This is a genomic window from Martelella mangrovi (genome assembly GCF_040545495.1).
In the GTDB taxonomy this organism is placed as follows: domain Bacteria; phylum Pseudomonadota; class Alphaproteobacteria; order Rhizobiales; family Rhizobiaceae; genus Martelella; species Martelella mangrovi.
Genome location: NZ_JBEPLY010000008.1, coordinates 56,464 through 171,806, shown reverse-complemented (window position 1 = coordinate 171,806; position 115,343 = coordinate 56,464). Strand labels below are relative to the sequence as shown.

At 60.6% G+C, this 115,343-nt stretch carries 103 protein-coding genes and 1 pseudogene (1 of these 104 running past the window's edge); 55 read left to right on the top strand and 49 right to left on the bottom strand.

All coding sequences use genetic code 11. The features are described 5' to 3' along the window. Positions 1-486: 486 nt before the first annotated feature. The gene (locus ABID12_RS13060) at positions 487-4,584 is read left to right on the top strand and encodes an autotransporter outer membrane beta-barrel domain-containing protein (protein WP_354434558.1); all 4,098 of its coding nucleotides are present in this window, start codon (positions 487-489) and stop codon (positions 4,582-4,584) included. 956 nt (positions 4,585-5,540) lie between these two features. Here ABID12_RS13060 and ABID12_RS13055 read toward each other — a convergent pair. Together ABID12_RS13055 and ABID12_RS13050 are read right to left on the bottom strand one after the other, a co-directional pair. Then, positions 5,541-8,627, bottom strand: a complete 3,087-nt coding sequence (locus tag ABID12_RS13055; RefSeq protein ID WP_354434557.1) for a multidrug efflux RND transporter permease subunit — start codon at positions 8,625-8,627, stop codon at positions 5,541-5,543. A 5-nt stretch (positions 8,628-8,632) separates the two neighbouring features. After that, a complete protein-coding gene (locus ABID12_RS13050) occupies positions 8,633-9,760 on the bottom strand; it encodes an efflux RND transporter periplasmic adaptor subunit (RefSeq protein WP_354434556.1) in 1,128 nt (375 codons plus the stop codon). Positions 9,761-10,330: 570 nt separating this feature from the next. On the opposite strand from ABID12_RS13050, the gene ABID12_RS13045 reads away from it, so the two are divergent. From ABID12_RS13045 to ABID12_RS13030, 4 genes are all read left to right on the top strand, one after another. Further along, entirely contained in the window at positions 10,331-11,065 is a 735-nt protein-coding gene (locus ABID12_RS13045; protein ID WP_354434555.1) for a response regulator, read from the top strand. After that, positions 11,062-12,423, top strand: a complete 1,362-nt coding sequence (locus ABID12_RS13040) for a sensor histidine kinase (RefSeq protein ID WP_354434554.1) — start codon at positions 11,062-11,064, stop codon at positions 12,421-12,423. Before ABID12_RS13045 ends, ABID12_RS13040 begins: the two co-directional genes overlap by 4 nt. Positions 12,424-12,509: 86 nt before the next feature. Next, the gene (locus ABID12_RS13035) at positions 12,510-13,172 is read left to right on the top strand and encodes a DUF3313 domain-containing protein (protein ID WP_354434553.1); all 663 of its coding nucleotides are present in this window, start codon (positions 12,510-12,512) and stop codon (positions 13,170-13,172) included. A gap of 42 nt (positions 13,173-13,214) precedes the next feature. Continuing rightward, a complete protein-coding gene (locus ABID12_RS13030) occupies positions 13,215-13,520 on the top strand; it encodes a hypothetical protein (protein ID WP_354434552.1) in 306 nt (101 codons plus the stop codon). A 293-nt stretch (positions 13,521-13,813) separates the two neighbouring features. On the opposite strand, the gene ABID12_RS13025 is transcribed toward ABID12_RS13030, so the two are convergent. The 14 genes from ABID12_RS13025 to ABID12_RS12960 form a co-directional block, all read right to left on the bottom strand. After that, the gene (locus ABID12_RS13025; RefSeq protein ID WP_354434551.1) at positions 13,814-14,818 is read right to left on the bottom strand and encodes a sugar ABC transporter substrate-binding protein; all 1,005 of its coding nucleotides are present in this window, start codon (positions 14,816-14,818) and stop codon (positions 13,814-13,816) included. Positions 14,819-14,874: 56 nt separating this feature from the next. Further along, the gene (locus ABID12_RS13020) at positions 14,875-15,849 is read right to left on the bottom strand and encodes an ABC transporter permease (RefSeq protein ID WP_354434550.1); all 975 of its coding nucleotides are present in this window, start codon (positions 15,847-15,849) and stop codon (positions 14,875-14,877) included. Next, positions 15,842-17,365 carry a sugar ABC transporter ATP-binding protein gene (locus ABID12_RS13015; protein WP_354434549.1) on the bottom strand — a complete coding sequence of 508 codons (1,524 nt, stop codon included), beginning with the start codon at positions 17,363-17,365 and terminating at the stop codon, positions 15,842-15,844. The genes ABID12_RS13020 and ABID12_RS13015 overlap by 8 nt, the downstream gene beginning before the upstream one ends. A gap of 76 nt (positions 17,366-17,441) precedes the next feature. Next, positions 17,442-18,185, bottom strand: coding sequence for an SDR family oxidoreductase (locus tag ABID12_RS13010; protein ID WP_354434548.1), 744 nt, complete (start codon positions 18,183-18,185; stop codon positions 17,442-17,444). Positions 18,186-18,323: 138 nt separating this feature from the next. Beyond that, positions 18,324-19,208: an amidohydrolase family protein gene (locus ABID12_RS13005; protein WP_354434547.1), complete on the bottom strand. Its 885-nt coding sequence runs from the start codon at positions 19,206-19,208 to the stop codon at positions 18,324-18,326. Continuing rightward, positions 19,205-20,410: a vWA domain-containing protein gene (locus tag ABID12_RS13000; protein WP_354434546.1), complete on the bottom strand. Its 1,206-nt coding sequence runs from the start codon at positions 20,408-20,410 to the stop codon at positions 19,205-19,207. Before ABID12_RS13000 ends, ABID12_RS13005 begins: the two co-directional genes overlap by 4 nt. Next, positions 20,407-21,294, bottom strand: a complete 888-nt coding sequence (locus tag ABID12_RS12995) for an AAA family ATPase (protein ID WP_354434572.1) — start codon at positions 21,292-21,294, stop codon at positions 20,407-20,409. Before ABID12_RS12995 ends, ABID12_RS13000 begins: the two co-directional genes overlap by 4 nt. Then, positions 21,291-22,307 (bottom strand): xanthine dehydrogenase family protein molybdopterin-binding subunit, encoded by a 1,017-nt coding sequence (locus tag ABID12_RS12990; RefSeq protein WP_354434545.1) that lies wholly within the window; start codon positions 22,305-22,307, stop codon positions 21,291-21,293. Before ABID12_RS12990 ends, ABID12_RS12995 begins: the two co-directional genes overlap by 4 nt. After that, positions 22,307-23,698 carry a xanthine dehydrogenase family protein molybdopterin-binding subunit gene (locus ABID12_RS12985; protein WP_354434544.1) on the bottom strand — a complete coding sequence of 464 codons (1,392 nt, stop codon included), beginning with the start codon at positions 23,696-23,698 and terminating at the stop codon, positions 22,307-22,309. The genes ABID12_RS12990 and ABID12_RS12985 overlap by 1 nt, the downstream gene beginning before the upstream one ends. A gap of 11 nt (positions 23,699-23,709) precedes the next feature. After that, positions 23,710-24,213, bottom strand: coding sequence for a (2Fe-2S)-binding protein (locus ABID12_RS12980; RefSeq protein ID WP_354434543.1), 504 nt, complete (start codon positions 24,211-24,213; stop codon positions 23,710-23,712). 56 nt (positions 24,214-24,269) lie between these two features. Beyond that, positions 24,270-25,076: an FAD binding domain-containing protein gene (locus ABID12_RS12975; protein ID WP_354434542.1), complete on the bottom strand. Its 807-nt coding sequence runs from the start codon at positions 25,074-25,076 to the stop codon at positions 24,270-24,272. A 266-nt stretch (positions 25,077-25,342) separates the two neighbouring features. Further along, the gene (gene sufU, locus ABID12_RS12970; RefSeq protein ID WP_354434541.1) at positions 25,343-25,762 is read right to left on the bottom strand and encodes a Fe-S cluster assembly sulfur transfer protein SufU; all 420 of its coding nucleotides are present in this window, start codon (positions 25,760-25,762) and stop codon (positions 25,343-25,345) included. A gap of 53 nt (positions 25,763-25,815) precedes the next feature. Beyond that, positions 25,816-26,259 (bottom strand): SRPBCC family protein, encoded by a 444-nt coding sequence (locus ABID12_RS12965; protein ID WP_354434540.1) that lies wholly within the window; start codon positions 26,257-26,259, stop codon positions 25,816-25,818. A 102-nt stretch (positions 26,260-26,361) separates the two neighbouring features. After that, positions 26,362-27,195, bottom strand: a complete 834-nt coding sequence (locus ABID12_RS12960) for a helix-turn-helix domain-containing protein (RefSeq protein ID WP_354434539.1) — start codon at positions 27,193-27,195, stop codon at positions 26,362-26,364. A 508-nt stretch (positions 27,196-27,703) separates the two neighbouring features. On the opposite strand from ABID12_RS12960, the gene ABID12_RS12955 reads away from it, so the two are divergent. The 7 genes from ABID12_RS12955 (at position 27,704) to ABID12_RS12925 (ending at position 34,462) form a co-directional block, all read left to right on the top strand. After that, positions 27,704-28,738 carry an XdhC family protein gene (locus ABID12_RS12955; protein ID WP_354434538.1) on the top strand — a complete coding sequence of 345 codons (1,035 nt, stop codon included), beginning with the start codon at positions 27,704-27,706 and terminating at the stop codon, positions 28,736-28,738. Then, entirely contained in the window at positions 28,735-30,378 is a 1,644-nt protein-coding gene (locus tag ABID12_RS12950; protein WP_354434537.1) for an NTP transferase domain-containing protein, read from the top strand. The genes ABID12_RS12955 and ABID12_RS12950 overlap by 4 nt, the downstream gene beginning before the upstream one ends. A gap of 136 nt (positions 30,379-30,514) precedes the next feature. Then, positions 30,515-32,041, top strand: a complete 1,527-nt coding sequence (locus tag ABID12_RS12945; RefSeq protein WP_354434536.1) for a CocE/NonD family hydrolase — start codon at positions 30,515-30,517, stop codon at positions 32,039-32,041. A gap of 406 nt (positions 32,042-32,447) precedes the next feature. Beyond that, positions 32,448-32,987 carry a hypothetical protein gene (locus tag ABID12_RS12940; RefSeq protein ID WP_435528231.1) on the top strand — a complete coding sequence of 180 codons (540 nt, stop codon included), beginning with the start codon at positions 32,448-32,450 and terminating at the stop codon, positions 32,985-32,987. 98 nt (positions 32,988-33,085) lie between these two features. Further along, complete coding sequence (locus tag ABID12_RS12935; protein ID WP_354434535.1) at positions 33,086-33,340, top strand: FitA-like ribbon-helix-helix domain-containing protein; 255 nt, start codon at positions 33,086-33,088, stop codon at positions 33,338-33,340. Next, positions 33,337-33,744, top strand: coding sequence for a type II toxin-antitoxin system VapC family toxin (locus ABID12_RS12930; RefSeq protein ID WP_354434534.1), 408 nt, complete (start codon positions 33,337-33,339; stop codon positions 33,742-33,744). Before ABID12_RS12935 ends, ABID12_RS12930 begins: the two co-directional genes overlap by 4 nt. Then, positions 33,674-34,462, top strand: a complete 789-nt coding sequence (locus ABID12_RS12925) for a DUF2726 domain-containing protein (protein WP_354434533.1) — start codon at positions 33,674-33,676, stop codon at positions 34,460-34,462. The genes ABID12_RS12930 and ABID12_RS12925 overlap by 71 nt, the downstream gene beginning before the upstream one ends. On the opposite strand, the pseudogene ABID12_RS12920 reads toward ABID12_RS12925, so the two are convergent. Continuing rightward, a pseudogene (locus ABID12_RS12920) lies at positions 34,461-34,762 on the bottom strand (IS3 family transposase); the annotation flags it as partial. The gene ABID12_RS12925 and the pseudogene ABID12_RS12920 overlap by 2 nt on opposite strands. Positions 34,763-35,123: 361 nt before the next feature. Between ABID12_RS12920 and ABID12_RS12915 the strand changes: the two are divergent. The 7 genes from ABID12_RS12915 to ABID12_RS12885 all read left to right on the top strand — a co-directional run bounded on the left by ABID12_RS12915 (position 35,124) and on the right by ABID12_RS12885 (position 41,323). After that, complete coding sequence (locus tag ABID12_RS12915) at positions 35,124-35,909, top strand: GntR family transcriptional regulator (RefSeq protein WP_354434532.1); 786 nt, start codon at positions 35,124-35,126, stop codon at positions 35,907-35,909. Between the two features lie 52 nt (positions 35,910-35,961). Beyond that, on the top strand, positions 35,962-36,960 hold the full coding sequence (locus ABID12_RS12910) for a TRAP transporter substrate-binding protein (RefSeq protein ID WP_106306354.1): 999 nt from the start codon (positions 35,962-35,964) through the stop codon (positions 36,958-36,960). Between the two features lie 69 nt (positions 36,961-37,029). Beyond that, the gene (locus ABID12_RS12905) at positions 37,030-37,545 is read left to right on the top strand and encodes a TRAP transporter small permease (protein ID WP_354434531.1); all 516 of its coding nucleotides are present in this window, start codon (positions 37,030-37,032) and stop codon (positions 37,543-37,545) included. After that, positions 37,546-38,853 carry a TRAP transporter large permease gene (locus tag ABID12_RS12900; RefSeq protein ID WP_106306360.1) on the top strand — a complete coding sequence of 436 codons (1,308 nt, stop codon included), beginning with the start codon at positions 37,546-37,548 and terminating at the stop codon, positions 38,851-38,853. It abuts the gene before it with no gap. A gap of 177 nt (positions 38,854-39,030) precedes the next feature. After that, positions 39,031-39,495: a NanQ anomerase/TabA/YiaL family protein gene (locus ABID12_RS12895; RefSeq protein ID WP_106306364.1), complete on the top strand. Its 465-nt coding sequence runs from the start codon at positions 39,031-39,033 to the stop codon at positions 39,493-39,495. A gap of 144 nt (positions 39,496-39,639) precedes the next feature. Continuing rightward, positions 39,640-40,482: a 5-dehydro-4-deoxy-D-glucuronate isomerase gene (kduI, locus tag ABID12_RS12890; protein ID WP_106306367.1), complete on the top strand. Its 843-nt coding sequence runs from the start codon at positions 39,640-39,642 to the stop codon at positions 40,480-40,482. Between the two features lie 55 nt (positions 40,483-40,537). After that, entirely contained in the window at positions 40,538-41,323 is a 786-nt protein-coding gene (locus ABID12_RS12885) for a gluconate 5-dehydrogenase (RefSeq protein ID WP_354434530.1), read from the top strand. A 106-nt stretch (positions 41,324-41,429) separates the two neighbouring features. On the opposite strand, the gene ABID12_RS12880 is transcribed toward ABID12_RS12885, so the two are convergent. Next, entirely contained in the window at positions 41,430-43,496 is a 2,067-nt protein-coding gene (locus ABID12_RS12880) for a M3 family metallopeptidase (RefSeq protein ID WP_354434529.1), read from the bottom strand. Between the two features lie 169 nt (positions 43,497-43,665). Between ABID12_RS12880 and ABID12_RS12875 the strand changes: the two genes are divergently transcribed. Both ABID12_RS12875 and ABID12_RS12870 read left to right on the top strand, forming a co-directional pair. Further along, entirely contained in the window at positions 43,666-44,115 is a 450-nt protein-coding gene (locus tag ABID12_RS12875; RefSeq protein WP_354434528.1) for a MarR family winged helix-turn-helix transcriptional regulator, read from the top strand. A gap of 2 nt (positions 44,116-44,117) precedes the next feature. After that, positions 44,118-45,383 (top strand): multidrug effflux MFS transporter, encoded by a 1,266-nt coding sequence (locus ABID12_RS12870; RefSeq protein ID WP_354434527.1) that lies wholly within the window; start codon positions 44,118-44,120, stop codon positions 45,381-45,383. A 111-nt stretch (positions 45,384-45,494) separates the two neighbouring features. On the opposite strand, the gene ABID12_RS12865 is transcribed toward ABID12_RS12870, so the two are convergent. Continuing rightward, entirely contained in the window at positions 45,495-46,715 is a 1,221-nt protein-coding gene (locus tag ABID12_RS12865; protein ID WP_319518919.1) for an argininosuccinate synthase, read from the bottom strand. Between the two features lie 284 nt (positions 46,716-46,999). Here ABID12_RS12865 and ABID12_RS12860 point away from each other — a divergent pair, with 284 nt between their 5' ends. The 3 genes from ABID12_RS12860 to ABID12_RS12850 all read left to right on the top strand — a co-directional run bounded on the left by ABID12_RS12860 (position 47,000) and on the right by ABID12_RS12850 (position 48,974). Continuing rightward, positions 47,000-47,884 carry an SDR family NAD(P)-dependent oxidoreductase gene (locus tag ABID12_RS12860; protein WP_106306386.1) on the top strand — a complete coding sequence of 295 codons (885 nt, stop codon included), beginning with the start codon at positions 47,000-47,002 and terminating at the stop codon, positions 47,882-47,884. Positions 47,885-47,888: 4 nt separating this feature from the next. After that, entirely contained in the window at positions 47,889-48,233 is a 345-nt protein-coding gene (locus ABID12_RS12855) for a TfoX/Sxy family protein (protein ID WP_354434526.1), read from the top strand. 108 nt (positions 48,234-48,341) lie between these two features. After that, a complete protein-coding gene (locus tag ABID12_RS12850; protein WP_354434525.1) occupies positions 48,342-48,974 on the top strand; it encodes a riboflavin synthase subunit alpha in 633 nt (210 codons plus the stop codon). A 58-nt stretch (positions 48,975-49,032) separates the two neighbouring features. On the opposite strand, the gene ABID12_RS12845 is transcribed toward ABID12_RS12850, so the two are convergent. The 9 genes from ABID12_RS12845 to ABID12_RS12805 form a co-directional block, all read right to left on the bottom strand. Continuing rightward, entirely contained in the window at positions 49,033-49,635 is a 603-nt protein-coding gene (locus tag ABID12_RS12845) for a superoxide dismutase (RefSeq protein ID WP_106306395.1), read from the bottom strand. Between the two features lie 242 nt (positions 49,636-49,877). Then, positions 49,878-52,214: a glucose/quinate/shikimate family membrane-bound PQQ-dependent dehydrogenase gene (locus ABID12_RS12840; protein WP_354434571.1), complete on the bottom strand. Its 2,337-nt coding sequence runs from the start codon at positions 52,212-52,214 to the stop codon at positions 49,878-49,880. Between the two features lie 185 nt (positions 52,215-52,399). Then, on the bottom strand, positions 52,400-53,548 hold the full coding sequence (locus tag ABID12_RS12835; RefSeq protein ID WP_354434524.1) for an alpha-hydroxy acid oxidase: 1,149 nt from the start codon (positions 53,546-53,548) through the stop codon (positions 52,400-52,402). Between the two features lie 77 nt (positions 53,549-53,625). Then, on the bottom strand, positions 53,626-54,936 hold the full coding sequence (gene guaD, locus ABID12_RS12830; RefSeq protein ID WP_354434523.1) for a guanine deaminase: 1,311 nt from the start codon (positions 54,934-54,936) through the stop codon (positions 53,626-53,628). Further along, positions 54,933-56,174, bottom strand: a complete 1,242-nt coding sequence (locus tag ABID12_RS12825; protein ID WP_354434522.1) for a urate hydroxylase PuuD — start codon at positions 56,172-56,174, stop codon at positions 54,933-54,935. Before ABID12_RS12825 ends, guaD begins: the two co-directional genes overlap by 4 nt. A 97-nt stretch (positions 56,175-56,271) precedes the next feature. Continuing rightward, entirely contained in the window at positions 56,272-57,099 is an 828-nt protein-coding gene (gene xdhC / locus ABID12_RS12820; protein WP_354434570.1) for a xanthine dehydrogenase accessory protein XdhC, read from the bottom strand. Between the two features lie 14 nt (positions 57,100-57,113). Beyond that, positions 57,114-59,459 (bottom strand): xanthine dehydrogenase molybdopterin binding subunit, encoded by a 2,346-nt coding sequence (gene xdhB, locus ABID12_RS12815; protein ID WP_354434521.1) that lies wholly within the window; start codon positions 59,457-59,459, stop codon positions 57,114-57,116. A 1-nt stretch (position 59,460) separates the two neighbouring features. Further along, on the bottom strand, positions 59,461-60,924 hold the full coding sequence (gene xdhA, locus ABID12_RS12810; RefSeq protein ID WP_354434520.1) for a xanthine dehydrogenase small subunit: 1,464 nt from the start codon (positions 60,922-60,924) through the stop codon (positions 59,461-59,463). Between the two features lie 33 nt (positions 60,925-60,957). Beyond that, positions 60,958-61,734, bottom strand: a complete 777-nt coding sequence (locus ABID12_RS12805; protein WP_354434519.1) for a 3-hydroxybutyrate dehydrogenase — start codon at positions 61,732-61,734, stop codon at positions 60,958-60,960. A 249-nt stretch (positions 61,735-61,983) separates the two neighbouring features. On the opposite strand from ABID12_RS12805, the gene ABID12_RS12800 reads away from it, so the two are divergent. The 6 genes from ABID12_RS12800 to der all read left to right on the top strand — a co-directional run bounded on the left by ABID12_RS12800 (position 61,984) and on the right by der (position 68,146). Next, complete coding sequence (locus ABID12_RS12800; protein ID WP_354434518.1) at positions 61,984-63,030, top strand: LLM class flavin-dependent oxidoreductase; 1,047 nt, start codon at positions 61,984-61,986, stop codon at positions 63,028-63,030. Between the two features lie 26 nt (positions 63,031-63,056). Further along, complete coding sequence (map, locus tag ABID12_RS12795) at positions 63,057-63,818, top strand: type I methionyl aminopeptidase (protein ID WP_354434517.1); 762 nt, start codon at positions 63,057-63,059, stop codon at positions 63,816-63,818. Between the two features lie 129 nt (positions 63,819-63,947). Further along, positions 63,948-65,219 (top strand): peptide antibiotic transporter SbmA, encoded by a 1,272-nt coding sequence (sbmA, locus tag ABID12_RS12790; protein WP_106306425.1) that lies wholly within the window; start codon positions 63,948-63,950, stop codon positions 65,217-65,219. A 93-nt stretch (positions 65,220-65,312) separates the two neighbouring features. Further along, positions 65,313-65,900 carry an NnrU family protein gene (locus ABID12_RS12785; RefSeq protein WP_354434516.1) on the top strand — a complete coding sequence of 196 codons (588 nt, stop codon included), beginning with the start codon at positions 65,313-65,315 and terminating at the stop codon, positions 65,898-65,900. 118 nt (positions 65,901-66,018) lie between these two features. Beyond that, positions 66,019-66,699: a tetratricopeptide repeat protein gene (locus tag ABID12_RS12780; protein ID WP_354434515.1), complete on the top strand. Its 681-nt coding sequence runs from the start codon at positions 66,019-66,021 to the stop codon at positions 66,697-66,699. Between the two features lie 19 nt (positions 66,700-66,718). Further along, a complete protein-coding gene (gene der, locus ABID12_RS12775) occupies positions 66,719-68,146 on the top strand; it encodes a ribosome biogenesis GTPase Der (protein WP_354434514.1) in 1,428 nt (475 codons plus the stop codon). Here the strand turns inward: der and ABID12_RS12770 are convergent, their stop codons facing one another. Next, positions 68,147-69,181 (bottom strand): glycosyltransferase family 4 protein, encoded by a 1,035-nt coding sequence (locus ABID12_RS12770; protein WP_354434513.1) that lies wholly within the window; start codon positions 69,179-69,181, stop codon positions 68,147-68,149. 186 nt (positions 69,182-69,367) lie between these two features. Here ABID12_RS12770 and bglA point away from each other — a divergent pair, with 186 nt between their 5' ends. Beyond that, a complete protein-coding gene (bglA, locus tag ABID12_RS12765) occupies positions 69,368-71,017 on the top strand; it encodes a beta-galactosidase BglA (protein WP_354434512.1) in 1,650 nt (549 codons plus the stop codon). 6 nt (positions 71,018-71,023) lie between these two features. Here bglA and ABID12_RS12760 read toward each other — a convergent pair whose 3' ends face one another. From ABID12_RS12760 to ABID12_RS12740, 5 genes are all read right to left on the bottom strand, one after another. Continuing rightward, the gene (locus ABID12_RS12760) at positions 71,024-71,896 is read right to left on the bottom strand and encodes an aldose 1-epimerase family protein (RefSeq protein ID WP_354434511.1); all 873 of its coding nucleotides are present in this window, start codon (positions 71,894-71,896) and stop codon (positions 71,024-71,026) included. Positions 71,897-72,006: 110 nt separating this feature from the next. Continuing rightward, positions 72,007-73,335: an omega-aminotransferase AptA gene (gene aptA / locus ABID12_RS12755; RefSeq protein ID WP_354434510.1), complete on the bottom strand. Its 1,329-nt coding sequence runs from the start codon at positions 73,333-73,335 to the stop codon at positions 72,007-72,009. 165 nt (positions 73,336-73,500) lie between these two features. Next, entirely contained in the window at positions 73,501-73,806 is a 306-nt protein-coding gene (locus ABID12_RS12750; protein WP_106306445.1) for an ArsR/SmtB family transcription factor, read from the bottom strand. A gap of 109 nt (positions 73,807-73,915) precedes the next feature. Beyond that, positions 73,916-74,626 carry a HugZ family pyridoxamine 5'-phosphate oxidase gene (locus tag ABID12_RS12745; protein ID WP_354434509.1) on the bottom strand — a complete coding sequence of 237 codons (711 nt, stop codon included), beginning with the start codon at positions 74,624-74,626 and terminating at the stop codon, positions 73,916-73,918. After that, positions 74,623-75,693 (bottom strand): quaternary amine ABC transporter ATP-binding protein, encoded by a 1,071-nt coding sequence (locus tag ABID12_RS12740; protein WP_354434508.1) that lies wholly within the window; start codon positions 75,691-75,693, stop codon positions 74,623-74,625. Before ABID12_RS12740 ends, ABID12_RS12745 begins: the two co-directional genes overlap by 4 nt. Positions 75,694-75,914: 221 nt before the next feature. On the opposite strand from ABID12_RS12740, the gene ABID12_RS12735 reads away from it, so the two are divergent. The 5 genes from ABID12_RS12735 to ABID12_RS12715 all read left to right on the top strand — a co-directional run bounded on the left by ABID12_RS12735 (position 75,915) and on the right by ABID12_RS12715 (position 80,320). Then, positions 75,915-76,496 (top strand): thymidine kinase, encoded by a 582-nt coding sequence (locus ABID12_RS12735; protein WP_319518938.1) that lies wholly within the window; start codon positions 75,915-75,917, stop codon positions 76,494-76,496. A gap of 226 nt (positions 76,497-76,722) precedes the next feature. Further along, positions 76,723-77,730 (top strand): thiosulfate ABC transporter substrate-binding protein CysP, encoded by a 1,008-nt coding sequence (gene cysP / locus ABID12_RS12730; RefSeq protein WP_354434507.1) that lies wholly within the window; start codon positions 76,723-76,725, stop codon positions 77,728-77,730. Between the two features lie 101 nt (positions 77,731-77,831). Next, positions 77,832-78,695: a sulfate ABC transporter permease subunit CysT gene (gene cysT, locus ABID12_RS12725; RefSeq protein WP_106306460.1), complete on the top strand. Its 864-nt coding sequence runs from the start codon at positions 77,832-77,834 to the stop codon at positions 78,693-78,695. A gap of 18 nt (positions 78,696-78,713) precedes the next feature. After that, the gene (cysW, locus tag ABID12_RS12720; RefSeq protein ID WP_435528235.1) at positions 78,714-79,547 is read left to right on the top strand and encodes a sulfate ABC transporter permease subunit CysW; all 834 of its coding nucleotides are present in this window, start codon (positions 78,714-78,716) and stop codon (positions 79,545-79,547) included. Between the two features lie 20 nt (positions 79,548-79,567). After that, positions 79,568-80,320: an ABC transporter ATP-binding protein gene (locus tag ABID12_RS12715; RefSeq protein WP_354434506.1), complete on the top strand. Its 753-nt coding sequence runs from the start codon at positions 79,568-79,570 to the stop codon at positions 80,318-80,320. An 18-nt stretch (positions 80,321-80,338) separates the two neighbouring features. On the opposite strand, the gene ABID12_RS12710 is transcribed toward ABID12_RS12715, so the two are convergent. Then, positions 80,339-81,832, bottom strand: coding sequence for a UbiD family decarboxylase (locus tag ABID12_RS12710; protein WP_354434505.1), 1,494 nt, complete (start codon positions 81,830-81,832; stop codon positions 80,339-80,341). 106 nt (positions 81,833-81,938) lie between these two features. On the opposite strand from ABID12_RS12710, the gene ubiT reads away from it, so the two are divergent. Genes ubiT through ubiV form a run of 3 tightly spaced genes read left to right on the top strand, consistent with a single transcriptional unit; the run spans position 81,939 to position 84,339 of the window. Further along, positions 81,939-82,448 carry a ubiquinone anaerobic biosynthesis accessory factor UbiT gene (ubiT, locus tag ABID12_RS12705; RefSeq protein ID WP_394706112.1) on the top strand — a complete coding sequence of 170 codons (510 nt, stop codon included), beginning with the start codon at positions 81,939-81,941 and terminating at the stop codon, positions 82,446-82,448. Continuing rightward, positions 82,439-83,416 (top strand): ubiquinone anaerobic biosynthesis protein UbiU, encoded by a 978-nt coding sequence (gene ubiU, locus ABID12_RS12700; RefSeq protein ID WP_319518941.1) that lies wholly within the window; start codon positions 82,439-82,441, stop codon positions 83,414-83,416. The genes ubiT and ubiU overlap by 10 nt, the downstream gene beginning before the upstream one ends. A gap of 11 nt (positions 83,417-83,427) precedes the next feature. Then, positions 83,428-84,339 carry a ubiquinone anaerobic biosynthesis protein UbiV gene (ubiV, locus tag ABID12_RS12695; RefSeq protein ID WP_354434504.1) on the top strand — a complete coding sequence of 304 codons (912 nt, stop codon included), beginning with the start codon at positions 83,428-83,430 and terminating at the stop codon, positions 84,337-84,339. Between the two features lie 5 nt (positions 84,340-84,344). Here the strand turns inward: ubiV and ABID12_RS12690 are convergent, their stop codons facing one another. The 3 genes from ABID12_RS12690 to ABID12_RS12680 all read right to left on the bottom strand — a co-directional run bounded on the left by ABID12_RS12690 (position 84,345) and on the right by ABID12_RS12680 (position 87,043). Beyond that, on the bottom strand, positions 84,345-85,430 hold the full coding sequence (locus tag ABID12_RS12690; RefSeq protein WP_354434503.1) for a nickel/cobalt transporter: 1,086 nt from the start codon (positions 85,428-85,430) through the stop codon (positions 84,345-84,347). Continuing rightward, positions 85,421-86,062, bottom strand: coding sequence for a DUF1007 family protein (locus ABID12_RS12685; RefSeq protein ID WP_435528230.1), 642 nt, complete (start codon positions 86,060-86,062; stop codon positions 85,421-85,423). Before ABID12_RS12685 ends, ABID12_RS12690 begins: the two co-directional genes overlap by 10 nt. 66 nt (positions 86,063-86,128) lie before the next feature. Beyond that, the gene (locus ABID12_RS12680; protein WP_354434502.1) at positions 86,129-87,043 is read right to left on the bottom strand and encodes a LysR family transcriptional regulator; all 915 of its coding nucleotides are present in this window, start codon (positions 87,041-87,043) and stop codon (positions 86,129-86,131) included. A gap of 531 nt (positions 87,044-87,574) precedes the next feature. Between ABID12_RS12680 and odc2 the strand changes: the two genes are divergently transcribed. After that, entirely contained in the window at positions 87,575-88,708 is a 1,134-nt protein-coding gene (odc2, locus tag ABID12_RS12675; RefSeq protein ID WP_319518942.1) for an ornithine/lysine decarboxylase, read from the top strand. Positions 88,709-88,830: 122 nt separating this feature from the next. Then, a complete protein-coding gene (locus ABID12_RS12670; protein WP_354434501.1) occupies positions 88,831-89,430 on the top strand; it encodes a GNAT family N-acetyltransferase in 600 nt (199 codons plus the stop codon). A gap of 90 nt (positions 89,431-89,520) precedes the next feature. On the opposite strand, the gene ABID12_RS12665 is transcribed toward ABID12_RS12670, so the two are convergent. Beyond that, the gene (locus tag ABID12_RS12665; RefSeq protein WP_106306494.1) at positions 89,521-90,087 is read right to left on the bottom strand and encodes a GcrA family cell cycle regulator; all 567 of its coding nucleotides are present in this window, start codon (positions 90,085-90,087) and stop codon (positions 89,521-89,523) included. A gap of 378 nt (positions 90,088-90,465) precedes the next feature. Here ABID12_RS12665 and ABID12_RS12660 point away from each other — a divergent pair, with 378 nt between their 5' ends. From ABID12_RS12660 to ABID12_RS12645, 4 genes are all read left to right on the top strand, one after another. Further along, positions 90,466-91,662: an aspartate aminotransferase family protein gene (locus ABID12_RS12660; protein WP_106306497.1), complete on the top strand. Its 1,197-nt coding sequence runs from the start codon at positions 90,466-90,468 to the stop codon at positions 91,660-91,662. Between the two features lie 21 nt (positions 91,663-91,683). Next, positions 91,684-92,604: an ornithine carbamoyltransferase gene (gene argF, locus ABID12_RS12655; RefSeq protein ID WP_354434500.1), complete on the top strand. Its 921-nt coding sequence runs from the start codon at positions 91,684-91,686 to the stop codon at positions 92,602-92,604. Positions 92,605-92,645: 41 nt separating this feature from the next. Next, positions 92,646-93,635, top strand: a complete 990-nt coding sequence (locus ABID12_RS12650; RefSeq protein ID WP_354434499.1) for an Hsp33 family molecular chaperone — start codon at positions 92,646-92,648, stop codon at positions 93,633-93,635. Positions 93,636-93,756: 121 nt separating this feature from the next. Further along, positions 93,757-94,449 carry a TetR/AcrR family transcriptional regulator gene (locus tag ABID12_RS12645; protein ID WP_354434498.1) on the top strand — a complete coding sequence of 231 codons (693 nt, stop codon included), beginning with the start codon at positions 93,757-93,759 and terminating at the stop codon, positions 94,447-94,449. A 16-nt stretch (positions 94,450-94,465) separates the two neighbouring features. Here the strand turns inward: ABID12_RS12645 and ABID12_RS12640 are convergent, their stop codons facing one another. Then, the gene (locus ABID12_RS12640; protein WP_435528229.1) at positions 94,466-96,070 is read right to left on the bottom strand and encodes a DHA2 family efflux MFS transporter permease subunit; all 1,605 of its coding nucleotides are present in this window, start codon (positions 96,068-96,070) and stop codon (positions 94,466-94,468) included. A 45-nt stretch (positions 96,071-96,115) separates the two neighbouring features. After that, complete coding sequence (locus tag ABID12_RS12635; RefSeq protein ID WP_354434497.1) at positions 96,116-97,246, bottom strand: HlyD family secretion protein; 1,131 nt, start codon at positions 97,244-97,246, stop codon at positions 96,116-96,118. Positions 97,247-97,527: 281 nt separating this feature from the next. Between ABID12_RS12635 and ABID12_RS12630 the strand changes: the two genes are divergently transcribed. The 4 genes from ABID12_RS12630 (at position 97,528) to ABID12_RS12615 (ending at position 102,396) form a co-directional block, all read left to right on the top strand. Beyond that, positions 97,528-98,313 (top strand): TerC family protein, encoded by a 786-nt coding sequence (locus ABID12_RS12630; protein ID WP_354434496.1) that lies wholly within the window; start codon positions 97,528-97,530, stop codon positions 98,311-98,313. Positions 98,314-98,492: 179 nt separating this feature from the next. After that, entirely contained in the window at positions 98,493-99,959 is a 1,467-nt protein-coding gene (gene gltX, locus ABID12_RS12625) for a glutamate--tRNA ligase (protein ID WP_354434495.1), read from the top strand. Between the two features lies 1 nt (position 99,960). Next, entirely contained in the window at positions 99,961-101,454 is a 1,494-nt protein-coding gene (lysS, locus tag ABID12_RS12620; protein WP_354434494.1) for a lysine--tRNA ligase, read from the top strand. Between the two features lie 180 nt (positions 101,455-101,634). Continuing rightward, a complete protein-coding gene (locus ABID12_RS12615; protein WP_319518949.1) occupies positions 101,635-102,396 on the top strand; it encodes an SDR family NAD(P)-dependent oxidoreductase in 762 nt (253 codons plus the stop codon). A gap of 49 nt (positions 102,397-102,445) precedes the next feature. On the opposite strand, the gene ABID12_RS12610 is transcribed toward ABID12_RS12615, so the two are convergent. Continuing rightward, entirely contained in the window at positions 102,446-103,180 is a 735-nt protein-coding gene (locus tag ABID12_RS12610) for an SDR family oxidoreductase (protein WP_354434493.1), read from the bottom strand. A gap of 105 nt (positions 103,181-103,285) precedes the next feature. Between ABID12_RS12610 and ABID12_RS12605 the strand changes: the two genes are divergently transcribed. After that, entirely contained in the window at positions 103,286-104,179 is an 894-nt protein-coding gene (locus ABID12_RS12605) for a LysR family transcriptional regulator (RefSeq protein WP_354434492.1), read from the top strand. 174 nt (positions 104,180-104,353) lie between these two features. On the opposite strand, the gene ABID12_RS12600 is transcribed toward ABID12_RS12605, so the two are convergent. The 6 genes from ABID12_RS12600 to ABID12_RS12575 form a co-directional block, all read right to left on the bottom strand. Continuing rightward, on the bottom strand, positions 104,354-105,160 hold the full coding sequence (locus ABID12_RS12600) for an ABC transporter ATP-binding protein (RefSeq protein WP_354434491.1): 807 nt from the start codon (positions 105,158-105,160) through the stop codon (positions 104,354-104,356). Further along, positions 105,157-105,960, bottom strand: coding sequence for an ATP-binding cassette domain-containing protein (locus tag ABID12_RS12595; protein ID WP_354434490.1), 804 nt, complete (start codon positions 105,958-105,960; stop codon positions 105,157-105,159). Before ABID12_RS12595 ends, ABID12_RS12600 begins: the two co-directional genes overlap by 4 nt. Continuing rightward, entirely contained in the window at positions 105,957-106,775 is an 819-nt protein-coding gene (locus tag ABID12_RS12590) for an ABC transporter permease (protein WP_354434489.1), read from the bottom strand. The genes ABID12_RS12595 and ABID12_RS12590 overlap by 4 nt, the downstream gene beginning before the upstream one ends. Beyond that, entirely contained in the window at positions 106,772-107,752 is a 981-nt protein-coding gene (locus tag ABID12_RS12585) for an ABC transporter permease (protein WP_435528228.1), read from the bottom strand. Before ABID12_RS12585 ends, ABID12_RS12590 begins: the two co-directional genes overlap by 4 nt. Positions 107,753-107,754: 2 nt before the next feature. Next, positions 107,755-109,260 (bottom strand): ABC transporter substrate-binding protein, encoded by a 1,506-nt coding sequence (locus ABID12_RS12580; protein WP_354434488.1) that lies wholly within the window; start codon positions 109,258-109,260, stop codon positions 107,755-107,757. A gap of 124 nt (positions 109,261-109,384) precedes the next feature. Continuing rightward, positions 109,385-110,293 (bottom strand): LysR family transcriptional regulator, encoded by a 909-nt coding sequence (locus ABID12_RS12575; RefSeq protein WP_354434487.1) that lies wholly within the window; start codon positions 110,291-110,293, stop codon positions 109,385-109,387. A 183-nt stretch (positions 110,294-110,476) separates the two neighbouring features. On the opposite strand from ABID12_RS12575, the gene ABID12_RS12570 reads away from it, so the two are divergent. The 3 genes from ABID12_RS12570 to nagA are packed head-to-tail and all read left to right on the top strand — an operon-like array spanning position 110,477 to position 113,475. Beyond that, positions 110,477-111,232 (top strand): GntR family transcriptional regulator, encoded by a 756-nt coding sequence (locus ABID12_RS12570; protein WP_354434486.1) that lies wholly within the window; start codon positions 110,477-110,479, stop codon positions 111,230-111,232. Between the two features lie 34 nt (positions 111,233-111,266). Next, positions 111,267-112,295 (top strand): SIS domain-containing protein, encoded by a 1,029-nt coding sequence (locus ABID12_RS12565; RefSeq protein WP_354434485.1) that lies wholly within the window; start codon positions 111,267-111,269, stop codon positions 112,293-112,295. Between the two features lies 1 nt (position 112,296). Beyond that, positions 112,297-113,475: an N-acetylglucosamine-6-phosphate deacetylase gene (nagA, locus tag ABID12_RS12560; protein ID WP_354434484.1), complete on the top strand. Its 1,179-nt coding sequence runs from the start codon at positions 112,297-112,299 to the stop codon at positions 113,473-113,475. Here the strand turns inward: nagA and ABID12_RS12555 are convergent. Then, positions 113,458-114,606 carry an Mrp/NBP35 family ATP-binding protein gene (locus ABID12_RS12555; protein WP_354434483.1) on the bottom strand — a complete coding sequence of 383 codons (1,149 nt, stop codon included), beginning with the start codon at positions 114,604-114,606 and terminating at the stop codon, positions 113,458-113,460. The two genes, nagA and ABID12_RS12555, sit on opposite strands and share 18 nt — an antisense overlap. A gap of 265 nt (positions 114,607-114,871) precedes the next feature. Here ABID12_RS12555 and ABID12_RS12550 point away from each other — a divergent pair, with 265 nt between their 5' ends. After that, on the top strand, positions 114,872-115,081 hold the full coding sequence (locus ABID12_RS12550; RefSeq protein ID WP_354434482.1) for a hypothetical protein: 210 nt from the start codon (positions 114,872-114,874) through the stop codon (positions 115,079-115,081). 167 nt (positions 115,082-115,248) lie between these two features. Then, positions 115,249-115,343: the 5' end (the start) of an SMP-30/gluconolactonase/LRE family protein gene (locus ABID12_RS12545; protein ID WP_354434481.1), read on the top strand. The gene runs 787 nt beyond the window's last position; 95 of the gene's 882 nt are visible here — the first part of the coding sequence; its start codon is at positions 115,249-115,251; its stop codon lies off the right edge, out of view.

The window sequence follows — 115,343 nt, the reverse complement described above, 5'->3', positions numbered from 1 at the left end:
GACCTGGCCAGGTAGGTCACTATCTCGCTGCTGGAGTCATTGCGACGGTCTGCCGGCTGGTTATGGCCTTCGGGCACAGCATCAGCCCGGTCTTTGAACTCCATCGGACTTATAATCCGAGTTTCGAATGCTTTCGGCAATGAACGCCCTACGTTTGAACAATCGAATGTTGAGCGGGCTATAAAGGAAACGCTTCCTTGAGAAGATCAGCCATTCCTTCAGATAAAGTTCCAAGGCTCTGATTCCCGGCGCTCCTGCGTTCATTGCCGAAGGAACACAGGTGGCCGGATTTTACACCGCCCGCAGTCGGTCTACTCTGTCGCTTTTGTGGCCGACGTTTTAATGTATATCTCGTTTTTTTAAAAATGTTTATTAATATATTATAATAAAGTTACTTATATAAATTTTGTATTATTTCATTTTTTAATGGAATTGTTACCACTAATTACTGCAATATATGCCCATATAACTTTATGAGGAGGGGGCATGGCTCATCTTTGTGCAAAATATTTCAATAACCTGCGTGCAAATTGCGCATGGTATCCGGTTTCCGCGCTGGCGCTGGCAACGGCATTTGCAACAGGCGGCGTGGCTGAAGCTGCCAACGAATGCGGAGCGCCTGCCGGTTCGTCCGTCACCTGCACCGCACCCAGCTATCCGAACGGAATTGACTATCACGGCAGCACGCCGCTGACGATGACTGTCAATACGCCCTCCGGCACGATTGGCGGCGGCGGCATCAATAATGTTTCCTCCGACACGGCAATCGTTCAAGGCACGAATGTAGGGACAGTGACGCTTACTTCGGCGAGCGCGGGCATTGATGCCTATGTGAATAGCGCCACAAGCACGGGCGCCGCAATGGGCGTGCTGGCGTCCGGCAGCATTTCCACGTCGACGAGCAGGATTCATGGCCTGATCATTCAGACGTCAGGCCTCGGCGATGCGACCGCACAGATGACCGGCGGTTCTATCACGACAGATTATGCGAGATCCTACGGCCTTTACGCGCTCAGCGCCAACGCCTCCACGACGGGCACAGTAACGTCGGAAATGAGCGGGGGCTCAATAACCACCACCGGCGATTCTTCGGTTGGTGTCGTTGCCACTTCGTCAGGTCTTGGCTTGACGCAAGCCATCATCAGCGGCGGTTCGATTTCGACCGCCGCAGACGATGCCTATGGCGTCATAAGCAGCGCGGGCTACAACGCAGCCAGCACCGCAGAGGTTCTGGTGAAAATGACAGGCGGAACGGTTTCTACAAATGGGGCCTCGGCCCACGGTCTTTTTGCCCAGCATCTTGGCAGTGGCGATGCGGTTATCACGATGACTGGCGGGGCCATCAACATGATGCAGACGACCGGCAACGCGCACGCCCTTTATTCTTCTAGTTCAGGCGCCGGCGATGCGACGGTGAACATGTCCGGCGGCACGATCGTCAGCACGAGCATCAATACTTCCGCAATCCTCGCCCAGGCGCAGCAGGGCAATGCGCATGTCGTCATTTCAGGCACGGCATCGGTCACAAGCAATTCGACAACCGATCCCACAGCCAATCAATTCGGGGTATCTGCCGACAGCTACGGCCCCGGAGAAGCATTGGTCGAAATGTCCGGCGGCCATGTCGAAGCCTGGCGCCGTCCGGTACAGGCGAACGTTCACTCCACTTCCGCTTCCTCCGATGCGGTTATCAAATTCACCGGTGGCACAGTGATTTCCGAGAGCGACTACGCCCTTACAACGGGCAATTTCGGTTCCGGTGACTCGATCGTGACCATGGACGACAGTGATGGGCCTTCGAATATCACCGTCGGCCAGAATTTCGCTCCTAGCCCAAGCGGCTGCTGCAATGCCCCCTGGGGGGTCAATGCCTCGATCAGCAATGGTGGAACCGGCAGTGCCTATGCCAGCCTTTCTGGCGGCCTCGACACAGCAACCATCGATGTCTACCAGAAAAGCGGCGAAGCCTACGGCATTATCGCGTTTGTAAATTCATCCGTGGCGACCGGCTCGGCGACGGCTGTGATGAATGGCGGCACGATTACCCTCTATGGCGACCCTGCCGGCAGTTTGGCCATTGGCATGGCTACGTATAACTACGGAACCGGCGATGCATTTGCCTATGTCAATGGCGGAAAAATCATCGTCGGCGATCATGCGACGGCCGGCGTCTACGTCACCGGTGGCGCCAATGTGCTTGCCAAGATGACCGGAGGTGAAATCAACGTCCTGTCAAGCACCGACAACGCCGGCATTGTCAACAACCACAAATCCTATGGTCTGGGTGCAATTGCCCAGTCTACAGCGGAATACAGCAATCGTGCAGAGATGACCGGCGGCACCATCAATGCGTCCGGCTACGGATCAATTGGTGTTTTGGCGTATAACTACACCAGCGGCATCAGTGAATTCAGCCTCACCGGCGGCACGATCAATATGACAGGTGACGGCCTGGCTGCGATCGGCTTCTCGGACCATACGACAGACGGATACGTCGCGAACATTGCGACCGTCACGATCGGCCCGGACATGGTGATCGATGCGTCGGCGTCATCCTTTGGCTATGCACTCTGGAGCGCAGACCCAAGCGGCGACAACAACATTGCTTTGACCACAGCAGGTTCGGTTGCAGGCGATGCCGTCATGGGCGGTGGCAGCTCCACCTTTACGCTTTCCGGCGGGTCGTGGACCGGCGATATCTATGGCGATTTCGATCCCGACAACCCGATTCCCGGCCTTGCAACCCCGGTTCAGGGCGCCGACAACTTCATCTGGACGGGCGGTACGCTGAACAGCGGGTTTTACGGCCAGGGCGGCAATGATACGGCGACGATATCCGTGCCGAACTCGCCATCCTTTGCCGCGGCGATCTTCGATGGCGGCGAGGATGGCGGGGCGCCGGAAAGCGAGGTTTCGTCCGATTCCGACACGATCACCTTCATCGGCGATAATGACGGCGTCGTCGGCAACAATATCCGGCACTGGGAAAAGCTGACCGTCGACAACAATGCCAGCATCGCCTTTGCCGACAGCAGCCTGACGCTCGACGGCTATGATGGTGGCAATGTCAACGATATGGGCCTTGCCAGCATTATCGGCGGTGCCACGCTGACAGCCGGTGCGGGGCTCGGCCAAAGCTTCACCCTCAACGCCAATCTCGCCAATAGCGGCATGCTTTCCATGCAGGATGGCGCCTATGGCGGCAACATCCTCATTGCCGGCGACTATGAGAGCGATGGCGGCCAGCTCGGCATCGATGTCGATTATTACGATCTTCAGTCCGACGTGCTGACCTTCGGCGGCGCGATTGGCGGGCTCACCGATATCGTCATCAACGATATCGGCTCCCGCGCCACCTTCGGCGCGGTGCTGGTGGCCGACACCACCAATGCCACGGCGATCGACCGGAACGAATTCACGCTCGAGGTCGCCAACCAGACGGCGTCGGGTCTTTATGCCTATTCGATCTACTACAACCTCACCGGAGATCCGGCGATCGGGTCGACGCCGGGCCTTTATCTCTATGCCGATCCCGACCAGATTCAGCCCTACGTCCCGCTTTACGAAGGCTATCAGTCGGTGCTGCTCGAGATGAACACGCTGCCGACCATGCGCCAGCGCGTCGGCAAGCGCTACTGGCTCTATGACGACATGGCGGTTGCCCCGATGCTGACGCCAAAAGACGAGGGGTATTATGCCGACCCGATGGTCGCTGCCGGCCCGACCCGGGCGACGCCGGCGTTCGATGCTGTCTGGGGCCGGATCGATGGCGACTTCTCGCATCTCGATCCGTCCAGCACGATCGTCGGCTATGATTACGACCTGTCGCAGTTCGAGATGCAGGCCGGCGTCGACGGACTGTTCATGGACAATGACAATGGCCGGCTGATCGCAGGCCTGACGGCGCATTACGTCACCGGCGAGGCAAAATTTGCGTCGCGCCATGGAGACAGCAGCATGCACCCGGACGGTTACGGCATCGGGGCAACGGCGACGTGGTTCTCCGACAACGGTTTCTACACCGATGCCCAGGCGGCAGCGACCTGGTATTTGAGCGAGTTGAAGGCGGAAAGCCTGGCGCGCGGCGTCGATGACACCGATGCCTTCGGCTATGCGCTGTCGCTGGAAGCGGGCCGGCAGTTCGGCTTCTCCAATGATCTGATCGCCACCCCGCAGGCGCAGCTCGTCTATTCCGCCGTCGATGTCGACAGCTTCACCGGTGCCTACAGCGACGACATCACCTTCGAGACCGGGGAAAGCCTGACCGCGCGTCTCGGCTTTGCACTGGAGCGGGAGAGCCACTGGAGAAACGACGAGGGCCTGATCCGCAAGGGCAATATCTACGGCATCGCCAATGTCTATTACGAGTTCATGGGCGAGACCAAGGCACAGCTCGAAGGCCTTTACGACATCGCCTCCGAACTTGACAACTGGACCGGCGAGATCGGCTTCGGCGGCGCCTATGACTGGGCCGATAATGGCGGCAGGCTCTACAGCATCTACGCCGAAGTCACCGCCTCCACCGGCTTTGACAGCGGTTCATACGGATATGGCGGAAATCTCGGCCTCAAGGTCAGGTGGTAGGGGATTGGCAGGCGACAAGGCGGCTTTGGCGTGCCGGAATCGAACCGCCGCCTTGTCGCAAACGGCATATCGTCAGTGACACCATCGGCCGCATGGTCGGCTTTGCCGTTCATGCCGTCGTCCACATTCATCGCTTGACCGGAATACGCCGGATCAGGTGTTACTTCGACGCGCTGCCCGCCATATCAGCGGCAGCATGGGTGAGGCCGGAAACCGCTTAAGAACGACCGTCTGCCTGTTCAGACAATCCGAGTCATTTCAATTATCGAGGCGGGAGAGCGGTGATGGCCCCGTCTATTTGCGTTTTTCGTTTGGTTTTGTTGATCAGGTCGCACAGCTCCTGTGCGACATCCAGAGAGAAGAGGATGGCGATTGGTTCGTCGTCTCGGTCGTGAATGGACCACATTGGTCCGTCGCCTTCGATACTCACCGGTACTTGGACTTTATTCATTCCCGTCACCCCTCGTCATTGGTTGAACCGGCGCTATCGAGTTTATGAAACGCCGTAGCAGATGCTTGTACTGCTCTTCGGCGTTAAGGCTCGTTCTGCGCGGCTGACCGAGCGGGCTGAAGATGCGTGCCATGGGCTTTTTGTTCGGGAGATGCGCAGGATGTCAGAAGCGTTCTGGCTGTCAGGCCGCCCAGAACTGTGAACAGCACGGCAAAGCAGGCCAAAACGATCGAAAGCCTGAAAACGAATTCGATTCTCTCGAACCAGGTCATCCTCAATGGCCCGATTGTTTCTACGGTGTCTGCGTTCCCGTAGACAGCGGGCGGAGGTTCGTGCGTCTGAGGCAATAAAGGCATGGCATCTCCGAATGTAACGTCAGCCCGGGACCGGAAACGGTCTTGACGAATTCGATCATGCACGGACCGGATTTTCAGGGTGTGCTGTTATGTTCGGAAATATTGCGGCCTTTCGTGAAGTCTTGCTCCTGGCAACGGAGGCGGCAGTTTCAGTCCTTGCGCCGGGCGAATTTCATGACCACGACGAAGAAGACCGGCACGAAGACAATCGCCAGCACGGTAGCGGAGATCATGCCGCCCATCACGCCGGTTCCGATCGCGCGCTGGCTTGCCGATCCGGCGCCCGACGCGATTGCCAGCGGCAGCACGCCGATCGTGAAGGCGAGCGAGGTCATCAGGATCGGGCGGAAGCGCAGATGCGCGGCCTCGATCGCCGCCTCGCGGACGGATTTTCCGCTCTCGCGCAGTTCCTTGGCGAATTCGACGATCAGAACGGCGTTCTTGGCGGACAGGCCGATGATCGTGATGAGGCCCACCTTGAGATAGACATCATTGGGCATGTCGCGCAAGAAGACGGCCGCAAGCGCCCCGACAAGGCCAAGCGGGATGACCAGCATCACGGAAAGCGGGATCGCCCAACTTTCGTAAAGCGCCGCAAGGCAGAGGAAAACCAGCACGCATGACAGGCCGAGAAGAAGCGGCACCTGTGCGCCCGACTGGATTTCCTGAAGCGACTGTCCGCTCCATTCATAACCGAAACCCGACGGCAGCCCGGCGGCAATGCGTTCGACTTCCGCGATCGCATCGCCCGAGGCATAGCCCGGCGCGGCCTGTCCGGAAATCCGGATGGCCGGAAAACCGTTGTAGCCCACAAGCTGAACCGGTCCCGTGCCCCAGTGGTAGGTCGCAAACGTCGAGAGCTGCACCATGCCGCCCTCGTTATTGCGAACCGACATCTGCATGATATCGTCGATATTGCTGCGTTTTGCGGGCGCGACCTGCACGGTGACGCGCTGCATGCGTCCGAAGTTCGGGAAGTCGTTGACATAGGCCGAACCGAGCGCGGTGCTGATGGTCCGATTGATCTCCGCGAACGAAACGCCGAAGGCATTCGCCTTCTTCCGGTCGATATCCAGCGTGATCTGTGGTGAATCGGCAAGCCCTTCCTCGCGGACCGCTGTCAGAACGGGACTTTCGGCGGCGGCTGCGAAAAACTGGTCGCGGGCGGCAAGCAGCGCATCGTGGCCGCGATTGCCGCGATCCTGCAGTCTGAAGGAAAAGCCGTTGGTGTTGCCGAGACCCGAAATGGCAGGCGGCGAGGTCGCAAAGGCAACGGCATCCTTGATCGACGCGAACATGCCGTTCAGCCGCGTTGCGATTTTCTCCGCGGACTGATCGGCCGTGCGCTCACTCCAGTCCCGCAGGGTCAGATAGACCAGTGCCGCATTTTCGGCGGCGCCGGAAAAACTGAAACCGCTGATCGAAACGACATTTTGTACAGACGGATCGTCAAGCGCGATGTTTTCCATCGTGACGACCGATTCAAGCGTGCGGCTTGCGGTCGCGTCGGGCGGCGCCTGCACCTGCGCCAGCAGCGCGCCCTGATCTTCTGCGGGCAGAAAGTCGCTGGGCAGGCGGACGAACAGGATAGCCACAACCGCCGCGATGGCCAGATATAGCACCATCATCAGGCCGCTTCGTTTGACGATGCGGCCGACCCCGTTGCCATAACCATGCGATGTCCGCTCAAACTGACGGTTGAACCAGCCAAACGGCCCCTTGTGCACGTGACCGTCGCCGGAAACCGGCTTCAGGAAGGACGCACAAAGCGCCGGTGTCAGCGACAGCGCCAGAAAGGCGGAAAACAGGATCGAGGCAACCATGGTCAGGGCGAATTGCCGGTAGATGACGCCGACAGCGCCGGGGAAAAACGCCATCGGAACAAAGACCGATGTCAGCACCAGCGTGATGCCGATGACGGCGCCGGTAATCTGTTGCATCGCCTTTTTCGTGGCTTCCTTTGGGCTGAGACCTTCCGAGGCCATGATGCGCTCGACATTTTCAACCACCACAATGGCGTCATCGACGAGAATGCCGATGGCCAGCACCATGCCGAACATCGTCAGGACGTTGACCGAAAACCCGAGCGCCAGCATGACGGCACAGGCGCCCAGCAACGCCACCGGCACGACGATGATCGGGATCAGCGTATAGCGGATGTTTTGCAGGAACAGCAGGATCACCAGAAACACCAGGATCACCGCTTCCACCAGCGTGGTGAGAACCTTCTCGATCGAAATCTTGATGAACGGCGTGGTGTTGTAGGGGATCGAATAGATGATATCCTCGGGAAACGAGGCCGAAAGCTCTTCCATCCGTTCCGAGACAGCCCGTTCGACCGCGATCGCATTGCCGTCAGACGCCAGTTCGACGGCGGCACCTGCGGCAGGCAGGCCATTGAGGCGCGCCGATGTCGCATAGCTTTGCGCGCCGATCTCGACGCGGGCGACATCGCTCAGTCTGACCGTTGACCCGTCGGGCATTGCCCGCAGGACAATTGCGCCAAAAGCCTCCGGCGAGGAAAGTTGTCCCCTGACAATCAGCGATGCCATGGTCCGCTGATCGCTTGGCGCCGCGCCGATGCGACCGGCGGAGACCTGCGCATTCTGGGCCGAAAGCGCGGTGAGAACATCTTCCGGCGACATATTGAAGCCGAACAGACGGTCCGGATCGAGCCAGACGCGCATGGCCCGCTCGCTGCCGAATTGCCGGACCCTGCCGACGCCGGGAACACGGCGTAGCTCGCCGATCACGTTCCGGCTCATATAGTCGCCGAGATCGGCATCGCTCATCGTACCGGATTTTGACGACAGCGTCACAAGCAGAAGCGTTCCGCCGCCCGCCGCGTCGATATTGATGCCCTGCTGCACCACGGACGAAGGCAGGCGCGCTTCCACCCGGCGCACCCGGTTCTGCACGTCGATCGAGGCATTGGCGGCGTCTGTTCCGGGCGCGAAGGTGACGGTGATGCCGATTGATCCGGAAGAATTCGATGTCGATTCATAGTAAAGCAGACCGGGAATGCCATTGAGCTCATCCTCGATCAGCCGCGTCACGCCCTCATAGGTGTCTTCCGGCGAGGCCCCGGGATAGACTGCCGAGATCGATATCTGCGGCGGCGCGACATCGGGATATTGCGTCACCGGCAGCGCGGTCAATGACAGGAAACCGGCGAGCATGATCGCGATTGCAATGACCCAGGCGAAAACCGGGCGGTCGATAAAGAAAGCAGCCATGCCCGTCAGTCTCCTGCCGTCGTATGCGCAGCGGTCGGTTCCCATGTCTCCGGCGTGACGTTCATGCCCGGTGCAATCTTTTGAAAACCTTCAACGACAATCCGGTCGCTCGCTTCGAGACCTTCGGTGATCACCAGGTTTCCTTCCGTATGCCAGCCGGTCGTAATCATCCGCGTTTCAATCGCATCGCCGTCCCCGACGAGATAGACGTATGAGCGCCCGGCGGTATCGTGCTGCACCGCCTGTTGCGGCACGGCCAGCGCGTTGTCGCGCGATGCCTGCACGACTTTTGCCCGGACGAACATGCCGGGAAGAAGATCACGGTCGGGATTGGGAAATTCGCCGCGCAGGATGATCTGGCCTGTCTGCGCGTCAACCGAGGCTTCGGAAAAGAGAAGACGTCCCTGATAGGGGTAGTCAACGCCTTCGGCCGTGACGAGGCGCATATCGGCATTGCCGGTTTCATCCGCCTGCAGCTGGCCTTCGGCGACGGCGTTTCTGAACGCGAGGAAAGTGTCGGCCGGCTGCATGAAATCGGCGTAGACGGGATCGATCTGGCGGATCGTCGCCATGGCCTGCGAACCGGAGCCGACAAGTGCGCCTTCGGTCACCATCGCCCTGCCGATGCGCCCGGAAATCGGCGCGCGGATTTCGGTATATTGCAGCTCCAGTTGCGCTGCCGTCAGCTCGGCCTGCGCGCGCCGCACTTCCGCATCGCTTTGCTGAAGTTCGGCAACCGCCGTCTCGCGCGTTTCACGGCTGGCAACTCCGTTTTTGGAAAGCCGGATCTGCCGGTCGGCATGCTGCTGAGCCAGTTGCCGCGCCGCAATGGCTGCATCGAGCGTGGCTTGCGCGGAATCGACCGCTGCCTGGAACGGGGCGGGATCGATCTGGTAAAGAAGATCGCCCTCGCTGACAGTCGTTCCCTGTTCGAACACGCGTTTTTGCACAATGCCGGTAACACGCGGCTGGATGTCGGCGGTCACCAGCGGCGCAACACGCCCCGGCAGTTCACTGATAACGGGAAGGGTTTCCGGTTGCGCAACAATGACGGCAACGGCCGGCGGCGGAGGCGAGGCCTGATTGCGCGTCGCGCTGTCATTGTCCGAACACCCCGAAAGGGCCAAACTCATCAAGGCCGCGAGCAAAACTGCGTATCGGCCGCTTATTCCTGACATCTAGACAATCCCGGGCAGAGGTCTTCGCAATCGGTATGAAAATGCGGCGTATGTGAAACGCGCTCGCCAGCTGCCGATATTACAAAACCTGTTGAATTGGCGGCAGATTACAAAATCCGATTGTTGCCAGGGATTCAGAATTGTTGTGAAATGTTGCAGCGGCAGGACACGCCCCATCGGGATGCCGATTTGACATGCACTGTCAGTGTTCGCCGGGCGCGAAACCAGAGCAGCCAATGCCATGGTGGTTCGGCGCGCGTTGTGGTCTGTGCGGATAAGGCGCGAACAATTCGCAATATTTCTTAATATCCGGATATCGGCTGTTGCGTTATCGTCTTTTGCTTGTTTTGTGGTCAGCCACATGCAGGTGATCTTGCAGCAGACATGCAGCAGTATTGACGGCTTCTCGTTTCCGGCAGCATGTTGCTTTCAGGCAGGACCAGTCACACGGCGTAAACGTTCGCATTCGGCTTGCCTGAATACGACATCGCGCCGGAAGGCGTCAGGCCGGTTCGAGGTTCAAATATGATCGCGTCCAGACAATCGTCATCACCGCCCAGTATTCTTATCGTCGAAGACGACGCCGAAATCGCCGGCATGCTGGCCGAACTGATGAAAGGCAACGGGTTCGACGCGCGCTGTGCCCGCGACGGAAACGAGATGGACCGTCTCTTGCGACGGCAGGGCTGCGACCTGATCATCCTTGACGGCATGCTGCCGGGCGAGGACGGTTTCAGCATCTGCCGGCGGCTGCGCAGTGCGATGGCGGTTCCGATCCTGATGCTGACGGCGCGCAGCGAGGATGTCGACCGCATTCTCGGGCTGGAACTGGGCGCGGACGATTATGTGACCAAACCGTTCAATTCGCGCGAACTGGTGGCCCGGGTGCGCAGCATCTTGCGCCGCTCATCGCTTTCCCAGGCGGATGTTGCCACGGCGGAACGCCTGACATTCGACGGCTGGCGTATCGATCTTGCCCGGCGTCAGCTCTTCGATACCGATGGTGACGAGGTTTCGATGACCACAGCCGAGTTCGATCTGTTGTGGGCGTTCTGCTGCAATCCGAACGTCGTCCTCACGCGCGATCAGCTTTTATCGATGACGCATGCCGGTTCGGCCGGACCGGTGGAGCGAAGCGTCGATGCGCATATCAGCCGTATCCGGCAGAAGATCGAGCCGAATATCAAGGATCCCACCTTCATCAAGACCGTTCGCCTGGGCGGCTATCTGTTCGCCGCGACTGTGGAGCCGCTGCCTTGAAGGACGTCAGAGCCGCTTCGATCCGGGCGCAGTTTCTGGCGCTCGCGATATTGCTGATCGTCCTGGTCTCGCTGCTGGCCGCCCTGACGGAGCCGTTCATTCGCGGCCGTCATGACCGGGGCGTGGAGATCGGCCTTATGGCCGGACGCATGGAGCGCATTATCGACAATTATAGCAGCGCGACCACGCCGGCCCAGGAAGACGCCGTCATGGCGCTCGCGGTAAAGCTCGGGGTTTCCGTCTCCGCGGTCCCGGCCGGCGAGGTGGCCGATCTGCATGCCCGCGGCATGCCCGTCGCGCAGCCAGCTTCAGCCCTGACGACGACCCGCAGTCTTCTGCAGGAAGGCTTCGGCGATGCAATCAGACATGTTTTTGAGCCGCATTCGGCAAGACGTGCCCTTGCGGTGCCCATCGACGATCGCAGAGCGCTGGTCTTCGACATGCCGGTATTTCCAAGTTCGGTCTGGTTTTATCCAGCCGTCATCAGCGGCGTCCTCAAAATCGTCATTCCGCTGGTTGCCCTTGCCTATGTCAGCAGCTGGCTGATCATCAGGCCGCTGGCCCGTTTTGCCGTGGCGGCCGAACGGACAAGCGCGGACGACAGGCTGGAGCAGCCGTTCGCAACCGAGGGCGCTGCCGAACTGAGGAGCCTCGCCGCCTCGCTCAACGTCATGCGAAACCGCATTCTGGAAATGGCCGAGGCCCGAACCCGCATGCTCAGCTCCATCAGTCACGATCTCAGGACGCCGCTGACGCGCCTCAAGATGCGCGTCGAATCCGGTGAACCGTCCGATCTTCAGGGAAAGATGCTCAATGACGTGACCGCGCTTGAATCGATGATTAACGAAACGCTGGCCTTCCTGACCGATGTCCAGCACGATTCACCGTTGCGGAAAGTGGATCTTTCCAGCTTGCTGCAGACCATCGCCACCGATTTTTCCGAGGCCAGCGCCGATGTGCGGTTCTCCGGTCCCAGACGGCTCAAATATGTCTGCAAGCCGGAGGCGCTGACGCGTGCGGTATCCAATCTGGTCGGCAATGCCGCGCGTTTTGCCGCGCATATCGAAATCGAACTGGAGGATGCGGGCGAAAAAGGCATCGTCATCCGCATCGTCGATGATGGCCCCGGCCTCAGCGAAGATCTGAAGGGGAAGGTCATGGAGCCGTTCTTCAAGGCGGATGAAGCGCGCAGTTCCGGCACGGGTTTCGGCCTCGGCCTTTCCATTGCCGACGAACTGATCCGCAAGGGACATGGCGGCACGCTGAAACTTCTGGACCGCACGCCGCATGGTCTCGTCGCCGAGATCAGCCTGCCGGCCGTTCACGACATGCATACCCACCCATCCGTTCCCGGCTGACAACATTTCCGAACATCTCAGCAAACTTCTCAATCGGGGCATCACTAGGCTACCGGTATATCCTTGCCCGCATACGGAGCCTTCCCTTGAAAAACAAACTGAAGCTGATCGTCCCTTTTCTGGCTGGCTGTGCCATGCTCAATGCCTGCTCGACGGCGAGCCCCACGGCCTATACCGGCCTGTCGTCAACGGCCTTGCTGCAACCCAGTCGCCATGACAAGGGCGGGCGCGTGCCGCTGAGCTATCGCCGGGAAAATGTCGACTGGCGCCAGTACAAAAAGATCATCGTGGAACCTGTCATCGTTTATGACGGAGCCGACAACCAGTTTGTGAACGTCAAGGAAGAAGACCGGCAGGCCCTCGCGGATTATATGCGCGATGCCTTCACCGAAGAACTTGGAAAACGTTTCACCATAACCGATACCCCGGCGCCGGATGCGCTGAGACTGCAACTGACCCTGACCGGCGCGAAACTGACATCGCCGGTCATCGGCACGCTTTCGCATTTCGATATGGCAGGCGGCGTCTACAATGCGGTACAGGCCGGCCGGGGCCGCGAAGGCAGCATGACCGGATCGGTAAGCTATGCCGCCGAAGTGTTCGAATCGGAGAACGACACGCTGCTGCTGGCTTTCGTTGCAAAACAATATCCGGCCGCGATGAATGTCGGCGCGACATTCTCTTCGCTGTCGGCATCCAGGGTCGGGATCGATAACGCGGCGCGGGATCTCGGCGACCGGTTGAACTGACCGATCTGCCAATGTGATAGCCAGCCCAAAATGCACTCTTGATTGATCCGGGAGAAATATCCGAAATCAGAAATTGTAACCGGCGCCGAACAGGACCTTCTGTTCGCTCGCGCCGAAATCGCCGATACGGTCGCCGAAGTCGGCGTCGGGAAAGTCGTAATAGCGGTATTCGCCGCACCGGGATCGATCATTTGCGCCAGCACGGGGTTTCTTGTTATTGCCGCGGCGTCATCAATGATTGTCACACTTATCGGAGCCGCCGTTACAGGCATTGGCGTTGCGGTGGTGTACCCGGTGGCGCTGTCGATTGCCGCGCCCCGCTCCGATGCGCGTTTCGACGGCGACTGACGCGTGACCGCGGCTTCGTCTCTTCGCTGTTTCGAGAATGATCGAGGGGACGTTCTGTGGCGGTCAGCGGAATTTACGTCCGAACATGAAAACAGTGTCCAAATCCAGCCCCGCAACCAAGTCCATATTATCAATCATATCAAAGCCCTCGCAAAACCAGCGGGGCTTTTGTTGTTCTGGCGCCAAGCCGCCCGTCGCGCGGTGCAGCAAACCCGCGATCACACCATGAAGGCTATTTTTGGGATTCCTCCGCCACGGTTCGGGCGGCGGAGGAATTGTCGTTGTCAGTCGGGCTACTCCTGTCCGGGTGCCGGCACGACGGGTTCGGCAAGTGGAAGCTCCAGCCATTCGGCGACCTGCTCGGGCGTCGGGTCCCAGGGCTGCGCCTCGTCCATGTTGTCCATGGTCACCAGAAGCGACGGGGCTTCATAGTAGTGTCCCGGTTCAACTTCGCCTGCAGCCACGCCCTTGAGCAGTCGGTAGGCCATCACAGAGGCGCTCGAGGGCGGGTTGGCGTAGGATACGGCGAGCTTGCCCTCTTTGATAAGATCGAGTCCGTAAGGGGCTCCGTTCGTTCCCGACGCCAGCAACACCTCGCCTGTCTTGCCGGCTCGCTCGATGGCAATCGATGAACCGACGGCCATGTCGTCGTTGTGAACGTAAATGGCCTTGAGGTCTGGATGCGCTGTCAGGATTTGCGAGGTCGCATCGAGCGCCGTTTGCCGGTTCCAGTCACCCGGCACCTCGGCCACGACCTCTGCCTTGGACCCGGAGTTGGCAAGACCGGTCTTGAACCCCTCGGAATAGGCTTCCGCATCGCCGCGCCCGAGTTTGCCGCTGATAATGGCGACCTTGCCCTCGGGGACTTGCTCGCCGATGAACTCACCCACCGGAATGCCGAAGGTCGGAACATCAATCTGCATGAAACCCGCCACCTTGTCGAGCAGCGCCGGATCGTAACCGTATTCGAAGAAGATCGGCACATTGGCGCGTTGTGCCTGAGCGATCGCCGCCTTCTCTGAGGAGAGCGAGACCGCATAGATCAGGATGCCATCAACCCCGCGGGTGATGGCATCCTGAATATTGGCCAGCTCCTGGGTCGAGTCGTTGTTGGCATTGTAGGTGACAATGTCGTCACCAAGCGCATCTCCTGCCATCTGCACGGCTTCCATCCCGTACTGGTAGAACGGGTCCGGCCCCGCGCGCATGAATGCGAAGGTCTCCGCATTGGCGTTGGACGCAACCGTCAGGGCGGCGACAGATGTCGCAATCGCCAGTTTTAAGCTATATCCTGTCATTTTCACTCCTCCCGTTAGTCGTGGTTTAGGTGGGCCACACGCGATAACGCGCGGCTTCAACGCGACCGCTGCAGGATGACGGCGGCCGTGATGATCAGTCCCAGAACGACGCTTTGGTAGTTCGCGCCAATTCCAAGCAGGTTCATGCTGTTACTGACGAGCCCAAGCAGCAGGACGCCGCCGAGCGTGCCGATCACGGTGCCACGCCCGCCCAGAAGCGGGGTGCCGCCGATCACCACGGCCGCGATCGCTCTGAGTTCGTATCCGGTCCCCATGTTCGGAAGGGCGGAATCGAGGATGCCGGTCAGCACCACCGCCGCGACGCCCACCAGCAGGCCGTTGAGGGCATAGAGCGCAATCTTCAGACGCCGCACGGGGATGCCCGATAGCCGGGCAGCCTCCTCGTTCCCGCCAACCGCAAAAGCGTAGCGGCCAAGCGTGGTGCTGCGCATCACCAGGAACACCGCGACCAGGGCAAGCGCCATCACGTAAACCGGATAGGGAATGCCAGCCAGCGTCCCAAGGCCGAAGACATCGAACAGGGCTCCGGACCCGTTCACGGGACTGCCGCCGCTGATGATGATGGCGACCCCCTGAAGAAGCGTCATCATGCCCAGCGTGATAATAAAGGGGGTCGCCCGGTTGGTCGACACCAGCAGCCCGTTGATACAGCCGATGAAGCCGCCGGCAAGGATGCCGGCCAGAACGCCGAGCAGGACAGAACCGGTCGAGGCGATGGTCAGCGCACAGACCAGCCCGGCCACCGAGAGCATGGCGCCCACCGACAGGTCCAGTCCCGCGCCGATCAGCAGAATGGTTTGGCCAAAGGCCGCGATACCGAGCGCCGACACCTGGAACAGGATATTGAGAAGGTTGTTGGCGCTCAGGAAGCGCGGATTTCCGACCGCCGTCAGAACAACGATCGCGACGAGCGTTATCAGAAGTGTGTAGCGGCCGACCGTGGCCAATTTGGGCGTTTTCGCCTTCGAGTCGTTTTTATCCGTCATGGGAATGGGTGTGGCATCAGACATGAGCTTCAGCTTCCGTTGACTGGGCTTGGATGGCCGTGAGGAGCGCTTCGGGCGTCAGCCCCACAGGGGTCATATCGCGGTTGATCCGGCCTTCCCGGAGGACGAGGATTCGATCAGCCAGGTCGATCAGTTCCTCCAGATCCGTTGACAGGAAGATGACGCCAGCGCCGGCCGCCGCGAGCGAGCGCAGGTGATCGTGGATTTGACGTTGCGCCTCCACGTCGACGCCCTGGGTCGGATCTTCGAGAACAAAGAGCTTCGCCCCGGCAAAGATCGCACGACCGAGCAGCGCCTTGCGCTGGTTGCCGCCGCTCAGGAACCGGACTTCCTTTTCGGGCGCGCGCGGATGCAGGTCGAGCCGGTCGGACATCTGCAATGCCTCATCCCGCTCGCCGCCAAGGTTCAGCCAGGAGAAGCGTGCGAGCTTGCCGAGCGCGGCAAGAGAAATGTTGCCGGAAACCGGCATCGGCATCACGAGACCGCGCCCGCGCATATCTTCGGGAATGAACACGACGCCCCGCGTGATCGCCTCCCGGACGGTTGCCGGTGCGAATGGCTCGCCGCCGAACACCATCGTGCCGTCGGCACGCGTTACACCGCTGATCACTTCTGCAAGTTCACGCGTGCCGCTTCCGACAAGGCCGGTGAGGCCGACGATCTCCCCCGCGCCGAGCGTCAAGGAGATGTCGCGGAGCTTGCCCGGAACATTGATCGTGCGCAGGCTGAGTAGAACCTGCGGAAACGAGGTCGTTACCGTTTTGCGCACCGTTCTCTCAAGGTCACGTCCGACCATCAGCGAGATCAGGGCCTCCTTGTCGGCCGAGCGGTCTTCCACGACGTGAACCGTGCGGCCGTTGCGCAGCACTGTGATCCGGTCCGAGATCGCGAGCACCTCGTCGAGATGGTGCGAAATATAGACGATGGCCAGCCCCTTCGCCGCCAGATCGCGGATCAACTGGAACAGGAACTCAGCCTGGTTCTTGTTCAGCGCGGCTGTGGGTTCGTCGAGAAGAAGGACTGCGGCATCCTTGTGGACGGCCTTCGCGATGGCCACCTGCTGCCTGAGCGCGATATCCAGATCACCCAGGCGGCTATCGACCGGAACCTGCAGGTTCATCTGATCGAGGAGTGCCTTGGCCTTTCTGGCCATCGTGGCTTCGTCAACCAAACCGAAGCGGGTCCGCGGTTCGGCGCCGAGGAAGATATTGGCCGCCACCGACAAGTCGAGGTGGAGTTCCGCGTTCTGATGGACGACCGCTATACCAGCCTTTTGGCACTCGAGAGGATCGAGCGACGAATAACGCCGCCCGCCGACGTGGATTTCACCGGCATCGGGTGGCTGCGCCCCGGCGAGGATCTTGACCAGGGTCGATTTTCCTGCGCCATTCTTGCCGACAAGGCCGTGCACCTCGCCGCGCGCCACCGAAAAATCGACCTCATCCAGTGCCCGGGCGCCAAGAAACGACTTGCATATCCCACGGGCCTCGATGGCCAGGCTTTCTGTACCCTGTGTCACCTGTTCCTCCGTTCGAACGCATTTCTTTGTTCTGATCGTTCCGACTGGTAAAAATAACTGGTTTTCAGAGCCGCGGTCATATCGTCTGCCCGCCGTCGACGATGAGCGTTTGACCGGTCGTGAAGGCGGATTCGTCGCTGGCGAAATAGACTGCCGCTGCGGCCATTTCATCCGGCTCGCCCAAGCGCCCCATCGGTTGACGGGCGATGAAATCGCGACGCGCCTGCTCCGGATCGTCCAGTGCGGCGATGCGCTCGTCAAGCGAAGGGGATGCGGTGGTGCCGGGGCAGAGGGCGTTCACACGCACGCCGCTGCGGATGACGTCGCGCGCAACGGCCTTGGTCAGTCCGATCAGTGCGGCCTTGCCCGCGCCATAAGCCGCCCGGTTGGGAACGCCCGAGATACTGGAAACCACCGACGAAACGTTGATGATGGAGCCGGACCCGCGGTCGATCATTTGCGGCAGTGCCGCGCGAATGGTGAAGTAGCAGGAGGTGACGTTCTGATCGAGGCTGCGCGCCCAGTCTTCTTCGGAGCAGTCGAGGATCGTGCCGTTGTGGACCCAGCCCGCGCAGTTGAAGAGGATGTCGACCCGACCAGCATCGGCGATGGCGCCACGCACAGCATCGGCGTCGGTCACATCCAGCGCCACGGTTTCGATTGCCGGTGCAATCTCCGGCAGGTCCGCCATTTTCGAAGCCGTTCGGCTCGCCGCGACGACCTCTGCGCCTTCTTGCGCAAAGGCAATAGCGACTGCTCGCCCAATGCCCTGTCCTGCGCCGGTAACGAACGCACGCTTGCCTTTCAGCCGGGCCACCATTGTTTTACTCCCATCTTGCTCCAGTGTATCGGCGCGTTGGCCTCACACATCCCGTCTTCTCAACTGCTTGAATGCCGGCTTCGGTGCGGCAGTATTCTTGAGAAGGATCCCGCACCGAAGCCAGTCATCAGCGGAACGTCAGATCCTGTAGATCCGCTCCGCCGTCGCGCCGAGCACATTGGCGCGCTCCTCATCCGAATAGCGTTCCAGCGCTGCCCGGTAGGCCGCCAGCATGGTCGGGTAATCCGTCCAGAGTTTCTCGATCGGGAAGTTGCTGCCGAACATGCACCGTTCGGACCCGAACATCCCGATACAGTCATCAATGATCCTGCTGATCAGGTCCTGATCGACCCGGTGAACGAAGGTGCCCAGACCACTGAACTTGATCGCGATATTCGGGTTCTCCGCCAGGCGCGCCATTCCCGATCGCCAAGCCTCTACGGTTTCCGGATCGTCGCCCTCCAGCATGCCAGCGTGCACAAGCACGAAGGTAATGCCGGGGAAATCGCGCACCAGCTTTGCAGCATTCTCCATCTGGCCGGAGAACACCTGCAACTCGAACAGCCATCCCATTTCCTCGACATGGGAGAGGTTGCGACGGAAAGCCGGGTCGTTCATCTGGTCCGGCACAGGCGCGTAGCGGTAAAGCTGGTTCTCGTGCCAGTGGAGCTGCTGGCGGCAGCCACGCATCCGGCTGGAGATGCGGGCTTCCTCCTGCATCACTTCCAGGCAGCTGTCGTCCATCAGATTGGCCGGCGCGACGATGGCGTGTGGCCATCCCGTACGTTCAGCCAGGTCTTCAACCCACCGAACCTCTTCGATCTCCCGGCCCGGTCCCCAGTTGGGCTGGACATAGACCGCCTTTTCGACCCCCGCCGACTGCGCATCGGCCTTGTATTCCTCGATCGGATAATCACGGCGGATCGGCTCATAGGGGCCGAAGATGCGCGGCTGCATCGGACCGTTCAGCCAATCGAGGTTCTGTCGTTCCCAGACATGAAAATGGCAATCGACCAAAGTCATAGCACCCTCCCGGTATTGCTTGTGTCGTCAGGCCGCCCGGAAACGGGCACGGGCCTCATCCATCGTGACGCCACGCCGCGGCGCGCGCGTCTTTCAACCTGTTCGTCCAGCCCGGAGATTTCGTCGCAAAGGGCGCCAAGCGTCGCCGCATTGCCGAGCCGGTCAATGGCACCCAGAACCGCCTTCAGACCGCGCGTTTCCGGCCGAAAGGCCGGGTCGCCCATCAACGGCGTTAACCAGACGAGCCTGTGTGCGAGCCGGGCCAGTCGTTCTGTCGCCCCTTGCATCGCGCTGATATCACCGCGCTCCAGACCATCCGAAACCACGATCACAAGAGCGCCCCGTGCCAAGGTCTGAAGGCGGTTTTCGCCAAGAAAGGCTTCGAAGCTCGGTCCAATGCGGGTGCCGCCGTCGAAATCGTAGATCACATCCGACAGACGCTGTAGCGCGTCGTCGATATCGCCGCGCGCGAGCGTGCGGGTGACCCGGGTGAGGCGGGTGCCGAATGTGAACACCTCCATCTGCGGGGCGGCCTGCATCAGCGCATGCGCACAACGCAGTGCATCGGGGCTCGTAGTCTTCAATGATCCGGACACATCAATCAGCATCAGAACGCGGCGGAGACGCAACGGGCGCTTGCGATAGAAGAGATCAATGATTTCGCCGTCGCTGCGCCGCAGATGCGAAACAACGCGGCGCATGTCCAGCACGCCATGCCGCGGAGACCGCGCTAGACGACGCGCCCGCTGGCGGGGGAGGACGGTCGCCGCCGTCCGGGCAATACGCCGGCAGATCTCACGCTTTTCGGGGCCGGTCTGCGGCAATCGCCGGTTGGTGAGCAACTCGTCCGGGCTCGCCTGCTGGCCGGTGCCGTCATCGCGCTCAACTGACGGCGCATCCCCGTAAGTCGACATCTCGGGCGGTTGATCGCTCTCGCTCTCGTCCGTCTGCTCGACCGTCTCCTCGAGCACCGTCTTTCCGTCTTTGAACCACACACTGAATATCTGGTCATATGTGTCGATATCTTCGACACGGGAGACGATCGTGACACGGCCGGTCCAGTACAGATCCTCCGTCGACAAAAGATCAACGAGCGTCATTGCCCGCAGGAAATCACTGCGACGGATCGGCGACATTGCGAGGCCGGCATGCGCCAGCGCATCCAGAAACCCGTTGAGATGCTGTTCCGCCCGCATGCTCATGCCATGCTCCCTGGCAGCAAATCCGCCTCGCACATGACATGGGCCAGGTCTTCTTGTTCCTTGACCAGAAGCCCGAGCGAAAGTCGCAGTGCGGTTGGCCAGTCCTCGCCGCTTCGTTCCAGCGCCATGGCGCTCATCGCCCATTCGACGCTCTCCGAAATCCCCGGTTGGCGCGAAAGCGGCAGGCTGCGGACACGACTGACGGCCTCCACGAGCGCGGCTGCTGCATCTGCCTGCAGCCCCGGTGCGCGGGCCTTGATGATCCGCAACTCCAATGCGGGGTCCGGCATGTCGATCCAGTGATAGGCGCAGCGGCGTTTCAGGGCGTCGTGCAGGTCGCGAGTCCGGTTCGAGGTGAGAACCGCGATCGGCGGAACGGATGCCGAAATGGTTCCAAGCTCGGGGATCGTGATCTGGAAATCGCCGAGGAATTCCAGCAGGAAGGCCTCGAACTCCGCATCGGCCCGGTCGATCTCGTCGATCAGGATGATCGCGCCCTCGGCCTGTCGCAATGCCCGCAGAAGCGGACGCTCCAAAAGAAAGTCGTGCGTGTAGATATCGGACAACGCCGCCGTCTCGCCTGCGCCAAGGCGCATCTGCAACAGCTGCTTGGGATAGTTCCACTCGTAGAGAGACTGTGCTGCTTCAAGCCCCTCGTAGCACTGAAGCCGAATAAGTTCGCGCCCGGTGATGGCGGCCAGCGCATGCGCAGCTTCAGTCTTGCCGACACCGGGTTCGCCTTCGAGAAGCAACGGCTTGCCGAGGCTGACACTCAGAAAGATCGCTGTCGCAAGGCCGAGATCGGCGAAATAGCCGACGCGCTCCAACTTTTTCTGGACAGCACGCGGGCTGTTCATGGTTGGCAGTGCCGCCTGCATCTTCAGCCCTCCACGGCGCTGTTGCGCGCGATATCGAGTGCACGCAACACCCGTTCGGGCGTGATTGGCAATTCCTCGACGCGTGCGCCGCAGGCATCGAAAATCGCGTTTGCGACGGCCGGGATGGGCGAATTGGCCGTCATCTCGCCGATGCCCTTGCCGCCGAACGGCCCGTTCTGGACCGGACGTTCCAGAATGACGCTGGTAACCGGAGGCGTGTCGCCCGGTCCGGGCATCAGGTAACTTGAGAAGTCGGTCGGTCCATGGGAGCGATCGGGATAGTATGGTTCCGTCGTCTCGTAGAGGGCATGGGAAACCCCCATCCACGCACCGCCGGCAATCTGCTGATGCACCATGGCGGGGTTGAGGGCGCGTCCCATTTCGTAGACGCTGAAGATCTTCACGATATCGACCACGCCGGTTTCGTCGTCCACGGCGACATCGATCACTGTGCAGGCATGTGACTGCGCAGAGTCGGGATCCATCTCGCCGGTCTCCGGAACAGGGTAGCTCCTGGGCTTCAGGAACATGCCGCGCCCGGAGATGGTCCGGCCCTGCTGGAAGTGCGCAATCCCCGCTACATCGGAAATACTGATCTTTTTCTCTTCCGAGCCCTTGAGCTTGATATAGCCGCTGCCGTCGGTTTCCAGGTCTGCCGGGTCGACTTCCATCTCCTCGGCGGCCACCTCAAGCATGACCTCACGCGCCTCGCGCGCCGCCATGATGACGGCATTGCCCACCCGGTGCGTGCCGCGGCTTGCAAAGGTCCCCATGCAGTGCGGGCCGGTGTCGGTATCGGCGGTTTCCACCATGACGTTGTCAACCGACAGCCCGAGAACCTCCGCCGCGCATTGCGCCGCGATTGTCTTGATGCCCTGGCCGAGATCGACCGAAGACAGGGTAACAACGAAATTGCCAGTCGTTGTGGCATGGACAAGCGCCTGCGAAGGATCGCCGCCGAGATTCATGCCCGTCGGGTAGTTTACGGCGGCAAAGCCGCGCCCATAGAGGATGGCCATCACAATCCCTCCCGCGTCAGAGACGACATTTTCTTGCAATCCTCGGGCAGGTCGTGCCCGACCAGTTCCGCTGCACGCTGGATCACCTCCACCAGCGCCGCGCCCTCGACCACCTTGCGGTGCGCCTTGATGTCGCCGTCGCGGTAGGCGTTCTTCAGCCGGAACACGAGGGGATCGATACCGAGCGCCCTGGCCTCGCGGTCCATCTGGCTCTCCAGTGCAAAGTCGGCGATCGTCACGCCGAAACCGCGCATCGCACTGGATGGCGTACGGTTGGTGAAGACGCAGTGGCAATCCGCCCAGACGTTGGGGATCGAGTAGGGGCCCGGCACATGCGCGGACGCTTTTGTCGTGCCATAGGGCGTGTGGCGCGAATAGGCGCCGGAATCGACGTAGTAGGTCATCTTCCGGGCCAGGATCCGGCCATCATTGGTCACACCATCCTTGATGTAGATGCGCTCTGCCGCGCGCGGCGAGGACACCTGCATCTCCTCGGCGCGGTCATAGACGAATTTCACCGGCCTGTTGGTCAGCATGGCGCCGATGCAGGCAAGCGGTTCGACCATCACGTCGACCTTGCCGCCAAAACCACCGCCGACAGTGCCGCCGATGACCCGCAACTTGGCGGTTGGTACGTCCAGGATGAGCGCCACGTTGTCGAGCGTGAAGAAGCAGGCCTGGGTATCGGAATAAATCGTCAGACGGCCATCGCCCTCCGGCTTGACAATGCAACCCGTGGTCTCGACCGGCGCCTGCTCAATGGGGCGCGACTGGTAACGGTGTTCAAAGATCCGGTCAGCGGCCGCGAAGCCTTCTTCGACGTCTCCGAAGCGGATGCGACGGAACGGATGCCCTTCATATTCGAAGTAGTTGTGGCCATGAACCGGGTTGACCAACGGCGCATCCGGTTTCAGCGCGTCTTCGACATCGAACACGGCCGGCAAATCGTCGTAGTCGACACGGATACGGCTGGCACCTTCCAACGCCGCCGCTTCGGTTTCGGCGATCACGGCACAGATCGGCTCGCCCCAGTAGCGCACACGGTCTTCCGCCAGCACAGGCTCGTCGTTCGGACCGACATTGATCAGGCGAAGCACCGTATACCAGTTCTCCGGCACATCCCTGGCCGTGATAACGCGGACCACGCCGGGAACCCGCATCGCCGGCGCGGTGTCGACGGATCGCAGCGCGGCGTGATGGCGCGCGGCACGACAGATCTTGATGTGCAGCGTTCTCGGGAAAAGGTGATCTTCGAAATACTTGGTCGTACCGGTAACGTGGCCGCGCGCATCAAGCCGCGGAACGGTTGCACCGATGACATGCAGGTCGTCCTTGCGCTCGTCGGCGAAGTAGCTGCGATCCAGGGTTTCCGAGGATGATTGGTCGTCCATGTCAGCGCTCCTCACTCAGTGACCAGGGCATCGGCATTTTTTGCCGAACGCATCTCGACCGCCGCCACCTTGATCGCGCGGATAATCGGATGATAGCCGGTGCAGCGGCAGACATTGCCCGAGATGGCACGCACGATCTCATCGTCTGTGGGGTCGGGGTTTTCCTCAAGCAGCGCGGTGGCCACCATCAGCATTCCGGCGTTGCAGAAGCCGCACTGGGTGGCGAAGCCCTCCACCAGCGCCTTCTGGAGCGGCGAGAGATCGCCGTCCTGCTCCAGCCCCTCGATCGTCCTGACCTGGGACTCGTCCACGGTTTCCACGGGGATGAGGCAGGAGCGCACCGGTTTTCCATCGAGAATGATGGTGCAGGCGCCGCAGGTGCCTTCTTCGCAACCGCGCTTCGTTCCGGTCAGTCCAAGCTGATCACGCAGAACGGAGAGCAGGGTTGTTCCGGGTTTCACAAGCAGTTCCTGAACTGCGTCATTGACAAGAAGCGTCACAATCCGTGAGGCCATTTTTTCCTCTTCTGCCGACCTGCGGCCATTTGTCGAAGTGTGGAGCGGTATGCACGTCAGGCGCCGGTCAGAGCCCGGCGTATATGAACCGGGATAACGCGGGCGCGGTACCAGGCGCTGGCAATCGCGTCGGAATAGAGCTCCGTGTCTTCTTCGAAGGCGGCGGCTGCCGCCGTGACATGTTCCGCATCCAGCGGTTTGCCGATCAGTGCCTTTTCGACCGTCAATGCGCGGACCGGGCGTGGCGCGACGCCGCCGAGTACAAGATTGACCGTGCTGACAAGGCCGTCCTCAACTGTCAGGTGGGCGGCAATCGTGACAATGGCCGCCGAGTTCGACGTTCGCCGCATTGCCTTGGTGAAGAACCAGCTGTTGCGTTCGGGGATATCGAAGGCCACATTCGTGGCAATCTCCTCGTGCCCGATACCTTTCCTGACGATCTCCGCGACGGAAGTCCGGCGCATGCCGTTTTCGCTTGCGACCTCGGCTTCGGCATCAAGCGCCATCAACGCTACCGCCAGGTCGCCACCGTTGGCGGCAAAGAGATTGCCGCCGACAGTGGCGACATTGCGGATCGGCGGCGAGGCGATTGACTCGATAACGTTCGACAACACGGCAAGACGCGGATCGCGACCAAACGCGTCGAGCGTTGTGGTGGCTCCGATGGTGGCGCGACAGCCTCCCACCGTTATCCCCGAGAGACTGAGTTTGCGGAGCGATACCAGTGTATCGAGCACACCGGCCTTGGTGTTGATCTCCGGCATCAGCAATGTCCCACCGGAGAGGAGCGCGCTGGACCGCGAACTGGCCAGTGCGTCAAAAGCCGCCTTCAGATCCGAAGGAACGAGTACATTATCTAGCATATTCTCCATCCCATATGGCTTTCTCCTGCCATTGAGATCACGCTACAGCACACAAACGCAGCGCGCTTATCGGTCTGTCTGAAGTGCTTATCATTGGGTCGGAACCTTGCGCCGGTACGCCGCAGGGCCGAACGGATCAAATCCTGGAGGTCGCGGCCCACGGCAAAACGGCGGCCGAGGCTTCGACCGCCGTTTCATGGATCAAGAAGAAATGCCGCGTGCGATACTGCTGACTTGTGCGTCCTCCGAGGGGGAGGGGCAGGGCTTTAGGCATCGTCCAGCGCTGCCGCCAACGCATCCCAGGCAAGGAGTGCACATTTGCGCCGGCTGGGAAAAGCCCGGACCGCTGCCAGAACCGCCAGGTCGCCGAGCCCGTCAAGATCCTCGGGTCCTGTTCCCGACAATAGCGTCTGGAGGCGTGCGTTCAGAGCGCGGACATCTGCCAGCGTGCGATTTTTGATTGCTTCGGTCATGAGCGAAGCGGATGCGATTGCAATGGCGCATCCCTGGCCGTCGAAGGCGGCATCCTCCACGCGTCCCCGGCTATCGATGCGCAGCTCGGCGATGATTTTATCACCGCATAGCGGGTTTTGCGCACGGGCGCGATGCGTCGCGCCTGTCAACGAACGGCGGTTGCGCGGCCGCCGCCCGTGATCCAGGATTGTTTCCTGATAGAGATTGCGCAAAGCGTCGGTCATTAAACCTGAAGGACTCTAGAACCGCCCTCCGTCCAAAAATATCAGGACGCGCTGGCAAAACGTTCCTTCAAGGCGTCGAACCCGCCCTGAAATACGTTTTTACCCATGCCGGCGGCCTCGGCCTCCGCTTTCTCGGGCGCGCAGTCGAAGGTTGCCGTCCATTTGGCAAAGCAGCGGTTGCCGTCGGTAACCGGGAACAGGCGAAGCGTCGACTTGTGGTTGGTAATCGGGGCCGGCGTCTGAAGAATGGTATAGGAGAAGTAATACTCGTCCTCGGAAAACGACAATAACTTCTCGCGCAGTTGCGCGCCGGAGACGAGTTCGAAATTTCGCACACAGCCGATCTGGTCGGGCGCAAGGCCGTCCTCGATGTGGCTCTTGACCATGCGCGGATGCCAGTCCGGCAGACCATTGAAATCCCGAATCACGGCCCAGACTTCGGAAGCCGGCGCATCAATGACACTTGAAACGGTGACAGTAGGCATAAGAAATAAATCCTCGGATTGTTTGCAACCGACACCATATTAGCGATGAACGCGGGCAGGACTTATCGCTGCGTCGGATGTACCAATCGCTCAGTCTGGAAACTACGCGACCATGGAGCGCGCCGCAGACCGGTAAACCGCAGGCGGCACGCCGACATGCTCGCGAAAGAAGCGCGAGAAGTTGCCCTGGGACGTGAAACCGAGATCCAGAGCGATTTCCGTCAGCCGGTCCTCGCTACCCTGGACATGGCGCAATGCCTCCTCCATCAGAAGCATGTTCCAGAAAACGTTCGGCGTGACGTTCATCTGTTCCTTGAACAGCGCGAAGAAATGCGGTCGGGATAGCCCGACATCCCGCGCAACCTCGTCGAAGCGGATCCGTTTGGTGACGTTCTCGTTCATCAGCTCGATAGCCTTGCGGATGCGGAAATCGCGCGCGACCGGTACCGCCACTGGCCGGTTTTGACACTGCCGGTCCGCTTCGGCTGCATCGAGGACCTGATCGATGAAGGAAATGATCTCGAAAAGCTGGATATGGCTCGCCCCGTTTCCATCGACCAGCCGCTCGACCATCTGGATCGCTATATCATGCATGCAGGGATCAAGCGGGATTGCCGGGTGGGCGAAAAAGGCGGCGTTTGTATTGAGACAGCGGCGTTGCCGGATCCAGTCGGGATCGAGATAAAAGGCAAGAAAAATACCACCACTATTCTGTGGCATCAGGTTGTGGTTATGCGGTTCGAAGGAGTTGACGCCAACGGCCATATTCCGGGTCGGCACGACCTGTCGCTTGCCGATCGTCATCTCTCCGGCCTCGCCGTCCAACCACATGATGAGGTGAGCGTCCTGGTGAGCGTGCGTGACAAGATCGCCAACGACGTTTCGGATCGACAGGTGTCCGAAATCCCCCTGATAAAGAACAATAGCTTCGCGCATCTCCATCCCCTTTTTGACCTTGTCGTCAGGAGTTCGGGCTACGTGGCTTAATGTGTCTCGGGCGCCAGTTTCTTTGGCTCCCCGCGCAGCGACATGCGTTCAGATTCGTCGCAGACACGCTCACGCGCCTGCGCCATCCCGCATGCTTACGAAAACTCCTCCCTTTTCAGGCCTCGCGACAACGCACAAAGCCCCCCACCAAAGGTCGCCGACAGTCTTCTCCTCGCCGCGATTGCTTTGGTGGCTAACGCCAGTTGGCGGAAATAAAAATTAACTCTTGGCGAGGTCCAAAGCAATACAAAGCGGCTGTTCGATTAGCCGAAAACCAAAGATTCAGACTGAACGATATTTGATCCCACTGAAGGATAAGCGGTGTGAAGAGAACGAATTATTGTCCCAGACGTCGACCTCCTGCACCCCCGGTCAGACGAGAACTTAGGCTGCAAGCCAGCTTACCTTTTTCGTTCAGCTCCGGGAAAATCGGCGAACAGTACATGAAGGCCACGTGATGAATGACACCACTACCGTTCTCTCCGAAGCCCTTGCCTGGTCAAAGGAAGGGCGTCGCGTCGCCCTGGCAACCGTCGTTTCCACATGGGGGTCGTCGCCCCGTCCGGTCGCGTCTCATCTGGCCGTGGATGAGGAGGGTCGGTTCGTCGGCTCGGTCTCCGGCGGCTGCGTCGAAGGCGCGGTGATCCAGACCGCCGGAGAGGTGATCGAAAATGGAGAGCCGCGCCTGCTGAAGTTCGGTGTTGCCGACGAAACCGCCTGGCAGGTGGGGCTTGCCTGTGGCGGCACCATCGAAGTGTTCGTGGAACGCCTTGCAGACGCGGAATCTCTCTCCACTCTGGTGAACGATGCGTCCGGCAGTGACGTGGCGGCGCTTGTGACGTTGGTGCCGGAAGGGCAGCATTGCAGGCTTCTCGCGTCCGGTGCAGAAAACGGCGACCTCATCCTCGATAGCCAGGAGCACGCAGGGGTCGCCAATGCGGTAGAGTCTTCGCGCAGCGGCTTTGTCGATGGGCCGTCCCGGCGGCTTTTTGTCGAGGTCTGGGAGCCGCCGCTCCGCCTGATCGTGGTCGGTGCTGTTCATATCACCCAATACCTTGCGCCGCTTGCAGTCCAACTCGGATACGAGGTCACGGTGATTGACCCGCGATCCGCCTTCGCGTCGGCCGAACGGTTGCCGGAGGTGACGCTGATCGACGTCTGGCCCGACGATGCGATCGCGACGCTTCGCCCTGACAGGCGGACCGCAGTGGTCGTGCTGACCCATGATCCGAAGTTTGACGACCCGGCCCTCATCGCCGCGCTGCAAACGCCGGCATTTTACATCGCGGCGCTCGGTTCGCGCCGCACCCACGCAAAGCGTCTGGATCGGCTGACATCCGCAGGCTGCGATGCCGCGGCTCTCGATCGGATCAATGGGCCGGCGGGGCTTGATATCGGTGCCCGGACCCCGCCCGAAATCGCCCTGTCGGTGGTCGCCGAGATGACGGCGCAGCTCCGCCGTCCCGCTACAAGCATCGAGGGTTCGAAATGAAATTCGAAACGGTTCCCGTCGTCACGGCGGATGGCACAATCCTCGCGCATTCGCTGCGCCTTTCTGATCTGACCCTCACCAAAGGGCACGCGCTGTCTCAGAGCGATGTCGACGCGCTGGCCGAAAGGGGTTTTGAAGAGATCACCGTTGCCCGGCTTGAGCCCGACGACGTGCGTGAGGACCTTGGGGTTACACGCGCCGCTGCAGGTCTCGCCGGTGCTGGCGTTGTCGCTGCCCCCGCCCATGCCGGGCGGGTCAATCTCCACGCGGACGCGTATGGTCTGGTGCAACTGGATGCGGACGCGGTCAACGCGCTCAACGCGATTGACGAAAGCATCACCATTGCGACGCTCTCCCCTCAGGACATGGTTCGGCCCGGTGACGCGATCGCCACAATCAAGATCATTCCCTTTGCGGTAACCGAACGCACGCTGCAAGCATGGGACCGGGCAGCGCGTGCCATAGAGGTAACGCCTTTCGTTCACCATCGGGTGTCGCTGATCCAGACCCTTCTTGGCAAGGCGAAGCCCTCGGTTCTGACTAAGACCTGCAACACGACGGCGCAACGACTGGAATTTCTGGGCAGCACTCTGGTCGGCGAGGTTCGGGTTGCGCATGAGACAACCCCGGTTGCCGATGCGATCACCGCGCGCCTTGCTGCCGGCGACGAGCTCGTGCTCATCTGCGGTGCCTCGTCCATCGTCGACCGCAAGGACGTGATCCCGGCGGCGATCGTCGCGGCGGGTGGAACCGTCGAGCACTTCGGCATGCCTGTCGATCCGGGCAATCTCCTGCTTCTGGGCCATGTGGGGCAGGTGCCGGTGGTCGGACTGCCGGGCTGCGCACGGGCGCCTAAACTCAATGGCACGGATTTCGTCTTGCGCCGTCTCCTGGCGAAGCAGCCGGTCACGGCGCAAAGCATCCAGGGGATGGGTGTCGGCGGTTTACTCAAGGATCTGCCGGAACGGCCGCTGCCGCGTGCCACCCTTGCTCGGATGCGGGACGCCACCCGCCGGACAAAAGATCGGTCGCCTCATATCGGCGCAATCATTCTTGCTGCCGGACAATCGAGCCGCATGGGGTCCAACAAGCTGCTGCTTGAGCTCGATAAGCGTCCCTTGGTGCGTCACGTCGCCGAGGCGGTCGTGGAAACAAAATTCCATCAGGTTGTTGCTGTCGTCGGGCACGAGGCGGATAGGGTTCGTGCCGCCCTGTCCGGCCTTAATCTCGAAATGGTCGAGAACGAGGATTACCGGGCTGGCCTGTCTACTTCGCTGCGGCGGGGGATTGCTGCTCTGGGGGACGATATAGATGCCGTGATGGTCTGCCTCGGCGACATGCCGGATGTGGACGTGGAGCTCTTCCGGAGACTGTCAGGTGCGTTCGACCCCGATGAGGGACGCGCAATCGTCGTTCCGGTGCGCGCGGGCAAGCGCGGCAACCCGGTGTTGTGGGGGCGACAGTTCTTTGCCGATCTTGTCAGCCTCAGCGGCGACGTCGGCGCACGCCATCTGATTGGCCATCATGCCGAGTGGGTGGCGGAAGTGACCGTCAAGGACGATGGGATTTTTACCGATCTGGATACACCTGAAGCGGTCGTCCAATGGAAGGCCGATCAGCGCAGATCTGCACCGGATTGACGTGGTGGCCTACCGTAGAAACTATGGCCTAACCTGGCATAATGCATATTGCTAAACGCTTAGGCGGATGGGCAAATCCCTCGCAATATCAAGGCAACGGGACAGCCTTTCGGTGTGGGTGTCAACGGTTTCAGTTTTGCCAGCGGCGCAGGTCAGTGCCGGCGGCGCGCGGGGTATTCCGGCTGCGCGCGGTCGGTTCGCCTCGGAAGGCGTATTCGAGCCTTTCCTTCATGAAGGCCGCGATGGTGCTGACACGATCGCCTGGCTCAGACGGCAGGATTTCTGCAACGGCAAGGTAGGTATGTTCGGCGCGTCCTATGTCGGGGCGACGCAAGTTCTGGCTGCGGCCGAAAACCCGCCCGGTCTCGAGGCAATTTCACCGCAACTGACTACGGCACGCCATGGCGAAAGCTGGACCTGGCGTGGTGGCGCCACCGAACTTGGCTTCCTGCTGCTCTGGATCATAGAGGCGCTTGCCCCGCCCGATCTCGAGCGCCGTCTGGCCGCTCTGCCGGACGATCAGGCAAAGCGGCTGAGCGCTCTCATGAAAGCGCTTCAGCGTGATCCGGAGGCAGGGTTTGCCCGCCTGCCGGTGTTGGAGGCGGACCTCGCAGCCCTCGCACCCTATGCCGCGCAGTGGTTCGACGAAGACCGCGCTGTGGTTGCTGCCGCCGATCTCGAGCACCTCGAAGCGCTTGGGAAAAGCCGGCCAGCCATGCTGGTCATCGCCGGCTGGAACGATCTCTTTCTCGAGGGCTCACTCGAACTCTTCCAGACCGCCCGCGGGCGCCATGAAGATGCCGGCCAGGTCAAGGACAGGCTGATTATCGGTCCCTGGTCGCATGGCAATCCGAAGGACTGGCAGGGCGCGTTCTGGCATGGGCCCAAGGCGTCGACGGCGGGGCTGTCCGATGTTCAGCTCGATTTTTTCGAGGCAGTCTTTTCTGGCGTGGCGCCTCCCGGGCCGATGGTGCGCTATTTTCGCTCCGGTTCGAACAGCTGGCATGACGCCCCCGATTGGCCCGTTCCGGAAACCGTTCAACGCTGCCTCTATCTTGACGGTGACGGTCTTTCCGAGAGCCCGCCGACGCAAGATTTTCGGCGGGAATGGATATCGGACCCCGCAAGCCCGGTGCCGACAACAGGTGGCGCCACCTTTCTGCCCGGGCTGCTGCTCGGCCGCAATTCCGGTCCGATGCCGCAGGGTGTTGTCGAAGCGCGATCCGATGTCGTGACATTCACGTCCGAGCCTCTCGACAAGGCGCTCGACGTCACCGGCAGGGTCGAGGCGCGGCTTTTCGTGACCTCTGATGCGATATCCGCGGACTGGACCGCGCGGCTTTGCGAGGTGACGCCTGATGGGCAGAGCATCGGCATTGTCGACGGCATCGCCCGGAGGAAAACACCAGCCGGCGGACACGGACCTTTCGAAGTGCGGGTGACGCTCGGCCATCTTAGCCACCTCTTTGCAAAGGGAGGCCGTCTGCGGCTTCAGGTCGCCTCGTCGAACTTTCCGCGTTTCGACCGCAACCCGCAGTCGGGCATTGCGCCGGAAAAAGCGACGGCGGCGGACTTTATCATTGCGCGGCAGACAATCCTCGGAGGACCGGCCACACCGAGCACCCTGATCCTGCCCGTGATCTACAGGACCGTCTTGGAGTGACGGCCAATTTGATGTTTGCCCCGTTTTGTTGCGCTCAAAACCGAACCTGTCTGGTTCAAGGTCTTTGACACAAAACTCGAGCGAAGTGATCGAAAAACTGAACGGCGGAGGCACTCGGCTGTGCAAAACAGTGTCCAAATCCTGCCCCCGCAACCACCGACACCAACACTCCCGAGCGTTCGCCGCCAGGAGTGTTGATTTTTGTATATTCGTCAATGGCTTGCCACTCCGACCATGCGAGGATTTGCCCCAGCCCACCGTAAAGCGTGGCATCGATCTCGTCGCATTTCGGGCCTTGGTGAGAGCAAAATCTTCTCGATCAGCATTCGCAGCCTCAGCCGCCTTCTGTCGCTCAGAGGGCCGGTCCAGGGCGCTTCGCAACCTTCTTAGCGTAGATCGCCGCCGCATGATGGATCTTTGGGGTTTCGTCGCCAGCCTGGACCATTCCAGCGTCATGACCCTGTTCACGCATTGCGCTTTGCTAACCGTCGATGCCGACAAGCAGCCTCGGGAAGCAGAGAAGCGCCATGCCCTTAACGCCACGGATAGGCTGGCAACGGCAGTTTCGCTTGACATGACGGCGCATCGGACGCCCACGGTGCGCGCCTATCTCGGTCGCGTCACCAAGGCGCATATCCTCGCGGCCGCGCGCGATGTCTTTGGCGGCGAAGCGGATCGCGGACTGGAAGAAGCCGGAAATGGCCGAAGCCACCGAGCAACTTTTGGCCGGAACCGGCTGGCTGCCGCCCGTGCTGCGTTCTGGAGGGCCGGTATGGCCGGCCGACGAGCAGCCGGGGGCTACAATGCCCGAGGACATGCCGGAAGCTGCGAGCACCGAGGCTTTATCTGTCGCGGCGGAATGAAAAATGGGCCGGGAATGCACAAGGGATCTCGGTCTTCCATCGGAAAAATCGCGGTCGCACGACTTTTGCGCGCGGCCGGATGACCTCGACAGATTGGAACAATCGCGGGGCACCTCTTGTCAAGGGAAGGCGTGTTTTATACATTACAATCATAGACATATCCTAATCGGAAGTACATTAAGTGCCCACCGCTACCCTTCGCAATCTCTTTGACGAGACTCACCGCGCCATCAAGGTGCGCACTGCTCATCATGGCCGCAACGCGGAGGTGGAGATGCGCGACATTCTGGGATCAGCGGTTCGCCCGTCCGAGCGCGTGCGTTTCGGTTCTGCCCTGTCGGCGTTGAGCCGTAAGGCTAGGCTGATCAATGCCGATTTCGAAGTGCTGAAACAGGCTCGCGACAAGACGCCCGCCACGCCGATGAGCTTTGAATGATCGTTCTGGATACGAATGTCGTCTCCGAGGCGATGAAGCCTGAGCCAAGCCTTGCTGCGCGCGACGGGTTCGACAAACAGGCGGTCGAAACTTTTTATATCTCTAGCGTGACCGTCGCGAAGCTGCTGTTTGGTATCGACGCGCCGCCGGATAGCCGACGCAAGCAGAAGCTTGTCGCCGCGCTCGACGGGATGCTGCGGCTGTTCGAGGGCAGAACCCTCACCTTCGATACGGATACCGCCTGCCACTATGCCGATATTGCCGTTGCGACCCGCAAGGCAGGCAAGGGCTTTCCCGTGACGGACGGTTATATCGCCACCATTGCAACTGCCTATGGCTTCGCTGTCGCTACGAGCGACGCCAGCGCCTTCGACGCGGCAGGTGTTCCGATCATCGACTGCTAGAAGGTCGAACATTGATAGCCGGGTTCTGACGATGCAAATGACGACGATCCTCCTTCTGCTGATTGGCTTCACGGCCGGTTTTTTCATCCGAACCGTGCGCGCGAAAAGCCAGGCCGACAAAGCCAAGCGCCAGGCCGATGCGCTCGATCAACAGGTCGGCATACTCCAGCGCGAACTCCTCGCCATGCGTGATGCCGAATCCCGGCGGCTGGGCGATGTTGCTCGCCGCAAGCGCTTCTTCGAAGAAAATGATGTTTCGGATGTGGAAAACCAGATCAGGTTCATCAGTCATACCGAATTGCGCGCGGTGCGTCCCGTCAACAAGGAGGCCGTGCGAGTCCTCTATGCGCTCGATGAGTGGATCGACACCCACCAGCCTTACTGGCGCATGGCGTTCGAGGTCTCCATGGGTGCGTTCATCAAGACCTCCTCTTATGATCCTGATGACCGGATGCAGAAGGCGGCGTTCAGTTCCTACAACAGCAAGAGGGTGGATTTTCTGTTGATCGACAGGTTCGGCCAGCCGGTGCTGGCTGTTGAGTATCATGGCACGGGACACGACATGTCCGATGACGCACCGGATCGCATGGAAGTCAAGCGTTTGGCCCTGGAACGTGCCGGGATTCCGCTTGTCGAAGTTCCTGCCAAAGCGACAAAGGCAGAAATCGTGCGCATGGTAGATCAAAAGCTCACCACCGACGCGCCGCTTGCAAGGTGACAGCACAGAGACAGACAAAGCCCCGCGCCATAGGCGCGTAAGTGATGTCGATTGCCCAGACTTGGATATGGGGCTCGTCACGGCAAGGCCTTCAAAAGATACGGATAGATCTTGTGGCCCGGTGCCGGTTTCGAGGTGTTCGGGCGGCGATAGATTGCGTCAATGCCAATCTTCTTCATCAATGTTCTGGCATGCCGCCGCCCGGCTTTATGGCCTTCTGCTGTCAAAAGCCCCTGTAACATCTGAAGGGTAGTCCAGATGCAGCGTGTAAATCCGGCGCACCAGCGCCAGATTAGTCGCCGATCTTCGCATGCAGTTTTTTTGACATCGAGGGCAGGCGTGGCATCTTCCTCGCTCCCGTCATCGAAGACGTTCATGGCGCCTGACCGACGCGTAGCTCGATCGCCTCACCTGTCACGTCAACATTCCCGGACTGAATGGCGACGGTAGCCATCCCGTCTAAAGCCTTGCGGGGAAGGCCGGTTAAAGCCCTTCGGAAAAAGCGCGATGCGACCATGAAGCTCCGGTTCGAACGGTGCTTTGCCGGTGGGCTCATACCTGCGTCCAAAGTCGTCGATTTTTATTTCGTCGTTGATGAAGGAGGTCTTGTATAACTGATATATATGATATATAAGATATACAACAGACCATGGAGACACAGATGAGTTACGCATCTGATGGCATGATTGACCTTTCGGGGAGTGGCGATGGCAGCCGGGCCGGGACGGCCACACAGATTGTTCATCGTCGTCTCCGTGCCGAAATCGTTTCCCTCAAGCGGCTGCCGGGTGAGGTGGTCAGCGAAAAGGAAATCGCGGCCGAGTGCGGGCTTTCGCGCACGCCTGTCCGTGAGGCGCTGCTGCGTCTGGCTGAAGAACAGCTGATCGATATCGTTCCCAAATCCGGAACCCGGGTTTCGCGCATTCCGGTGGCTTCGCTGCTGGAGGCGCAGGTGGCGCGCACGGCGCTTGAACAGGTCAATGTCCGTGCCGCGGCCAGTCGGGTACAGGGCAGTGAAATCGCCAATATGCGCGCATTGCTGATGTATCAGCGCGAGCGCACGGAGGCCGGTGACAGCGATCAGTTTCACGCGGCCGACGAAGCGCTGCACCGCGCAATTGCGGTTGCCGGCGGCTATCCCGGCATCTGGAAAATCATCGAGCAGGTCAAGCTGCAGGTCGACCGCTACAGACGTCTGACGCTGCCGCAGATCAACCGCATGGAGCGGGTGCTCGTCGAACATGGAGAAATCGTGGACGCGCTTGCCGACAGGGATGCGGACCGCGCGGTTGCCGCGATGACGCACCACCTTGAAGGCCTGAGCGCGGAGGACCTGCGTCCCATCCGCGACCTCAACCCGGATTATTTCATCGGAGACATCAACGATGTCTACGAGAAGTGGGGCGATGGCAACACCGCCTCTCAAGCAGAAGATCGGCCCGCTTAAGCGAGAACAGGACCGATGTAATCAAACTCCAATATCCTCATGGGAGGCTATCATGAAAAACGTAAAAAACACGATCCGTCTGGCCGGTGTCAGCATTGTTGCGCTGAGCGCTGTTTTCGGCCCGTCCTCGGCTCTCGCTGAAACTGTCTTCGAAATCGCATTCAACCAGCCGGAATCGCATCCGCAGTACAAGGCCATGGAACGCTTCGGCGAAGCGCTTGCCGAACGCACCAATGGCGAATACACGGTCAAGATCTTCCCGAACGAGCTGCTCGGTGCCCAGAAGGAAACGGTCGAAATGGCCCAGACCGGCACCATCGCCATGTCGCTGGCTGCCGCCAGCCTGCTGGAAAGCTGGAACCCGGATTTCGTCGTCTTCAATCTGCCTTATGTCTTCGACAGCATCGAGCACCAGAAGAGCGTCGTGAACAATCCCGAAATCGTCGGTGATCTCTACAACTCCGTTGCGGATCAGGGCATCGTCGTCGTCGCCGCCTTCACCGCCGGTTCGCGCAACGTCTACCTCAAGGACCATCCGGTCAACACACCGGAAGATCTGGCCGGCCAGAAGATCCGCGTGATGCAGTCGCAGACCAATATCGACATGATGAACATGATGGGCGGCAACGGCATCGCCATGGGACAAGGCGAAGTCTACACCGCAATCCAGACCGGTGTTCTGGACGGTGGCGAAAACAACGAGGTGACCTACTGGTCGCTCAAGCATTCGGAAATCGCACCGTACTTCTCCTACACCCAGCACCTGATGATCCCCGACTATCTGGTGATGAATGTCGACTACTTCGAAGACATGCCCGACGATGTGAAGCAGATCTTCCTGGAAGAGCTTCAGAAGGCCGCCGACTATGAATTCGAAGTCTTTGCTGAAGATGCAGCCAAGTCCCGTGCACTGGCGGAAGAAGCCGGCGCCCAGTTCAACGATGTTGATCTTCAGCCCTTCCGTGACGCCGTTCGTCCGCTGACGGAAGAAAAGCTCACCTCCGATGTCACCAAGAAGATCTATTCGCAGATGCACCCTGCCAGCGAATGATCTCCAATCATCAATGATCTCGACTGGTCCCGGTTTTCCGGGGCCAGCCCGGATGAGAAAGAAACTGCTATGCATACGATCAAGCTTTGGGTCGATCGTTTTCTGGCAACGATCTGCATCGCCTTGTGTGGCCTTTTGACGTTTGTCGTCACCTGGCAGGTGGTGAACCGTTATGTGTTCAGCGGCGCCGGCGCATTGACGGAAGAACTGGCGAAAATCATGTTTGTCTGGCTGGTTCTTCTGGGCGCAGCACTTCTGTTCGGCGAAAAGGGCCACATGAATATCGGGATCGTCGTTGACGCATTCGCGTCGCCGCGCCGGAAAGCGGTCTTTCAGATCGCGACGGATGTTCTGATCCTGTTGTTTGTCGTTGGAATCCTGCTGATCGGCGGCCTCGATGCCGTTGACCGGACGATGCGCCAGACCAATGCCGCAATTCCGTTCCTGCGCACCGGGCAGATCTATATGGCCCTGCCGATCTGCGGCGCCTTTTCGGCTTTCTACTGCCTTTACAACATCTGGAACGACATCCTGCAGTTCATCCGTCCGCCAAGCGCGGAAGGCACGCCAGGGGAGGTCAAGTAAATGGGAAATGCAGCCGATATCGGCCTGATCCTGCTCATCTCGATTCCGATCCTTTTGATGATCGGCGTTCCGATCAGCGTCAGCATGGGCATCGGGTCCGTGCTGGCAATGGCCACCATCTTCACGTTTGATCGCATGGCGATCACCTCTGCCCAGCGCATCTTTGCGGGCATCAACTCCTTCTCTCTGCTGGCAATTCCTTTCTTCATCCTTGCCGGTAACATCATGACGTCAGGAGGGATCGCGCGACGACTGATCAACTTTGCCAAGGCTCTGATCTGCTTCGTACCGGGTGCGCTGGTGCAGACGAATATCGTTGCCAACATGCTGTTTGGCGCCATCTCCGGTTCCGGCGTGGCTGCTGCCGCCGCCATCGGCGGAGCCATGGGGCCGCAGCAGAAGGCGGAAGGCTATGACCCGAAATTCGCCGCTGCCGCAAACATCGCATCGGCGCCTGCGGGCATGCTGATCCCGCCAAGCAACACCTTCATCATCTATTCGCTGGCAAGCGGCGGATCATCCGTCGCAGCGCTCTTCATGGCCGGCTATGTGCCCGGCATTCTCTGGGGCATCGCCTGCATGATCCCGGTGATCTTCTTCGCCCGCAAGGCCGGTTACAAGGCCGAGCGTTTGGCCAATTTCCGGACCAATCTGAGGACGACGATCGAAGCCATTCCGGCGCTGCTGATGATCGTGATCGTGGTCGGCGGCATCATCTCGGGCATCTTCACGCCGACGGAAGCCAGTGCCATTGCGGTGGTTTACGTAACGCTCCTGTCGTTTGCCTACAGAACCCTGTCGCTGCGGATGATCCCGACATTGCTGCTTGGAACGGTCAAGACGACGGCAATGATCATCTTCATGATCGGCGTTTCCTCGATCATGGGCTGGATCATGGCCTATGCGCAGATCCCCAACATCATCGCCTCGTCGCTGCTGTCGATCACCGACAACCCGATCCTGATCATGATCATCATGAATATCGTGATCCTGCTCTTGGGCTTTGTCATGGACCCGACGCCGGCAATCCTTATCTTTGCACCGATCTTCCTGCCGATTGCGACCTCTCTCGGTGTCGACCCGATCCATTTCGGCGTCCTGATGGTCTTCAATCTGTGCATCGGAACGATCACCCCGCCGGTCGGCCCGATCATGTTCGTCGGTTGCCGTATCGCGGAGCTGAAGATCGAAGATGTCGTCAAACCGCTGCTGGGCTTCTTTGTCATCCTCGTGGCGCTTTTGATGGCCGTGACCTTCATACCGGAACTCTCGCTGGCGCTGCCGCGCGCAGCCGGACTGATCCAGTAGCGAAGGCCGCATGACAGCTGGTTGCCCCTGGCGGGGCAGCCGGATCGCCGGACGGGCCTTGAAACGAAGCGCGATAACCGGTGAAGCAATTGAAATGCGCGTGACGAACAGCACCGACAAGCGCTGCCCCACGCACCACGGCCGGACGTAAAGACCGGCCACCAAGGAGTACATACCGTGATTTTCGGACGACTTGATAACGTCGACCTTGAGAAAGCGACCCTGCCGGACGCCGTACTGGAAGGTCTGCAGTTTCTGAACGAAACCGATCTGGCGAATGCATCGGAGGGACGCATCGATATTGATGGGGACCGGATTTTCGCATCGGTTCAGGATTACACGACCGGCCCGCAAGAGGAAAAGCGGCCGGAATCCCACATCCGCTATCTGGATATCCAGTACATCGTTTCCGGCAGGGAAATGATCGGCGTCGCGCCTCTGTCAACGACACCGCCGGCGGCCGAAGACCTTTCCGGGGAGCGTGACCTGCTGTTTTACGATCAGGTGGGTGAGGAGAGTTCTCTCGTCCTGTCGGCCGGAAGCTACGCGGTGTTTTACCCCTGGGACGTTCACCGGCCCGGATGTGCCGTTGGCGAAACGGGCGAAGCTGTCCGCAAGGTCGTTGTCAAAATCAGAATGTGAGAACCACGCGGGGCATTGTCTGCAAAGGCTTTGCGCGCGGGTTTCAGGCGAGCGAGACGCTCAGATTTGAATATGAAGACGTGCTGGAGCGCATGCAGGAACCGCCTGCATCCGGCCGCTTCGATCCAGTGAAGGAGAAACACCATGGATATTCGCTATTCCGTCAATCAGAGGGATTTCCAGCGCTACACAACCGAGGAAGTGCGCGACGAGTTTCTGATTGAAAACCTTTATGTCGCCGATACGGTCGTGGCCGTCTACACCCATATCGACCGGATGGTGACGCTTGGCTGCATGCCGGTTTCCGAAACCGTGCCGCTCGACAAGGGCATCGATTGCATGGGCACGTTTGGAACGAACTACGTTCTCGAACGCCGTGAAATCGGTGTTTTCAACCTCGGCGGCGCCGGTTCGATCGAGGCCGACGGCGAGACCTTCAATCTCGATTTCCAGGATTGCCTCTATATCAGCCGCGGCACAAAGTCCGTCGCCTTCAAGAGCAATGACGCTTCCAAGCCGGCCAAGTTCTATATGGTTTCGGCCCCGGCGCACAAAGCCTGCAAGACGACCTTCCTGAAGATGGACGATGCCAAGAAAGTTCCGCTGGGCGATGCCGCCACATCGAACAAGCGCGTCATCAACCAGTTCATCCACCCCGACGTTCTGGAAACCTGCCAGCTTTCCATGGGCCTGACCCAGCTGGAGCCGGGCAGTGTCTGGAACACCATGCCGGCCCACACCCACGAGCGCCGCATGGAAATCTACACCTATTTCAACCTGCCGGAAGATCAGTCCGTGTTCCATATGATGGGTGAAGGCAAGCAGACGCGTCACATCCTGGTGCAGAACGAGCAGGCCGTCATCAGCCCGTCCTGGAGCATCCACGCCGGCTGCGGCACCACCAACTACACCTTCATCTGGGCGATGGGCGGTGAGAACCAGACCTTCAACGACATGGACGTGATCCCGATCAACGAACTGCGCTGATCAGGTCCACGTCCACCTAAACCGACAGTCTCTCAAAAACAGAAAGATCCGACCCATGAGTTTTGCAGACAATTTCTCACTTGACGGCAAGGTCGCTCTGGTCACCGGCGCGTCCTACGGTATCGGCTTTTCCATCGCTTCGGCGCTGGCCGAGGCCGGTGCGACGATCGTCTTCAACGACATCAACGAAGATTTTCTGGCCAAGGGCGTTGCCGCCTACAAGGAAGCCGGTATCGATGCCAAGGGCTATATCTGCGATGTGACCGATGAACCTTCGGTTCAGAAGATGGTGGCGCAGATTGCCGAGGATGTCGGCCCGATCGACATTCTCGTCAACAATGCCGGCATCATTGCCCGCACGCCGATGCACGAGATGGAAGCTGCGGATTTCCGCAAGGTCATCGATATCGACCTGACCGCGCCGTTCATCATGGCCAAGGCCGTGCTGCCGTCGATGATGGAACGCAATTCCGGCAAGATCATCAACATCTGCTCGATGATGAGTGAACTTGGCCGCGAAACAGTTTCGGCCTATGCCTCCGCCAAGGGCGGCCTGAAGATGCTGACGCGCAATATCGCGTCGGAATACGGTTCCTACAACATCCAGTGCAACGGCATCGGCCCGGGCTATATCGAAACGCCCCAGACCGCACCGCTGCGCGAACCCGGCCACCCCTTCAACTCCTTCATCCTCGCCAAGACCCCGGCAAACCGCTGGGGCACGACCGAGGACCTGAAGGGCCCGGCCGTCTTCCTCGCATCGTCAGCCTCCGACTTCGTCAACGGCCACGTGCTCTATGTCGACGGCGGCATCCTCGCCTACATCGGCAAGCAGCCGTAACAAAGCGAACAGGCCGGAGCGGACAGAGGTTTTTCTGTCCGCTCCGGCGCGCCAACAAAGTACCAAATCCGGAAATCGGGCGACGCAGATTGCTCGCCCGGTTTTTTTAATCCAGCAAACCGCGTCCGCGCAGCATTGCATCCGGCGTGGGCATCTTGCCCCTGAATGCGCGGTAGGCCGCTTCCGCACGAACCGATCCGCCCTTGGAGAGGATGTTGTCGAGCAGTTGCCGGGCGGTTTCAGGATCGAAGGCGTTTCCGGTTTCCTCGAACGCCTCGAATGCGTCGGCATCGAGCACTTCCGCCCACATGTAGGAATAATAGCCGGCGGCATAGCCGTCGCCTGAGAATATATGCAGGAAATGCGGTATCGCGTGGCGCATGGCGATCGCCTTCGGCATGCCGATCGCATTCAGCACGCCATCCTGGAAGGCAACCGGGTCGGCGGGCGGGGTTGTTGCCGTATGCAGGTGCATGTCGACGATGGCGGAGGCGGTATATTCAACGGTCGAGAAAGCCTGGTTGAAGTTTGCCGCTTCTAGAACCTTGTCCATCAATGCGTCGGGCATTGCCGCGCCGGTGCTATAGTGCAGGGCGTAATTGCGCAGGATATCGGGAATCGTCAGCCAGTGCTCGTAAAGCTGTGACGGCAGTTCGACGAAATCCCGGTCGACACCGGTTCCCGAAACCGACGGATAGGTGACGTTGGAAAGCATGCCATGCAACGCATGCCCGAACTCGTGAAACAGCGTGTGCGCATCGTCAAGGGAAAGCAGGGCCGGCTTGCCCTCGGCCGGTTTGGCGAAATTGCAGACATTGATCACGATCGGCAACTCGCCCTGCTGCCCGTTCGGCAGGGGAAGCCTGTGCTGGCTTTGCAGCGCATTCATCCATGCGCCGGAGCGCTTTGTGGCCCGGTTGAAATAGTCGCCCAGAAAGATGGCGAAGGCCTCGCCGTTTTCGTCGCGGATTTCATAGACGCGGACATCGGGATGATAGGCGACGATATCCGGCCGCGCGACGGCCTGTATGCCGAACAGCCGGCCGGCAACGGCAAAGCAGGCTTCCAGAATCCGCTCAAGCTGAAGGTAGGGTTTCACTTCGCTTTCGGAAAACGAGAATTTGCGGGCGCGGCGCTTTTCGGCGTAATAGCGCCAGTCCCAGGCTTCAATGTCGTGGTTGGCGCCGTCTTCGGCGACCAGAGATTGCAATTCCTTCTCGTCGTTTCCGGCGGCCTTCACGGCCTTTTCCCAGACATCCATCAGCAGCGTGTCCACCGCATCGGCCGTCTTCGCCATGGTATTGTCGAGCTTCATCGCCGCGAAGTTTTCGTAGCCCAGCAGGTTTGCCTTTTCCGCACGCAGGCGCAGCGTTTCCTTCATCACCGGCCGGTTATCGTGTTCGCCGCCGGAAAGACCGCGGGCTGTCCATGCCCGAAAGGCCTTTTCGCGCAGGTCGCGTCGTGCCGAAAGCGTGAGGAACGGCTCCACGATCGAACGCGAAAGCGTGACGGCATAGGCCTCGGGCCGGCCGCGTTCGGCGGCCGCTGCCGCCATCGCGTCGATGAGGAAATCGGGAAGGCCCTGCAACTCGTCTTCGGTGGTCAGGAACATGGCCCATTCGCTCTCGTCGGCGAGAACATTCTGCCCGAAATTCGTGCCGAGTTCGGCCAGGCGTCCGTTGATTTCGGCAAGCCGGGCCTGCTTGTCCGCGGCAAGCTGCGCACCGCTGCGGACAAGACCTTTCCAGTGCCGCTCAAGCACGATCGTCTGTTCCTCGGTCAGTGCGAGAGACTGCCGTTCCTGCCAGAGGGCATCGATCCGCCGGAACAGCGCCGCATTGGCGCCAATCGTGGAATAATGGGCCGACAGTTTCGGCGCGATTTCACGCTCCAGCGCCTGAATGGCGGGGTTGGTATCGGCCCCGGCGCGGGTGAAGAAAACCGCGGCCACCCGCGACAGCGCGTCGCCGGAAACTTCCAGCGCCTCGATTGTGTTGGCAAAATCGGGCTTTGCGGCATTTCCGGCAATCGCGTCGATTTCGCGAAGATGATCGGCCATGGCCCATTCGAAGGCCGGTGCGAAATCATCCTCCGAAATGCTGTCGAACCGCGGCAGACCCAGTGCCCCGTCCCATGTCGTTAGTGCCGGATTGATGTCGTTTGTGTCTGCCATTGCCGTCAGTCCTGTCTTGTCATGCCTTCTTGGCCGCAAACTGCGGCCATTCGATGTGTGCGGCATCAAAACACGCATGGCAAGGGGGCTTGATGGCAAGGGGGGGCTTGATGAGCGTCAGCCAAGATAGTAAGCAATGCTTATTAAATATCAATTATCCGGGTTCTGAATGAAAAACGAGATCAGTACCGACCGGCTGGGCTTTCTGCTGACCGATGTGACGCGGCTGTTCCGCGCCGCCTTTGAGCGCCGGATCGGGCAGGCCGGTCTCGGCGTCACGCCGGGAGAGGCGCGCACGCTGGCGCGCACGGCTGCCCGCAACGGCGCAAGACAAAGCGAGATTGCCGAGGAGCTCGGCATAGAGCCGATGACGCTGTCGCGCTATCTCGACCGGCTGGAAAAGGCGGGACTGATCGAGCGGCGTGCCGACCCGCGCGACGGACGGGCAAAGTGCATTCACACCACCAGCCGTGCCGATGCCGTTCTTGCGACGATCCTGAAACACTCCGATGAACTTGTCGCGCAGGTCGAAGAGGGGCTTTCCGGCCCGCAAAAGGAAACGCTGCGCGGTGCGCTGAAGACCATGCGCGGCAATTTTATCAAACTGTCGCAGGAATGAGCATGTCCGGGAATACCGCATTGTCGACAACGCCGATGAGCGAAAGCCGCACCAGTCTTATCGGTGCGATGATGACCATGCTCGGGCCGTTTTCGCTGTCGATCTACACACCGGCCATGCCGGCGCTCGCGATTGCCTTCAATACGACCGATGCCGCGATAAAACTCTCGCTTTCGGTGTTTTTCGGCGGTTTTGCCTTTGCCATGCTGGTGGCCGGTCCTCTGGCCGATGCCTTCGGCCGCCGCAAGACCGCGATCGGCTTTCTCGGCATCTATATGGCCGGAAGCCTGCTGGCGGTGTTCGCCGGGGATGTGAACGCGCTTCTGCTGGGCCGGCTGGTTCAGGGCATCGGGGCCTCGGCCGGGCTTACCGTCGGGCGCGCCATTGTGCGCGATCAGTTTACCGGGGAGCCGGCGGCGCGGATCATGAACATGATCGGCATTGTTCTGGCTGTCGGGCCAGCGGTGGCGCCGACGGTTGGCGGCGTCATTCTTGCTGTTTTCGACTGGAAGGCGATCTTTCTGACGATGGCAGGCTTCGGCGCGACCATTGCGGTGATCCTCATCACCATGATGGCCGAAACCGTTCAGCCGGACCGGCGCAAGGCCAGTCCCTTGCCGCTTCTCAGCGCCTATTGGCAGCTTGTTACGAGTGCGCGCTTCATGGCCGCCTCACTGCTGATTGCCTCTTCGGTGGGCACGCTTTATGCGCTGGCCTCCATCCTGCCCTTTGTACTGATCAAGGTTGCAGGCCTCACCCCTTCGCAATATGGCGTGGGCATGCTGATGCAGACAGGGCTCTATTTTTCCGGCTCCGTGGTCTTCCGCTTTGCTCTCGGGCGGTTCTCGTCGCGTTCTCTGGTCCGCATCGGCCTGCTGTTCATCGCGCTGGGCGCGGCGGCGACTGCTGTCTCCGTCGAGTTCCTGCCGATCAGCTATCTTTCCGTGATGCTGCCGGTCGGCAGTTTCGCCTTCGGCATTGCCTTTGTTATGCCCTACACGATGAACGCGGCCCTGTTGCCGTTTCCCGCCATCGCCGGTTCCGCCTCCGCGCTGATGGGCTTTATGCAGATGGGGTCCGGTCTTCTCACCGGTGTCATCGCGGCGGCCATCGGTTCTCCCGTGCTGGCGCTTCAGTTCATCGTGCCGTCCATGGGCGCAATCGCGGTCTGCTGCTATTTCTGGCTGCGCACTGTCGAAAAGCCGGAGCTCGCCACGGGCCATGAACAGGTCGGTGAGGCAAGCGTGCCCTCCGATCCGGTTGCCTGACATGTTTTGACACGGTAAGGTTGCCCTATTCCGACAGGCATATGAGGGCCGGAACGGAAAAAGGCGGAGCCCGAAGGCCCCGCCTTGTATGCTCTAAACCGTGAAGGCCGATCAGCCCTGGTCGCGCTTGGCCAGCGTTCTCAGACGCAGGGCGTTCAGCTTGATGAAGCCCGCCGCGTCCTTCTGGTCGTAAGCGCCGTGGTCGTCCTCGAAGGTAACGAGGGCTTCGGAGTAAAGCGACTTGTCGCTTTCCCGGCCGGTGACGATGACATTGCCCTTGTAGAGCTTCAGCGTGACTTCGCCTTCGACATGTTCCTGGCTCTTGTCGATGGCGGCCTGCAGCATGTAGCGCTCCGGCGAGAACCAGAAGCCGTAATAGATCAGCTCGGCATATTTCGGCATCAGCTCATCCTTCAGGTGCGCGGCACCCCGATCGAGCGTGATACTTTCAATAGCGCGGTGGGCGGCCAGCAGAATGGTGCCGCCGGGCGTTTCGTAAACGCCACGCGATTTCATGCCGACGAACCGGTTTTCGACCAGATCGAGACGGCCGATGCCGTTGTCGCGGCCAAGGTCGTTCAGCTTCGCCAGAAGCGTTGCCGGGCTCAGGCGCTCGCCGTTGATGGAAACGGCATCGCCCTTTTCAAAGCCGATCTTGATGATCGTGGGCTTGTCGGGGGCGGCTTCCGGCGAAACGGTGCGCATATGCACATATTCCGGCGCCTCGATGGCCGGGTCTTCCAGCACGCGGCCTTCCGAGGAGGAGTGCAGCAGGTTGGCGTCAACGGAGAAGGGCGCTTCGCCGCGCTTGTTCTTGGCGATCTGGATCTGGTGGCTTTCGGCGAATTCCAGAAGCTGGGTCCGGCTCTTGAAGGTCCAGTCACGCCACGGTGCGATGATCTTGATATCCGGGTTCAGCGCATAGGCCGAAAGCTCGAAACGTACCTGGTCGTTGCCCTTGCCGGTGGCACCATGGGCAATCGCGTCGGCGCCGGTTTCCTTTGCAATCTCGATGAGACGCTTGGAGATCAGCGGACGGGCAATCGAGGTGCCGAGCAGGTAAACGCCCTCATAGACGGCATTGGCGCGGAACATCGGGAAGACGAAATCGCGGACGAATTCCTCGCGCACATCCTCGATGAAGATCTCCTTCACGCCGGCCTGTTCGGCCTTCAGGCGCGCAGGCTCAAGCTCTTCGCCCTGCCCGAGGTCTGCGGTGAAGGTGACGACTTCAGCGCCGAATTCGGTCTGGAGCCATTTCAGGATAATCGAGGTGTCGAGGCCGCCGGAATAGGCGAGCACGACCTTCTTGACGTCTTTGTGCGTTGCCATGTGTTGTTCAAGTCCATCTGCTGTTTGGCATGTTTCGTGCCGTTTTAGCGGCTTTACCGCGTCACGCAAGGAAAACCCGTGTTCTGCGCGACTTTCGTCTGTCTGCCGGGCAATTTTGCCGATTGACAGGACTTGCCAACTCGAAAACAGTCTTGTCTGAGTGCACGGATGCTTCGGACGGGATCGGCCGTGCGTGAAAAGATGAGATCGAATGGCTGGTTTGCGGCCGCAATTCGGCGGTATTGTCATGAAAACTGCCGCAAAAATGCAATGGGAGGAAGACCATGAGCCAGAAAAACGCGCCGCATCCTGCGCTGCAAGCGGGAAATTCCGCCGTTATCACCGGTGGCGCTTCGGGCATCGGGTTCGCCGCGGCGAAAGCTTTCATCGCTCTCGGCATGAATGTGATGATTGCCGACATGAAAAGCGAGAAGCTGAAGGTGGCGGGCGCCGAACTGGCGGCCTTGGCCGAGAAGAAGGGCGTAAAGGCACTGGCCCATGCAGCCGACGTCTCCGACCTTTCGGCGCTGGAAGAGCTGGAATGTGCGGCAACCCAGGCCTTCGGCAAGGTCAATGTGCTGATGAACAATGCCGGCATCCAGCCCGAAACCGGCATTCTGGGCAAGCAGATAGCATGGGACCGGATCATCGATGTCAATCTGCTTGGCGTTATCTACGGTACGCGGATTTTTACGCCCGGCATGATCAAGCACGGCGAACCGGCACTGATCATCAATACCGGGTCGAAACAGGGCATCACCACGCCGCCCGGCAACCCGGCCTATAATGTTTCCAAGGCTGGCGTGAAGGCTTTCACCGAAGCATTGCAGCATGATCTGAGAAACCGGGAAAACTGCAAGGTCGAGGCGCATCTGCTGATCCCCGGCTTCGTGTTCACCCCGCTGACGGCGGGCGGACGCACGGAAAAGCCGGAAGGCGCCTGGACGCCGGAACAGACCGTTGATTTCATGCTGAAAAGCCTTGAGGCGGGCGATTTCTATATTCTCTGCCCCGATGGTGAAGTGGATCGGGAAACCGACGAAAAACGGATGATCTGGGCCATGGGCGACATTGTCGAAAACCGTCCGCCGCTGTCACGCTGGCATCCAGATTATTACCATGCCTTCCTCGATTTTCTCTCGGGAACGCCTAAAGATCTGAAAGACTGAAATCATGGCGATCGATGAGGCGCTTGCCGCCCGCCTGCGTCATCGGCTCGAGGGGCTGGAGGGCGTCAGCGAGAAAAAGATGTTCGGCGGCCTCTGCTTCATGGTCAACGGCCACATGGTCGCAGCCGCAAGCCGCAGCAAGGCCGGAGAGGGGCGTTTTCTGTTCCGCGTCGGCAAGGACAATGCCGAGGCGGCCGCCCGCCTTGGCAAGCCGGAACCGATGATCCATGGCGGGCGCAGGATGAGCGGCTTTTACTATCTCGATGCCGATGACTGCGCCGATCCGATATTTGATGAATGGGTGTCGATCGCGCTGGAAAACGCCTTCTCGCTGCCGCCGAAGGCGTAAAACGGCAGGGTTGAACAGCGTGTCCCGCCCGCAGGCTTGTCTTCACCGTTCCCGCCGACCATATTGCCGCCATCGCTGACGTCAATCTTTCGAAGGAGTGCAGACCCCATGTATACCGGCATCGTTCAGGCCGTCCGTCCGCTCGCTGATGTCAGTGTTTATCCCGGCGGCAAGACCTTCACCGTCACGTTCACGGATCAGCTTCTCGCCGACCTGAAACTTGGCGCCAGCGTCAATATCGAGGGCACCTGCCTTTCGGTCACCGGCATTGCCGGCGATCACGTCACCTTCGATGCGATGAACGCGACGCTGGAGCGCACCAATCTGGGCGCGCTGGAAGCGGGGCAGAACGTCAATGTCGAGCGCTCGGCAAAGATGACGGATGAAAACGGCGGCCACCCGATTGCCGGTCATGTGGCGACGACGGCTGCGCTGGAGGAAATCCGCGTGGCCGATGACGGCGCCTATATCCGCTTTCGCGTGCCGGAGGACTGTGCGAAATATATCTTTCCGCGCGGCTTTCTGGCGGTCAATGGCTGCAGCCTGACGGTGGCCGAGGTGGAGGAAAACCTGTTCACCATCAACCTCATCCCCGAGACCCTGCGCCAGACGACATTTCCCCGTTACAAGGCGGGCGACCGGCTGAACATCGAAGTGGACCACCAGACCATGGTGCTGGTCGATGTGATCGAGCGCACGGTGGCGCGTGTAATGCCGGGACTGGCGGAAAAAGGCCGCTGAACAAAAAAAAGCCCGGCGCAAAGGCCGGGCTTTCCGTGAATTCCGTTTTCCGGAAAACTTACTTCGTGGCGCCTTCGTAGAGTTCCAGGACATAGTCCCAGTTGATCAGGCTGTCGACGAAGGCTTCCAGATATTTCGGGCGCGCATTGCGGTAGTCGATGTAGTAGGAGTGTTCCCACACATCGACGCCGAGGATCGGCTTGGCGCCATGGACGACCGGGTTTTCGCCGTTCGGTGTCTTCATGATTTCAAGCTTGCCGTCCTTGACGGTGAGCCATGCCCAGCCCGAACCGAACTGGCCGACGCCGGCAGCAATGAAATCGGCCTTGAACTTGTCGTAACCGCCGAGATCGGAGGAAATCGCGCTTTCGAGCGCGCCCGGCAGCTTGGTGCCGCCGCCATCCTTCTTCATCCACTTCCAGAAATGGGTGTGGTTGAAGTGCTGTGCGGCGTTGTTGAAGAGCGGCTGGTTGGAACCGTAGGCCTTGACCATGACATCCTCGACCGAAAGATTGCCGAGGCCGGCTTCTTCCGCCAGCTTGTTGCCGGTGGTCACATAGGTGTTGTGGTGCTTGTCATGGTGAAACTCGAGCGTCTCTGCCGACATGTAGGGGGCGAGCGCGTCGTAAGCGTAAGGCAGTTCAGGAAGTTCAAAAGCCATCTTCAATACTCCTTTTTTATAGCCTGAGGCTGAAATCTTTCTGTGCGATAGATAGTGATGCCACGCCTTCAGGACAACCTGAAAATTATCAAAACTATCGCGCGGCGCATCGCAATAATCTTCGCTGTGTTCGCGTTTGCCGACATTTTCCGCCGCATGTCACGCGGGATCAAGCCTCGATTGTTTTTCTTTACGCAAGACGCGGCAGCGGATGGTTTGTTCCGTTGCCGCGTCTGTTTTTTTCAGGTGCCGTCGGGCAGTTTGTAGGCGAGAATATAGTCGCCCGTCTTGGTGCCGACGGAACCGTGACCGCCGGCCACGATCAGCACATATTGCGTGCCGTCGCTGGTCTCGTAGGTCATCGGCGTTGCCTGGCCGCCGGCGGGCAGGCGGGCTTCCCACAGCTGTTCGCCGGACGTCAGGTCATAGCCGCGGATGTAGTTGTCCATGGCCGCACCGAGGAAGGCGACGCCGCCCTTGGTGATGATCGGCCCGCCGATACCGGGCACGCCCATCCTGATCTTGAGGCCCAGCGGGTTCATGTCCTGGATCGTGCCGTTCTTGTGCTTCCAGACGATTTCGCCGGTTGTCAGGTCAGCACCTGCAACGTAGCCCCATGGCGGCGCCTGGCAGGGTACGCCGAGCGGGCCGAGCAGAGTGGTGAAGGCCACCGCATAGGGCGAGCCGTTATTCGAATTGATCCCGTGGGTCGGCGCGCCCGGCTCGCTCTTGGGCACCAGCGTGGAGGTGTATGCCATGTAAACCGGCATGGCGAACATCACCTGGCGTTCCGGGTCGACGGCCACCGAACCCCAGTTCAGCGTGCCGAAATTGCCGGGATAGACAATCGTGTCGTTGGTTGACGGCGGCGTGTAGCGGCCTTCGTAATTATACTGCTTCAGCTTGATCCGGCAGGCGAGCTGATCGAGCAGCGAGGCGCCCCACATGTCCCTGCCGGTCAGTTTCGGCGGCTTGAAGGAAAGCGCGGAAACCGGCTGTGTCGGCGACAGGTTTTCACCCTCAAGGCCGCCATCCTGCGGTGCCGGTTCTTCGGTGACCGGCAGGATCGGTTCGCCGGTTTCACGGTTCAGCACGAACACCTCGCCCTGTTTGGTCGGCATCACCAGTGCCGGCACGGTTTCGCCGTCGATCGTCAGATCGAGAAGCGGCGGCTGGGCCGGCACGTCCATGTCCCAGAGGTCATGATGCACGCCCTGGAAAACCCATGCCGGTTCTCCGGTCTCGACATCGAGCGCGGTTACCGAGGACGAATATTTTTCCTCCGAGGGTGAACGGTTGAGGCCGATCTGATCCGGCACGCGGTTGCCGAAGGGCACATAGACGAGGCCCAGATCGCTGTCGCCGGACATCACCGACCAGCTGTTCGGCGAATTCCTGGTATAGGTCTCGTCCGGGCCGATCGGCGCGGTCCGGTCCGGATTACCGGTGTCGAAATTCCAGATCAGTTCACCGGTGTCGATGTCATAGGCGCGGATGACGCCAGACGGGCTCTGGGTGGAATAATTGTCGTTGACCGCGCCGCCGACGATAATCTTGCCGGCAATGGCAAGAGGCGCGGAGGTAGAATAATAATAACCCTGCGTCTTGTAGGGCATATTGGTTTCAAGGTGCAGCGTGCCGTTATCGGCAAAATCCTCGCAGATCGTGCCGTCTTCGGCATTAAGCGCGATCAGGCGGGCATCCGAGGTCGGCAGGTAGACACGGGTCTTGCAGCGCTCGCCCTCGGCCAAGTCCGGGTCGTCGTAATAGGTGACGCCGCGGCAAGTCTGGTGCTGGCGGTTGCCATCGACCGGGACTTGCGGGTCAAACTTCCATTTCTGATCGCCGGTCCTGGCATCAAACGCCATCGCCCAGCTGTGCGGCGTGCACACATAAAGCGTGTCGCCGATCATCAGCGGCGTGTTTTCATAGGTCGTCTCGACAACGTCATTCGGGCCTTTCATGTCGCCGGTCTGGATTTGCCAGGCCAGTTCCAGGTCGCCGACATTGTCCGGCGTGATCTGGTCGAGCGGCGAATAGCGCTGGCCTTTTTCCGAGCGGCCATAGGCATGCCATTCATCGGCGGGCACGCGCTCGTTTGCCGAAGCATCGGCGTTGCGAATGCCGGGAAGCGAACCGTTGATCGCATGGGGATCGGTGAAAAGTGAAACCGCCGCAACGATGATCGACAGGGCCACCGCGCCGGCAAGCGGCCAGGGGCCGCTGCGGGCAGCGGGTTTTTGTTCGGGAAAACCATACTGGTCACGCAGGATTGGCCGGCGGACCCAGGGCAAGAACATCCACAGGCCGAGAAGCACGACCAGCCCGCCGCGCGCGCCAAGCTGCCACCAGTCGAAACCGACCTCAAGCAGCGCCCATGCAAGCGTCACCAGAATGGTTGCCCCGTAAACCCAGTAGGCGAGGGGATTGCGCGTGAAAATGAGAAAGGCGGTCGCCAGAAAGGCAACGCCCGCAATCAGATAAAACCAGCTGCCGCCGAGCACGATCAGCCAGATGCCGCCACCGCCCAAAAACAGGCCGATGGCTGCGAAGATCAATGTTGTCAGCACGATCATGATGAAAATCTCCCGAAACTGGAGCGCGTTTCCGGGGGATGGGGACGAAATTGAAAATGTAAATCGTAAGCAGATGCGTCCGCGCCGTCCCCCGGTCCGTTCAACGCATGCGCCGTTGGCAAGGCACACATCTTTGAATGGAACGGGAGCGGAGCGTTATTGTTCCGGGATATTTTGAAAGGACGCGATCAGAAACCGATCTTCGCGATGATATCCCGGTCGATATCCTCGATATTGCGCTTGCCGCAGAGCGCCATCGTCACATCGAGTTCCTTGCGGAGGATGTCGAGGGCGCGGGTAACGCCCTTTTTGCCCATGGCGCCGAGACCGTAGAGATAGGGTCGGCCGATATAAGTGCCCTGAGCGCCGAGCGCCCGTGCCTTCAAAATGTCCTGGCCCGAGCGGATGCCGCCATCCATGTGGATTTCGATGTCGCCCTGCACGGCGTCGACGATTTCCGGCAGGACCGAGATCGAGGACCGCGCGCCGTCAAGCTGGCGACCGCCGTGATTGGACACGATGATCGCGTCGGCGCCGGTCTTTGCCGCCATTTTTGCGTCTTCGGCGTCGAGAACGCCCTTCAGGATCAACGGTCCGCCCCAGCGCTCCTTGATCCATTCGACATCGGACCAGGAAAGTTTCGGGTCGAACTGCTCAGCCGTCCAGGTCGCAAGCGAGGACAGGTCGGAGGAGGCCGGCGCGTGGCCGACGATGTTGCGGAAGGTGCGCCGCTTGGTCTGCAGCATTTCCAGCGCCCAGAAGGGGCGGGTGCCCACCTGCCAGACATGTTTCGGGGTGAATTTCGGCGGTGTCGACAGCCCGTTGACGAGATCCTTGTGGCGCTGGCCGAGGATCTGCAGATCAAGTGTGAGCACCAATGCGCTGCAGTTCGCGGCCTTTGCGCGGCCGATCAGATCGCCGACAAAACCGCGATCCTTCATCACGTAGAGCTGGAACCAGAAGGGGTCCTTGGTGTTTTCCGCCACATCCTCGATCGAGCAGACGCTCATGGTCGAAAGCGTGAACGGCACGCCCGCCTGTTCCGCCGCCTGTGCCGCGAGAATCTCCCCGTCGGCGTGCTGCATGCCGCAAAGCCCGGTCGGGGCGAGGGCAACCGGCATCGCAACCTTGCGGCCGATCATCGTGGTTTCGAGCGAACGGTCGGTCATGTCGACGAGCACGCGCTGACGCAGGTTGATCTTTGAAAAATCCGCCTCGTTGGCGCGATAGGTGCTTTCCGTCCACGCACCAGAATCGGCATAGTCGAAAAACATCTTTGGCACACGCCATTTCGCGCGCTTCTTCAGGTCGGCAATGGTCAACGGCTCTGAAAACATGAGCTCCTCCCGCATCAAATATGAATTGTTTTATTACATATGGGTAAGTGTCTGCCAACCGGCTTTTGTATCCGGTGTCATAATCCGGATTTCAGCGGGCAGCCAGCCACATAGGTCTCCGCAATGGCTCTGTCGTCTCCCAATGTCTGCAACAGGGAAAGCTCTTCCGCAAGGGTGGTGACCACGTCCATTTTCAGCGCCATGGCCGGTGTGGCGCGGGCATCGAGCACCACGATATCGGCATCACTGCCGGGCGCAAGCGTGCCGATCCGGTCTGAAAGCGAGAGCGCTTCGGCATTGCCCCGGGTCATGTAGAAGAAACTCTCCAGCGGGTTGAGCCGTTCGCCGCGCAATTGCTGGACCTTGTAGGCCTCGTCCATGGTCTTCAGCATCGAATAGCTGGTGCCGCCGCCGATATCGGTGGCAACGGCAATGCGCACGGGGTTGTCGCGCCGCTCATATTCCTTGAAGGGAAAGAGGCCGGAGCCGAGGAACAGGTTCGAGGTCGGGCAATGCACAGCCACGGCGCCGGTCTCGTGCAGCACATCGCGCTCGCGCTCGGACAGATGGATCGCGTGGCCGAGCAGGGTCTTGGTGCCCAAGAGGTCATAACGCGCATAGATATCCGTATAGTCCTGCGCTTCCGGGTAAAGTTCCAGCGCGCGGGCGATCTCGGCGGTATTTTCGGAAAGATGCGTCTGGATATGAAGGTCGGGAAATTCCCGCGCCAGCGCGCCGGTCACGTCCATCTGTTCATGCGAGGAGGTCAGCGCGAAGCGCGGCGAGATGACCATATGATTGCGCGCCTTGCCGTGCCAGTCGGCAATCACGGCCTTTGTGTCGTCATAGGCCGTTTGCGGCGTGTCGGTCAGCGCCTCCGGTGCGTTGCAGTCCATCAGCACCTTGCCGCCGAGCATCAGCATGTTGCGCCGCGTCGCTTCGGCAAAATAGGCGTCGGCGGAGGCCTTGTGCACGGAGCAATAGGCAACGGCCGTGGTCGTGCCCTGGCGGATCATCTCGTCGAAGAAGGCGACGGCAATACCGGCGCCATGGGCAGGGTCGGCAAAGCGCTGTTCCTCGACGAAGGTGTAGGTGTTCAGCCATTCCAGAAGATTGGCGGCATAGGAGCCGATCACCTGCATCTGCGGAAAATGCAGATGGGTGTCGATCAGGCCGGGCAGGATCAGGTTCGGGCGGTGATCGACGATCTCCGCTCCTTCCGGCGCATCCAGCAGGACGGTTTCAAATGGCCCGAACGCTAAAATGCGGCCCTCTGAAATCAGCAGGCCGCCATCATCTTCGTATTCATAGCTTTCGGTGTCCGCGATGGACAGAGGCCGGCGGTTGAAGCTCAAAAGCCGGCCTCTCAATATGCGTGGTGGTGTCATTCAGCCTTCTTTCCGCTGACGCTGGACTGGTACCAGGCGACCAGTTTTTGCCGCTCCTCATCCGTCATGCTGGTGACGTTACCGGGCGGCATAGCATGGCTGCGTCCGGCTTGCAGGTAAATCTGTCCGGCGCGGGCGGCAATCTCGGCATCCGTCTCGAAACGGACATTGAAGGGTGGACGATGGATGCCCTCCCAGACGGGTTCCGCCGCATGACACATGGAACAGCGCGTCGAAACGACCTCTTTTACCGAGGCGAAATGCGGATCTTGCGCGAATTTCTCGAAGGCGGGCGCGACCGCCATGTTCGGATCCTCGGCCTTGAACAGTTTCGGCGATGTGGACAACCACATCATCAGGATGAAGATGATCGCCGTCAGCACCCATGTCCAGTTGGGCTGGCCCTTTCTGGCATGCATGGTGTTGAAATAATGCCGGATCGTGACGCCCATCAGGAAGACAAGCGCGGCAATCACCCAGTTGAAGGTGGTGGCAAACGCCAGCGGATAATGGGTCGACAGCATGAAGAAGATGACGGGCAGCGTCAGGTAGTTGTTATGCGTCGAGCGCTGCTTGGCCTCCTTGCCGAGCTTCGGGTCCGGCGTGCGTCCGGCCTTCAGGTCGGCGACCACGATCTTCTGGTTGGGGATGATCACGAAGAACACGTTCGCCGTCATGATCGTCGCGGTGAATGCGCCCATATGCAGGAAGGCCGCGCGGCCGGTAAACACATGGGTATAGCCCCAGGCCATCAGGATCAGCAGCACGTAGAGCAATAGCATCAGCCCGACCGTGTGCTTGCCGAGCGGCGACTTGCACAGATAGTGGTAGAACAGCCAGCCGATCGAAAGCGAAGCGAGCGAGATCAGGATCGCGACGGGCGCGGAGACGTCGAGGACGCTGCGATTGACCAGAAACAGGTCCGCGCCGCCATAATAGACCAGCACCAGCATCAGGAAGCCGGAAACCCAGGTCATGTAGGATTCCCATTTGAACCACACCAGGTGTTCCGGCATGCGCTCGGGCGCGACCATATATTTCTGGATATTGTAGAAACCGCCGCCGTGGACCTGCCATTCCTCGCCGGTCACGCCTGCCGGCATGCCCGGACGCGCGATCAGCCCCAGATCCAGCGCGATGAAGTAGAAGGACGAGCCGATCCAGGCAATCGCCGTAACGACATGCAGCCAGCGCACGGCAAATTGCGCCCATTCCCAGAAAATGGCCAGTTCAAACATAAATTGTGCCCCCAATCATCATATGCGGGAATGATGCGAAATTTCCGTGCGAAAAAAAAGTGCCGGAACGCAAAGAAGATAAATTAATCGAGCCTTTTCAGGTCTTTGCCCGTTCTGCGGGCAGCCTGCCTGCTTTTGCGGCACAAATGACGTGGATAAGTTCCGATGCAACCAGCGCGGCAATCACCGCCGGGCGTTTGTCGGCAACACCGGCGCCGATCGGCATAGTCAGCCTGGAAAGTGCAGCGTCACGCAGACTCTCCTTGCGCGCGTAGCGCATGAACGTCGCCCGCTTTGTCTTCGAGCCGATCATGCCGCAATAGGCGAGATCATCGCGTTTCAACGCTTCCGTGGCGATCAGGAAATCGAGCGCGTGGTCGTGGGTGAGGATGACGACGGCGCTGCCGGAAGGCATGCGCGCGATTTCCGCTTCCGGCATCGGCGAAAGACACAAGCTGATCGCGTCGGGCAGCGGTCCGGCCATGTCGGGCCGCGTCTCGATCACGGTGGTATTGAAGGGCAGCGGGGCCAGTGCCCGGGCGAGTGCGACGCCGACATGCCCGCCGCCAAAGACGTAGATCGACGGTTGTGATTCCGCCGTGGCGGTGAGCGAAGACAACAGCGCTTCGACGGTCCGTGCATCGGCCGCTTCGAAGGACAAAACCGTGCGTCCGCCGCAGCACTGGCCGATATCCGGTCCGAGCGGAATATCCAGCTGGTCCGGTGCCTCACGTCCGCTCAGCAGGCGGCGGGCATGATCGATCGCGATATATTCAAGCTGACCGCCGCCGATGGTCCCGCAGATCGCGTCCTTCGAAACGATCATCACCGCGCCTTCCTCGCGCGGCGTCGAGCCCTTGGCCTTGGCCACCGTGACGATGACGGAGGCCGGATGCTCTTGAAAAAAACGCCGGAATGTCGCGATCTCGTTCATCGGACTCACGCCTTCTTCATCCGCTCCACCGCCATTAGCACGCGCTCGGGCGTGGCCGGGGCGTCGAGCCGCGGGCAGACGCGATAATCGGCGACGCTGGCAACGGCCATGGAGATTGCCTCCAGCGCTGAAATCGCCAGCATGAAGGGCGGTTCGCCAACGGCTTTCGAGCGGCCGATGGTCGGTTCGATATTGTCGGAAAAATCGGTCAGTTTCACATTGAAGATTTTCGGCCGGTCGGAGGCGAGCGGGATCTTGTAGGTCGACGGCGCATGGGTGCGCAGCCGCCCCTTGTCGTCCCACCACAATTCCTCGGTCGTCAGCCAGCCGAGCCCCTGCACGAAGCCGCCCTCGATCTGGCCGATATCGATGGCAGGGTTCAGTGAACGGCCTGCATCGTGGAGGATATCGGTGCGGTCGAACAGATATTCGCCGGTCAGCGTGTCGATGGAGACCTGGGTGCAGGCCGCGCCATAGGCGAAATAATAAAACGGCCGGCCTTTGCCTGCCGCGCGGTCCCAGTGGATTTTCGGGGTCTTGTAGAAACCGGCGGCTGAAAGCTGGATGCGGGCGAAATAGGCGGCCTTGATCAGGTCGGGGAAAGGAATTTCTTCCTTTCCGATACGCACCCGGTTCGGCAGGAATTCGATCTCCTCCGGCGCAACCTTCCAGTTCTCCGCCGCAAAGGCGACCAGCCGGTCGCGGATCTGCATCGCGCCATTGTAAGCGGCCATGCCGTTGAGGTCGGAGCCGGAGGAGGCGGCGGTGGCCGACGTGTTCGGCACCTTGCCGGTTGTCGTCGCGGTGATCTTCACCCGTTCGAGATCGATCTGGAACACGTCGGCAACGACCTGCGCCACCTTGATGTAAAGCCCCTGACCCATCTCCGTGCCGCCGTGATTGAGCTGCACCGAGCCGTCCTGATAGACATGGACCAGCGCGCCGGCCTGGTTGAAGGCGGTCATGGTGAACGAGATACCGAATTTCACCGGCGTCAGGGCGATGCCCTTCTTGATCACCGGGCTGGTCTTGTTGAAATCGATGATGGCCTGACGGCGGGCGCGATAATCGGATGAGGCCTCCAGCTCCTCGACCACGCGCAGGATGATATTGTCCTCCACCGTCTGGTGATAGGGCGTCACATCCCGGCCGGAGCCGTTGGGCCCGTAGAAATTGGCCTTGCGGATATCGAGCGGGTCCTTGCCGAGCGCGTATGCGATTTCCTCGACGATCCGCTCGCCGGCAAGCATGCCCTGTGGCCCGCCGAAACCGCGATAGGCGGTATTCGAGCAGGTATGCGTCTTCAGCGGGCGCGAAACCATGTGGACGTTGGGAAAATAATACGAGCTGTCGGCGTGAAACAGCGTGCGGTCGGTCACCGGGCCGGAAAGGTCGGCGGAAAAGCCGCAGCGCGCCGCAAAGGTCGCGTCGACGGCTTCGATGACGCCGTCATCGTCGAAACCGACATCGTAGAACGCCACGAAGTCATGACGCTTGCCGGTGATCATCATGTCTTCATCGCGGTCGGGGCGCACCTTGATGGCGCGGTTCAGCTTTTTCGCGGCCAGAGCCGCAATCGCGGCAAAGCCGTTGCCCTGGGTCTCCTTGCCGCCGAAGCCGCCGCCCATGCGCCGCTGATAGACGGTGACGGCATTGGACGGGATATCGAGCACATGGCCGACAATATGCTGGATTTCGCTTGGATGCTGGGTCGAGGACCAGACGGCAACCTCGTCATCCTCGCCGGGAATGGCGAGTGCGATCTGGCTTTCCAGATAAAAATGCTCCTGCCCGCCAATCTCCATCTCGCCTGTGATCCGCCGCGGCGCGGATTTGAGCGCGCCTTGCGCATCGCCGCGTTTCAGCGTCATCGGCGTGATGACATTGGGCGCGTCATTGGCCAGCGCATCGCGCACATTGGTCCAGTAGGGCAGGTCCTCATAGGTGATGTCGGCAAGCCCTGCTGCCGCACGGGCCTGATGCCGGGTCTCGGCAATCACCGCGAACATGATCTGCCCGTGATATTCGACTTCCGCATTGGCAAACAGCGGCTCGTCGTGATTGCCGCCGGACGAAATGTCGTTGATGCCCGGCACATCCTGTGCCGAAAGCACCGTCACCACGCCGGGGGCTTTTTCGACGGCGGAAAGGTCCATGGCGGTGATCCGCGCATGGGGTCGATCGGAAAGGCCAAGGCCGATATGCAGCAGGCCGGCGGGTTCGGGAATGTCATCGATATATTCAGCGGTGCCGGCCACATGCTTGTGGGCGGAATCGTGCACGCGCGCCTCGTGCATGCCGCCAGAAATCCCGGCCTTCGGCGAAAGCGTGTCACTGGTCTGCTTGTCCATGTTACGCCTCCTCCCGCTCGAAACGGATGAGTTCCTGCGGGCTTCCGCCGGTTTCCAGCAGCAGGCGGGAGAGCAGGTTTTTCGCCGCCAGCATGCGGTAGGCGGCGGTCGCGCGCATATCCGTCATCGGCTGGTAGTCGCTTTCAAAAGCGGGGCGGGCGGCTTCAACGGTTTCGCTGGTCCATGGCTTGCCGGCAAGGGCTGCTTCCACATGGGCTGCGCGTTTGGGTGTGCCGGCCATGCCGCCATAGGCGATGCGGATTTTCTCAACCGTGCCGTCGGCGGATAGCTGAAGACAGAACGCACCGCAGAGCGCGGAAATGTCCTCCTCGCGGCGCTTGGAGACCTTGTAGACGGCATAATGCGCATCTAAGGCAGGCTTCGGCACGGTGAGGCTGAGGACGAACTCACCCGGCCGCCGGTCCTGTTTGCCGTAATCGAGGAAATAGTCCTCAAGCGCGATTGAGCGCGTGCCATCTGTCGATTGCAGCGTCAGCGTGGCGTTGAGCGCGATCAGTGCCGGCGGTGTGTCGCCGATCGGCGAGCCATTGGCGACATTGCCGCCGATGGTGCCCATATTGCGCACCTGCTCGCCGCCGATCCGGTCGATCAACCGGGCAAAGGCCGGGATTGCTTTTGCAAGGGCCGGAAACGCCTCGGTATAGGTCACGCCCGCGCCGATGATGATGCTTTTCTCCGTTTCGGTGATCGTCTGCAGTTCTTCCAGATGGTTGATGAACACCATCGGGTTGAGGGCGCGCATCTGCTTGGTGACCCACAATCCGACATCGGTCGAACCGGCCACGATGGTGGCATCGCGATATTCGGCAAGCACATCGGCAAGGGCAGCGGCGGAACCCGGAATGATGGCGCGCGATGTCGTATCGCCCACGGTGATGGTCTCGTCGCTCTTCATCGCCGCAAGCTGCGTCATGACGCTGTCGCGTTCGCGCGCGATGGCATCGAAGGCGGCATCGGGGCGGGTGGCGGAAGCCGTTTCCGCCGCCTTGATGATCGGCTCGTAACCGGTGCAGCGACAGAGATTGCCCTGTAGCGCCTTTTCAATCGCCCGGCGTGACGGCTTGTCGTTTTCCATCCACAGCGCATAAAGCGACATCACGATACCGGGCGTGCAGAAGCCGCATTGCGAGCCGTTCATATCGACCATGGCCTGCTGGACAGGGTGCAGCGCGCCGTCCTTTGCCGCCAGATGCTCGATCGTGACGACATGGGTGGCATTGAGCGAGGCGGTGAAACGGATGCAGGAATTGACCGTCTCATAGACCAGCCGGCCGCGCGTCAGCCTGCCGACAAGCACCGTGCAGGCGCCGCAATCGCCCTCAGCGCAGCCTTCCTTGGAGCCGGTCAGGCGTCGCTCCAGGCGCAGATAGTCAAGCAGGGTTTCAGACGGCGAGAACCTGTCGCGCGTCACTTCCCTGTCATTCAGGATGAACCGTATCGTCATCAAATTTCCTTCAGAAATATCCGGAGGCCGGCGTTATTGCGCGGTCCAGCCGCCGTCAATCGAAATATGGGTGCCGGTGACCTGGCAGGCGGCATCGCTGGCAAGATAAAGCGCTGCGGCGGCAATCTGCTCGACGGTCACGAATTGCTTGGTCGGCTGGGCGGCGAGCAGAACATCGGTTTTTACCTGTTCTTCCGTCAGGCCGCGCGCCTTTGCGGTATCCGGGATCTGTTTTTCCACCAGCGGGGTGAGCACATAACCGGGACAGATGGCGTTGACCGTGATGTTGTCGCGGGCAAGCTCCAGCGCCACCGTTTTTGTCAGCCCCATCATGCCGTGTTTTGCCGCCACATAGGCGGATTTGAACGGCGAGGCGACCAGTCCGTGGGCGGAAACCAGATTGATGATCCGCCCATGGCCCGCTTTCTTCATCAGCGGAACCGCATGATGGATCGTGTGGTAGGAACTTGTCAGATTGATGGCGATAATCTGGTCCCACTTTTCCGGCGGAAAGTCCTCGATTGCGCTGACATGCTGGACGCCGGCATTGTTGACCAGCACGTCGAGGCTGCCGAAGGTGCGTTCGGCGGTGGCGATCAGATCGGCAATCTCGTCCGGCTTGGTCATGTCGGCGGGGTGATAGATGACGGAACCGTCGCCGATGCTACCGATGCGCTTGACCGCCTGGTTGATGGCTTCTTCGGAACCGAAGCCGTTGATGACGAGATTGTCGCCCTCTTTGGCAAAGCCTTCGGCGATGCCGAGGCCGATGCCGCTTGTCGAGCCGGTCACCACTACAGTGCGTCCCATGATTGTCCTGCCATTCCCGTTTGTTGTTGTTTGTGATTTTCCAGAAAGGGTATGCGCAAACCGGAAGCCATGCAATTGCCTGCATGCGGCGGCAGGCCAAAGAAATGCACCGATTGCGGCGAATGCTGTTGTGGCTTGTCGGCAGGTGTGAACACAGCGTTTCAAAAGCGGCAACGCACGATCCCGTGACTTGGGTGCCCCGATGCGCCATATCAGGGCAAACCGCACCCGGCGCGAAAGGACGATCTGATGGAACTGGGCGTATTCACATTTGCCGATGTCGATCCCGCAAACGGCGTTGATCGCGGCCGCGAAGCCGAACGCCGCATGAAGGACTTGATGGAAGAAATCCGGCTTGCCGATGCGGTCGGGATCGATGTGTTCGGCGTCGGCGAGCATCACCGCGTCGACTATCTCGTCTCTTCGCCGGCCACGGTTCTGGCAGGTGCTGCGACGGTGACGGAAAATATCCGGCTGACGAGCGCGGTCTCGATCCTTTCGTCCGATGATCCGGTGCGCGTGTTCCAGCAGTTTTCCTCCGTCGATCTGCTGTCTTCCGGCCGGGCGGAGATCATGGCGGGGCGCGGTTCGTTCATCGAGAGCTTTCCGCTGTTCGGCTATCCGCTGGAAGCCTATGACGAACTGTTTTCCGAAAAGCTCGACCTGCTGTTGAAGATCCGCGAAAACGAGAAGGTGACATGGTCGGGCCGGACCCGCGCGCCGCTGAACGACCTCGCCGTCTATCCGCGCCCGGTGCAGGACCCGCTGCCGGTGTGGATCGCCGCCGGCGGCACGCCGCAGTCGATGGCGCGCGCCGGTTTCCTCGGCCTGCCGCTGATCATCGCCATTCTTGGCGGTCAGCCGCGCCGGTTTGCGCCGCTGTTCGATATCTACCGTCAGGCCGGCGAGCAGGCCGGTCATGATCCGGCAAAGCTGAAGCGCGGCATTTCCGTCCACGGTTTTCTGGCCGATACGGCCGAAGAAGCCGCCGATATCTTTTTCGAGCCACAAAAGGCCGTCATGGACAGGCTCGGGCGCGAACGCGGCTGGGCGCCGCAAAGCCGGGCGCAGTTCGATGCCTCGATGGGCCCGGAAGGCGCGCTGTTTGTCGGCGGGCCGGAGGATCTGGCGAGGAAGATCGTTGCGCACCAGCGTATCTTCGGTCTCGACCGGTTCATGATTCAGTTCGCCGTCGGGCTTGTGCCGCAACGCGAAGTGTTGCATGCCATCGAGCTGTTCGGCACAAAGGTCGCGCCGATGGTGCGCGAAATGCTGGCCGATGGTGAACCGGTTTAGAAAACAAGAGCTGCGGAAGGGCCTCGATGATCGTCAAAACAGAAGAAGAACTTCAGGCCCTGAAGGAAATCGGCCGCATCTGCGCGACAGCAATCGAGGTGATGTCGAAGGCGCTTGAGCCCGGCATCACCACGCTCGAACTCGACCAGATCGGCCGCAAGTTCCTTGACGACAACGGCGCGCAGTCGGCGCCCGAAGTTACCTACCAGTTTCCCGGCGCCACCTGCATTTCGGTCAATGAGGAAGTCGCCCACGGCATTCCGGGCGACCGGGTGATTGCCGCCGGCGATCTCGTCAATATCGACGTTTCGGCCGAGAAGAACGGGTTTTTCTCCGATACCGGCGCATCCTTCGCGGTGCCGCCGGTTTCCAGCAAGGTCAAACGCCTTTGCCGCGACGGCAGGCGGGCGATGTGGACCGGGATCAACCAGGTCAAACCCGGCGGCGAATTTGCCGATATCGGCAATGCCGTCGGCGCCTTTGCCAAGAAAAACCGCTATTCGCTGATCCGCAATCTCGCAAGCCACGGCATCGGCCGCTCGCTTCACGAGGAGCCCGGCGAGATTTCCACCTGGCCCGATCCCGGCGAACGCCGCCGCATTGCAGAGGGCCACGTCTTCACCGTGGAGCCGTTCCTGTCGCTTGGCGGCGAGTTTGCCGAGGAAGAGGAAGATCAGGACTGGGTGCTCTACTCTATCCCGCAGGCGCTCACGGTGCAGTTCGAACACACGCTGGTTGCAACGCGTAACGGGCCGGTGGTGCTGACGCTTCCCGACGGCGAACGATGATCTTTTGCCGGTTGCGATGCACAATGCTTCGGCCCACCTGAACAATGTTTAATTTCTCTTTTGAACGGTTTTTGCCATAGATGGGCGTAGAAACCCTTTTTTAGCGCGCTTTTTCGGAAGGCCAGCTCCTTGTTTCAGTCGTTTTTTCCAAAGCCCAAACTGTTTTTTGCCTCTGCTGTTTTATGGTCTCTCCTAGGGATCCTGCTCTGGTACACGGTCATGCGGGAGGTCGGGGTCAGTATGGGCTTTGCGCCCTATCCGCAAGGCGAACAGCCGATCGGGCTTGCCCATTTCGTCGCGCCGGATTTCCTCTGGTTTTATATCTACTACGCGGTTTTCACGGTCACATTTGGTATTTTCTGGTGGTTTTTCGGCGATAATCACAAATGGCAGGCCTGGTCGGTCTGGGGCTCGTCGCTGATCATCTTTGTCACCTATTTCTCGGTGCAGATTTCGGTCGCGATCAACAACTGGCGGCGGCCTTTCGGGGATACGCTGCAGGCCGCGCTTGAGGGCAATCAGGGCATTACCGAGGGCGATTTCTATTCCCTGATGCTGGTCTTCTTCCAGATCACCTCGCTCAGCATCATCATCTTCATCGTGTCGCGCTTCTTCATCAGCCACTATATCTTCCGCTGGCGCACAGCGATGAATGACTACTACACCGGCATGTGGGATCGGGTCCGCCACATCGAGGGCGCCTCGCAGCGTGTGCAGGAAGATACGATGCGCTTTGCCTCGATCATGGAGGGGTTGGGCGTTTCCATCATCGATTCGGTGATGACGCTGATCGCCTTCCTGCCGGTCCTGTTCTCGCTCTCGGGCTATGTGACGCATCTGCCGATCATCGGCGAAATTCCCGCGCCGCTTTTCAATGCGGCGATCTTCTGGTCGCTGTTCGGCACGGTGCTGCTTGCGGTCGTCGGCATCAAGCTGCCGGGGCTCGAATTCCGCAACCAGCGCGTTGAGGCGGCCTATCGTAAGGAACTGGTCTATGGCGAGGATCATGAAGACAGGGCCGATCCAATCACGCTCCGCGAACTTTTCACCAATGTGCGGCGCAACTATTTCCGGCTCTATCTGCACTACACCTATTTCAACCTGTTCCGCAGTCTCTACCTTCAGGCCGACAATATCTTCGCCTATTTCATTCTCGTGCCGACCATGGTCGCAGGGAAAATCACCTACGGCATCGTTCAGCAGATCCTGACGGCCTTCGGCCAGGTTTCGAGTTCGTTCCAGTATCTGGTTCTGTCCTGGACGACGATTATCGAACTGATTTCGATCTACAAACGTCTGAAGGCCTTTGAAGCCGCAATCTTCGGCATGGACCTGCCTGAGATCGACCGCGAGGATTATCAGGAACCGGGCGGTACGGTGGCCGATACGCAAACCGACTGACCGTCAAGGAATGCTGCGGTTGAAGCGACTTCAAACCGCAGCGTTTCAGGCTTATTGTGAGCATGGTTTCTGCGCCTTCAGGGGGATAGCGCCATGATCATGCTCATCATTGCCGTACTGATTTTCACAGGCATTCATCTCGTTCACACCTTCGCACCGGACTTTCGCCGGACAATGATTGATCGTCTCGGGGAAAATGCCTGGAGGGGTGTCTTCTCTGTTGCAGCGCTTGCCGCGCTCGTTTTCATGATCTTCGCCTTCGGGCATGCCCGCCGGCAGGGCATCGTTCTTTATACGCCGCCGTTCTGGATGGCGCATGTCACCGTCTTGCTGATGCTGGTCGCGATGATCTGTCTTTCCGCGAGTTTCTTTCCGCCGGGGCGTATTGCGTCCATGGCCAAGCACCCGATGGTGCTGTCGGTGAAGATCTGGGCCTTTGCCCATCTGCTGGCCAATGGCGAGGCGGCCTCCGTCATCCTGTTTGCAGGCCTGCTCATCTGGGCGGTGATCCTGCGTATTTCGCTGGCGCGCAGGGAACGGGCGGGGCATTACAGCCGCAAACCGTTCGTCTCGGCGCGCTATGATGCCTATGCCTTTGTGCTCGGGATTGCGCTTTGGGGCCTGTTCATCTGGAAGCTTCATGTCTGGCTGATCGGCGTTCCGGTTTCGCTTGGCATGTGAAAATCGCCGATCCGGCGCAATATCGCCATGCCGGGGCGGCTTTTGCTCTTACAACGGACGGAAAAAACGGTTAGAAGGCCCGGCACTGGACCAAGGAAAATCGCGCCGGAGTGACGGAATGGCAAATCAGGACGACAGTTTTATCCGCGAGGTGAACGAGGAACTGCGCTCCGACAGGATGAAGGACGCATGGCGGCGTTTCGGACGCTATCTCATCGCGCTTGCCGTCCTGCTCGTCGTCGGAACCGCAGGCTGGCGCGGCTATGAATACTGGCAGGCGCGCGAGGCCGCCCAGTCCGGTGACGTGTTCCTGACCGCGCTGAACCAGATCGATGCCGGCAATCTCGATGCTGCCGAAGAAACGCTGGCCCAGCTTGAAGCCGAAGGGCACGGTTCCTATCCGGTTCTGGCGGAACTGCGTTCGGCGACCCTGCTTTCCGAAGCCGGCGATACGGCCGCGGCCGTTTCGGCCTTCTCCTCCATCGGCAAGGATCGCAGCGTGCCTGACGCAATCCGCGATGCCGCGAAGCTGCGCGCCGGCTGGCTTCTGGTCGATACCGGCACCTATGCGCAGGTTTCCGCCGAAGTCGAGGCGCTGGCCAATGACGGTAACCCGTTCCGCTTTTCCGCGCGTGAAATTCTCGGTCTTTCGGCCTACGGGCATCAGGATTACGATCGTGCGCAGGAATGGTTCGAGGAAATTGCCAATGACCCGGAAGCGCCGCGCAATGCGTTGAACCGTGCACAGATCCTGCTTGAGGTCATGGCTGCCGACGGCGAAATCCAGGATGCCGGTTAGGCCGGCCCGCGAGGACATAATGAGTTTCAAGGTCGCAATCGTCGGAAGGCCGAATGTCGGCAAATCCACGCTGTTCAACCGTCTGGTCGGGCAGAAGCTGGCGCTTGTCGATGACACGCCGGGGGTGACGCGCGACCGCAGGCCGGGCGAGGCGCGACTTTACGACCTGCGCTTCACCATCATCGATACGGCCGGGCTTGAAGAGGCGGCCGCCGATACCCTGCCGGGACGCATGCGCGCGCAGACCGAAGCGGCCATTGACGAGGCCGACCTCTCGCTGTTTCTCGTGGACGCGAAAGCCGGGCTGACGCCCGCCGACAACACGCTTGCGGAACTGCTGCGCCGCCGCGGCAAACCGGTGGTGCTGGTTGCCAACAAGTCGGAAGCCCGTGGCTCGGATGCCGGTTTTTATGATGCCTTCACGCTGGGCCTTGGCGAACCCTGCCCGATTTCCGCCGAACATGGCCAGGGCCTGACCGATCTGCGCGAGGCGATCATCGCCGCGATCGGCGAGGACCGCGCCTTCGGTGACGAAGACGACGGCGCGGAGGCTGAAACCGATGTGATGCTGACGCGTGAGGAAGCGGAAAACCCGGAAGAGGCCGCACCCTACGACGACAGCAAGCCGCTGAGGGTCGCCATTGTCGGCCGTCCCAATGCCGGCAAGTCGACGCTGATCAACCGCTATCTCGGCGAAGAACGGTTGCTGACCGGCCCGGAGGCGGGGATTACCCGCGATTCCATTTCGGTGGAGTGGGAGTGGCGCGATCGCCCGATCAAGCTGTTCGATACGGCCGGCATGCGCCGCAAGGCGAAGGTGGTGGAAAAGCTCGAAAAGCTTTCCGTTTCCGATGCGCTGCGCGCCATCCGCTTTGCCGAATGCGTGGTGATCGTTTTTGACGCCACGATCCCGTTTGAAAAACAGGACCTGCAGATCGTTGACCTCGTCATCCGCGAGGGCCGGGCGGCCGTGATCGCCTTCAACAAGTGGGACATGATCGAGGACCGCCAGCAGGTTCTGGCGGATCTGCGTGAAAAGACGGAACGCCTTCTGCCGCAGGCGCGCGGCATTCGTGCCGTGCCGATTTCGGGCGAACGGGGCACCGGCCTCGACAAGCTGATGCAGGCCATCGTCGATACCGACCGCGTTTGGAACCGCCGCATTTCGACGGCGCGGCTCAACCGCTGGCTCGACAGCCAGACCGTCAGCCATCCGCCGCCCGCCGTTTCCGGCCGGCGCCTCAGGATGAAATACATGACGCAGGTGAAGACCCGCCCGCCGGGCTTCATGATTTCCTGTACCAGGCCCGATGCAGTGCCGGAAAGCTATATCCGCTATCTGACGAATGGCCTGCGTGCCGATTTCGAGATGCCGGGCGTGCCGATCCGCATCCATTTCCGCGCCGGTGACAACCCGTTCGAGCACAAGCGCAAGAAGAAGCGCTGATCAGCCGTCATGCGCGGTGCGCATATTGTCGTAGAATTGTCCGGCGGCCGCTTCCCAGGTGTAGGTGAGCGCCAGTTCCCGGGCCTTTTCCGGTGAGCCGGCAAGCGCCTTCAGGCAGGCTGTCTTCAGGTCTTCGTCCAGTGCCCCGGCGCCCTCATGGCCCGCGAGAATATCGCTCGGGCCGGTTACGGGATAAGCCGCCACGGGCACGCCGCTCGACAGCGCCTCGATGATGGTGTTGCCGAACGTGTCGGTCTTTGAGGTAAACACGAAGACATCGGCTTCGGCATAGGCCTCGACCAGAGCCTCCCCCTGCAAGACGCCGGTGAAGTGGATATCAGGAAACTTTTCCTCCAGCGCCTTGCGCGCCGGCCCATCGCCGACCACCACAATGCTGCCGGGAAGGTCGAGTTCGAGCAGGGCGGGCAGGTTCTTTTCCACCGCAACACGGGCGACCGTCAGAAAGATCGGCCGTTTGAGGCCGCCGAATGGCGCTTCCGATTTCGTGCGGGGATGAAACAGCGCGTTATCGATGCCGCGGCTCCAGCGCATCAGGTTGTGGATGCCGCGTGCTTCCAGCTCGTGGGCGAGACTGTCGGTTGCCACCATGCAGCCATTGCCGGAATTGTGGAACCGGCGGACGATGCCATAGAGCATGTCCTTTGGGATCGGCAGGCGGGCTGCGACATATTCGGGAAAGCGGGTGTGGTAGCTGGTCGTGAACCGGATGCCGTGTTTCAGGCAATAGCGCCGCGCCTTGAAGCCGAGCGGCCCTTCCGTGGCGATATGGACGTAATCCGGGGCGCTTTCCTTGATCTTGCGGGCGACCTGGCCGTAGGTGGCAAGCGCCAGCCGGATTTCGGGATAGGTCGGCATCGGCATCGAGCGAAATAGGTCGGGCGTGATCATGGTGACCGCAACGCCCATCTTCTCCAGCTCGCGATTGGTATTCTCGATCGAGCGGACGACGCCGTTGACCTGCGGATGCCAGGCATCGGAAATCAGGGTCAATCGTTTCGTTGCGTGTGCGTCCACGTTCGCCGTCCGATTCTCAAGGGTTGCGCAAAAGCGGTTCAGCCCTGTTATCCAAGGGATGTTACAGCCTTATTACACTGCAACCGTAGCAGAATGCCCTCTTGCGGATAATGCGCCTTTGCGCATTTACCGCGCGCTGTCCCGGCGATAGGCTGATGGTCAGCAATTTCGAACAGGGACTTTTCCATGACCGGCGAGAAAAACGAAACGGCCGACTGGTGGCGCGGCGGCGTCATCTATCAGATCTACCCGCGCTCCTTTCAGGATACCACCGGCGACGGGATCGGCGATCTTCCCGGTATCACGCGGCGGCTCGGCTATGTCGCCGAACTGGGCGTCAACGCCATCTGGCTGTCGCCCTTCTTCAAGTCGCCGATGGCCGACATGGGCTATGATGTCTCCAACTACCGCGATGTCGATCCGATGTTCGGCACGCTGGATGATTTCAGGGCGCTGGTGGCTGAAGCCCACCGGCTGGGGCTGAAGGTCATCATCGATCAGGTGCTCTCCCACACCTCCGATCAGCATGACTGGTTCAAGGAAAGCCGCAAGAGCAAGGACAATAACAAGGCCGACTGGTTCGTCTGGGCCGATGCCAAGCCGGACGGAACCGCGCCGAACAACTGGCTGTCGATCTTCGGCGGCCCGGCGTGGGAATGGGACGGCACGCGCAAGCAGTATTACATGCACAATTTCCTTGCCAGCCAGCCGGACCTCAACTTCCATTGCAAAGCCGTGCAGGATGCGCTTTTGGAAACCGTGCGCTTCTGGCTGGAACTGGGCGTCGACGGTTTCCGCCTGGACACGGTGAACTATTATTTCTGCGATGAAAAACTGCGCGACAATCCGGCGGTCGACGGCAAGCTCGGCCCGGTCGGGCTCGATGCGCCGGATGTGAACCCCTATGGTTTCCAGCAGCATATCTATGACAAGACGCGACCGGAAAATATCGGCTTCCTCCAGCGTTTCCGTGCGCTGCTCGATGAATACGACCAGCGCACATCGGTGGGCGAGGTGGGCGACGGCGCGCGTTCGCTGAAGACCGTTGCCGCCTACACCTCAGGCAATGACAAGCTGCACATGTGCTACACCTTCGATTTTCTCGGACCGAATTTCTCGCCCGCGCATATTCGCGAATGCGTGGAGAATTACTTTGCCACGGTGAAGGACGGCTGGGTGTGCTGGGCGTTTTCCAACCACGATGTCGACCGCCACGTCTCGCGTTTTGCCAAAACCGAAGCGGAGCGGGAGCCGGTGGCACGGCTGGCGATTTCCGTACTGGCGACGCTGCGGGGTTCCGTCTGCCTTTATCAGGGCGAGGAACTGGGGCTGCCACAGGCCGAGATCGCCTTTGAAGATCTGCGCGACCCCTACGGCATCCGCTTCTGGCCGTCCTTCAAGGGGCGCGACGGCTGCCGCACGCCGATGCCGTGGAGCAATGTCGCCCCGCATGCCGGTTTTACCACCGCCGACAAACCCTGGCTGCCAGTGCCGCCGGAGCATCTGCCGCTTTCGGTGTTCGAACAGGCGCCGGAACCGGATACGGTCTACAATCACTACCGCGCGGTGCTGTCCTTCAGGGGCGAGCACGATGTTCTGTTCGACGGCGATATCACCTTCATCGACAGCGACAATGACGACGTGCTGATGTTTACGCGCGAAAAGAACGGAAAGACGCTGCTGTTCGTCTACAATTTCGCCGACACGCCGCAATCCGTGCCGCTGCAGGTCGCGCTTGAACATGTCGATACTCTCGACCTGCCGGGCATGACCGGCGTGCTGAACGAGGCCCATGTCGACCTCGGGGCGTTCGACGGCTTCTGCGCGAAACTGTGAGGGGCGTCAGGCGTCGATGGTGACGCTGTAGGCAAATCGCGCGCTTTCCCCGGGTGCGAGGATCTTGGTCGACGGGCGGTCCTCGAGGGCCGCCCCCTTGCCATGGGCGGCGGCCATGCCATGCCAGGGCTCGACGCAGATGTAAGGCGCGCCGGGCTTGGTCCACAGCGCCAGATTGGGCAGGCCTTCGAATGCGAACTGCAGGTCGGGGCCGTCTTCCGCGCTGAAGGTCAGGCGGTCGCCGGCGCCTTCCGGAAAGATCATCGCATCGTCTTCGAAATAGTCATGGTCGAGGGCAAGGATGCCCTTTGAAAAGGGGGAGGGCAGTGGCGTCAGGTCGATAAGCCCGCCGCGCAGACGGACCATTGCCGGTTCGGCGCGGTTTGCGAGCGTGATGTGATGGACATGGCCCTTGGTCATGCCCGGCATCGGCCAGCAGAAAGCCGGATGAAAGCCGAAACCGAAGGGCATCGGCTTGTCATCGGTGTTTTCAACCGTTGCGGAGACGGCAAGCGTCTTTTCCTCGAGGACATGCTCGACCGAAAGCCGGAAGGCGAAGGGGTAGGCGGTTCGTGTTTCCGCTGAATCCGTCAGGACGAAACGGCAGCGCGTTTCACTGCTTTCGGCAAGCTCAAACGTGCTGCGCCGCGCGAAGCCGTGCTGTTTCATGACGAAGCTTTCGCCGCCGATTTCGACCCGGTCATCGGGCGCCTTGCCGACAATCGGAAACAGGATCGGCGCGCGCCCGGTCCAGAATTCCGGGTCGCCATTCCAGAGCCATTGCCGCCCGTCTGCGGTCGCAATCGACTGTGTCTCGGCGCCTAGTGGCGAAACGGTGACGGTCAGTGCGTCGTTTGCAATGCGGATAGCGTCTGTCATGACGGGGACCTCGTTTTGTGCCGTTTGTGCCGTTTGGGCCGTGGGGGGGGGGGGGCGTCGCGGGGTGAAGCAATGCGGCGGAATGCCTGGCAGGCCCCGCCGCATTGCGGTCAGATATTGTTCATCAGCACGGTGCGGAGCTTGTCGAACAGCTCGTCGATCTCGCTTTTCGAGATGATCAGCGGCGGCGACAGCGCGATGATGTCGCCCGTGGTGCGGATCAGGAGGCCGTCCTCATAGGCCTTGAGAAAGGCGGAGAAGGCGCGCTTGGTCGGTTCGCCGGCAATCGGCTCCAGTTCGATGGCGCCGATCAGGCCAAGATTGCGGATGTCGATGACATGCGGGCAGTCCTTCAGGCTGTGGAGCTGCTCTTCCCAGTAAGGCGCAAGTTCCTGCGCGCGGGTCAGTAGCCCTTCCTCCTGATAGGTCTCCAGCGTGGCGAGACCCGCGGCCGATGCGATCGGATTGCCCGAATAGGTATAGCCGTGCATGAACTCGATCATATGCTCGGGGCCGTTCATGAAGGCGTCGTGGATCTCGTCCCTGACGAATACGGCGCCCATGGGGATAACACCGTTGGTGAGCCCCTTGGCGGTGGTCATGATGTCCGGCGTCACGCCAAAATATTCGGCCGCAAACGGTGCGCCGACACGACCGAAACCGGTGATCACTTCATCGAAGATCAGCAGGATGCCGTGTTTGTCGCAGATGTTGCGCAGGCGCTGGAGATAGCCCTTCGGCGGGATGAGAACGCCGGTGGAGCCGGCCACAGGCTCGACAATGACGGCAGCAACCGTGGACGGATCATGCAGGGCAACGATCCGTTCCAGCGCATCGGCGAGATCGGCGCCGTGCTCGGGCTCGCCCTTGGTGAAGGCATTGGCGTCCGGCAGGTGGGTGTGGGGGATGTGATCGACACCGGTCAAAAGCGTGCCGAACATCTTGCGGTTCGAAACAATGCCGCCGACCGACGTGCCGCCGAAATTGATACCGTGATAACCGCGTTCGCGACCGATCAGGCGGAAGCGTTCGCCCTGGCCCTTCACCCGGTGATAGGCCAACGCCATTTTCAGGGCCGTATCGACGGATTCCGAACCGGAATTGGTATAGAAGACATGGCCCATGCCCTCTGGCGCCAGTTCGACAAGCCGGTTGGCCAGCTCGAAGGCCTTGGGGTGGCCGAGCTGAAAGGCCGGGGCATAATCCAGCTCTCCGGCCTGGGCGCGGATCGCCTCGGTGATCTTCGGCCGGCAATGCCCGGCATTCACGCACCACAGGCCCGCCGTGCCATCCAGCACCGTGCGGCCGTCGACGGTGGTGTAGTACATGTCCTTCGCCGAGGCGAACATGCGTGGCGCCTGTTTGAACTGCCGGTTTGCGGTAAACGGCATCCAGAAGGCTTCGAGATTGTTGGGTACGACGGCGCTACGATCCGACATGAGCTGCTCCACAAAAGAAAGTGACCCGTTTTGCCGGGCCAGCTGTTTTTTAAATTTTCGTGGAGCACGTTATCAGCGGATGAAGCGCCGTCAAGCAGTAAGGCGGCGCGCACGGGGCCTTGTGACGGCCCGGTTTTTCAAAATCGCTTCCGGCTCGGTGTCGCATCACCCCGTCAGGGTGTCGCGCCAGTTCGGCTGATCGTCATAAATGTCGTCGAGGGTCTCGAGCAGCTTGCGCACGGGTTCGGCATGGGTGCTGTAGTAAATGGTCTGCGCTTCCCGCCGGGTTTCCACCAAGTTTTGCGAGCGCAACTTTGAGAGGTGCTGCGACAGGGCCGACTGGCTGAGGCCGACACGGTTGGCAAGCGCACCCACGGGCATCTCGTTCTCGATCAATACGCACAAAATCTGAAGCCGTTTCGGATTGGCCATTGCCGAAAGCAGGCCAGCTGCAATGGCGGTTTTGTCCATTTGTGTATCTGCGGTCACGATGATGTTTCCTTTGTTGATTTCGGCGCCAAGTAATTTCTGTATCCGCTGAAAAACTTACACAAGTGTGTATTGAAAAGTAATACGAAATTTAGGGTATTTTTTCGACTATATCACGGACAAATGTAAAAACATCATCATGATTTTCGGCAGTTTTAGCAAATTCTGATCTTTCTGTTGCGTCTCCTTTTTTAATATAGATGCCTTCAGGATCGATAGTTATGAGCGTGTATTCTTTCTTTTTGGCTTTTTCGAATATGACTTCTGCATGCTTTTTTGCATAAGTGAGGTCAAACCATTGATATGCCGCCAATGCATTCTGCCTGACGATATCTGTCCCCTCCAGAAAATAGGCCTTCCCGAAACCGCCATTGAGATTGGCCGATACCGGCTCCAGGCGGAGCAGGTTGAAATCGGGGAAGTCAATGTAATTCTTTGCTTTCTTATGGAGGTCGAGAAACCGCTGACGCAGCCGTTCATGGTGGTCACTTTCCCGTATGACGGGGCTTACATGGCAGCGCGTGGTCAGTCGGGGATGGGCGAGCGGGTCGCCTTTGCCGGGCTCGCCCGTCAGGAGCGATACCCGCGGGTCGCGTTCCATCGCCTGCGTGTGGACAGAAAGGCGGGAAACGAGAATCACCGGTGTGCCGTCAATATCCGTTGCCAGCAGCACGCGGCTTGCCAGGGGAAAACCGGTCTCCGGTTCGTTCACGGCCAAGGCGGCAAAAGGCGCTTCGCGAATGAGTTTCCGGGCGAGGGTTCGTGCCGCATCATCGGTTTCGCGCAGGACGTTCTGGTTCATCGGGAAACCTCGTTCGGGTCCGGGCCCGGCCGGTGTCCGCCAAGATGGGCCATCACATCGCTCTCGGTGATCGTTCCGGTAATCCGTCCGCGGTCGATGACCGCGATCACGCCCGGCCGTTCAGCAAACGCGCGCAGCAGCAAAGCGATGGATGTCTGCGGCTTGACCGTTGCCGAAACCCGGGTCTCAAGCCGGGAACGGTCGGTCACGGGCTGCATGATATCCTCCGCCGTCAGCACCGCGAACTGGTTGGTGCGGGCAACGAACTGGGCAATATAATCGTTTGCCGGCGCCCTGATGATGTCACGCGGCGTTCCTGTCTGAACAATCTTGCCGGCCTGCATGATCGCAATCCGGTTGCCGAGCTTGATGGCCTCGTCGAGATCGTGGCTGACGAACAGGATGGTTTTCTTCAGCCGTTGCTGCAGCGAAAGCAGTCCGTCCTGAAGATGGGCGCGGATCAGGGGGTCGAGTGCGGAAAACGGTTCATCCATGAGCAAAACCGGAGCGCCGGTCGCCAGCGCGCGCGCCAGTCCGACGCGCTGCTGCATGCCGCCGGAAAGCGAATGGATCGGCTGATCGGCCCAGTCGGAAAGGCCGACGAGCGCCAGCTGTTCTTCAACCCGCTCGCGCCTTTGTCTGCCGTTGATGCCCGCAAGCTCAAGCCCGAAGCCGACATTTTCGGCCACGCTGCGCCAGGGCAGCAGGGCGAACTGCTGGAAGACCATCGATACGGAACGGCTTCTGAGCGCCTGCAGGGCGCGGTTTCCGTCCTTGTATGGCGCGACCGGCCCGCTGTCGGTGTGCACGACCACGCTGCCGCGGGTGACCGGCGCCAGACCGTTTACAGCGCGCAGCAGGGTCGATTTGCCGGAACCGGAAAGGCCCATCAGCACGACGATCTCGCCTTCGCCGATGGTGAGCGACGCATTGCTGACGCCGACGATATTGCCGGTCCTGCGCTGGATATCGTCGCGCGAAAGTCCGGCGTCAATCAGCGGCAGGGCCCGGCGGGGACGCCTGCCAAAAACGATGTCGATATTGTGGAGCTCCACAGCCTTGTTCATGGAAGAACTTTCGAAGCAGATCACGGATATTGGGTGTTTGTGAACCGGAAGGGCGCATGCCTGACCGGGGAGATGTTTTTCACAAACCGGCCGGTACGGCAAGTCATGCCCTTTTGTCTCGCGGGCGAAGAGAGTGCAGCGTGTTTCCTGTGGTTTGCCGCTTTTTGCACTTTATTATCGCCTGCGCCTGACGGCAAAAGGAGGTCGTAAGGATCGGGACAATGGCAAAACTTCACTTCTATTACGCAACGATGAATGCGGGAAAATCGACCCTGCTGCTGCAGGCCGCCTATAATTACCGCGAGCGGGGCATGCATGCGGTGATCCTGCTGGCCGAGCTTGATGACCGGGCCGGCAAAGGCGTCGTGTCATCGCGCATCGGGTTGAAGGCGGAGGCGGTGACGTTCGGTCCCGAAACCGATCTGTTCGAACTGACGGCCCGGCTGAACGATGAATGCAGCATGGACTGCCTGTTTGTCGACGAGGCCCATTTCGCCACCGCAGAGCATATGTGGCAGCTGGCCCGGGTCGTGGACGAACTGGGCCTGCCGGTCATGGCCTATGGTTTGCGGTCGGATTTTCGCGGCGAGTTGTTTCCCGCGTCCAGAGAGCTGTTCGTGCTGGCCGACGAGCTTCGCGAAGTGCGCACCATATGTCATTGCGGCCGCAAGGCGACGATGGTCGTGCGTCTCGACGGTGCAGGAAACGTTCTGCTGGACGGCCCCCAGATCGAAGTCGGCGGCAATGAGCGTTACGTCTCCTATTGCCGCAAGCACTGGAAAGAAAAGACCGGTCGCCGCTAGTGTTTAGCGGCGCGATCGACGGGTTCCGGGCATTCAACGGTAAAACAACCTGAAAACGGGAGGTCGCGGCCTGTCCTTCCGGCAACGGAACCAAACGGCGTCAAAACGACGAAGATTGAATTTAATTTTCTAACGGTGGCCGGTTACGGCGAACGGTTTTCTTGGATTGAGCGATCAACTTTTCTAAATTTCGCCACAGTTCGAAACACGAAAAAATGGTTTCCCGATGAAAAAGACACTTTTCGCCGCGCTCGGCGCCGCTCTCCTTCTGACCGCCGGCGCCCCGGCAAGGGCCGACGATCAGGTGGAAATCCTGAACGTGTCCTATGATATCGCGCGCGAACTCTACGCGACGATCAACCCGGCTTTCGCCGAATACTGGAAGAACGAAAGCGGACAGGATGTCACCATCAAACAGTCCCATGCCGGCTCTTCCAAGCAGGCCCGTGCGATCCTGCAGGGGTTGAAGGCCGACCTCGTGACCTTCAACCAGGTGCTCGACGTGCAGGTGCTGGCCGATAACGGCTTTGTCGCCGAGGACTGGCAGCAGGCCCTGCCGAACAATGCGTCGCCCTATTATTCGCTGCCCGCCTTCCTGGTGCGCGAGGGCAATCCGAAGGACATCAAGGACTGGGACGATCTCGCCCGCGACGATGTGCAGCTCGTCTTCCCCAACCCGAAGACCTCCGGCAACGCCCGCTACACCTATCTGGCGGCCTATGCCTATGCGCTTGAAAAGTTCGATGGCGATGACGCCCAGGCGCGTGAATTCGTCGGCGATATTCTCGGCAATGTTGCTGTCTTCGATACCGGCGGCCGCGGCGCGACCACGACCTTTGTCGAACGCGGTATCGGCGATGTGCTGATCACCTTCGAGGCAGAGGTGGAAAATATCCGCGCCCAGTATGGCGAGGATGAATATACCCGCGTGGTTCCCTCGATCTCGCTTCTGGCCGAATTCCCGGTTGCCATCGTCGAGAAGGTTGCCGAACAGCGTGGCACGCTTGATGTTTCCAAGGCCTATCTGGAATTCCTCTATACCAAGGAAGGCCAGGAAATCGTCGCCTCGTTCAACAACCGCGTTCACAACCCGGAAGTGAAGGCCGAATATGCCGACAAGTTCCCGGAAGTGAAGCTGGTGACGGTCGAAGACGTCTTCGGCGGTTGGGGTGAGGCCAACGAAACCCACTTCAGCGATGGCGGCGTGCTGGATCAGATCCAGTCCGGCAACTGAGCCTGATCTGCTGACAATCCGGGGCCTGCGCTTTGGCGCGGGCCTCTTGCCTTTTCGCCGCCGATGTGTTGCATCGAGCCTTCACATCAAGCAGGGCCACCATGTCGATTTCGCTTCCACAAGCCAGCCGTCCGCGACGGGCCGCCCGCCGGGTTATCCCCGGTTTCGGCCTGACACTCGGCGTGACGCTGCTGTTCACCTGCCTGATCATCCTGCTGCCGCTCAGCGCCCTGTTCTTTCAGCTCGGACAGCTCGGGTTTGCTGATTACTGGCGGATCATCTCGTCCGACCGTACCCTTGCAGCCTTCCGGGTGACGATTTCGGCCGCACTGATGGCAACGGTGTTCAATGCCTGTTTCGGCCTGCTGCTGGCCTGGGTCATCGTGCGCTACAAGTTTCCCGGCAAGCGCCTGCTCGATGCGTTGATCGACCTGCCGTTCGCACTGCCGACGGCTGTTGCCGGTATTGCGCTTGTCGCCCTTTACGACCGCAATGGCTGGATGGGGATGCTGCTTTCCGAGATGAACATCAAGGTTGCCTATACCTGGTGGGGCATCGCGATCGCCATGACGTTTACCTCCGTGCCTTTCGGGGTCAGGACCGTGCAGCCGGTGATGGAAAGCTTGCGCACCGATCTTGAGGAAGCCGCGCAGACGCTGGGCGCGCGTGACATTCAGGTGTTTCGCCACATCGTCTTTCCGCAGCTCTGGCCAAGCTTCATCATGGGCGCGTCGCTGGCCTTTGCCCGCTCGCTGGGGGAATTCGGCGCGGTGATCTTCATTGCCGGCAACATGCCCTACAAGACCGAGATCGCCTCGCTGCTGATCATGATCCGTCTCGATGAATATGATTTTCCGGCCGCAAGCGCGATTGCCGGAACGCTGCTTCTGCTGGCGCTCATCGTGCTGGTCGCCGCCAATATCGCCACCGGACGCGCCGGCCGGCACCTGAAGAGGGGAGGCTGAGCCATGGCGGAGAACACCATGCATCCGCAGGTTCGCGCCCTGATGCGCCGCCGCCGTGCCCGGCGTTTCGTCCTGGTCATCATTGCCGTGGCGTTTGCGGCGCTGGTGATGGGACTGCCGAGCCTTGCGATTTTCGTCCGCGCCTTTTCCGAAGGTGTCGGGGTCTACGCCGCCAGCATTACCGAGCCGGAAACCGTTCATGCGATCATGCTGACGGTGATTACCGCGCTGATCGCGCTGCCGGTCAATATCGTCTTCGGCATCTGCGCGGCATGGGCCGTCACCCGGTTCCGCTTTCCCGGCCGCCGGGCGCTGGTCACCATCATCGAACTGCCGTTTTCGATTTCGCCCATCGTTGCCGGTCTCTGCTATCTGCTGGTCTATGGCTCGACCGGCCTTGTCGGCGGCTTCCTCGACCAGTGGAACATCCAGCTGATGTTCAATCTGACGGGGATCGTGCTGGTCTCGCTGTTCGTGACCTGCCCCTTTGTCGCCCGCGAACTGATCCCGCTGATGGAGATTTCCGGCCGGGATCAGGAGGAAGCAGCACTCACGCTCGGCGCCAATGGCTGGCAGACGTTCTTCTACGTCACGCTGCCGAATATCCGCTGGGCGCTGCTTTATGGCGCGGTTCTGGCAAACGCCCGCGTTATCGGCGAGTTCGGCGCCGTCAGCGTCGTCTCCGGTAATATTCGCGGGGAGACGATGACGCTGCCGCTGCAGGTCCAGCTTCTTTATGACGATTACAATGTCGCCGGCGCCTTTGCGGCAGCCACCATCCTTGCCGTCATCGCCGTTATCACGCTGATCTTGCGGGCGGTGATTGAAATGCGGCATCCGAATGTGCACTGAGATCAACCGGGAGGCCGATCATGGCTCTTGAGATCGAGAATGTTTCGAAATCCTACGGCAGCAATCTTGTGCTGGATGCCGTCAATCTCAACGTGGCGCCCGGCGAATTCGTTGCGCTTTTGGGCCCGTCCGGCTCCGGCAAGACCACGCTGCTGCGTATCATTGCCGGATTGCAGTTTGCTGAAAGCGGCCGGCTTTTGATGGAAGGCGAGGATATTACCGGGCTTGAGGCGCGGCTGCGCCGTTTCGGCATGGTGTTCCAGAGCTATGCGTTATTCGAGCATATGAGCGTGGCCGACAATACCGCCTTCGGGCTGAAAATGCGTCCGCGCGGGCTCCGGCCGTCGCGCAGCGAGATTGGCGAGCGGGTGAAGGCGCTGCTTGATATGTCCGAGATCGGCCACCTTGCCGATCGTTATCCCTCGCAGCTTTCCGGCGGCCAGCGTCAGCGCGTGGCACTGGCGCGTGCACTGGCCATCGAGCCGCGCCTGCTGTTGCTGGATGAGCCATTTTCCGCGCTCGACACCAAGATCCGCAAAGGGCTGCGCACCGCGCTGCGCGATCTGCAGCGCAAGGTCGGCATTTCCGCCATTCTGGTGACCCATGATCAGGAAGAGGCCTTCGAGATCGCCGACCGTATCGCCGTGATGTCTGAAGGCCGGATCGAGCAGTTCGGCACGGCGGAAGAACTGGTGCGCTCACCGGCAAGCCCCTTTGTTGCGGAGTTTCTGGAAGGCATGGCGAACTACGAAAACCAGGGCGCCGGTATCTGACCGGGCTGCGGGCGGGGCTCAGAGCCCCAGTTCGTGCCACATCCGGTCGACGCTCTGCCGGACCGTGTCCGACATCGTCAGCACCTTGCCCCATTCGCGATCGGTCTCCGGGCCGATCTTGTTGGTCGCATCAAGGCCCAGCTTGCCGCCAAGCCCCGGTTTCGGCGAGGCGAAATCGAGATAGTCGACCGGTGTTCCTTCCAGAAGCAGCGTGTCGCGCGAGGCGTCGAAGCGGGTGGAAAGCGCCCACATCACATCATCCCAGCTTCTGACATTGACGTCGGGATCGACGATGATGATCAGCTTGGTCATGTTGAATTGCGATAGCATCGACCACAGCCCCATCATCACCCGGCGCGCCTGGCCCGGATAACGCTTGTCGATCGAGGCGACGATGGCGCGGTAGGAGCATGCCTCCGGCGGCAGATAGATGTCGGTGATCTCGGGAAACTGCTGCTTGACCAGCGGAATGAACAGTTCCGTCATCGCTTCGCCCATGATCGATGGCTCGTCCGGCGGCCGCCCGGTATAGGTCGAAAGATAGACCGGCTTCTTGCGCATGGTGATCGCCGTCAGGGTGACGACCGGGAAGCGCTCGACCGCGTTGAAATAGCCGGTGTGGTCGCCGTATGGCCCTTCATCGGCTTCCTCGGTCACCGAAACCGTGCCTTCCAGCACGATTTCCGCATTGGCGGGCACGGAAAGCGGCTGGGTGAGGGCGGAGGCGACGCGGGTCTTGCGGCCCCGCAGGACGCCGGCGAAATCGAGTTCGCTCATGTCTTCCGGCAGCGGCATCACGGCCGACAGGATCGTCGCCGGGTCTGCGCCGATGGCGATCGCCACGGGCATGTCCTTGCCCGCCTTCTGCCATGAGCGGAAGTGTTTTGCCCCGCCGCGCTGTTCGAGCCAGCGCATGATCAGCCGGTTTTTTCCCAGCACCTGCATGCGGTAGATGCCGACATTGGCCGGACCGGCGGGGCCGTAATCGCGGGTGATCACCAGCGGCCATGTCACCAGCGGCGCCGGCTCACCCGGCCAGCACCACTGGATCGGCAGGCGGCCAAGATCAACCGCATCGCCGCGCCAGACGACTTCCTGACAGGGCGGACGGTTTTCCTCCTTCACGCCGAGGGAAAGCGCGGAACGGAGCAATGGAAGACTGCCCATCGCGTCCTTCAGGCTTGCCGGCGGGTGAGGGGACTTCAGCTCGCTCAGCAGCGTTGCCAGTTCACCGATCCCGCCTTCTGCCAGACCGAACCCCCATTCGACGCGTTCGCGCGTGCCGAACAGGTTGGCGACCAGCGGAATTTCACTGATTCGCCCGGCTTCATCGACCGGTTTTTCGAACAGCAGCGCCGGGCCGCCCTTGGCAAGCACCCGTCTGTGGATTTCGGTGATCTCGTGTTTCAGCGCGACAGGCCGTGCGATCCGCTTCAGCCGGCCACGGCGTTCGAGCGTGTCGAGGAAGTCCTGAAGTCCGTCATAGCGGTGCGGCGGCGTTTCTTTTTTCATGTGCTTTCATTGACGTTCGCAAAAGCGGTGGTCTTTGCGCTAGCTCAAATCGCAGTGCCGCCTCTGCCGATAGTTTGCAGCCATCAAGGCTTAACAAAAGGCAGAACTGATGAGACTTCCGCCAGCACTCGCCATCCCGTTCGATCTTGTGCCGGTCCCGATTGCCGAGCGCACCGCCAACATGCTGCTGCAACGGCTGATGCGCCGCCATCCCGGCCTTTTCGAGCGTCTGGGAGAACACAAGGCCAAGCGCTATGCGTTCCGGCCCATCGATCTTCCCTTCGTCTTCGTCGTCGCGCCGGCAGAGGAAGAAGTCACCGTATTGCGCGGCGATGCGGAAGACGGCGCCGATGCCTCCGTCGAAGGCCCGTTCTTCATGCTTCTGGCGCTGATGGAAGGACGACTGGACGGCGATGCGCTGTTCTTTTCGCGCGATCTGGCGATTTCGGGCGACATGGAGGCCATGCTGGCGCTGAGAAACGCGCTTGATGATTGCGAGATCGACCTGCCGAGCGACCTTTCTACGCTTGCTGGCCCGTTCGCGCCGGTTGTTGCCCGCACGGCCGCGCGCATTCGCGGCAAGGTCCTGTTCGAGGAGCCGCATTCATGGAGTTGATCTGCCCGGCGGGGACACCGTCCGCCTTTCGCGCTGCCGTCGATGCCGGCGCGGATGCCGTCTATTGCGGCTTTCGTGATGAAACCAATGCCCGCAATTTCCCGGGGCTGAATTTCTCCCGAGAGGAACTGGGCGAGGCGATTGCCTATGCCCACGGGCATGGCGCGAAAGTGCTTGTCGCGCTCAACACCTTCATGCGTGCCGGGGCCGAAGAGGTCTGGTATCAGGGCGCGCGGGATGCCTCGCGGCTCGGCGCCGATGCCCTGATCCTGGCCGATATGGGGCTGATGGCCTATGTCGCGGAAAACCTGCCCGAACAGCGCCTGCATGTTTCGGTTCAGGCGTCGGCTTCCAATGCGGATGCGATCAGTTTTCTGGTTGAGGCTTTCGGCGCCAAGCGCGTGGTTCTGCCGCGCACGCTGACGATTGCCGATATCGCCAAGATTTCCAAGGCCGTGAAATGCGAGATCGAGGTCTTCGTCTTTGGCGGGCTTTGCGTGATGGCGGAAGGGCGCTGCGCGCTGTCTTCTTATGCCACGGGCAAGTCGCCCAACATGAACGGTGTCTGCTCGCCGGCAAGCCATGTGCGCTACCGCCGGGAAGGCAATGAGATGGTCTCCGAACTCGGTGGTTATACGATCAACCGCTTCGGTCAGGGCGAGCCTGCCGGTTACCCGACGCTCTGCAAGGGCCGGTTCGATATCGGCGAGGCCTGTGGCTATGCCTTCGAGGACCCGGTCTCGCTCGATGTGATGAGCGAAATCGATGCACTGCGCGAAGCCGGAGTTTCGGCGCTGAAGATCGAAGGGCGCCAGCGCGGCAAGGCCTATGTCGCCGAAGTCGTTTCGACGCTCAAGGCTGCGCTTGATGCCGATCCCGAACGCCGGGCGGTGTTGCTGGCCGGGCTTCGTGGCCTGTCGGAAGGGCAGAAGACGACGTCGGGCGCTTATGAAAAGAAATGGCGATAAGGGAGAATAGGATGATCAGCACGCAACTCACGCTCGGCCCGGTCTACTATCTCTGGGACGGCCCGAAATGGCGCGACTTCTATTTCCGCATCGCCGATGAGGCTCCGGTCTCCCGCGTCATTATCGGTGAGACGGTCTGTTCCAAGCGTCAGCATTTCATCGATCCCTATATGGACGAGGTGGCCGAGCGGCTGGAGGCGGCCGGCAAGGAAGTCGTCATCTCCACCTATGCGCTGGTGACGCTGATGCGCGAGACCAAGAAGCTGCGCGCCGTTGCCGCCGAGAGCGAACGGCTGATCGAGGTGAATGACCTTTCCGCCTTCATGTATCTCGACAGCCGTCCCCATACGGTGGGACCGCTGGTCAGTGTCTACAACGCCGCCACGGCCAGGTTGCTGAAAACGCGGGGTGCGACCGCGCTCTGCCTGCCGCCTGAACTGCCGATGAACTCGATTGCGGCGATCGCCGCCGGCGATCCCGGCGTTGAACTGGAGGTCTTCGCCTTCGGCCGGGTGCCGCTTGCGATTTCGGCGCGGTGCGCCCATGCGCGCTCCAAGGGCAAGATCAAGGATAATTGCATGTTTGTCTGCGCGGAAGAGCCTGACGGTCTCGATGTCCGCACGCTTGATCGCCAGCCTTTCCTCAGCCTCAACGGTGTTCAAACCATGTCGCACACCTGTCAGGCCCTGCTCGGCGAGCTGGACGAATTGAGGCGCGCCGGCATCAACCGCTTCCGCCTGTCGCCGCAGGATTGCGACATGGTGGCTGTGGCAAGGGTCTATCGCGATGTGCTTGACGGCCAGCTCGACGTGCAGACCGGCAAGGCGCGGCTGAACGCGATCTATCCCCAGGCCCCGCTGTCCAACGGGTTTCTCTATGGCAAGGAAGGGGCGGCCTTCGTGGCGGCGGAAGCCGGAGACTGAAGCCGTCAGCCGGCCATCGAGGCGGCAAACAGCGTCAGCCCCATCAGCATGACCAGAACCGCACCGCCGATTTCGATGGTGCGGCCGATGACGGTGGCGCGGTGCGAACCGTCGCCGGCAAGACGCACGGCAAGGCCCTTGGCGGAAACGGCGATGATGGCGAGTGCCGATACGGTGATCGCCGTGCCGATCGCCATGGCGAAGACCGAGGCGATGCCTCCGAGGATCAGGCCGTTCAACAGCGCGAAGGTCAGCACGATCAGGGCGCCGGAGCAGGGGCGCATGCCTATGGCGAGGATTGCCGCGCCGGCGCTTCTCCAGTCGAAACGCTTGCCGCCAAGCGTCGAGGGCTCGGGCATGTGCGCGTGGCCACAGCCGCAATCGGGCCCGTGAACATGGTCGTGGTGAACATGATCATGGTGATCATGATGGCTGTGATCGTGTTCAGCATGGGCATGATGATGATGGGCATCTGCCGCATGATCATGGGCATGATGGTGTTCGCCGGCCGGTCCTGCGGCAACGGCTGCATGGGCGTGCCCGCCTGAAAACAGCGGGCGTGACTTGGTGAACACCAGCCAGGCGCCGAAGCCTGCGATCAGCAGAAAGCTTGCCCGCTCCATGAACAGCGTGGCGTCGCCCATGGAAACGGCGGTGCCGCGCAGCAGAAGATAGGCCGTTCCCACCAGAAGTATGGCCATGATCCCCTGTGCCAATGACGACAGCAGCGAAATCAAAATCCCGCGTTTCAACTCTGTCTCGTTGGCGATCATGTAGGACGAAATCACCGCCTTGCCATGGCCGGGTCCGGCGGCGTGAAACACGCCATAGGCAAAGGAAAGCCCCACCAGCCCCAGCATCTTGAAAGGATCGTCCTGCATCGCCTTCAACGCTGCAGTCAGCGCTCGGTAAAACTGCTGCTGGTAGTGGTTTACGGTTATCAGCACGCTTTGCAGCGGGCCGATGGAGGAGGAGAATGATGGTTCCGACGCGCCGATGCCGAGCGGGGACTGGGCGGCAGCAAATTTGGCGCCGGCGACAAAGGCGAGGACCATAAAAAGCGTGGCGAGGAGGGGACGGGCTAGTCGCATGTTATATCCAGCTTGGTGGCGAACAGCTTGCTCATGTCGGTCGGGTCGTTGAAGAACGCGTCGGTCAGACTGTTGGCGTTTTCCGAAAGAATTTCGTCCGCATCCGGCCGCAGCACGGTTTTCGTGCATTTGTCGAAGGCGTCGCCCTGGGTCACCAGGTCGCTATCGTTGCGGAAATCGATTGCGGTGTACATCGTCGGATCATAGACGCCGAAGGTCAGATGGCCCGACAGCGGTAGCGGATTTTCAGGCCTTGCGGCAAAAAACAGCAGCAATTGCCCGTCGACCATATCGGCATGAATGACATCGGGCTTGGCAAGCTTCACGTCCTCGCCATCGGCGGTGATCTGGGTGTAGTAATTGTATTCGGCAAGCGACTGGCGCACGGTTTCGCCGATATCGGTCAGCTCGTCGCCGGTCAGCTGATTGTCGAGATTGGCGTCGTAGTCGAGAATGACGGAGGAGGAGAAGAATTCGTCGAAACGCCAGACATTCTGCAGCGCTGTGACATTGCCGTCGTCATCGGCGACCACCTCAAGCCGGGCATCGACGAATACATGCGGATGCGCAAACGCAGGGGCTGCAGTCCCTGCGGCAAGCAAGAGGCCGTAAAACGCGGCTTTCAATTTCAATTCGCTTCCCCCGGTCCGCGGTGTTGACCGTTTCGTCCATAAATGATGATTGAGTCAGAAACGTGCTTACTGATTTTTTTGATAGTCGTTTTGCCTGAACCATTGCGACAGAAAATCGACGAAGGAGCGGACCTTTACCGGAAGATAGCGTCTGTGGGGAAAAACCGCATAAATGCCGGAATGTTGCGGGCGGTATTCATCGAAGAGCGGCACCAGTTCGCCGCTGTCGATCGCCCGGCGGGCGACAAAATCCGGCAGCAGGGCGATACCGAGACCGGACAAGGCCGCACGCATGGTGACCATCGGCGAATTGACCTCGATCGGTCCCTGGATCGGCACGCTGAAGGCGGTGCCGTCTTCCGGGTTCTGGAACCGCATGGTGTTGAAGGCTTTCGGGTTGGTGTCGATGATCACCGGAAGGTGGGCAATATCCGCCGGCTTTTCGAGCGGCTTGTCCAGACTGGCGATAAACGCAGGCGAGGCGCAGACCCGGTTGATCGAGTCGGCAAGCTTGCGCGCGATCATGGTCGAGTCCTCGAGCGTGGTAATGCGCACCGCGACATCATAGCCCTCCTCGACCAGATCGACGAAACGGTCCTCGGCAACGATCTCCAATGTCAGGTCGCTGTGGGCTGTGGCAAAATCGATCAGCGACTGGCCGGCCGGGGCATCGACAAAGGTGCGGGGCACCGAAACGCGAAGCCTGCCGCGCAGGTCGGTATTGTTGGCGCGCACCGCGTCGGAGAGGTTGTCGACCTCCTGAACGATATCGGCTGCGCGGCGGAAATAGATGTGGCCGGCCTCCGTCAGGGAAAACTGCCGTGTGGTTCGGTTCAACAGCAGGACGCCGAGATCGTCTTCGAGTTCGCGCACATATTTTGATAACAGCGCCTTCGAACGCCCGGTCTTGCGGGCGGCGGCCGAAAACCCCTCGGCTTCGACCACATCGATAAAGGCACGCATTCGCGTCAAGGTGTCCATAACCGCTCCTGTTGGCTGGCGGAAAATTTTGTTTGAGTTTTGTCAAACAGATAGCACGAATGCGATCGATTGCAGGAGGATTTTGGGGTCCGCCCACTTGATTTTCAAGTGGGTTTTGCATATCTGTCCGCTTGCCCAAAGTCGCGCGTGCCTGTGGGTGTCCGCCGAACCCTCGAATGGTGAGGAACTCGGTAAGGTACCTGGAATTAACCCCTCCAGTCGCTTCCCCGGCCAACCGGTCAAGCGAGGACATCTTGAAGCAACGACGGTGCGGGCCTTTCTGGTGTCTCCCGGCTCTCCAACAGCCGGGGTACTAAAGAGGCACATACCATCATTGCCGGAAGTGCGGTTGGGATATCCCTCCAATCCAAGGCAGACAAAGCCGGACGAGTCCCTGAACGGGCTTGTTCAAACTTGAGCGGTCGCCGCAAACGGTCCCCGGGGTCTCCACCGGCCGGGTTCGTGCGCGGGTCGATGCGCCCTTTGTCGACCCTAGCGTCAGGGTCATTGCTTCGAAAGAAGGGGGTTACCATGACCACCGAACGTATCGCGGAATTCTTCAAGACCCGCCGTCCCGAAGGCCCTTGCCTGGTTGTCGATCGCGAAGTCGTGCGCGACAACTACACCGCATTCCGCCGCGCGCTGCCCGATAGCGCCATCTACTATGCGGTCAAGGCCAATCCCGCGCCGCAAATCCTTGAGCTTCTCGCCAGTCTCGGATCCAACTTCGATTGCGCCTCCGTCGCCGAAATCGAAATGGTCCTGGAGGCCGGCGCTGGCGCCGAGCGTATTTCCTATGGAAACACCATCAAAAAGGAGCGCGATATTGCCCGCGCTCATGCGCTCGGCGTCAACCTTTTTGCTGTCGATTGCCATGAGGAAGTCGAAAAGATCGCCCGCGCCGCCCCCGGCGCCAAGGTGTTCTGCCGCGTTCTGACCGATGGCGAAGGCGCCGAATGGCCGCTGTCGCGCAAGTTCGGCTGCGTTCCGCCGATGGCTGTCGATGTGCTGGTCTATGCCCATCAGCTGGGTCTGGAAAGCTACGGCGTTTCCTTCCATGTCGGCTCGCAGATGACCAAGCTCGAAGCCTGGGATGCGGCGCTTGCAGACGCAAAGCGGGTTTTCGCACAGCTGGCCAAGCAGGGCATCTATCTGCAGATGGTCAACATGGGCGGCGGTTTCCCGACCAAGTATCTGCGCGATGTGCCGACGGCTGAAGCCTACGGCCAGGCGATCTTCGCAGCGCTGTCGCGTCATTTCGGCAACCAGTTGCCGAAGACGATCATCGAGCCCGGTCGCGGCATGGTCGGCAATGCCGGCGTCATCAAGTCGGAAGTCGTTCTGGTTTCCAAGAAGTCGGATGAGGACGCGCATCGCTGGGTGTTCCTCGATATCGGCAAATTCGGCGGTCTCGCCGAAACCATGGACGAGGCGATCCGCTACCCGATCCGCACCGAGCGCGACGGCGACGAGATGGAGCCCTGCGTTCTGGCCGGTCCGACCTGCGACAGTGCCGACGTGATGTACGAGAAGAACATGTATCCGCTGCCGATCACGCTGACGATCGGTGACGAGGTTCTGATCGAGGGTACGGGTGCCTATACCACGACCTATGCTTCCGTGGCCTTCAACGGCTTCGAACCACTCAAGTCCTACGTGATCTGAAGACCTTCAGATGATGGGTGTGAAGTGGGACTGCGGCCCTCCCTGCGGCCGCAGTCCCGGTATCATGCCGGCGCGGCTGCCGCTGCCGGTCCTTGAGGCTGATTTTTTGGGGGATTTGGCTGATGGCCCCTTTCTTTCAGGACAATGTCGTTTTCGCTGATGCGCCGGCTTTCACGATCTGTGAAGAGGCCGCTTTCGACGTCATCGCGCGTGAAAACCTGCTCGATCGCGCCATGGGGCCGATGCGCCGGAAAAAATCGTCGGAAAAGCTGCGCCGCAACCGGCTGCCGGCCGAAGGTCTGGCCCTCGTTGCGCGCGATCATAACGGCGTGCTGATCGGCACTGTCCGGCTCTGGCATGTTGATGCCGGTGTCGATGCGTCCGGCCGCGCGGTTTCGGCGCTGCTGCTTGGCCCGCTCGCCGTTGACCCTGCTGCTGGCGGCATGGGCGTCGGTTCGGCTTTGATGCGGGCAGCGATTGCAGCCGCTGAGGCCCGTGGCCATGGCGCAATCCTGCTGGTCGGCGACCCGGAATACTACCAGCGCTTCGGCTTTTCTGCCGACAAGGCAGAGCAGCTCGTCATGCCCGGCCCGTTCGAGCGCCGGCGTTTTCTCGGCCTTGAGCTTGAAGAGGGATGGCTTGCCGGTGCTGCCGGCGTTCTCGTCGCCAGCGGTGTTCGCGCACCGTCGGCCCGGGCCAAGCCGCTGCGCCGTGCGGCCTGAGTGTCGGGGCAGCCGCATATCGGATAAAAAAAAGACCCTCAGGGCGTTGCCATGAGGGTCTTTTCGTATTGCCTGTTCAGCGAGCGCTGATCAGCTGGCCCGGCGCCGTTCGCTGACCGGCTGATAGGCAAGCTTTGCGTGGTATTTGCAGTAAGGGCTGTTTTCCGGGGACTCGCAGCCGCAGAAATAGAAGTCTTCCTGGGTCGGGTCGCCGACCGGCCATTTGCAGGTCTGCTCGGTCAGATCGGTCAGCGCGATCTTGCGCATGATCGGCACGACATTGTTGTCGGGCGCGGTCTTCTGTTCCGGGGCGGCTTCCGCTTCGGCAACGACTTCCTGTTTCAGCGCGGTCGCGCCTGCAGTGCGCGGAGCGCTGCCGGTCGATGTGGATACGGGGGTGTCCGACGGCTTGCGGCCGCCCGCGCGAGACGCGAAATTCGGTGCGCGCGGCGGTGTCGTGTTGCGGGCCGTTGCGCGGGTTGCCGCAGAAGGCGCGCTTCCGCCGCTCTTGGCGCGTCCGGGCAGGGCCAGACGGTGCACCTTGCCGATGACCGCGTTCCGGCTCACGCCGCCGAGCTGATTGGCGATCTGGCTCGCGCTCAGCCCTTCGGACCAGAGTTGTTTGAGTTTTTCAACACGCTCGTCTGTCCAGCTCATGCCTTGTCTCCGGCTGTTTGCGGGCGGAATCAACCACCATGCTCCGGAATGTCTCCGAAACAGGAAAGTGTCGCCAATCCGGGTAATCAGATCCGCCGCCTGCAGTATTCTGTTGGACGTAAGTTAGGCCGATGGCACTATCGTGGCAAGGCGACAGCGAATCGCCGGAATCCTTTTTCGGGGTTTTCCCCAACTTGGTGTTTTTCGCATTTGTCATATGCCGCCCGCAGCAATGTGCTGCGCTGCACTGCATTTGTTGACATTGAGGTTGGAGATGACAATATACGGCCAGCCGCCGCTCGAGGCGGCATTTTTAATTTTAACAACCGCCACAGACCCAAAAGGCTGGCATCTTTCCTTGCCGGGAGTTTAATCATCATGTCCGGAACATCGCCGCTGTTCAACACCTTCGCCAGAATACCGCTCCGGTTCGAGCGCGGCGAAGGCGTCTGGCTTGTCACGGACAGGGGCGAGCGATATCTCGATTTTGCCGCCGGCGTTGCCGTCAATTCGCTTGGTCACGCCCATCCGCATCTGGTGGACGCGCTGAAGGATCAGGCCGAAAAGCTCTGGCATGTCTCGAACCTCTATCAGGTCTCGGGCCAGGAAAGGCTTGCCGAACGGCTGACCGAGGCCACTTTCGCCGACAAGGTGTTCTTCAACAATTCGGGTGCGGAGGCGCTTGAAACCGCGATCAAGACCGCGCGGCGCTATCATTTTGCCAAGGGAAACCCCGAAAGGATCGACATCATCTCCTTCGAGGGAGCGTTCCACGGCCGTACGCTGGCAACGATCGCCGCCGGCGGGCAGGCGAAATACATGGAAGGTTTCGGACCGAAGGCACCGGGGTTCGTCCAGATCCCGCCCGGCGATATCGATCTTCTGAAGGAGACGGTCAGTGAAACCACGGCCGCACTCCTGATCGAGCCGATCCAGGGGGAGGGCGGTGTTCGCCCGGTCGACAAGGCCTTCCTTCAGGCTCTGCGCACCCTTTGCGATGAACAGGGCCTGCTGCTGATTTTCGACGAGGTGCAGACCGGCGTCGGACGGACGGGAACCCTGTTTGCCTATGAGCAGACCGGCGTTGCCCCGGATATCATGGCGATTGCCAAGGGTATAGGCGGCGGTTTTCCCGTCGGCGCATGCCTTGCTACCGACGAAGCCGCATCCGGCATGGTGCCCGGCGTGCATGGCACGACATTCGGCGGCAATCCGCTGGCCATGGCCGTCGGTAATGCGGTTCTCGATGTGGTCCTGGAAGACGGGTTTCTCGAGCATGTTCGGCAGATGGGGCTTTTATTCCGCCAGGGCCTTGCCGAACTGAAAGACAGCTATCCCGATGTGATCGAGGAGATCCGCGGCGAGGGCCTGATGGTCGGCGTCAAGGCCAAGGTGCCGGCCGGCGCGCTGGCCGAAGCGATGCGTGACGAGAAACTGCTCTCGGTTCCCGCCGGCGACAATGTCGTGCGCATGCTGCCGCCGCTCACCGTCAGTGACGAAGAAGTCCGGGAAGGCCTTGCGCGGCTTTCGCGCGCTGCAGCGAAACTGTCCGTTTCGCCCGCCCGGTCCGCCTAAAGCATTAGAAAGAGTAGTTCCATGTCCTCTCCGAGACATTTTCTCGATCTCTCCGCCGTTTCGGCAACCGCGCTGCGGGATATCCTTGATCACGCGGCCACGCGCAAGACCGCGCAGAAGGCGGGCACCGCCGACAAGCCGCTGGCCGGCAAGGTGCTGGCGATGATCTTCGAAAAACCGTCGACGCGCACCCGGGTGTCGTTCGATATCGGCATGCGTCAGCTTGGCGGCGATACGCTGGTGCTGTCCGGCAAGGACATGCAGCTTGGCCGCGCCGAAACCATCGGCGATACCGCCCGGGTGCTGTCGCGTTATGTCGATGCGATCATGATCCGCACCACCGACCATTCGCGGCTTCTGGAACTGGCCGAGTATGCGAGCGTGCCGGTGATCAACGGGCTGACCGATGCCACCCATCCCTGCCAGATCATGGCCGATCTGCAGACCTTCGAGGAGCATCTGGGGCCGGTGGCCGGCAAGACCATTGCCTGGACCGGTGACGGCAACAATGTGCTGCATTCCTTCCTCGAAGGGGCGGCGCGGTTCAAATACCGCATGAACATCGCCGTGCCGCCGGGTTCGGAACCGGAAAGCCGCTTTGTCGACTGGGCGCGCAAGGAAGGTGCTGAAGTGACCTTCTTCGAAAGTGCCGAGGATGCGGTTGCGGGTGTCGATTGCGTGGTGACCGATACCTGGGTCTCGATGAACCAAGAACACAAGGCGCGCGGACACAATGTGTTCCAGCCTTTCCAGGTCAACGCCGATCTGATGGCGCGTGCCAATGATGATGCGATCTTCATGCACTGCCTGCCGGCGCATCGCGGCGAGGAAGTGACTGACGAGGTGATGGACGGGCCGCAATCGGTCGTGTTCGATGAGGCCGAAAACCGGCTTCACGCCCAGAAATCCGTACTGGCCTGGTGCCTCGGCGCAATCGACTGAGCCACCGGCCGCCCCCTGAAACGGGGCGAAGGAGACAGATTATGCAGGATTTGGAAAAGCAACTCGGCGAACTCGGTTTCGCCGGAGATGACATGGTTGTGCCCTTCCAGGTGGATGCGCTCGATGTGCGCGGCCGCACGGTCCAGCTCGGGCCGCTGCTTGACGCCATCCTGACGCGCCATGAATATCCCGAACCCGTTGCCCGGCTGCTTGCCGAAGTGGTGGTGCTGACGGCGCTGATCGGGACATCGCTGAAGTTTGAGGGCAAGTTCACCGTTCAGACCAAGAGCGACGGCCCTGTCGACCTGCTGGTTGCCGATTTCTCGACGCCGGATGCACTCAGGGGCTATGCCCGTTTCAATGACGAGGCATTGCGGGCTGCCGTGACGGCCGGTATGGCCGCGCCCGAGCAACTGCTCGGCAGCGGCGTTCTTGCCTTCACCATCGATCAGGGCAGTTATATGCAGCCCTATCAGGGCATCGTACAGCTCGACGGCAGCTCGCTTGAAGATATCGCCATGGGTTATTTCCGGCAGTCGGAGCAGATCCCGACGGCCGTCCGGCTTGGCGTCGCCAAACTGCTGGATCGTGACGAAGACGGGCAGCCGCGCGAACGCTGGCGGGCCGGTGGTCTGGTCGCCCAGTTCCTGCCGGAAGAGCCCGACCGCATGCGCCAGCCCGATCTTCACGGCGGCGATGGCGATGACGGCCAACTTTCCCATGCGCCCGACGACGCGTGGACGGAGGCGCAGGCCCTTGTCGAAACCATCGACCTCGATGAGATGACCGATCCGGAAGTGGGCGCCGAACGCCTGCTCTACCGCCTGTTCCACGAACGCGGTGTGACGGTTTATCCGGCGCAGGAGGTCTATGACCGCTGCAGCTGTTCGCGGGAGCGTATTCTGGGCGTGCTCAAGGGCTTCACCGCCGAGGAAATCGACGACAGCACCGAAGACGGCAAGATCACGGTGACCTGCGAATTCTGCTCGACACCCTACGTCTATACACCGCAGGATGTCCGCGACGATTGAGGTTCAATCGAACCGGACAGTTCACTAATTGATTGAAATGCGCCGGGCCTCAGCGTATCCCTAGGGGAAACGTGAAAGGCTGACGGCGCATTTCTTTCGGTGCGCCGGCGAGTGGGTTGAAATGGGTTTTGCAACTTCGAAAAGCAGGTTCTGTCGGCGCGATGAGCCGAAACGGCATGCGTTGCGGCGCATGGGGCGGCATGCGGCCGGCGAGGACCCGGCCAAGCGGCAGCAGATACTGGAGGGCGCCCGGCAGGTGTTCATGAATGTCGGCTTCGATGCTGCCAGCATGAACGATATCACCCGGGCGGCAGGCGTTTCAAAAGGCACGATCTACGTCTATTTTGAAAACAAGGGCGAACTGTTCCAGACCATCATCCTCGAAGCCAAGCAGGTGATTTTCGAGGATCTGCGCGCCACGCTGAATGCCGAAGGCCCCGTCGAGGACATCCTGAAGCGCTTTTCGATACGCCTTGCCTCCGGCATGACCTGCGAGGAGACGGTCAAGGCGATGCGCATTGCCATCGGGGTTGCCGAGCGTTTTCCCGAACTCGTGCGTTCGTTTTTCGGTGATCATCCCGACAATCTGGTGGATACGGTAAGCGATTTCGTTGCCGAGCGGACCCGACTCGGCGAGCTTCGGGCCGAAGATCCGCGCCTTGCCGCCATCCAGCTTCTCGAGCTTTCCACCGGGCATTTGTGGAAGCGCCGTCTTTTCGGCCTGATGGAAGCTCCGCCGAGCGAGGCGGAACTTGTTGAAATGGCGGATAATGCCGTTGCGCTGTTTTTGAGCGGATACGCCGCCCGCGCCTGACCTTTTTTCCGAAACCTCAGTGGCCGCCGCCGCCGCCAGCGCCCTCCTGCGGCTTGCGCACCAGAAAGCTGCAAATGGTCAGGAAGGAAAACAGCACTGTCAGCAGCACGAAGACATCGATGAAGGCCAGCAGCCAGGCCTGTTGAGAGACCATCTGGCCCAGTTGCAGCAGAGCCGCCTTTTCACCGTCGAGACCGTGGCTGGAATAAAGCCCGCTGAGTGTTCCGACCCATTCCTGTGTCGTGCGGCTTGCCGCATCCACGGTTTCGGCGAGACGATCATAGTGGAAATCGTCGCGGCGGCTCAAAAGCGTGTTGATGATTGCAAGACCGACCGCGCCGCCGAGATTGCGGGTCAGGTTGAACAGGCCGGAGGCATTCTTGACGTCTTCCTGCGGCAGCGTGCCAAGCGCGATGTTGGAGACCGGGATCATCGAGATCATCAGCGCCACCCCGCGCCCGGCTTGCGGCCAGAACAGTTCCCAGTAGTCCCATTCGGCGGTGATGTGGGTCATCTGCCAGGTGCACAGTGCGAACAGGCCGAGACCGATGCCCATCATCACACGCGGATCGAGCTTGTTCTGCAGCATGCCGGCAAAGGGCGCTGTCGCCATCATGAAAGCGCCGGTCACGAACATCGTCTCGCCGATCATCAGCGCATCATAGCCGCGGATACGGGCCATATAGAGCGGGAACAGATAGACGAGGCCGTAAAGCCCGATGCCCAGCGAAAACGAGAAGATCGAGCCGACGGCGAAGTTGAAATTGCCGAAGGCCCTGAGTTCGACCACCGGATAGCGGCTGGTAAAGGAGCGGTAGAAGAACGCGATGCCGGCGATCACCATCACCACGAAGGCGTAGCGGATGACGTCGGCCTGAAACCAGCCCTCGATATTGCCTTCTTCGAGGAAATATTCGAGCGATCCCAGAAACAGCGCCATGGCGATGAGGCCGATCCAATCGAAATGCTTCATGATCGAATAGTCGGGTCGGTCGAAATCGATCAGCAGCCAGGCGCCGATTGCGACCAGAATGCCGGGCACGACATTGACGAGAAACAGCCAGTGCCAGGAAAAGGCATCGACGAGATAGCCGCCGACGGTCGGGCCGATGGTCGGCGCCATGGTTGCCACGAGGCCGACAACCGGTATCACGGTTGAGCGTTTGGACGGCGGAAAGGCGGTAAACGCCACGGCAAAGACGGCCGGCACCATGCCGCCCGACATGAAGCCCTGCAGCGCCCGGTAGATGATCATCTGGTCGATCGAGGTGGCTGTCGCGCACAACGCGCTGCAGGCCGTGAATGCTGCTGCTGAAACGGAGAACACCACGCGCGTGGAAAAGATCCGCGCCAGAATGCCCGACAGCGGGATCATGATCACTTCGGCAATCAGGTATGAGGTCTGGACCCAGGCGATCTCGTCGGCGCTGGCTGAGATGCCGGCCTGAATGTCTGTCAGTGCGGAAGCGACGATCTGGATGTCGAGGATCGCCATGAACATGCCGAAGGCCATGACAATGAAGGCCGCCCAGGTGCGACCGCTGACATGATCGGAGGGCACTGCCGGGGCTCCGGCAGGTACTTCCCCGCTATGGTCTTTGCTTTCGGCAGTCTCTGTCATGGCTTGGCTGTCCGGTGGGAAGGCACGGTTGGTCGACGGCCTTTGTCAGTGTTTGTCGGTGACGACCTTGCCGAGCGTGCCGTCCGGCGCCGTGCGGCTGTCGGCTCTTGCGGTCACCGAAAGCCCGGCCTTCAGATAGCCCTTGTCGAGCATGTCCTGCGGTATCGAGATATGTACCGGAATGCGCTGGACCACCTTGGTGAAATTGCCGGTCGCATTTTGCGGCGGCAGCAGCGCGAAAACCGCGCCCGAGGCGGGTGAGAACGACACGACCTTGCCGGTGAAATCATCATCCTCGAATGCGTCGACGCTCACATGAACGCTTTCGCCGATGCCCAGACGGTCAAGGTCGGTTTCCTTGAAGTTGGCCACGACATAAAGGTCTTCCGTTGGTACCAGCGCACCGAGGCGGGTGCCAGAGGAAACCAGATCGCCGACCTGAACATTCCTGTTGCCGAAGACGCCATCGAACGGCGCCTTGATTTCGGTGAAGGAGAGATTGCGTTTGGCGAGATCGATGGCGAGTTGACGTTCCTTCAGGGCGGCCTGCTGCTGTGCAAGCTGTGCCTGGGCGGTGGTGATATTCGACCGGGCAACCTCGATTGCGGCATTGGCGGCTTCGACCTGTGCCTTGAGTTGGTCCACCTGGGCCTTGGCGTCATCGAAAGCCGCGACCGTTGCCGCGCCCTTGTCCTTCAGCGTCGTGGCGCGCTCAAAGGCGCTTTTGGCGTTTTCGATCTGCGGATCGAGCGCGGCGCGGTTGGCCTTGGCCTGGGAAAGCGAAGCCTTGGCGCCGGCAATCTGCGCCTCCGTTGCTTTCAGCGCGACATTCTGGGCGTTGAGCTGGGCTTCGGCCTGTGACAGCGCATTCTGGTAATCGCCATCGTCGATCTTGACCAGAAGGTCGCCCTTTTTGACGCGCTGGTTGTTCGCCACTTCGACGCTTTCGACATAGCCGGAAACCTTCGGCGAAATCGTCGCGATATCGCCTTCGATATAGGCGTCATCGGTGGAAACGATGAAGCGGCCCTCGGTCCACCATTGATAGCCGAACCAGCCGGCGCCGGCGATGATGGCAAGGCCGATGACGGCAAAGACGATCCTGCGCGCGCCACCAGACTTCTGCGCCGGTTGGCCTGCGGAGCCAGCGTGATTGCCCTCGTTTTCGGTGCTCATACTGAAAGGCCTTTCTGTGCTGAACATGGGAGGATGTTCGGCGAATGAACGGACTGATCTTATTTCGAACTGAAGAGTTCGATTTGCAGGATTGCTAATGCGCCTCGTATGCCGCCCTGTCAACCCGCGCGCCCTGAAGCGCTCTCGTGGGAACCGGGATCGCGCAATGGCGTTGATGGTGCAGGCAACGATTTGTGGCTATAGGTTTTGAATGCAGCGCCAGGCGATGAACCGCGCCGACCCCGAGACAACGCCCCTGCCGGGCATAAGAGGAGACCGCATTGACCGATCTGATTGCTCTGGCAACTCTGCCCGAAGCCTGGGCGGCACTTGTCACCCTGATCATCATGGAGGTCGTGCTCGGCATCGACAACCTGGTCTTCATCTCGATCCTCACCAACAAACTACCGGAAAGCCAGCGGCGCAATGCCCGGCGTATCGGGCTCGGGCTGGCGCTGGTGCTCAGGCTCTTGCTTCTGGGAACGGTGGCCTGGATCGTTCAGCTGACGACGCCGCTGTTTGAGGCTTTCGGCCATGGGTTTTCATGGAAGGATATCATCCTGATTGCCGGCGGCCTGTTTCTGGTTTGGAAGGCGACCAAGGAAATCCACCACAATGTCGATCCTGAGGAGCATCCCGGCGAACTGGTGGGCGGTGCCGTCAAGACCGGCTTTACCGCTGCGATCTTCCAGATCCTGCTGCTCGATCTGGTGTTTTCCATCGACAGCATCATCACCGCCGTCGGCATGACCGACCATCTGCCGATCATGGTGATCGCCGTTATCGTCGCGGTAACGCTGATGCTGGTGGCCTCGGGTCCGCTTGCCCGTTTCATCGAGGCAAACCCGACGATCGTGATGCTGGCGCTTGCCTTCCTGCTGATGATCGGCACCACGCTGATTGCCGACGGGCTCGGCTTTCATGTGCCCAAGGGCTATGTCTATGCGGCGATGACCTTTTCCGGTCTTGTCGAACTGCTCAACATGCTGGCGCGCCGCAAAAGACGGCTGGATCGGGCGATGGCGGGCGAAAATCCGGCTGCAGACGCTTCCGGGTCGGGCCATTAAGGCTTGGCGCTTGACGCCACGGGTTGAATATGGCCTAAGGCAGGCCAGAAGAGCCGCCCTCGATCACGGGTGAACTATGCCCGGCGGCCGACAATGAAATTCAGCATTCGAAAAACTCTTTCGGCCGGGTGCATTGCTTCACGATAAACGCGATCCGGCCGGCAGCATGGACGATGATAATGACGACAACCGGCCCCCGCCTGCGCATTGCGCCTTCGCCTACCGGCGAACCGCATGTCGGCACAGCCTATACGGCACTGTTCAACTATCTCTACGCCAAGAAGATGGGCGGCACCTTTATCCTGCGTATCGAGGATACCGATGCCACCCGCTCGACGCCCGAGTTCGAGAAAAACGTTCTCGACGCGCTCAAATGGTGCGGCGTGGAGTGGGCGGAAGGCCCGGATGTCGGCGGTCCCTACGGGCCTTACCGCCAGTCCGACCGCAAGGACATCTACCGTCCCTTCGTCGACAAGCTGGTTGAAGACGGCCACGCCTTCCCGTGCTTCTGCACGCCGGAGCGTCTGGAGCTGATGCGCGCCGGTCAGCGCGCCGAAGGCCGCGCGCCGAAATATGACGGGCTGTGCATGCATCTGAAGGCGGAAGAGGTGAAGAGCCGCATCGACGCCGGCGAGCCGCACGTGATCCGCATGAAAATCCCGGAAGAGGGCGCCTGCAAGTTCACCGATGGCGTTTACGGCGATGTCGAAATCCCGTGGGATGCCGTCGACATGCAGGTCATCCTCAAGGGCGACGGCATGCCGACCTACCATATGGCCAATGTCGTAGACGACCATCTGATGAAGATCACCCATGTGGCGCGCGGCGAGGAATGGCTGGCCTCTGTGCCCAAGCACATCCTGCTTTATCGCTATCTCGGGCTGGAGCCGCCGCAGTTCTTCCATCTGCCCTTGATGAAGAACCCCGACAAGTCGAAGCTGTCGAAGCGGAAAAACCCGACCTCGATCTCCTATTATTCGGCGCTCGGTTTCCTGCCGGAAGCGCTGATGAACTTCCTCGGCCTGTTCTTCATCCAGATCGCCGAGGGCGAGGAGTTGATGGATATGGCCGAACTGATCGAGCAGTTCGATGCCGACAATCTCAACAAGGCCGGCGCCGTCTTCGACACGCAGAAGCTTGAATGGCTGAACGGCCGTTTCATCCGCGAAAAACTGTCCGAAGAGGATTTTATTCTCCGCGTCGCCGCCTGGGCATCGGAAAATGCCCGGCTGAAGGACGGCCTGAAGCTGTCGCAAAGCCGCATCGGCAAGCTTGGCGAACTGCCCGGCCTGATGGGCTTCCTGCTGGCGTCCGACATGGTGCCGGAGCCGCAGGCCTTTGCCAAGATCAAGAAGACCAATCCGGCGGAAATCCTCGAAATTCTGAAAGCCGTCCAGCCGGTGCTGGAAAAGCTGGTCGAATGGAATGCCGAAACCGTCGAGGGCGCGCTGCGTCAGCTTTCCGAGGACATGGACAAGAAGCTGCGCATCGTCGTCGCGCCGCTATTTGTCGCCATGTCCGGCTCGTCGCGCTCGCTGCCGCTGTTTGATTCCATGGCCGTTCTTGGCCGTGCCGTGGTGCGCCAGCGGCTGAAGGTCGCCGAAGGCGTGGTTGCGGGCATGGTTGCAGAGGAAGCAGGTAAGTAAGATGAACAAGAAGACCGAAGAACAGGCCCTTTCCTCCGACGCCACGGAAGTGCGCGCCCAGAAGCTTGAAATCCTGCGTGAGAAGATCGGCGATGTTTACCCCGCCCATTTCCACCGCACGATCACCAATGCCGAACTGGCGGAAAAATATGCCGACCTGCCCGACGATACCGTGACCGAGGATGTCGTCACCGTTGCCGGCCGGGTCTATTCGATGCGCAATTCCGGCATGTTCGTGGACCTGCGCGATGCTTCCGGCAAGATCCAGATTTTTTCGCACAAGGACACCACGCCGGAAGAAGTGCGTGAACTCTGGTCGCTGGTCGATCTTGCCGATATCGTCGGTGTGACCGGCGTAGTGCGCCGCACCAAGCGCGGCGAACTGACGATCAACGCGCATGAGATCACCATGCTCACCAAGGCGCTGAAGCCGATGCCCGAAAAATATCACGGGCTGGCCGATATCGAGACGCGCTATCGCCAGCGCTACCTCGACATCATGAGCAATGAAGACTCGAAGCTGCGCTTCATGCAGCGCTCGAAGATCCTGTCCGGCATTCGCCGTTTTCTGGAAGGCGAAGGCTTCATGGAAGTCGAGACGCCGATGCTGCAGGCCATCTATGGCGGTGCATCGGCCGATCCGTTCAAGACGCATCACAATGCGCTCGACATCGACATGTATCTCAGGATCGCGCCGGAACTTTACCTGAAGCGGATTCTGGTGTCCGGCCTCACCGACAAGGTGTTCGAGGTCAACCGCAACTTCCGCAACGAAGGCGTTTCGACCCGGCATAATCCCGAATTCACGATGATGGAATGCTACTGGGCCTATGCCGATTACGAGGACATGATGGGCATTGTCGAACGCATGTTCGAAACGCTCGCCATGACCCTGCATGACGCCACAACGGTGAAGTTCGGCGACAAGGAACTGGACTTCAAGGGCCCGTTCAAGCGCGTGCCGATGCCCGATGCGGTCAAGGAAGCAACCGGCATCGATTTCCTGTCAATTGCGACGGATGAGGAAGCGCGTGCGGCAGCGAAGGCAGCCGGCTTCGAAATCGAGGACGACTGGACCTGGGGCGAATGCCTGGCCTTCATTTTCGAGGAAAAGGTCGAGGCAAGCCTGATCCAGCCCTCGCATGTCACCCATTTCCCGAAGGATATTTCACCCTTTGCCAAGGAAGTGCCCGGCGAGCCGCGTCTGGTTGAGCGTTTCGAGACCTATGTCAACGGCTGGGAACTCGGCAATGCGTTCTCCGAGCTGAACGACCCGGTCGAGCAGCGCCGCCGCATGGTCGAACAGCTGGAACAGGCGCACGCCCGCGGAGAGCTGGAAAAACAGCTCGACGACGACTTCCTCAACGCCATGGACCACGGCATGCCGCCGGCCGGCGGTCTCGGGATCGGCATCGACCGCCTGATCATGCTTCTGACCGACGGCCCGTCGATCCGCGACGTCATCCTGTTCCCGGCGCGTCGGCAGCGGGACTGAGACAAACGCTTAAAAACACAAAGGCCCTGACGGGAAACCGTCGGGGCCTTTGTGTTTCAGCGACGTTTCCTTTTGCTGAAAGGCGTTCCTGTCGGTTTCCAGAATTGCGCTTTCCCATTGTTTTCATTTGTCTAATCATTAGATTAGGAAACGGAAACAAATGAAACAGGGAGTCATGTCATGTCTGGCATCATGGACGGAAAAACCGGGTTTGTAACCGGGGCTGCAAACGGCATCGGGCGCGGGATCGCGCTGGAACTGGCGGCCGAGGGTGCGCATGTGGTCGTCAGCGATCTGGCCGCTTCCGAAAAGGAAGGCGAGGCGGTTGTCGAGGAAATCACAAAAGCCGGCGGCAAGGCGGTTTTCGTGGCCGCCGACGTCACATCTTCAGCCGACATCGACGCCCTGTTTGAAAAGACCCGCGCACTGGATGGTCATCTCGATTTTGTGGTCAACAATGCCGGTATCGGCCCGAAGGGCGAAATCGCGGAAAGCGACGACAAGACCTATGATCTTGCTATGGATATCAACCTGAAAAGCGTCTTCCGGGTCATGCGCGAGGCCATGAAGGTGTTCCGTGAACAGGGCAAGGGTGGCGCGATCCTGAATATATCCTCGGTCGCCGGCATGACCGGGCTTGCAACGGCAGGAATTTATTCCGCCTCCAAGCACGGCATTATCGGGTTTACCAAGACCGGTGCCGTTGAAGGCGGTGCAGATGGCATCCGCGTCAACGCGATCCTGCCCAATGCCATCAAGTCCAAACTGCTTGAAGGATCATCGGAAGAATTCCTGAAGCTGATTACGGAGCCGCAGGCAATCCAGCGCCTCGGCGAACCGGAGGAGGTCGGCGCGGCCGCCGCTTTCCTGCTTTCCGACAAGGCATCGTTCATCACCGGCGTCAGCCTGCCGGTCGACGGCGGCTATCTCGCCAGCAACTGATTGGTATAAAGGCCCGAAACAAACACTACGTTGTTTCGGGCCTTTTTTCTCAGACCATGCCGCCATTGACGCGCAGCACCTGGCCGGTGACGTAGCGCGCGGCATCGCTCACCAGAAAGGCGACGACGTCGGCGATATCGTCCGGTTCGCCAAGGCGGCCTGCCGGGATCATGCCGGTGAGCCGCGCAATCAGTTCCTCGCTTTTGCCGGTGAGAAACAGTTCCGTTGCGACCGGGCCGGGGGCAACGGCGTTGACGGTGATATTGTGCGACGCCAGCTCCTTCGCCGCGATATGGGTCATGGTTTCAACCGCGGCCTTGGTTGCGGCATAGACGCCGTAGGATGGCAGCTTGAGGCCGACGACACTGGTTGAAAAATTGACGATGCTGCCGCCGTCGGCAAGCCGGTTGGCTGCCTCGCGCATGCCCCTGAAGGCGCCGCCGAAATTGACGGCGACCTCGCGTTCGAAGGTTTCGTCGTTGAAATCCTTGAGCGGTGAAAGCTGCAGAATGCCGCCATTGTTGATGAGAATATCGGCTTTGCCATAGGTCGCTTCCGCCGTATCGAAAAGCGCCTTTACACCGGCTGTCGTGCTGATATCGGCCTGAACCGCGACCGCCTTTCCGCCGTCGCCGGTAATGGCGGCAACCACCTCGTCCGCGGCAGTGGCGTTGCTTGCATAGTTGACGATCACCTCGATACCGTCTTTCGCCAGCCTTTTGGCGATTTCCGCGCCGATACCGCGCGATGCGCCGGTGATGATTGCTGTCTTGCTGTCGGTCATGGCTGTTTCCTTTCATTCTGCGATGACGGCAAGATAAGCTGCCTTCCATAAGAAATAATCTCCTGATAAACGACATGATAATTCGGAAATCTGGAACAATTGGCCATGGATCGACTGGACCGTATGCAGCTTTTCACCCGTGTCGTGGAACGCGGCAGTTTTTCGGCTGCGGCGAACGACCTCGCTCTTGGGCGTTCCACCGCGACGGAGGCGATCAAGGCGCTTGAGGCCGATCTTGGCGTCCGGCTTCTGGAGCGCACCACGCGGCATGTGCGGACAACGCCGGATGGTGCTGCGTTTTACCGGCGCTGCATTGCTATCCTCGCCGAGGTCGAGGAAGCCGAAAGCGCCTTTAAGACCGGAAACCCTGAAGGTCTGCTGCGTATCGAGGCGCATCCCTATCTGACGCGGACGTTTCTGCTGCCCGCCCTGCCGGATTTTCTGAAGCGCTATCCGGGGCTGCGGATACAGTTCGGTCAGGGTGATCGCTATGCCGATCTGGTGCGCGAAGGGGTCGACTGCGCCATTCGCGCCGGTGAGCTGGACGACAGCACGCTGATTGCCCGTCGCCTCGGACATCTCGATGAGGTGACCTGTGCGAGCCCGGACTATGTTGAACAATACGGACGGCCCGAAACGCCTGACGATCTTGACGGTCACATTGCCGTCGGGTTCATTTCTTCGCGCACCGGCGATGTCATGCCGCTGGAACTGATTGAAGGCGGCAAAACCCGTTTCATCAGCCTGCCATGCCGGGTCACGGCAAATGATTCCGGAACCGCCATCGCGCTTGCGCGTCTTGGCTTCGGGCTGGTGCAGGCGCCGCGCTATCACTTTGCCGAGGATCTCAAGGCGGGCCGGATGGTGGAAATTCTCGCGGATTTTCCGCCGCCGCCGACCCCGCTTACCGCCCTTTATCCGCAAAACAGGCAGACAGCGCCGCGGCTTCGGGTCTTTCTTGACTGGGTCGGCGGCATTTTTGCAGGCGGCATGGTATGAAACCGTCTGCCGAAAATGACAAATTCTTCATTCTTCTTGTCTCCGGTGCGGCGGCGTCCCACATACTGAGAAATGACGCAAGGTTGCATGATGCGGCCTTGCGGAAGACTGTCTCTCCCGCGGTTTTCGTAAAACCGTGATATGAGGGCCCGGCCGGGAAACCGGACCGGGCCCTTATCCGTTCGGCTCGTGCTTTTGCCGTCGACGCCGGAGGCCGCCCGAAAGGGTCGGTTCGGCAGCCAGAAGACGCCTGGTATAGGCTTCACGCGGTGCATTGAGGACCGTGTGGACCGGGCCTTCCTCGACAATATTGCCGGCCTGCATCACGGCCACCCGGTCGCAGATTTCATCGACGACGGCAATGTTGTGGGTAATCAGCACGATCGAGACGCCGTGGACCGCGCGCATCGAAAGAAGAAGTTTCAGGATCTGGGCCTGAACCGTGACGTCCAGCGCGGAGGTCGGCTCGTCGGCCACCAGCAGTTTCGGACGGGTAATCAGCGCGCGGGCAATGGCGATGCGCTGGCGCTGGCCGCCGGAAAACTGATGCGGGTAGCGGTCGATATCGGCGGGATCGAGGCCGACTTCTTCCAGAAGCGCTGCGATCCGTGCTCGCCGTTGTGCGCCGCGCGGCGGGTTTTCTTCCAGATGAAGCGGTTCGCCGATGATCCGCCCGACCGTGTGGCGCGGATCGAGCGAGCCGTATGGGTCCTGAAACACCATCTGGAAATGACGGCGCAGGCGGCGCAAACGCCGTTCGAAAAGCGCGGTGAGGCTTTGGCCTTCGAAGAGCACGGTCCCCGATGTCGGCCGGTCGAGCGCCATGATCAGCCGGGCGAGGGTGGATTTTCCCGATCCGCTCTCACCGACAATGCCGAGAATTTCGCCGGGCTGAAGGCTGAGCGAGACCCCGTCGAGGGCGGCCGGGCCGTCGGCGTGGTAATGGCGGGAAAGGTTTTCGGCGGTCAGCAGCGGGGTCATGACATGCCCTCCAGTCCGGCGCGCGCCCGTCGGGGCAGCGATGAAAGCAGCCGTTTGGTATAGGCATGGGCCGGGCGGCGGATCACATCTTCCGTCGCCCCGGTTTCCATCGCAAGACCGTCATGCATCACCAGCATCCGGTCGGCCATCTGCGCAATCACACCGATGTCGTGGGAAATCAGCATCAGGCCGATATCGAGGTCGCGCACCAGCGTGTCGAGGATGTCGAGGATTTCTGCCTGAACGGTGACGTCGAGCGCGGTTGTCGGCTCATCGGCAATCAGAAGGTCCGGCTTCAGGGCAAGCGCGATGGCGATGCCGATCCGCTGGCGTTCGCCACCGGAAAGCTCATGCGGATAGGAATTTATTCTGTCTTCCGCCCGTGCGATCCTGACCATCGCCATCAGCCGCAATGCTTCACGCCTTGCGTCTGCGCGCGAAATCGCGCGGTGAAGCCGCAGGGCCTCTGCGATCTGTTTTCCAACTGTCATCGCCGGGTTGAGCGCGGTCATCGGTTCCTGAAAGATCATGCCGATCCGTGCGCCCCGGATTGCACTCATTTCACGTTCGCAAAGCCCGATCAGGTTTTCGCCGTCAAGGCGGATTATGCCGGTGGCCGTCGCATCGCCGGGCAAAAGCCCGATTGTGGCCAGCGCCAGCATCGACTTGCCGGAGCCGCTTTCGCCGACAATGCCCAGCGTTTCGCCGCGCGCCAGCGAAAGACTGATGCCGTGGAGCACGGTTTTTCCGGCGTTTTCACCCTTGAAGCTGATCCTGAGATTGTCGATTTCAAGCATCATCGGCGCTGCCTCCGGCGCGGATCGGTGAGGTCGCGCAGCCCGTCGCCCAAGAGGTTCAGTCCGAGCACGGCAAGGCAGATTGCAAGGCCGGGCGCAAACACGAGATGCGGCGCGGCGGAAAGATAGGTCTGGGCCTCGGCCAGCATCCGGCCCCAGGAGGGCGTGGGCGGAGAAACGCCCAGACCGAGAAAGGAAAGCCCCGCCTCCGTCAGGATCGCAAGCCCGGTCTGGATCGCAAACTGCACGATGATCTGCGCAGCGATGTTGGGCAGCACATGTTCGAACGTGATCCGGGGGCCGGATTTTCCGGCCATGCGGGCAGCGAGGATGTAATCGCGCGCGCCGATCTGCAGCGCCGCCCCCCGTGTCACCCGGGCAAATACCGGCACCATGAACAACGCGATCGCGGTGATTGTGGTGACCGGCCCGCCACCGAGAACGGCGGCCAGCAGAAGGGCCGACAGCACCGGCGGAAACGCAAAGATCACGTCGTTGACCCGCATCGTCACCGCCTCGAAACGCCCGCGCGAGGCCGCTGCCGCCGTGCCGAGAACCGTGCCGAACGCGCCGCCGGTAAGAACGCCTGAAAAGGCAATGCCGAGCGAAGTCCAGGCGCCCGCCATGATCATCGAGGCTTCGTCGCGGCCGAACTGGTCGGCCCCCAGAAGGCCGCCCGGTCCCGGCTGCTTCAGGCGGGCCGGAATGTTGATCATGGTCGGGTCCGCCGGCGTCCAGAACCGGCTGACGACCGCGGCGATAACAAACAGGGCCGTGATCGCGCCGCCGATCATAAGGGAAAGGGGCAGGCGTTTCATCGTCTCAACCTCGGATCGATGACGGCATAAAGCGCATCGACAATGAAGTTCAGGCCCATGACGATGACGGCGAACAGCAGAGCGACATTCTGCACCACGATCAGGTCCCGCTGGGCAAGCGCCTGATAGGCAAGCGTGCCCATACCCGGCAGGGTGAACACGTTTTCGACCAGCACCGTGCCGGCAACCAGCACGGAGATCTGCATGCCCAGCATGGTCACGACCGGGATCAGCGCATTCGGCACCACGTGGCGCCAGAGCGCATAGGCGGGCGTTGCCCCCTTGGCGCGGGCCGTGCGCACGAAATCCTCGGTTGCGATTTCGATGACGGCGGTGCGGGTGACGCGGGTCAGCACCGCGGCCTGCGGAATGGCAAGGGCAATGGCGGGAAGCGCAAGTGCATTGAGGGCTGTCAGAAAACCGCTTTCCCAGTCCGGAAACCCGCCGGCGGGAAACCAGCCGAAGGTGAGCGCCACGGCGAGGATGAGCAGAAGGCCGATCCAGAAATTGGGCACCGCAATGCCGATCTGGGCAAACAGCGCAGCAAATAGGTCAACCGGGCCGTTGGGCCGGGCCGCCGCCAGAACGCCCAGCGGCAGCGCGATTGTCACCGAAAGGAGAATGGCAAGCCCTGCAAGCGGCAGAGTGACGGCCAGACGTTCGGCAATCAGCGTGCCGACCGGGGTGGAATAGGTGTAGGAGGTGCCGAAATCCCCCGTCAGAACCCCGCCCAGCCAGCCGATATAGCGCAGGAGAAACGGTTGATCGAGGCCAAGCTGATGGCGCAGTGCGGCCAGTGTATCGGGAGCGGCCGATGTGCCCAGCATGATCTCCGCCGGATCGCCCGGCACAGCCGCCATCACCGAAAAGATGACGAAGGAAACGGCCAGCAGGCTTGCGACCAGAAACGCGAAACGGCGCGCCAGCCGCGCCGGCGCCCCGCCCTTGTGTGCCTTGTGATATGCGGCTCGCGCCAAGTCTAGTCGCTCCAGCGGGCTTCGGTGACATCGTTGGAGGGCACCGGTTCATTGGTCCACATGCCCTCAAGACCGGCCTTCCAGATGCCGATCTTCGGCCAGGCATAGAGAAACAGCGCCGGTACGTCCTCGGCCAGAATGTCCTGCGCCTGCCTGTAGCCGTCAAGCCGTTCGTTTTCACTTGTCGCCCTGGCGATTGCAGCCATGGTGGCGTCAAAATCGGCATTGTCATAGTTGAAGTAATAGGGGTGGCGGGCATAGATGCTGATATCGAGCGGTTCGGCATGGCCGATAATGGTCATGTCGTAATTGGTGTCCTTGAACACGTCCTGGATCCAGGTTGCGGGAAACTCCGAGGTCTCGATCGTTGCCGTGACGCCGCCCTGTGCGAAATAGGCCTGTATGATTTCCGCCGCGCGCTCGGCATAGGCCCGGTTCGGCACCTTCATGGTGAAGGAAAATCCGTCCGGATAACCCGCTTCGGCAAGAAGCGCTTTTGCGGCTTCCGGGTCGTAGGGCAGAACGCCGGTCAGGTCCTCATATCCGGCGTCCGATGGCGAGAAATGGCTGCCGATCGGCGTGCCGAAACCTGAATTGGCGGCATCCACGATCGCCTGCCGGTCGATCATCATCATCAGGGCCTGGCGCACGCGGCGATCGTCAAAGGGCGGTTCGGCATTGTTCATGCCGGCAACCACTTCCATGCCGGTGGTGCCGGGAACGACGGCGAAGTCTTTCTTGGTCTCGAACTGGCTGACCAGTTCGGGCGCACCGAATTCGGGAATGGCGTCGACACCGCCGGCATTGAGTGCCGCGGCCTGGGCCTGCGGATCGGCGATGAAACGGAAGGTGATGTTTTCAAGCGCCGGCTTCTCGCCCCAGTAGTCCGGATAGGCGGCGAGCGTGACCTGATTGCCCTTGCGCCATTCGGAAAAGGCGAACGGGCCGGTGCCGACCGGGTCGGTGGCGTTTGTCGGTTCGCTTTGCGGCTCCACCATCACGGCGGCGGGAAAGCCAAGCCAGTAGAGCAGGTCATAGGCCGGCTGCGAAAGGTGCAGCACCAACGTGCCGTCATCCGGCGCTTCAACGCTCTCAATGGCGCTGTAGAGCGCCTTTTGCGGATTGATGGAATCGTCGGCGATGATCCGGTCGATTGAAAACTTCGCGGTTTCGGCGTTAAAGGCCGCGCCATTCTGGAAGGTGACACCCTCGCGTAGATCGAAAGTGTAGGTCAGTCCGTCATCGGAAATGGTCCAGCCGGTGGCCAGCTGGGGGACGATTTCGCCTGCCTCGGTAATGGCGACAAGGCCTTCAAACAGGTTTTGCCAGACCACCTGGCCGATGGCCACCGGCGCGGCGGCTGTCGGGTCGAGGCCGGTGGGCTCGATGCCCATGCCGATCACCAGATCGTTGCGCGCCTCGGCGGCAGCCGATGAAACGGTAATGAGGCCGGTCAGGGCGGCGGCTGCAATAATGGTGCGGGCGGCTTTGCCGGGATATCTGGTCATGTCGGAGAAGACCTTTCCAATGAAGAGAACCGGACGGTCTATACCGTGATAGATACTTGAGTGTAAACTGTTAATAAATAAAAAGAATTCAGTGTAACGATAATCGTTTCACTGAATATTGCAGTCACCCGGTTGGGCAGGACCTGGACAGGAAGGTCTTTAAGAATTCCGCAAGCTGGCTGGCGGCAAAGGTCGGGGTCGGGCCTGCCGTCCTGATCAGGCGAATATCGGTGGCGATCTCGCTTTTTTTCTCGAATGGCCGGACGGTCAGGGCCTTTTCTCGGATTTCGCGGGCAACGGTCATGGCCGGCAGGATCAGCACCGCCGCCCCGCTGCGCGCCAGTTCCTTCTGCAGCTCCAGCGACGAGGTTTCGAAGGCCGCCGCCATCGGCTCGAAACCGGCCACGCGCTGGCGGGCGTCGAAATCGCGGCGAATGCTGAAGGCCCGGTCGGGCATGGCAACCGCATGTTCGCGGATTGCTTCGGGCGTGATCGTGTCGTTGGCCGCCAGCGGATGGTCCGGGGCCATGACAGGCTCGTGCAGAACCGGCAGTTCGAACAGCGTTTCGGTCTGTATGTCCGGCGGGGAGAACATCGTGACCGCCAGATCGGTCTCGCCTGCGGCAACAGCGCGGATTGCAGCCTCTGCCGAACAGACGGTCACGGCAATCGAGATTGCGGGATAAAGCGCATAGAATTCGGCAAGGGCCGGCGCCAGGATTGCGCTGATCACAGCGCCGTTGACATGCAGCGAAACGTGACCGGCCTTCAGGCCGCGCAGATCGTCAATCACCTGCCGGGCGCTTTCGAGATCGCGGATCACGGCAAGCGTCCGTTCCGCCAGCAGGGTGCCTGCCGCAGTCAGGACGATCCCGCGCGCGCCGCGCTCCACCAGCGGGGCATCGAAATAGGATTCGAGATTTTCAAGCTGGCGGCTGACGGCCATGGGTGAGACCCCGAGCGCTTCGGCCGCCTGCCGGATCGAGCGCGAGCGCACCAGTTCGTTGAAATAGATAATCGCCTGAAGCTGCATGTATTTTTACCGGTTTCTGTCGCTGTATTTGATCCGTAATCGGGCCTCGGGGCAAGCCTTGTGCAAGGTTGCAGGCGCTTTGATTTTCCGATTATCGCGCACTTGCCTTGTCGCAAAGGTCTTGTAATTTGGTATTTGATTGGTATCTTTTATCGTGGAGGGCAATGCCGGACAGGACATGGCATGAATATGCAGGAACCGTTCAAGGATATCGACCTTGCGGGCGATGGCCCACTCTACAGACGCCTGAAAGCAGCCATTGCGACGGTAATCGCGCGTGGCGATCTGGAAAGCGGCGCGGCGCTGCCGCCGGAGCGTGATCTGGCCGAACTGCTCGGCGTCAGCCGGGTGACCGTCCGCCGTGCGATTGCCGAACTGACAAGCGAGGGTGTGCTGACCCGCCGTCATGGGGCGGGAACCTTTGTTGCCTTGCCGATCGATCGTATCGAGCAACCGCTCAAACGTTTGACATCCTTCACCGAAGACATGATGGCGCGCGGCCTCAAGCCGCGTTCGCGCTGGCTGGAGCGGGGGCTGTTTCCCGCTTCGCCGGAGGAAGCGGACACGTTCGGCATTGCCCCGGGCACAGAGGTCGCCCGCCTCAGCCGCATCCGTTTCGGCAGCAACCGGCCGATGGCGCTGGAGCATACATCCCTGCCCGGCGATATCATGGATGCGCCGGAGGCCGTCGGGCCTTCGCTTTATGCGGCCCTTGCCGAACGCGGTATCCGGCCTGAACGCGCAAATGAACGCATCACGGCCTGTGTCCTGAACGATGAGCAGGCGGACCTTCTGGGCGTGCCCTCCGGCTCGCCGGCGCTGACCATTTTGCGTACCGGGTTCGATGCCGCCGGTCGCGTGATTGAAATGACCAGATCCTATTATCGAAGCGATATTTACGACCTTGTCGCCGAACTGACGTTTTCCAATGACGAATAGGCGCGGCGATGCAACATGACCGAAAGACCCTGCAATGACTGATCCGACCCATATGCGCCGTGAAATCGATGAGATTCCTGCTGCTGCCGCACGGCTGCTTGAGGGCAGCGGCAAGGCCTTTGCCGGCGCCGGCAAGGCGCTTGCCGAAAAGGACCCGGGCGTCATTGTCACCGTCGCGCGCGGTTCCTCCGATCATGCGGCGCTGTTCCTCAAATACGCGATCGAGCTGACGACCGGCGTTCCCGTGGCCTCGCTCGGCCCTTCGCTGGCCTCGATCTATGATGCGAAGCTGAAGATGGGATCGGCGGCGGCAATCTGTATTTCCCAGTCCGGCAAGAGCCCGGATATCGTCGCGCTCGGCAAATCGGCCCGCGCCGGTGGGGCGCTGACGCTTTCGCTCGTCAACACCATCGCCTCTCCGCTTGCAGATGTCACCGACCAGCCGATCGATATTGCCGCCGGGCCGGAAAAGGCGGTGGCGGCGACCAAGTCCTATGTCAATTCCATCATTGCCGGCCTTGCCGTGCTTGCCGAATGGGCCGGCGATGCCGCGTTGAAAAGTGCGCTCGCCAGGCTGCCCGATGACCTCGACAAGGCGCTTGCCTGTGACTGGTCGCCGCTGATGGCTTCGCTGAAGGAGACGCAGTCGCTCTATGTGCTGGGCCGCGGACCAAGTTTTGCGATTGCCAGCGAGGCGGCGCTGAAATGCAAGGAAACCTCCGAGCTGCATGCCGAGGCCTATTCGTCTGCGGAAGTCCTGCACGGGCCGGTCTCGCTGGTCGAGGCACGCTTTCCGGTGATCGCCTTTGCCGCGCGCGACAAGGCGGAAGCCGCGATTGCCAAAACCGCCTCCGGGATGGCGGCCAAGGGGGCTGACGTGTTCCTGTCGTCCGACAGGGGGGAGAAGACTACACGCCTTCCCTTCGTGGCCACCGGTCATCCGCTGACCGATGCGCTGGCGCTGATCGTGCCCTATTACAGCTTCGTCGAGACGCTGTCGCGGGCTCGCGGCCTCAACCCCGATCAACCGGTGGCGCTCAACAAGGTGACGGAGACCGAGTAAGATGAAAAAGGCAATCTGCGGCGCAAGGCTGTTTGACGGTGAAAGTTTTCGCGACGGTCTGGCGCTTGTTTTTTCCGAAGAAGGGATCGAGGCCCTTGTGGCCGAGCGCCGCGTGCCTGCCGATGCCGAGATCATCCGCGTCGACGGGCATATTCTGGCGCCGGGCTTTGTCGACCTTCAGGTCAATGGCGGCGGTGGAGTGCTGTTCAACAACGATCCGAGCCTTGAGGGGCTGAAGACGATCTGCCGTGCCCATGCGCAGTTCGGCACGACCTCGCTGTTGCCGACGCTGATCACCGATACGCCCGAGGTCGTGCATCAGGCGGTTGCCGCCGGACGCGCGGCACGGGCAGAAGGAATTCCCGGCTTTCTCGGCCTGCATCTGGAAGGCCCGCATCTGGCGCTTGCGAAAAAAGGCACGCATGACCCGGCGCTGATCCGTCCGATGGAAACGGTCGATTGCGATTTTCTCGTTGAAAATGCCGGCGCTTTCGGTGTCGCGCTGATCACCGTGGCGCCGGAAAGTGTCAAACGCCAGCAGGTCGCGCGGCTTGCCGCGGCAGGGTATACGGTTAGTCTCGGCCATACCGGAACAGACTGCGCCACGGCCGGCGAATACCGCATGGCCGGCGCCACCATGGCCACCCATCTTTTCAATGCGATGAGCCCGCTCAACCATCGTGAGCCCGGTCTGGTCGGTGCCGCCCTTTCCGATGGCGGGCTTTCCTGCGGCCTGATTGCCGATGGCTATCACGTCGATCCCGTGGCCATGGGCATTGCGCTCAGAGCCAAGAAAGGCCCCGGACGGATCTTTCTGGTGACCGATGCGATGTCGGTGACGGGAACGGATATGGAGTGCTTTACCCTCAATGGCCGGACGATCTATCGCAGCGAAGGTCGTCTGACGCTCGCCAACGGCACGCTTGCCGGTGCCGATACCGACATGCTGACCTGTGTGATGAACTGCCACCGCGACCTCGGGGTGCCGCTTGAGGAGGCCCTGCGCATGGCCTCGCTCTATCCGGCGGATGCCGTCAACGCCAAGAACAAGGGGCGGCTTCAGGAAGGGGCCGACGCCGATTTCGTGCTGCTGGGCGAAGACCTGTCGCTGGCCGCAACCTATATCGGCGGCACCTGCGTGTTTTCGGCAGGCGACAGCGCTTCAGTCGAACACGATTGACGGGCCGCTCTTGCTGGCGCCGGCCTCAATGCCTGCCCGGGTAGCCTTCGCAATCGCCCGGTAGGCAGCTACATGCGGGCCATCCGGTTCGCCGGCGACCACCGGTGTTCCGGCATCCGATGTGGTGCGGATATCCATGGCCAGCGGCACTTCGCCCAGGAACGGCACGCCGATCTTCTCCGCTTCCGCTTTCGCGCCGCCATGGCCGAAGATGTGATGGGTCTCGCCGCAGCTCGGGCAGATGAAGGCGCTCATGTTTTCGACGATGCCGAGAACCGGCACGGACACCTTGTTGAACATCGCGATTGCCTTGCGCGCATCGATCAGCGCCAGGTCCTGCGGGGTGGAGACCACCACGCTTCCGGCCAGCGGCACCTGCTGGGCCATGGTCAGCTGCGCATCGCCCGTGCCCGGCGGCATGTCGACCACCAGAACATCGAGCTTCCCCCAGGAAACCTCGCGCAGCATCTGCATCAGCGCGGACTGCACCATCGGTCCGCGCCAGATGACGGCCGTGCCCTCATCGACCAGAAAGCCGATCGACATGACCTTGAGGCCGTATTTCTCCATCGGCATGATTGTGCGGCCGGGCCCTTGCATCGGCCGGCCGGAAAGGCCCATCAGCCTGGGGATCGACGGGCCGTAGATATCGGCATCAAGCAGACCGACCTTCAGCCCTTCGGCCGCAAGGCCCAGCGCCAGGTTGACCGATGTGGTCGACTTGCCGACACCGCCCTTGCCCGAGGCAACGGCAATGATGGAGCCAATGCCGGGGATTTCCGGCTTTGCTGCGGTACGGCTGCCGCCGGACGGCCCCTTTGGCTGCTCACCTTTGGGGGCTGCTGCGGCGCGTTTATCTGGCCTGCCGCCTGCCTGGTCGGCGGGTTTGTCGGCTGTCAGCGTCACCAGCGCCTGGCGTGCGCCGGGCAGGGCCTCGACGGCCTTTTGCGCGGCAAGTCTGATGGGCTCGAAAGCCTCGACGTTTTCGGCCGGCACGCTGAGCGAAAAATAGACCTTTCCCTCGGCAATGAAGATATCGGAGACCAGCCCGCTGGAGGCCAGCGGCTTGCCGTCCGGCAGTGTCACGAGTTCGAGGCTTTTGAGAACCTGTTCCTTGCTGATATCGGTCATGGCGCCCTTCCTGTTCTGACACTCGTGTCTAGATAGTGAAAATTGTCCGCCGCGCCAATGGCAAAGCGATCATGCAGCCGTGTCATATGCGTGATGGCGCGTGCAAGAAACGGGGGTTTGTGCAGATGTCGCGGGCAAGCAGAAAACAGAAACGCCAGCGCAAAGATTAAGACTTTGAAAGTCCGTCGCGCCGGCGTTTCTGTTGTTTTCAACTCGCGCTCTTGGGCGCGTGCTTGTTTTTATCCCCTCTGGAACTGCGGAGAAGATGAATGATTATATTAGTCATTGCAAGCGGCTTTTTTGCGGGAAGAACAGTGATTTAGACTTGAGTTACCATCAAGGAAAGAATCATGCGCCGTGTTGCGATGCACAAATTATTGACTCCGCTTATTTTTTGGGCCCGGAGGCGTTGCGCGCCGATCGTCCGCTCATGACAGAATTTTTTTTCGCAAAGGGCGGAGAAAGGCCTTTTTGATGCAGTTTGCGCGGTTTGGCAGTGAGAACGCAAAGACAGACCTTGATTTATCAGGCGGCGTTGTCTTTCCTCATTTTCAGCGTCGGGAAAGTCTGCGATTCTGAGCGGGGAGCTCTCGGAAACGCGAGAACCGTCACAACAGGACAAGAGGAGCGCCGGTAGTAACAATGACCGCAGAGACCGTATTCGAGGGCAGGATTCTGGTGAACCAACGGATGGAGCTGGGCGAGGGGCCGGGCTATGATCCGGCCAGCGACCAGAT

Bases quoted from the DNA above. Each gene is read 5' to 3' on its own strand.
- ABID12_RS13060 (WP_354434558.1), top strand. From the start codon at position 487: ATGGCTCATCTTTGTGCAAAATATTTCAATAACCTGCGTGCAAATTGC.
- ABID12_RS13055 (WP_354434557.1), bottom strand. From the start codon at position 8,627: ATGGCTGCTTTCTTTATCGACCGCCCGGTTTTCGCCTGGGTCATTGCA.
- ABID12_RS13050 (WP_354434556.1), bottom strand. From the start codon at position 9,760: ATGAGTTTGGCCCTTTCGGGGTGTTCGGACAATGACAGCGCGACGCGC.
- ABID12_RS13045 (WP_354434555.1), top strand. From the start codon at position 10,331: ATGATCGCGTCCAGACAATCGTCATCACCGCCCAGTATTCTTATCGTC.
- ABID12_RS13025 (WP_354434551.1), bottom strand. From the start codon at position 14,818: ATGACAGGATATAGCTTAAAACTGGCGATTGCGACATCTGTCGCCGCC.
- ABID12_RS13020 (WP_354434550.1), bottom strand. From the start codon at position 15,849: ATGTCTGATGCCACACCCATTCCCATGACGGATAAAAACGACTCGAAG.
- ABID12_RS13010 (WP_354434548.1), bottom strand. From the start codon at position 18,185: ATGGTGGCCCGGCTGAAAGGCAAGCGTGCGTTCGTTACCGGCGCAGGA.
- ABID12_RS13005 (WP_354434547.1), bottom strand. From the start codon at position 19,208: ATGACTTTGGTCGATTGCCATTTTCATGTCTGGGAACGACAGAACCTC.
- ABID12_RS13000 (WP_354434546.1), bottom strand. From the start codon at position 20,410: ATGAGCATGCGGGCGGAACAGCATCTCAACGGGTTTCTGGATGCGCTG.
- ABID12_RS12990 (WP_354434545.1), bottom strand. From the start codon at position 22,307: ATGGCCATCCTCTATGGGCGCGGCTTTGCCGCCGTAAACTACCCGACG.
- ABID12_RS12985 (WP_354434544.1), bottom strand. From the start codon at position 23,698: ATGGACGACCAATCATCCTCGGAAACCCTGGATCGCAGCTACTTCGCC.
- ABID12_RS12980 (WP_354434543.1), bottom strand. From the start codon at position 24,213: ATGGCCTCACGGATTGTGACGCTTCTTGTCAATGACGCAGTTCAGGAA.
- ABID12_RS12975 (WP_354434542.1), bottom strand. From the start codon at position 25,076: ATGCTAGATAATGTACTCGTTCCTTCGGATCTGAAGGCGGCTTTTGAC.
- ABID12_RS12965 (WP_354434540.1), bottom strand. From the start codon at position 26,259: ATGCCTACTGTCACCGTTTCAAGTGTCATTGATGCGCCGGCTTCCGAA.
- ABID12_RS12960 (WP_354434539.1), bottom strand. From the start codon at position 27,195: ATGCGCGAAGCTATTGTTCTTTATCAGGGGGATTTCGGACACCTGTCG.
- ABID12_RS12955 (WP_354434538.1), top strand. From the start codon at position 27,704: ATGAATGACACCACTACCGTTCTCTCCGAAGCCCTTGCCTGGTCAAAG.
- ABID12_RS12950 (WP_354434537.1), top strand. From the start codon at position 28,735: ATGAAATTCGAAACGGTTCCCGTCGTCACGGCGGATGGCACAATCCTC.
- ABID12_RS12940 (WP_435528231.1), top strand. From the start codon at position 32,448: ATGATGGATCTTTGGGGTTTCGTCGCCAGCCTGGACCATTCCAGCGTC.
- ABID12_RS12930 (WP_354434534.1), top strand. From the start codon at position 33,337: ATGATCGTTCTGGATACGAATGTCGTCTCCGAGGCGATGAAGCCTGAG.
- ABID12_RS12925 (WP_354434533.1), top strand. From the start codon at position 33,674: ATGGCTTCGCTGTCGCTACGAGCGACGCCAGCGCCTTCGACGCGGCAG.
- ABID12_RS12915 (WP_354434532.1), top strand. From the start codon at position 35,124: ATGAGTTACGCATCTGATGGCATGATTGACCTTTCGGGGAGTGGCGAT.
- ABID12_RS12910 (WP_106306354.1), top strand. From the start codon at position 35,962: ATGAAAAACGTAAAAAACACGATCCGTCTGGCCGGTGTCAGCATTGTT.
- ABID12_RS12905 (WP_354434531.1), top strand. From the start codon at position 37,030: ATGCATACGATCAAGCTTTGGGTCGATCGTTTTCTGGCAACGATCTGC.
- ABID12_RS12900 (WP_106306360.1), top strand. From the start codon at position 37,546: ATGGGAAATGCAGCCGATATCGGCCTGATCCTGCTCATCTCGATTCCG.
- kduI (WP_106306367.1), top strand. From the start codon at position 39,640: ATGGATATTCGCTATTCCGTCAATCAGAGGGATTTCCAGCGCTACACA.
- ABID12_RS12885 (WP_354434530.1), top strand. From the start codon at position 40,538: ATGAGTTTTGCAGACAATTTCTCACTTGACGGCAAGGTCGCTCTGGTC.
- ABID12_RS12880 (WP_354434529.1), bottom strand. From the start codon at position 43,496: ATGGCAGACACAAACGACATCAATCCGGCACTAACGACATGGGACGGG.
- ABID12_RS12875 (WP_354434528.1), top strand. From the start codon at position 43,666: ATGAAAAACGAGATCAGTACCGACCGGCTGGGCTTTCTGCTGACCGAT.
- ABID12_RS12870 (WP_354434527.1), top strand. From the start codon at position 44,118: ATGTCCGGGAATACCGCATTGTCGACAACGCCGATGAGCGAAAGCCGC.
- ABID12_RS12865 (WP_319518919.1), bottom strand. From the start codon at position 46,715: ATGGCAACGCACAAAGACGTCAAGAAGGTCGTGCTCGCCTATTCCGGC.
- ABID12_RS12860 (WP_106306386.1), top strand. From the start codon at position 47,000: ATGAGCCAGAAAAACGCGCCGCATCCTGCGCTGCAAGCGGGAAATTCC.
- ABID12_RS12855 (WP_354434526.1), top strand. From the start codon at position 47,889: ATGGCGATCGATGAGGCGCTTGCCGCCCGCCTGCGTCATCGGCTCGAG.
- ABID12_RS12850 (WP_354434525.1), top strand. From the start codon at position 48,342: ATGTATACCGGCATCGTTCAGGCCGTCCGTCCGCTCGCTGATGTCAGT.
- ABID12_RS12845 (WP_106306395.1), bottom strand. From the start codon at position 49,635: ATGGCTTTTGAACTTCCTGAACTGCCTTACGCTTACGACGCGCTCGCC.
- ABID12_RS12835 (WP_354434524.1), bottom strand. From the start codon at position 53,548: ATGTTTTCAGAGCCGTTGACCATTGCCGACCTGAAGAAGCGCGCGAAA.
- guaD (WP_354434523.1), bottom strand. From the start codon at position 54,936: ATGACACCACCACGCATATTGAGAGGCCGGCTTTTGAGCTTCAACCGC.
- ABID12_RS12825 (WP_354434522.1), bottom strand. From the start codon at position 56,174: ATGTTTGAACTGGCCATTTTCTGGGAATGGGCGCAATTTGCCGTGCGC.
- xdhB (WP_354434521.1), bottom strand. From the start codon at position 59,459: ATGGACAAGCAGACCAGTGACACGCTTTCGCCGAAGGCCGGGATTTCT.
- xdhA (WP_354434520.1), bottom strand. From the start codon at position 60,924: ATGACGATACGGTTCATCCTGAATGACAGGGAAGTGACGCGCGACAGG.
- ABID12_RS12805 (WP_354434519.1), bottom strand. From the start codon at position 61,734: ATGGGACGCACTGTAGTGGTGACCGGCTCGACAAGCGGCATCGGCCTC.
- ABID12_RS12800 (WP_354434518.1), top strand. From the start codon at position 61,984: ATGGAACTGGGCGTATTCACATTTGCCGATGTCGATCCCGCAAACGGC.
- map (WP_354434517.1), top strand. From the start codon at position 63,057: ATGATCGTCAAAACAGAAGAAGAACTTCAGGCCCTGAAGGAAATCGGC.
- ABID12_RS12785 (WP_354434516.1), top strand. From the start codon at position 65,313: ATGATCATGCTCATCATTGCCGTACTGATTTTCACAGGCATTCATCTC.
- ABID12_RS12780 (WP_354434515.1), top strand. From the start codon at position 66,019: ATGGCAAATCAGGACGACAGTTTTATCCGCGAGGTGAACGAGGAACTG.
- der (WP_354434514.1), top strand. From the start codon at position 66,719: ATGAGTTTCAAGGTCGCAATCGTCGGAAGGCCGAATGTCGGCAAATCC.
- bglA (WP_354434512.1), top strand. From the start codon at position 69,368: ATGACCGGCGAGAAAAACGAAACGGCCGACTGGTGGCGCGGCGGCGTC.
- ABID12_RS12760 (WP_354434511.1), bottom strand. From the start codon at position 71,896: ATGACAGACGCTATCCGCATTGCAAACGACGCACTGACCGTCACCGTT.
- aptA (WP_354434510.1), bottom strand. From the start codon at position 73,335: ATGTCGGATCGTAGCGCCGTCGTACCCAACAATCTCGAAGCCTTCTGG.
- ABID12_RS12750 (WP_106306445.1), bottom strand. From the start codon at position 73,806: ATGGACAAAACCGCCATTGCAGCTGGCCTGCTTTCGGCAATGGCCAAT.
- ABID12_RS12745 (WP_354434509.1), bottom strand. From the start codon at position 74,626: ATGAACCAGAACGTCCTGCGCGAAACCGATGATGCGGCACGAACCCTC.
- ABID12_RS12740 (WP_354434508.1), bottom strand. From the start codon at position 75,693: ATGAACAAGGCTGTGGAGCTCCACAATATCGACATCGTTTTTGGCAGG.
- ABID12_RS12735 (WP_319518938.1), top strand. From the start codon at position 75,915: ATGGCAAAACTTCACTTCTATTACGCAACGATGAATGCGGGAAAATCG.
- cysP (WP_354434507.1), top strand. From the start codon at position 76,723: ATGAAAAAGACACTTTTCGCCGCGCTCGGCGCCGCTCTCCTTCTGACC.
- cysT (WP_106306460.1), top strand. From the start codon at position 77,832: ATGTCGATTTCGCTTCCACAAGCCAGCCGTCCGCGACGGGCCGCCCGC.
- cysW (WP_435528235.1), top strand. From the start codon at position 78,714: ATGCATCCGCAGGTTCGCGCCCTGATGCGCCGCCGCCGTGCCCGGCGT.
- ABID12_RS12715 (WP_354434506.1), top strand. From the start codon at position 79,568: ATGGCTCTTGAGATCGAGAATGTTTCGAAATCCTACGGCAGCAATCTT.
- ABID12_RS12710 (WP_354434505.1), bottom strand. From the start codon at position 81,832: ATGAAAAAAGAAACGCCGCCGCACCGCTATGACGGACTTCAGGACTTC.
- ubiU (WP_319518941.1), top strand. From the start codon at position 82,439: ATGGAGTTGATCTGCCCGGCGGGGACACCGTCCGCCTTTCGCGCTGCC.
- ubiV (WP_354434504.1), top strand. From the start codon at position 83,428: ATGATCAGCACGCAACTCACGCTCGGCCCGGTCTACTATCTCTGGGAC.
- ABID12_RS12690 (WP_354434503.1), bottom strand. From the start codon at position 85,430: ATGCGACTAGCCCGTCCCCTCCTCGCCACGCTTTTTATGGTCCTCGCC.
- ABID12_RS12680 (WP_354434502.1), bottom strand. From the start codon at position 87,043: ATGGACACCTTGACGCGAATGCGTGCCTTTATCGATGTGGTCGAAGCC.
- odc2 (WP_319518942.1), top strand. From the start codon at position 87,575: ATGACCACCGAACGTATCGCGGAATTCTTCAAGACCCGCCGTCCCGAA.
- ABID12_RS12670 (WP_354434501.1), top strand. From the start codon at position 88,831: ATGGCCCCTTTCTTTCAGGACAATGTCGTTTTCGCTGATGCGCCGGCT.
- ABID12_RS12665 (WP_106306494.1), bottom strand. From the start codon at position 90,087: ATGAGCTGGACAGACGAGCGTGTTGAAAAACTCAAACAACTCTGGTCC.
- ABID12_RS12660 (WP_106306497.1), top strand. From the start codon at position 90,466: ATGTCCGGAACATCGCCGCTGTTCAACACCTTCGCCAGAATACCGCTC.
- argF (WP_354434500.1), top strand. From the start codon at position 91,684: ATGTCCTCTCCGAGACATTTTCTCGATCTCTCCGCCGTTTCGGCAACC.
- ABID12_RS12650 (WP_354434499.1), top strand. From the start codon at position 92,646: ATGCAGGATTTGGAAAAGCAACTCGGCGAACTCGGTTTCGCCGGAGAT.
- ABID12_RS12645 (WP_354434498.1), top strand. From the start codon at position 93,757: ATGGGTTTTGCAACTTCGAAAAGCAGGTTCTGTCGGCGCGATGAGCCG.
- ABID12_RS12640 (WP_435528229.1), bottom strand. From the start codon at position 96,070: ATGACAGAGACTGCCGAAAGCAAAGACCATAGCGGGGAAGTACCTGCC.
- ABID12_RS12635 (WP_354434497.1), bottom strand. From the start codon at position 97,246: ATGAGCACCGAAAACGAGGGCAATCACGCTGGCTCCGCAGGCCAACCG.
- gltX (WP_354434495.1), top strand. From the start codon at position 98,493: ATGACGACAACCGGCCCCCGCCTGCGCATTGCGCCTTCGCCTACCGGC.
- lysS (WP_354434494.1), top strand. From the start codon at position 99,961: ATGAACAAGAAGACCGAAGAACAGGCCCTTTCCTCCGACGCCACGGAA.
- ABID12_RS12615 (WP_319518949.1), top strand. From the start codon at position 101,635: ATGTCTGGCATCATGGACGGAAAAACCGGGTTTGTAACCGGGGCTGCA.
- ABID12_RS12610 (WP_354434493.1), bottom strand. From the start codon at position 103,180: ATGACCGACAGCAAGACAGCAATCATCACCGGCGCATCGCGCGGTATC.
- ABID12_RS12605 (WP_354434492.1), top strand. From the start codon at position 103,286: ATGGATCGACTGGACCGTATGCAGCTTTTCACCCGTGTCGTGGAACGC.
- ABID12_RS12600 (WP_354434491.1), bottom strand. From the start codon at position 105,160: ATGACCCCGCTGCTGACCGCCGAAAACCTTTCCCGCCATTACCACGCC.
- ABID12_RS12595 (WP_354434490.1), bottom strand. From the start codon at position 105,960: ATGATGCTTGAAATCGACAATCTCAGGATCAGCTTCAAGGGTGAAAAC.
- ABID12_RS12590 (WP_354434489.1), bottom strand. From the start codon at position 106,775: ATGAAACGCCTGCCCCTTTCCCTTATGATCGGCGGCGCGATCACGGCC.
- ABID12_RS12580 (WP_354434488.1), bottom strand. From the start codon at position 109,260: ATGACCAGATATCCCGGCAAAGCCGCCCGCACCATTATTGCAGCCGCC.
- ABID12_RS12575 (WP_354434487.1), bottom strand. From the start codon at position 110,293: ATGCAGCTTCAGGCGATTATCTATTTCAACGAACTGGTGCGCTCGCGC.
- ABID12_RS12570 (WP_354434486.1), top strand. From the start codon at position 110,477: ATGAATATGCAGGAACCGTTCAAGGATATCGACCTTGCGGGCGATGGC.
- ABID12_RS12565 (WP_354434485.1), top strand. From the start codon at position 111,267: ATGACTGATCCGACCCATATGCGCCGTGAAATCGATGAGATTCCTGCT.
- nagA (WP_354434484.1), top strand. From the start codon at position 112,297: ATGAAAAAGGCAATCTGCGGCGCAAGGCTGTTTGACGGTGAAAGTTTT.
- ABID12_RS12555 (WP_354434483.1), bottom strand. From the start codon at position 114,606: ATGACCGATATCAGCAAGGAACAGGTTCTCAAAAGCCTCGAACTCGTG.
- ABID12_RS12550 (WP_354434482.1), top strand. From the start codon at position 114,872: ATGAATGATTATATTAGTCATTGCAAGCGGCTTTTTTGCGGGAAGAAC.